We start from the raw sequence: 115,343 nt of genomic DNA on the forward strand, positions 1-115,343 counted from the left end.
AGGCTGACGATCATCGGCGTCAGGCCGCCGAAAATCGCGTAGGCCACGTTGTAGGAGAACGACAGGCCGCTGAAGCGCACCACCGGTGGAAAGGCCTTGACCATGACGTAGGGCACCGCCCCGATGGTGCCCACCAGCAGGCCGGTGAGGGCATACATCGGGAACAGCCACTGCGGATGGTCGGCCAGGTTGTGGTAGAAGGTCCAGGCACTGACCAGCAATGCGGCGCAGCCGAAGACGAAGACCCGTCCTGCACCGAAGCGGTCCGCCAGGGCACCGGCCAGGATGCAGCCGATGCTCAGCATCACGATCGCCACGCTGTTGGACTGCAAGGCAGTGGTCGGCGCGAAATGGTAGACCGTCTGCAGGACCGTCGGCGTCATCAGGATCAATACCACGATGGCCGCGGACAACAGCCAGGTCAGCAGCATGGAAATAACAATGGCACCGCGGTGGTCGCGCAGCACCGCGCGCAGCGGCACTTCTTCAGCCAGGGCCTTGCGCAACTGCAGCTCGGCGAACACCGGGGTTTCGTGGAGCCACTGGCGCAGGTACACCGAAAAGAGGCCGAACACACCGCCCAGCAGGAACGGAATGCGCCAGGCGTAATCCGCCACTTCCACCGGCGTATAGAGGGTGTTGATCGCGGTGGCCACCAAGGAACCCAGCAGGATCCCCGCCGTCAGGCCCGACGTGAGGGTGCCGCAGGCATAACCGATGTGGCGCCCCGGAACGTGTTCGGACACGAACACCCAGGCCCCCGGCACTTCACCGCCAATGGCCGCGCCCTGGATCACCCGCATCAGCAACAGCAGGATCGGCGCCCACATGCCGATCTGCGCGTAGGTCGGCAACAGGCCCATGATCAGGGTAGGCACGGCCATCATGAAGATGCTCAGGGTGAACATCTTCTTGCGCCCCAGCAGGTCACCGAAGTGAGCCATGACGATCCCGCCCAGGGGTCGAGCCAGGTAGCCGGCGGCAAAGATGCCGAACGTCTGCATCAGGCGCAGCCACTCGGGCATGTCGGCCGGGAAGAACAATTTGCCGACCACGGTGGCGAAGAACACGAAAATGATGAAATCGTAGAACTCCAGGGCGCCGCCCAAGGCAGACAGCGACAGGGTCTTGTAGTCGTTGCGGGTCAGCGGACGGGCGGGTTGCGCAGGGGCTGCCGTGCTCGAAGGCGCAGTGGTCATGGCGAAGGCTTCTCTTATAGTCGGTTCTGCAACCCGGAAATCGGGGCTGTAGCGGTTCGGCACGATAGCAAATTGTTGGAAAAAGCACAGGGAGGCGCGTCATTCTCGGTCGAAATCAGAACCGGGTGGTCGTCTCGACGGCTATCGCCCGATATACTCGCAGGCTTGCGACACTCTGTAAGGGGTTGCTGTGCGAAAACGTCGTTGGTGGTGCAGGGTTCGTAGAAGAAAACACCAGGGCCAGCCGGTTTCGCAGAGTCTCCCTTTAGCGCGCCTTTCGAAAAACGTGACGAACGCAATGTGTTCGGGCTGAATCGTTTTTTACAAAGACGGCTATTCACCTGAAGTACAAGACAGAGTTACGGGTCAGAGGCACCCCCGGCATGATAGAGCTCGAACAAGAAGATCCAATCCCGCAAGGCGACCTTGCCCTGCAAATCACCGCGCTTCCCCGCGACACCAACGGCTTCGGCGATATCTTCGGCGGCTGGCTGGTGTCCCAGATGGACCTGGCCGGCACGGCGATGGCCAGCCGGGTAGCCGGCGGGCGCGTGGCGACCGTGGCGATCGATCGCATGGCGTTCCTGGTGCCGGTGGCCGTAGGCGCACAGCTGTCGTTCTATACCCAGACCCTGGAAATCGGCCGCAGCTCGATCCAGATGATGGTCGAGGTCTGGAGCGACGACCCGCTGTCCAGTGAATGGCGCAAGGTGACCGAGGCGGTGTTCGTGTTCGTCGCCATCGACGGCAGTGGTCGCACCCGTTCGGTTCCGCCGCGCGCTCGTTAAACGCGACGGCCGTTTTGTGGTCCATTGCGGTTCCTGTTCCTGAACGAGGTTTGCAGTATGCCCACGCCCAATGTCGAAGCCGTCAAACTGGATGAACTCAATGGCTGGCGTATCCGCCACGGTCAGGCCGAGTTGCTGGTGGCCCAGCAAGGCGCGCATATCCTCAGCTATCAAGTGGATGGCCAACCGCCGCTGATCTGGCTCAACGACCAGGCGACCTTCAAGGCTGGCAAGAGCATCCGCGCCGGCGTGCCGGTGTGCTGGCCATGGTTCGGTAACCTGACCCGCAACCCCGACAGCGTCCAGGCCATGCGCGTGAGCAACGAGCCGGCCACCGCCCACGGCCTGGTGCGGGCGATGGATTGGGAATTGAAAGGCATCGAGGTCGAGGGCGAAGGCCTGAAAATCCAGTTCGTACTGCCCTACCCCGAGAACGGCCTGGCGGGCTGGCCTCATCAGGTCGACCTGACGCTGACCATCGTGATGGACGCGCAACTGCACATCAGCCTCACCAGCCATAACCGCGGCAGCGAAACCGTCAGCCTCAGCCAGGCGCTGCACAGTTATTTCGCCGTGAGCGACGTGCGCAACGTGCACGTCGAAGGCGTGGCCGGCTTGAACTACATCGAAACCCTGGACGATTGGAACACCGCCACCCAGTCCGGTGACCTGCACTTTGCCGGCGAGACCGACCGTGTCTATCTGAATACCCCGGCGACACTGAGCATCGTCGACCCCCATTGGGAACGGCGGATCGAACTGACCAGCAGCGGCTCACGTTCGGCGGTGATCTGGAACCCCTGGACCGAACGCGCCAAGGCCTTCAGCGACATGGCCGACGATGGCTGGCAACGCATGCTGTGCATCGAGACGGCGAACGTGATGGACGATGTGGTGACGTTGTTGCCCGAGGCCAGTCATACCCTGGGCGTGAGCATCAGGAGCAAACCGCTCTAAGCCCCATCACATCCCTCTGTGGGAGCGAGCCTGCTCGCGATAGCGATCTGTCAGCCAACATCAATGCCGAATGGGCCACCGCTATCGCGAGCACGCTCGCTCCCACAGTCTCTGGCGTCGTACACAAATATCCTCTATCCAGCAGTTCCACNCTATCGCGAGCAGGCTCGCTCCCACAGGGATTTGTCTCGGGTCGGCCCGGCGGTTACAGATCCGCCTCCTGCACCACCCGCACCTTCTCCGCATCCAGCGCATACGCCGCGCTCGCCAGGTCGTTTTCGACCTTTTCGATCTTCAGCGTGCCGGTCACCCACAGCGGCGTGTAGATGTCGTCCAGCTTCAGGCCCTTGGGGTAGCGCACCAGCACCAGTTGGTTAGGCGGCGGTGGCGGGACGTGGATGCAGGCGCCGGGATAGGGCACCAGGAAGAACAACGTACTGCGGCCCTTGGCGTCGGTTTCCAACGGCACCGGGTAACCGCCGATGCGGATGTGTTTGTCGTTCATCGAGGCCACGGTCTTGGTCGAATACATCACCGCCGGCAAGCCTTTGCTTTGCTTCAGGCCACCCTTGTTGGTGAAGGTGCCATTGGCTTCGGGGGAGTTGTGGTCGATCTCGGGCATGGCCTCGAGGGCTTTCTGATCCGACTTGGGCATCAGTTCGAGCCAGTCGGTTTCCGGCAGCTCGGCAGCATGGGCCAGGCCACTGCCCAGCAGAAGAAGGGTCAACACTAGACGGCGCATGAAAGGGCTCGGCAATGAGTGATGGATGGAACGCCGGGCATTCTAGCCCCCTGCGCGCGCCGTGCGCAGAGGGCTTTGTCGCATTGACTCAGTTTCTTTTGATCAGGCCGTAGATCACCAGCAGCACGATCGCGCCGACCAGGGCACCAATGAAGCCGGCGCCTTGCCCGGCCTGGTAGATACCCAGGGCTTGGCCGCCATAGGTGGCTGCCAGCGAACCGCCGATACCGAGCAGGATGGTCATGATCCAGCCCATGCTGTCATCGCCTGGTTTCAGGAAGCGTGCCAGCAGGCCAACGATCAAGCCGATGAAGATGGTTCCGATGATTCCCATGGCAATTCCCCTTTTGAGTGAGATAGCCAAAGCCTAATCAGACTTTGGCACCTTGCCATGAGAGAATCCGGCCGACGAATGGTTCCAATCGTGTTGCAGATTATTGCTCGGCGATCAGCGTCTCGACCTTGATGATCTGCTGGGCCAGCGTCGCCCGGTCAGCACAACGCAGGTTGGCGTGACCGACCTTGCGCCCGGCCTTGAACGCCTTGCCATAGTGATGCAGATGGCAGTCGGCAATCGCCAGGACCTTTTCGGTGTCCGGTACCTTGCCGATGAAGTTCAGCATCGCGCTTTCGCCGACCTTGGCGGTCGATCCCAGCGGCAGCCCGGCGACCGCCCGCAGGTGGTTTTCGAACTGGCTGCACTCGGCACCTTCGGTGGTCCAGTGCCCGGAGTTGTGCACCCGCGGCGCGATTTCGTTGGCCTTGAGACCGCCGTCCACTTCGAAGAACTCGAACGCCATCACGCCGACGTAGTCGAGTTGCTTGAGCACACGGCTGGAGTAATCCTCGGCCAGGGCCTGCAGCGGATGGTCGGTGCTGGCCACGGAGAGCTTGAGGATGCCGTCCTTGTGGGTGTTGTGCACCAGCGGGTAGAAACGGATTTCACCGTCGCGGGCACGCACGGCTATCAGCGAGACTTCGCCGGTAAACGGCACGAAACCTTCCAGCAGGCAGCCCACGCTGCCCAGCTCGGCGAACGTACCGGCGACGTCTTCAGGGTTGCGCAGGACTTTCTGGCCCTTGCCGTCATAACCCAAGGTGCGGGTCTTGAGCACGGCCGGCAAGCCGATGGCAGCGACGGCAGCTTCCAGGTCGGCCTGGGATTGAATGTCGGCAAAGGCCGGGGTGGGAATGCCCAGGTCCTTGAACATGTTCTTCTCGAACCAGCGGTCGCGGGCAATGCGCAAGGCTTCGGCGCTCGGGTAGACCGGGACGAACTGGGACAGGAAGGCAACGGTCTCGGCCGGGACGCTCTCGAACTCGAAGGTCACCAGATCGACTTCATCGGCCAGTTGGCGCAGGTGATCCTGGTCGCCGTAGTCGGCCCGCAGGTGTTCACCCAGCGCGGCGGCACAGGCGTCCGGCGCCGGGTCCAGGAAAGCGAAGTTCATCCCCAGCGGCGTACCCGCCAGGGCCAACATGCGACCCAACTGGCCGCCACCGATTACACCGATCTTCATTCGTCAACAACCTCAGGCAATGCGTGGGTCTGGATTGTCCAGGACGCTGTCTGTCTGCTCAGCGCGGAATTTTTTCAGCACGGTATGGAACTGTGGATGCTTGGCGCCCAGGATGCTCGCCGACAACAGAGCGGCGTTGATCGCGCCGGCCTTGCCGATGGCCAGGGTCGCGACCGGAATGCCGGCCGGCATCTGCACGATGGACAACAGCGAATCGACGCCCGAGAGCATCGACGACTGCACCGGCACGCCCAGCACCGGCAGGTGGGTCTTGGCCGCACACATGCCTGGCAGGTGAGCCGCGCCACCGGCACCGGCGATGATCACCTCGATGCCACGGGCCTCGGCTTCTTCGGCGTACTGGAACAGCAGGTCCGGGGTGCGGTGGGCAGAGACCACTTTCACCTCATAAGGGATGCCGAGCTTTTCCAGCATATCGGCGGTGTGGCTAAGGGTGGACCAATCGGACTTGGAGCCCATGATCACGCCAACCAATGCACTCATCAATGTGCCTCTTCTCTCTGGGCGCCCGCAGGCGCGTCAAAAAACAACAAGCCACGCGGGAAACCGGCGTGGCTTGTTGTACGAATAGTGGCCGATCCGAACCGGCCGAAGGCCGCGCAGTATACCGCAATGAAGCAGATAAACAGCCCCTGTCGCGACCATCTGTCATTTGTGCCTGGGCGGCGGTTTTATTGACCTCAAGGTCAATAAAACCGCATCCCGAATCCCCTTTGTGGGAGCGAGCCTGCTCGCGATAGCGGTGGGTCAGGCAACATTGATGTTGAATGTCAGTCCGTCATCGCGAGCAGGCTCGCTCCCACAGGGTTTGCGCGTGCTTTCAGGAGCCGGCGCCGCCTTCGAGCTTGCGCCACAACAACCGCACATTGGCCTTGCGCACCAGGGCGCAGCGGTACAGGCGGATCTCCAGTGGGACGTGCCATTGCCCGCCGCCGCAGATCACCAGTTCGCCCCGGGCCAGTTCGGCGCGCACGCTCAGTTGCGGCACCCAGGCGATGCCCAGGCCCTCCAGGGCCATGCTTTTCAAGCTGTCGGCCATGGCCGTTTCGTAGACCGTGGTGAAACGCAGCGCCCGCTGGCGCAGCAACTGGTTCACCGAGCGACCGAGAAACGCCCCGGCGCTGTAGGCCAGCAACGGCACACTGGCCTCGCCTTCGAGGTCGAACAGCGGTTTGCCGTTGGCATCGGCGGCACACACCGGCAGCATTTCGGTCTGGCCCAGGTGCAGCGACGGGAAGATCTCCGGATCCATCTGCATCGCCGAATCCGGGTCGTAGAACGCCAGCATCAAGTCGCAGCCACCCTCACGCAATGCATGGACGGCGTCGCCGACGTTGGTCGCCACCAGGCGGGTGGCGATGTTCATGCCTTCATTGCGCAGTTGCGCGATCCAGCGCGGGAAGAAGCCCAGGGCCAGGGAGTGCGCGGCCGCTACCTGGATCACTTCGCCCTGCCCGCCTTCCAGATGATGCAAGTGGCGCAGCACCTCGCCCAGCTGCTCCACGACGGTGCGCGCCGTCACCAGAAACAACTGCCCGGCCGCCGTCAGCTCGACTGGCGTGCGGGAGCGGTTGACCAAGGTCAGCCCCAGCGCCGCTTCCAGGCTACGGATCCGCCGGCTGAACGCCGGTTGCGTGACGAAACGCCGTTCGGCCGCCTGGGAGAAACTGCGGGTAGCCGCCAAGGCACTGAAGTCCTCGAGCCATTTGCTTTCAAGATTCATCACGTTCTCCCGAAACATGCACCAAAACAGGTCACACGTCCGCCGTACCGCCGGCGTCACATCCGCATTATGCCGAATATGCATAGGGCAGTGTTTAACAGCATTGGCCCTTACGTTTACGAGAGCCTACGATCCACAGCGTTCCGGCACAGACCGGGTTCTTATCGAGATGATTTCCATCATGTCCTCCGCTGCATCATTCCGCACAGAAAAAGACCTGCTTGGCGTACTCGAAGTACCAGCACAAGCGTATTACGGCATCCAGACCCTGCGAGCGGTGAACAACTTCCGTCTCTCGGGCGTTCCGATCTCGCATTACCCCAAGCTGGTCATCGGTCTGGCAATGGTCAAACAGGCTGCCGCTGACGCCAACCGCGAGTTGGGCCAACTCAGCGAAGCCAAGCATGCAGCCATCAGCGAAGCCTGTGCCCGTCTGATCCGCGGCGACTTCCACGAAGAATTCGTGGTGGACATGATTCAGGGCGGCGCCGGCACGTCGACCAACATGAATGCCAACGAAGTCATCGCCAACATCGCCCTGGAGGCCATGGGCCACCAGAAAGGCGAATACCAGTACCTGCACCCGAACAACGACGTGAACATGGCGCAGTCTACCAACGACGCCTACCCGACCGCGATCCGCCTGGGTCTGCTGCTGGGTCACGATGCGTTGCTGGCCAGCCTCGACAGCCTGATCCAGTCGTTCGCCGCCAAGGGTGAAGAATTCAGCCACGTCCTGAAGATGGGCCGCACCCAGCTGCAGGACGCCGTGCCGATGACCCTCGGCCAGGAATTCCGTGCCTTCGCCACCACCCTGAGCGAAGACCTGGCGCGCCTGAAAACCCTGGCGCCCGAACTGCTCACCGAAGTGAACCTGGGCGGCACCGCCATCGGCACCGGCATCAACGCCGACCCGCGCTACCAGGCCCTGGCCGTGCAGCGCCTGGCAACCATCAGCGGCCAACCGCTGGTACCGGCTGCCGACCTGATCGAAGCCACGTCCGACATGGGTGCCTTCGTGCTGTTCTCCGGCATGCTCAAGCGCACCGCGGTCAAGCTGTCGAAGATCTGCAACGACCTGCGCCTGCTGTCCAGCGGCCCACGTACCGGCATCAACGAAATCAACCTGCCGGCCCGCCAGCCAGGCAGCTCGATCATGCCCGGCAAGGTCAACCCGGTGATCCCGGAAGCGGTCAACCAGGTGGCGTTCCAGATCATCGGCAACGACCTGGCCCTGACCATGGCGGCCGAAGGCGGCCAACTGCAACTGAACGTGATGGAACCGCTGATCGCCTTCAAGATCTTCGACTCGATCCGCCTGCTGCAACGGGCCATGGACATGCTGCGCGAGCACTGCATCGTCGGTATCACCGCCAACGAAGCGCGCTGCCGCGAACTGGTCGAGCACTCGATCGGCCTGGTCACCGCCCTGAACCCGTACATCGGCTATGAAAACGCCACCCGCATCGCCCGTGTTGCCCTGGAAAGCGGCCGCGGCGTGCTGGAACTGGTGCGCGAAGAAGGCTTGCTCGACGACGCCATGCTCGACGACATCCTGCGCCCGGAAAACATGATTGCTCCGCGTCTGGTCCCGCTGAAAGCGTGATCGATGCAACCACCGCTCACCAGGTCGAGGGACTAGACACCTCTCACCTTTTGAGGGCTTGGGGATTTTTTCCCCAAGCCCTTTTTTTGCCACTGCCAAGGAGGCCTTATGCCGAAAACGATAACACCGGAAGAAGATCGCAGCCTTCGGCAGCTCCTGAAAGGGGCTGTCGAAGGCTGCGATTTTCGTTAATTCCAGCACGTCGTTTCGTCGCTTGCACCACAACCGTGCAGACGGGCATCACACTGATAGGTATAGTGCCGCCCCTCTTCGCCATGTGTGGTCGTCGGTAGCGAGACTTAAACATGCGAAACCCGAACTAATAACAACCCGCGAATTGGACCGGGACGAAACCTCGCCTCACCTGTCAAGCCGTGCGCCGACGGATGTTTCGTGATGTTTCCAAATGGCCAGCATTTGCTTAAACAAAAAACAGCGAGGAATACTCATGCTCGAAGTCATCAACGACTTCCTCTCAGGGAAAGTGCTGATCCTGCTCATTGTCGGGCTCGGCGGCTACTTCACGATCCGCTCGCGTTTCGTCCAGTTCCGTCATTTCTTCCACATGTTCTCGGTATTCCGTGACAGCCTCAAGAGCAGCACCGACCAACTCAGCTCCTTCCAGGCCCTGATGCTCAGCCTCGCCGGTCGTGTCGGCGCGGGCAACATTGCCGGTGTCGGCATTGCCGTGACCCTCGGCGGCCCCGGCGCAGTGTTCTGGATGTGGGTAACCGCGCTGGTCGGCATGTCCAGCAGCTTCTTCGAGTGCTCCCTCGGTCAGCTCTACAAGCGCTGCGACTCCAAAGGCCAGTACCGTGGCGGCCCGTCCTATTACATCGAGCACGGCCTGCAGAAGCGCTGGTTGGGCATGATCATGGCCTTCCTGCTGTTGGTCACTTTCGGCTTCGCCTTCAACGGCCTGCAAGCCCACGCCGTGACCCACTCGCTGAACAACGCCTTCGGCCTCGACACCACCTACACCGGCCTGGGCCTGGCGGTGCTGCTGGGCCTGGTGTTCATCGGCGGGATCAAGCGTATCGCCAAGGTTGCGGACCTGCTGGTACCGGTCAAGACCCTGGCCTACATCGCCGTGACCATCTACGTGATCGTGCTGCAGTTCGACCACGTACCGGCCATGCTGGCAACTATCGTCAAGAGCGCCTTCGGCCTGGACCAGGCGTTCGGCGGCCTGATCGGCAGCGCCATCGTCATGGGCGTCAAGCGCGGCGTCTTCGCTAACGAAGCGGGCCTGGGCAGTGCGCCTAACGTAGCCGCCGTTGCATCGGTCGAACACCCGGTCGCCCAAGGCGTGGTCCAGGCGTTCAGCGTGTTCCTGGACACCTTCGTGATCTGCACCTGCACCGCGCTGCTGATCCTGCTGTCGGGTTTCTACACCCCTGGTTTCGAAGGCGACGGCATTGCCCTGACCCAGAACTCCCTGGCCGCCGTGGTCGGTGACTGGGGCCGGATGTTCATCTCCGTGGCCCTGGCGCTGTTCGTGTTCACCTCGATCCTCTACAACTACTATCTCGGCGAGAACAACCTGCGCTTCATGCTCGGTGAAAACCGCAAGGCGCTGATCGGCTATCGCGCACTGGTACTGGTGCTGATTTTCTGGGGCGCCATCGAAAACCTCAGCACCGTGTTCGCCTTCGCCGACATCACCATGACCCTGCTGGCGTTCGTGAACCTGATCGCGCTGTTCCTGCTCTTCAAGGTCGGCATGCGCATCCTGCGCGACTACGACGCCCAGCGTTCGGCCGGCATCAAGGTGCCAGTGTTCGACTCCAGCAAGTTCCCGGACCTGGACCTGGACCGCAAGGCCTGGCCAGCCACCCCATCCGCTCCGGCTGCCCAGCCTGACGCGGTGACCGGTGTGGCCGCAGCGCAACGCTGATCGGCAAGCCTGCCGCAAAAAACCGGGCGCATCCCCTGCGCCCGGCGTGACACAGCGTAAGGTCGGCGTCATGCTCGACCTTATGTTGGGGCAGCTCGATGAAGCTGCCGTTTTCGTCCTCGGAGAACGACCATGAATTCCTCGACCTACCCAGCCGCCCAGCACGTCATGGTGCTCTACACCGGCGGCACCATCGGCATGCAAGCCAGCGCCAACGGCCTCGCCCCGGCCTCTGGCTTCGAAGCACGCATGCGCGACTACCTGCACAGCCAACCTGAACTGGTCATCCCGCAATGGCGCTTCCGGGAAATGTCGCCGCTGATCGACAGCGCCAACATGACCCCGGCCTACTGGCAGCAACTGCGCGAAGCGGTGGTCGACGCCGTGGATGTACAGGGTTGCGACAGCGTGCTGATCCTGCACGGCACCGACACCCTGGCCTACAGCTCGGCGGCGATGAGCTTCCAACTGCTGGGCCTGCATGCCCGTGTCTGCTTCACCGGCTCCATGCTGCCCGCCGGCGTGACCGACAGCGATGCCTGGGAAAACCTCAGCGGCGCGCTGGTCGCCCTCGGCCAGGGTCTGGCACCGGGCGTGCACCTGTACTTCCACGGCGAACTGCTGGCGCCGACCCGTTGCGCGAAGGTGCGCAGCTTCGGTCGCCATCCATTCAAACGCCTGGAACGTCAGGGCGGCGGTGCCAAGGCCACTTCGCTGCCGGCGCAGCTGAATTACAACCAGCCGAAACAACTGGCCAACGTCGCGGCGCTGCCGCTGTTCCCGGGCATCAGCGCCGACATCCTCGACGGCCTGCTGGGCAGCGGCATCCAGGGTCTGGTGCTGGAGTGCTACGGCAGCGGCACCGGCCCGAGCGACAACCCGGCCTTCCTCGCCAGCCTCGCCCGGGCACGGGACAACGGCGTGGCGGTGGTGGCGGTGACGCAATGCCATGAAGGCGGCGTGGAGCTGGACGTGTACGAGGCCGGCAGCCGTTTGCGTGGCGTCGGCGTGCTGTCCGGCGGCGGCATGACCCGCGAAGCGGCGTTCGGCAAGTTGCAGGCGCTGATAGGCGCAGGGCTGCCAGTGGATGAGGTTCGGCGGTTGGTTGAGCTGGACCTGTGCGGCGAGCTTATCTGACATCCGCAAAACCTGTGGCGAGGGCGCTTGCTCCCAACATGAGCGGTCGCTGCGCGCCCGAGCGGGAGCAAGCTCCCTCGCCACAAAGCGGTACCTTCTTTAAAGTCAGGCATACAACTTGCTCTCATTCCCCGTCTCCCCAGGCTGGAAACGGACATGCTTCATTCCCATCTCACCACCCTCAATGCCGTCTCCCTGGTGCTCAACGCCTTCAAGCATGAGGGCCTACCCAGTGACGTATTGCTGGCCGGCAGCGGCATCAGCGCGGCGGACCTGAGCCGGGCCGACACGCGTATCACCACCAACCAGGAAATGCAGGTCTGCGCCAACGCCGTCGCCCACAAGCGCGACATCGGCCTGGAATTGGGGCGCAGCATGCACGTTTCATCCTACGGCATCCTCGGCTACGCCCTGCTCACCAGTGCCACCTTAGGTGACGCCTTGCAACTGGCGCTGCAATATCCGGCGCTATTGGGAACACTCTTCGAGCTGAACCTGGAGGAAGACGAGGAGGCGGTCTGGCTCAGCGCCAGCGATTATCGGGAAAATCCGGCCCTGGCCGCGTTCAACGCCGAGTTCTGCATGGTCTCGTTGAAAGTCATCTGCAACGACCTGCTCGGCCACGTGCTGCCCTTGCGCGCGGCGCGCTTCGAGCATCCGGCACCGGACTACCACGCCCGCTACGGGGCCCTTTTCGATTGCCCGGTGCGTTTCGATGCCGTCGACAACGCCTTTGCCTTCGACCACCACTGGCTCGACCAACCCCTTCCCCTGGCCGACCCCATCACCCATCACGCCATGGTCGAACGCTGCCGCAAGCAGAACATCGAATTCACCGGCCGCCAAGCCTGGCTGGGCCGCATCCGCCAACTGCTCGCCGCCCAACTCGACGCCGCTCCCGGCCTGGAAGGCCTGGCCGAACAAATGAACTGCTCCGCCCGCACCCTGCGCCGCCACCTCAAGGACTCGGGCTGCAGCTACCAGGAACTGTTGGACGAACTGCGCTTCGAGCGGGCCAAGCAAATGCTCTGCGAGGACCAACTCCCCATCCACCGCATCGCCGAACTGCTGGGCTTCAGCGAAACCGCCAGCTTCCGCCACGCCTTCGTCCGCTGGAGCGGCGTAGCGCCGAGCCAGTTCAGGCCCTAAACCCAGGGAAAACACCCACCCCCTGTGGGAGCGAGCCTGCTCGCGAAGCAATCCCCCAGACACCACATCCCATAAGCCCAACCACAACCCCTGTGGCGAGGGAGCTTGCTCCCGCTGGGCTGCGCAGCAGCCCCAATCCAACCAACGCATGTCTATCTGACAAACCACACCAACCAGCCCACGACGGCTACGCCGCCGAACGGGAGCAAGCTCCCTCGCCACGGATTGCAGCCCGCTCCTACCCGCGTCGTATCTCCTGACTGCCAGACTTCCGGCGGGCTACCCAACCTTGCGCCTTTGCCTACAACTACGCCAGAATCCGCCCGCTTGTGCGCCCAGGCCCTGGCTCCTATCGTAATCCCCGTCGCTGCACACTCAGCGACCGGGCTTGGCGGCCCGGAACACGAAAGGCGCAATACCCTCAAACATGATTGCAATGCCCCTGGCCTTGCATGCTCTTGTTATGACGGGTTGCGCAAGGATCCCCTCGGGGATGCCGGGTTCCTTTCGTTCCGGTCCGCCAACCTTGTGTAATCCGTCACCCCATCTGCTTGGCGGCAGACGGTGACGGTTCCTCTTACGAAAGGAGCACCACCATGTTCAAGATCACCCCCAATCCTCCTGAAGCAGACCCCACCTCCCCCTACGCCGACGGCATCAACGCCCAAAAACTCGACGCCGCCGCCAAACGTGCCCTGGATTTCTACCTATTACCGAAACCGGAAAAACCTGAAGCCACCACCCAACCGGGTCAGCTGTTCACCGTCGTAGAAGACGTCGACACCGAATGCCTGCTCGCCAACCTCAGCGAAACCCTGGCTTCGGCTGATGCGATGGTCAGTGACCTCGCATTCGAACTGGATGGCTCTCGCCGCCACGTTGCCCTTGGCATTCAACAATTGATCGAGCTGAGTTCGTTACTGGCAAACCGGGCACTGGATAATGTTGATCCGCGGTAGCGGTTAGCTTGTCTTAGTAAAAAAACCGGCGCATTGCGTAATATCAATCAGTTAAGGATCAAACGGCGCAAAACCTGTGGGAGCAATGCTTGCTCGCGATAGCGACAGACCTGTCAACATTGTGGCTGACTGACTTACCGCAATCGCGAGCATGCTTTGCTCCCACAGGAATCAGCCCTATTCACGACGATTCAGCTCCCAAGTAGATCTCTGGCTGAACCAGCTAGCAACGATTCGAAAGCCTGCCGAAGTTCCCTGCTCTTAACGTACCAGCGCCAAAGAGCCATTTCCGGTCAAACCTTTTGGCCATTTCAATCCCCTTTTGGCCTCTCCCACCGTTCTCCTGAACACCACCCGCCGCAAGACTATCCTCAACCGATCAGTCCCTTGCGGAGAACAACAAATGCTGACGATCTACTCAGACGATCACCACCTGCACCACGGCCGCTGTGAGCTCATGGACGGGCAGCTCATGCCCTGTTTCGAAATGCCCTCCCGCGCCGACCATGTACTGGAACGGGTCAAGGCTCGCGCGCTGGGCCCGGTGGAAGCGCCAAAGGACTTCGGCCTGGCGCCGATCCAGCGCATCCACACCCCCGCCTACCTGGAGTTCTTCAAAGGCGCCTGGGATCGCTGGGCAGAATACAACCGCGACGGCGACTTGCTGCCCTTCACCTGGCCGGCTCGCACCCTGCGCACGGTCATCCCGCAGAGCCTGCATGGCCAACTCGGTTATTACAGCTTCGACGGTGGCGCGCCGATCACCGCCGGCACCTGGCAAGCGGCCTACAGTGCGGCCCAGGTCGCCCTCACCGCCCAGGCCGAAATCCAACGGGGCGCGCGCAGTGCTTTTGCACTGTGTCGGCCACCTGGGCATCACGCGGCCAGTGATCTTATGGGGGGTTATTGCTATCTCAACAACGCAGCCATCGCCGCCCAGGCCATTCTCGACCAGGGCCATCGGAAGGTGGCGATCCTCGATGTGGATTACCACCATGGCAATGGCACGCAGTCGATCTTCTATGAGCGCAGCGATGTGCTGTTCGCCTCGATCCATGGTCATCCGGAAGCCGAATTTCCATTCTTCCTCGGTTATGCGGACGAGCGCGGCGACGGCGCTGGGGAAGGCTTCAACTTCAACTACCCTTTGCCGGCCGGTTCAGGTTGGGACACCTGGAGTGCTGCGCTGGAACAGGCTTGTACTGAAACCCAACGCTACGACGCCGATGTCATCGTCGTCTCGCTGGGCGTGGACACGTTCAAGGACGATCCGATCTCGCAATTCAAGCTCGACAGCCCGGATTACCTGGCGATGGGCAAGCGCATCGCGGCACTCGGCAAACCGACGCTGTTCGTGATGGAAGGCGGTTATGCGGTGGCAGAAATCGGCATCAATGCCGTGAACGTTCTCGAAGGTTTTCAAAGCGCCCAATGAGGAAAAAAGCATGAAAAGACTCAAGCGTTTGATGGTTCCCGCCCTCTGTACCGCGCTGCTCTGTAGCGCCGCCCAGGCTGAAGAGCGGACTTTGCGCGTCTACAACTGGTTCGACTACATCACGCCCAAGGCCCTGGAAGACTTCAAGGCGCAGAACAGCCAGATCAAGTTGGTCTACGACATCTTTGATACCAACGAGGCCCTGGAGGCGAAGTTGCTGACCGGCAACTCCGGCTATGACGTGGTGGTGCCTTCCAATGTGTTCCTTGCCAAGCAGATCGAGGCCGGTGTATTCCAGCCGCTGGATCGCAGCAAGTTGCCGAACTGGAATCACCTCGATCCCAAGTTGATGAAGTTGATCGAGGCCAACGATCCGGGCAACAAGTTCGCCGTCCCGTACATGTATGGGACCATTCTGATCGGCTTCAACCCGGACAAGGTCAAGGCGGCCCTGGGTGACAACGCGCCCGTGGACAGTTGGGATCTGATCTTCAAGGAAGAGAACATCAGCAAGCTCAAGCAGTGCGGCGTGGCGCTGCTGGATTCGCCTTCGGAAATCCTGCCCCTGGCCCTGCAGCACCTGGGTTTGGACCCCAACAGTAAGAAACCGGCGGATTATGCCAAGGCCGAGGCCTTGATGATGAAGATCCGGCCGCATATCACGTACTTCCACTCTTCCAAATACATGGCAGATATCGCCAATGGAGATATTTGTGTGGCGGTTGGGTATTCCGGGAGTTTTTCCCAGGCGGCCAATCGGGCCAAGGATGCCAAGAACGGCGTGACGGTGGACATGCGCCTGCCCAAGGAAGGCGCGCCGATCTGGTTCGACATGCTCGCCATTCCAAAAGGGGCGAAGAACCCGGATGACGCGTACACCTTCATCAACTACTTGCTGCAGCCAGAGGTGATTGCGCCGGTAAGTGATTTCGTGGGTTATCCGAATCCGAACAAGGATGCTACCGAGAAGGTGGATCCGGCGATTCGTGGCAATCCCAATCTGTACCCGACGGAGGCGGCCATGGCGACGCTGTATACCTTGCAGCCTTTGCCAAGGGACGCCGAACGGGCGCGAACGCGTGCCTGGACCCGGATCAAGTCGGGGCAATGATCAAGGAGCCTGCTCGCGGTGGGTCAGTCACCGGCAATGTTGGATGTGCCAATGCCATCGCGAGCAGGCTCGCTCCCACAGGTTCTGCGCCGAGCTTGAATATCAAGTTCACCGCCCATCCCATTGTGGGAGCGAGCCTGCTCGCGATGGCGGTGGGTCAGTCACCGGCGACGTTGGATGTGCCGATGTCATCGCGAGCAGGCTCGCTCCCACAGAGATTGGCATCGCCTGGCCCTTAACGACACGAGATACATAGTTACCACCTCCCCTGTTTCTTGCCCCACTAGCATGAGAATCCCGAAGCACTCAGCTTCGGGATTCCATTCATCGCGAGACAGGGAGACTCAGATGACAGCCACCTCTATCACCACGATCCTCAAGGCCGACACCAACCCCAGGGACGCTATATTGAATCAGTTGCTCGCCGGACCCACGTATCCGGAGGTCGCGTCCATACTTCTGCGCGACGGCCTCAAGAAGCTCTACCCCACGCTGAATCTTGACCCGCACAACACCGTGGTCGGCGAGCCGAGCTGGGACATTGTCGACGACGAGATCGTGCGACTTCCAACCCGCTATGAAACGCTCGCCGAGATGCTGGCCGGCCTGGTGAACGAAAAAAGCGATCCGATGCTGCTGATCGAAGGGTTGCATTACCTGACCGAGCTACCACTGACATCCCCGAGTGTGCATTTGCCTGTGCGCATCGACCAGGTCGGGCGCCTGATCAATGAGCTGGTGCCGGCCATGTTGACGGCCTGTCAGGAGCAACAACTGGCGTACTGGAATGCATCCGTTGGCGATTCCGGCCCACGCTGGCATGAGCTCTCCAGTACCCTGCGCAGGGCGTGGAACGTCGGACGCATCGAGGGCTGGACGACGACTGAATGCGACATGGCCAGGCAACTATTCCATTACCCCGACCGCAAGGACCGCAAGGAGAGCGACCCTTATGACACCCACGCGTATCTGATCGACGTCGACAAGGTGGATGGCCCGGAGGTGAAACGGCTGGGCGACAACTCGATCGTGGTCCTGATCGGCACCATCGAAGGCAAGGAAGTCATCCTCAAGTACTCGATCGTCAACGGTTACGAGAAGTTCGCTTCACAGCAGGCCCTGGGCCAGTCCCTCCCGCCCCATTTTGGTACGGCCAACTATCGCAAGATCCAGTGGCGACTGTTCGAGCCCGACGGCAACATTTTCGATCACAAGGCCTGCGGGATGATTGCCGAGCAGGTCAAGGTCATCGGGACCTCCCCGCAGACATGGGTGACCTACGAGCCTCCTGTCAACGGCGAAGAAGCCGATGAGGACGCGCTCGTGGCCTGGTTCCAGAGACAGATGCCCCATTGGTTGCTGGAGGCCTCGCCGTCCGATCAGACGCTGTTTGCCCAGTACATGAAGAACCTGTCGATACTCAATCAATCCCATGCCGGCAAAACCTACCTGGATGGGATTCCTGCCATCAAGGACTACGCGTCAAGCGAGCTGAAGAAACAGATGGTTCTGGACCACCCCGATGCCTCAACGCTTGACCTGAATGAAATCGAGTTCGAGGTACGCAGCCCCGTGATCTGGGGAAGCTTCGTCGTGCCCGGAAAGATCGACACCACCCGCTTCACCCTGGTCGAACTCGCCTTGCAGAACCTGATCGCCCTTCCCCTGGGCGACAAAGCCGTCCAATCCCTGGGCGAGAACGAGCTGCCCGAATGGATGACCGTGGCGTACATCGAAAACCTCATCACCCAAGTCGATATCGGTCGCACTTACCTCGAGTTGGTAAAGGGCAAACTGCTCGACGACCCGGCAGAGTCGAGCCGCCGCGAAAAGTTGTACACCTCGCAATTGCGCATCCAGCTGCCGATGCTGGCGCTGGAATGCAAAATCCGTGGGGAAGGACGCCTGGACGATAGGGGGCACCGCTACGTCGCCGCACTCATGGAACCTGATGAAGCCGATCGCCAGGTGGACGGAAAAACCATTGTCGTGCGCCAACTGGCCTTCGTGCCCGAACTGCAACTGGGTGACTCGGAAGACGTCGTGACCAATATGTTCGTCATCGGCCCCGAGGATGCGAGCGCCGGGCCTTGCCTGCTGTATCGCCCCATGCTGGAGCCGCAGTTGAGCCAGTACCCATCGTTCAGCAATCTGTTGTATGCGATCAGGCAAATCCCTTCGTTACGCCAATCGGTGCTGGCCTGGCTGCCTGACGGGGTGCGTAACGATTACGGCCGATTGGTTTTCCCGGACCTGCTGCCCTCCCCTTGGGGCATCGTGTCGTTCGTGACCGACCCGTTGACCTCCTTGGCCTATAGTGGTCCCGTGAGTTTGACCGACAAAACCCTGGGGACGGATTTCCTGCCACAGTTGTTCAAGGCCAATGCCGATGCCTTGGTCGAACTGGCCGATCGGCAATCGGTGTCCAACCAGGAAAATCGCTGGGAAACCTTCAAACGCGCGGGCTGGCTGATGTTCAACCTGACCTTGCCTTACCTGGGAACCGCCGTTGGTACCGCAGCCTGGCTCTGGCAAATCCTGGACGACGTCGACACGTTGATGCAAAACAAACCAGAGGCCGATCGACCGGCCAAGTGGGAGGCGTTCACTGACCTGCTGCTGAACATCGCGCTGGCGATCATTACCCACGCCATCGACCGCGCCAGGGCTGCCAGGAGTCCTCATCGGGTAAAAGCCCCGCCAGAGGTGCGCGAACTGGAAAACCTGCCAAAAACCCCACACAAACTGGTGATAGAGCAACTCGGAGCGCTTCCGAGTACGTCGCTGCCGACCGAGCACTACGAGACCATCCGTTCCATTGGCGCCTTGATGGGCAGATCGCGGGAAAGCGCACAGTTCATCGACACCTTCAGCATCGATGAACCCGCAGATCCGGGAGAGCTCCAAACCGAGGGCGTGCTCAGGGGGCTCTATGAGCAGACAGGTGACTGGTACGCGAAAATGGCGGGCAAGTGGTTCAGGGTACGGGTCGAAGGCGAGCTGGTCTCTATCGTCGACGGAAAAAATCCCGCCCGCGAGGGCCCTCCCCTGATGGGTGATGCCCACGGCAAATGGCACATCGACACACGTCTGCGGTTACGTGGCGGCGGGTCCAAAGGCGTCAGGCAGAAAGTCATCGCCGACGCGCAACGGCGTCGGATCGATCTGCTAGCTGCACTGAATCAATTCGAAGCAAAGAAGCCGCAGAACCAGAAAGCGCTGACGATGCAGGCCGAGGCAATGGACGAAGCGTCGGGCGCGGCCAGGGAAATCAAGCGCGATGTGTATGTCGCCACGCTGAAAACCCAGCGAGAAAACTACGAGCAAGCGTTGAGAACTTTGATGGAATGGCCACTTTTCCAGTCAAGGCCCGACTACCCTCGCACCCGACTTGGTTACCTGAACGCCCAGGTCAACTTCACGTTCGCCGAGTTGGAAGCTCTCCAGGAACGCTTCATTCCGGCCTTGGACAAAGCCAAAGGCTTGATCACGTCCGGGGTGAAAGTGCTGGAACAACAGCACATTGACGCCGCCGAGAGCATGGTCAGCGTCGGTGACGACATGATCGAGCGCCTGGACTATATGGAGACGCGCTTCACCGAACTGAAGAACGTCGGCTATGAAGGTTTCGAATTCATCCGGCGGCACCGTAAGAAGATGCCGATCTATACGGCCGCCGACCTTCGCCTGATCAAGATCGATATGTTTCGTCACCTGTGCCTGACGCTGGAAAGTGTCGAGTCGATGCCCGAAGGCTGGGAAGCGCTCAACCAGGTTGTCGATAACGCCACGGTCGCGTACCAAAGCCTGCGCGACGCCATCGATGAGCGCAGCGTGATCCGGCTGGATGAGCGGATAGATGCATTCGGTAGCCTGGCCGAGCAGTTCGCCGCCATCGACGAACACCTCCACTACCTGAGTAACGAGTACAAGAGCAGCGTGCGTCAGCCCCAACTCGCCCGACTGCGCACGGGGATCGCTACGCTTGAACAATGGACGTTGCGTCATCTGGCGACCGCCCTCGACGAGAGAAGAGATCGGCGAAACGCTGGTTCCCCGTATGAGCAACGCCCCAGGCCGAGGAAAAAGTTCATCCGAGCGCGCTTCTGGGGCCTGGTCAGCGGCGAGCCGCGTTTATCCCGATCGATGGAGGAAACCGATTGGCTCGATGTGAAGAATCCGTTCTCGGGAGACATCATCGTCACGTTCCATCGCAAGGAAACCGGCGAATGGATCCCGCATATGAAACCCGACGCCTCGACCTCCACCGTCCCGGCCTTGAACATCAGCATCACGAAGGGCAACGACCTGATCAACGGGCTGGCGGCGTTCAAGGCACAGATCGAGGAAACCGTGAACCAGCCCAGCAAGACACCTGCCGGCATCGGGATGATCCTCAATGCCCACGCAGGCAGGATGGAGAAAGTCAGCGCGGCCATCAAGAAGGCCCTCGACCAGGCGCAAGGCGTGACCTCAAACGAAACGTTCGAACTGCCGCAAGAGCAGCGACGCGCGGCCGAAACCTTGCGCACCCAGCTCGAGAAGGAAGCGAGCGCCCTGTATGTCCTGGGTTTCGAAACCGTCCTGAATGTCATCAAACAACGCCCGCCGACCATGAGCAGCATCATATGGCTTAAAAGTCGGAACCTGATTTCCATCACCAAACAGAAGAGCCGCCAACGTATCAAGTATCCACCCTACGGCTTTCTCGACCGGTATGAGATCAAGGACCTGAAAACCGGTAAAGCACTCTGGTTCGCGGACTTCCGTTACTCGACAAACTGGGTGCCGGCCTACACATTCCTGTCCGCACGCTTGAAAACAGTTGCCCAAGCCAATCACAGGACCACCGTCATCGCCGGCACCGAATCCCTCAACCAACGTCAACTGATCGACCATTACCGCGCTGAAATCGCCGTTGATCAGGCCAAGACCGTCTTCTTTCAAAAATCGCGTTCCTGAATGCAAAGCCGGGCATCTGCTGATGCCCGGCACCACGCCTCAGCGCTTCCAGGCTTTCATCAGGCGCGCCAGCGCGGCAGCGATCGCCGCCGGTGGCACCGCCGCGAAGCCCAACACCAACCCGCCACGGATCGGCGAGGTGGTGGTGGGCAGCCAATAGTTGCTCAAGCCGTTGACTTCAACCCCCGCCGCAGTCGCCTGGGCGATCAATTCGCGCTCACGTTCGATGCTGTCCACCGGCACCGTGACATGCAGCCCGGCCACGACGATCGGCATTGCGCCGACGCCTGCAATGTTTCTGGGCCAGCCCGCCAGCAGCGCATCACGCCGCGCCAATGCGGCCCGGCGCATACGCCTGATGTGCCGCTGGAAATGACCCGCCGCCATGAACTCGGCCATCACCGCCTGGGTGCTGACTTCGGAGTGACGCACATCCACGGCACGGCGACGGGCAAAAGCGTCCACCAAGTCAGGAGGCAGCACCAGGTAGCCAAGGCGCAAGGCCGGGAACGCCACCTTGCCGAACGTCCCGACGTAGAGCACGCGCCCCTGACGGTCCAGTGCAGCCAGTGGGGCCAGCGGCGCGCCGCTGTAGCGGTATTCGCCATCATAATCGTCCTCGACGATCCAGCCGTCGTTACGCTCGGCCCAGGCCAGCAACTCCAGCCGCCGCGCAAGGCTCATGACGACCCCGGTGGGATATTGGTGGGACGGTGTCACATACGCCAGCCGACAATGCTGCAACGAGGCGAGCGCAGTGCAGTCCAGGCCATCGGCGTCCACCGGCACGCCCCTCACGTCGGCACCGGCCACGGCAAAGGCATGCCCGGCTGCTCGATAGCCCGGGTTTTCCACCGCCACGACGTTTCCAGGGTCCACCAGCAACTGTGCACAAAGGCTGATGCCCTGCTGCGCGCCACTGGTGATCACAATTTGTTCAGCCGTGCAGTGCAAGCCACGGGAACTGCGCAGATAAGCCGCGATCAGCCCACGCAAACGCGCATCGCCCTGGGAATCGCCATAACACAGCTGCTGCAAATCCGGTTTGCGCCAGAAAGCCGCGTTCAGCTTGGCCCAGACGTCGAAAGGAAACAGATCGAAAGCCGGGACACCCACCCGAAACGCTCGCGGCGGCCCACTGGGAGGCGGCGGCAGATGGTGATTTTCGACCCGCTCCAATGCGCCGCTGTGGATAACTTTACTGGATGAAATCACAGGCAAATCCAGCCAATCTGTGGATAAACCCGTGGATAAGCCTGTTGAAAACCCTGTGGATATTTTTGTGGATATGTTTTCCGGCGCAGACCCCATCGCGAGCAGGCTCGCTCCCACAGGGATACGCATTTCAATGTGGGAGCGAGCCTGCTCGCGAAGAGGCCGGCCTCGTACCAAGGAAGACAGCTCTGCCACATAGGTACCGTCCCCCACCCGCCCCTCGATGAAACCCTCGGCATAAAGCTGGTCGTAGGCCCGGACCACGCTGTTACGGGAAATCGACAACGCCGCCGCCAGGTCACGACTGGCCGGTAGCCGCGTGCCGCTACCCAAACGTCCATCCAGCACCCGTGCCCGCAGCGCCTGGTAAAGCTGACGGCTGAGGCCCTGACGACGATCCAGCTCGATTCCAGCAGGGTTGAACGACAATGGCGGCACGGCGTTGCTCATGACAACCCTCGTAAATGGACCTATCGAATTGGTCTTAAGTGGCTCTTACAACAGACCAATAGCCTGCCTAGGATGCTCGCATTCGCCAAGGAAAATCGTCATGTACAACCCCAAAGCCTTTGCCGTCGAAGACCTGCCCCAATTGCACCGGATGATGCAAGCGTGTCGCCTGGCCTTGCTGGTCACCCACGGCGAACATGGCTTGCAGGCCAGCCACCTGCCGCTTTTGCTGGACACCCGGCAAGGCCCCAACGGCAGCCTCTACGGGCACATGGCCCGGGCCAATCCACAGTGGCGCGACCTGGAATCCGGGGCCGAGGCGTTGGTGATTTTTGCCGGGGCCGATGCCTACGTCAGCCCGGCGTTCTACCCCGGCAAGGCCGAACACGGCAAAGTCGTGCCGACCTGGAACTACCAGGCCGTACACGCCTATGGCAGCGCCGAAGTGTTCAGCGATGCCCATCGTCTACGCAATCTGGTGAGCGCGCTCACCGACCGCCACGAAAGTGGCCGTGCCCAGCCATGGAGCCTCGGCGATGCGCCGGCGGAGTACATCGACAGCATGCTCAAGGCCATTGTCGGCTTCGCCCTGCCCATCCAGCGCCTGGAAGGCAAGCGCAAACTCAGCCAGAACCGCGCTCCCGCCGACGTCGCAGGCGTACGCCAGGGATTGGCGGCCAGCCAAGATCCCCAGGACCAGGCTGTCGCACGCCTGATGTCCGACTTTTCGACCAAGGAGTGAACATGAGCCAGATCCAGATCCGCCCCGTTACCGCCGACGATCACGCCGCGTGGCTGCCGTTGTGGCAGGCCTACCTGACGTTCTACAAGACCGAATTGCCGGACGCGGTCAGCCAAAGCACCTGGCAGCGCTTGCTCGATGAGCGCGAGCCGACTCATGGGGCCCTGGCCTGGCGCGGCGACACGGCCATCGGCCTGGTGCACTTCATTTATCATCGGTCCAATTGGAGCATCGAGAACTCCTGTTACCTGCAGGACCTGCTGGTCACGGAGCAAAGCCGTGGCACCGGTGTCGGTCGCCAGCTCATCGAGTTTGTCTACGCTACCGCCAAGGCCGATGGCTGCTGCAAAGTGCACTGGCTGACCCACGAAACCAACGCCACGGCGATCCAGCTCTACGAGCGCATCGCCGAGCGTCCCGGCTTCATCCAATTTCGCAAAGCTTTGTAAGGAGCGCCGCATGTCGACTTCACTCGCCAATTGGAAAGGTGTTACGGCACCGTCCACCCAATTGATCGAAGGGCGCTTCATCCGCCTGGAAAAACTCGATCCGGCACGGCATGCCGACGGTCTGTGGCAAGCACTGGAAGGCCCCGGGGCCGACCCGAAACTCTGGGACTATCTGCCCTATGGCCCCTTTTCCGAGCGCAAGGCATTCGATGCCTGGCTGGAGAATCATGCGGCGAACATCGATCCGTATTTCTTCACGGTGATCGACCGCGCCAATGGCGAGGTACAGGGCATTCTCAGCCTGATGTCCATCGTGCCGGCCCAGGGTCGCATCGAGATCGGCCATGTGACGTTCGGCGCCTCCATGCAGCGCTCGCCGAAAAGCACCGAGGCGGTTTACCTGCTGGCGAAAGAGTCCTTCGCCTTGGGTTACCGGCGCCTGGAGTGGAAATGCAACAACGCCAACGCCCGCTCGAAATACGCAGCCGAACGATTGGGGTTCACGTTTGAGGGTGTGTTCCGCCAGCATATGGTGGTCAAGGGACAGAACCGCGACACCGCGTGGTACTCGATGCTGGATTCGGAGTGGCCGGTGATCGGCGCGGCCTTCGAGCAATGGCTCAGTGAAGAGAATCAAAACGAGAACGGACAGGTGCGTAGCCTGGCGCAATGTCGCTCATCACAGTGAGTGATGGATGATCGCCACCGCGAATCCCTTCGCGATGGCGATCGATCAAGGCAAGCTATCAGGACTCAGGCGGTTTCCGGGTGGCCAGGAAGGGCTTAAGCACCTCGGGCGTCACCGCACTTCGGGCATAGGGCCAGGCCCATTGCGGTATCGATCCATGAGCGCTCACGTAACTGGCGAAATCCAGCCGACTGTGCCCCGCCGGGCTCTGCGAGAAATCGAAATTATGGAGAAAGTACTGGGCCTGTCTTTCGCTCATGGTGTACGACCCCATGATCAACTGATGCGCCCGGGCCTCTTCATTGACCAGGCTGTCTATCAACGCCTCCGTGAAAGCCGACTCGCTGTTGAGCGAGCCGGGCCGCCCCAGGGCGAATCGAATATTGCTGTCGCTGAATGCCGGGCCCGTCAAATCCTGCCAGATGGCCCTGGCGCTTTCCCGCGAGATCCCGCGCATTGCACGAATGGACATCCACAGGTTCGGCCTGCTGAACAGGATCGCCACCCGGCTGTTGGAAAGCCGCTGCCCTGGCGCAGTGAACAACCTGGCGACAGCCGACAGGTCACTGTCCTTGAAGTACCGGACCTCCTGGAGAAAGTTGAAGAAGTCCAGTAAAGCCTGCCGATGCGTGAACAGACTGTTCAGGTTCCAGTCATCGAACGGTCGCATCCAGTTGATATCGACGCCGGCGTACCTCGTCAATTCGTCATAACGACTACTGACATAATCGCCGATGAGCTGAAGTCGCATGTTGGATATGCTCGGGTTGCGTATCCATTGTGAAAGCAGACTCACGGGAAACAGGCCACCCAGGTTGGAAGCGATCACCGGAGACTTGAGAAGAATATTTGCCCGCGTCTGCAACATAGGAAATCGCTCGAGCGCCACGGTGAGCAGGTCGGCCAGGTCCTCGGCACGGTCGTAATAAATGTGCTGCTCCAACAGCTCCGAGTCGTCATCCATGGCATTGCCGGTCTCTTGCTCGTACCGTCTCTTGACCTTTTTCAAATCATCACGATCCACCAGATAGGCACCATTGAGCAGGTCCTCCAGCTGCGTATCGTCGAGATGACCATGCAGAGCGTCATCGTAGAGGACATATGCCAGACTGTTCTTGGGATGGTGATCGGTCAGCTCTCGGGCCCTGACCCCGTATTCGAGCATGATATGAATCACGTCCTGGGAGAACATGAGGTGTTCATTGTTGAGCAGTTCTTCAATCTCCGAGCTTTCGACGGGGCGCAGTAGCGTGTCCTCGAAGAAGGTCCGCACGGATCGATCGCTTTGCATGTAGTAAGGAATGCTGCTCAGTATCGGACGACCCGGAGCCCGGGGTGACAAATAGCTACCGATGTGTTGCAGGATCTCGGGTGGCAAGTCGGCTTGCCGGGCCTGGTTCAAGGTCCTGCGCACCATGTCGTCGGCATACAGGTTCAAGAAATGCACCAGCGGTCGAAACAGGTTATGCGGGTTGCGCATGCCATAGACAATCTGACTCACGTCATACACCGCGGCCTTGCCCAACAAGCGCTCCAGGGAGCCTGCGTTATCCGCCAGCGCCTGCTGCAAACCGGTGGGCGGCGACACCAGGTACTGACTCATTTCCGGGTGCAGATCGATATAAGCGGCGGTTTCATTGCGCAGCCCTTGCATCGAAAACGTTGGCCGGGGTTGCCCCTCGTTCAGTCCCCGGGCGACGGCATTGAAGAAACAATTGCCGTCGGCATCGAACGTGACGTCAGTGTTATCAGCCAGCCTTAACGTGTAATGATTTTCACCGGTGCGTATCAGCACCACGTCAGTGTTGGACCTGAGCGGGTGCGCGCCCGTCGGATAGCCGCTTTCCTCTTGCCCGGGGGTGAAGCGTATCGACCAGTCCTGGCGTCCACGCCGTTGATCGATGATCAACAAGCTGCGATTTTGCGGCCAGCTTGGAACACGAGTGATGAGTGACGGGACCAGATCCATGATCTCGACGTCCCACTCGTTTGACGTGCGGATCAGATCGGCCACGGCGCGAAGCGATGTCGAAGGTTGCTTAGGGGCTGACGGGCCCGGTTGAGGCGGTCCCCCGCTCGGGCGTTTGCCCCCTCCGCCCAGGCCAAAGCCCACGGCGTGCCACTGGCCATCGGGCGCACGGGCCACCGTGCTCCTCATCACCCCACTGGAGCGGATGTTCAAGCCCGTCGCCGGGTCGACAATGGTGGCCTCTATGGCCTTGAGCGGCGTGTGGTCATGGACCCGGAAGACCGTGCCATCGGGTTGCTGCACATACACCTGGCGGGCGGTGCGTCCCGTGGCGCTGTCCGTGATCGTGGGGCGATAAAAACCTCCGGCATCGGCGCGCACCCCTCGGATCACCGTGGTATCCGCCACGGCATAGCGGTGATAAAGCGCTTCTTCCAGGGGCAAGCCAAACCGTGCACCTGTCTGATTCTGTCGAGCCGTTATCGCCAGGAAAGAGGAACGCCCTCGCACGTTGACGCTCACGCCACCAAAGCCGACAGCCCTCCGGGTGTTGGCCACCGCATGGACGAACGCCAGTGTCGTCGTATTCGTTGGCACGGCACCGGTCCTGAGCACCAACAGGCCGGTCCTGACGGCACGGGTCAGCATCTGGAAGCCGGGGATCAACAGCAGGCCGGCAAGGTCCATGACAATTTCAACCACCATCATCACCAACCGCGCAACGGTCTGCAGACCGATGTCCCGATTGCTGTTGGAGCGGTGATCCGCGTAGGCGCTGTGGAAGTTGACGTGGGCCCGGTGAAAGTGCTCAAGCCAATCATCGGTGATCAGGACGCCATGAATCAGGGGACGCCCCCGGTACTGCCCCAAGGCGCGCTTTATCTCCTGTGGATCGAGGGCGGAGATGCGCGAGCGGAAATACGCTCGCCACTCTTCCTGTTGCAGCAGTCCGGTAATGCCATCGCTCAGGTCGGAAAACTCTTGCAGATCATTGCCCTGGGGGCTGTCCGGCAAATACACGCCCACAGTGCCCTTGATGTCCGGCCCAGGCTGGTCTGAAAAAATCAGTACGCCATCGATGCCGAGCGCGTTGCGCGGCGTACCACCTTGCGCGCCGACACTGCCGCCCAAGAGAAGACCGTAGACATGGACCCTGCGCCCGCCCACCCATGCCCGATTCGCCGGCGTGGGTGATTGCAGGACCGCCTCCAGCCAGCTAGCCAGCAATTTGCGCGAATGGGCTGGCTTGGCAACCGGATCCGTCACTCTGGCCTGGAACACCGCGTCGCCCCTGAGTGCAGCCTCATAGCCCTTGAATTCCAGGTGGGCCAGGTATGACGCCTGCCAGGCCGCCTTGTACCGAGGTTCATTCATTTGCTGGCGCAGCAGGATTTCATAATTGCCACCGACATCGAGGCTGGCCGCCATCCTGGCCAGTTCACTCCCAGTCACCGTGATCAGGAAACCGTTTTCCGGATGCCGGATACGTTGACCGTTTTGATCGAGAAGGTAGACAGCCAACACTTCGCGCATGGCGTTCGGGTATTGCTGTGCCCGCAGATTGTCGAGCATCAATTGGGTCAAGCTACTGGTACGGGATTGCCTGGGGTTGACCCGATCACCGTAGAACAGCCTGACCTGGGTCTGGTCCGGATCTACGTCGATCTGCGGGTGGATGGTTTGCTGGAGGTACTGCTTGATCTTCCGGCGAGCGAACTGCACCAGCGTTGGAATATCGCTGCCCAGTGTATAGACGGCATCGAATACCTTTGTTTCGAGACGGCGATAGTGGGCTCGCTCGGCAAACGTCGCGGTCTTGTAGAAGCGGGGGCGACGATTTTCCACCAAGGTTTCCTGACGAGCCACCAGTGGCCCGGCCAGTGACAACAGGGGCAAGCCAAGGGCATCTTCGGTTTGCCGGGCGAAATCACTCACCGTCGCCGTTGCGTTGCCTGGCGCACCCAGGACTTTCTCCAGCGCCGCACTTTGCATTTGCAGCAGGTCGGCCGCCGCCACTTGAAAAACATGCCCGGACAACTCGACGGAAATGTCCTGGATCTTGTACGCATGGCCCTCAAGGATGGGAAATACCTGCCTGACCATATCCTGGAATGTATTGAATCGCTGAAGTCCGTGCTCCAGGGAATAGAGGAACAGCGATGACCGGTCGGTAAACTTGATCGCCATCGCGGCTGGCCATTTTTGCGGCTGCGCGGCGCCGCTATCGAGCCTGACCGCATAGACATGGGGAATCGGTGCTCGCAACAGGCGGTTTCTGTCCGCCTGGGAAGGATGGGTGGTAATGATGTCCAGCAGGCGGTCTTCATCGCTTTGCTGGATTCGCTCGCCCTGGCTGAGCTGAGCGGCAGGATCCCGGTCGGCTTTGTACAGGTCGAACAAATGCAGGAAGCGCCGGGACAACAACTGCGCGAGAGCAGCTTCGGTCGTGGAAGACGCCGCCACGCCCGGCAACACCTCCCAGCCCTTGCGCCGGCGAAAGAGCGCCAGTTCGTCACGGAACTGCCGCTTCATCCGTTCATTCGTGATCGGCTGGGCAAGATAGAACGCGGATTCCACGGCCCTCAATGTGTCCTTGTCCAGCGGTCCGGCAAAAAGGCTGTCGGCCTCGTCCAGGGAGTCCGGGCGGGTGAAGAACCCGACGCCGCCGTTCTGGAAGTCAGGCGCCGTGTCGCTGAGCAAACTGTTGCGCATGACGTGGGTAAAGCTGTCCGAGGAGGTCAGCACGGCTCCACCGGCCTGGTTCGTGGTGAAGCGGCTCACATAGCATTGATCCGGTTCGATGTCCGGGAGCTGCGATGCACGAAACTTCCTGGCGGGGATCCTGGCCTTGAGCTGGCCGACCAGCAGCGCGCCCAGCACCCTGTCGAAGGTGGGAACGGCGGCGAACAAACGGGCCAGTTGTGCCTGGTGGGTGTCCAGCAAGTCCAGTTGCCTGAGCTGTTCCTTCGCCTGGGCATCGATCGTTTCTGGTTGGAGTACAGGTGACGCAACACCCGGTTCATCTTGGGGGGAAATCGACATCTCAATGGTCCGGTTCTGATTGAAGAGTCCGGACCCTATCGCGCTGTTTGTCCCGAGATGACGTACATATGTATAGAAGGCTGTGAAACGGGAAGGGAAACGTAAGCTGATATTTATGGAGAGCTGAAGGCCGCTATCGCGAGCAGGCTCGCTCCCACATTTTGAACTGTGGTGAGCATAAGCTCTGGGTCAACACAGACCCCCTGTGGGAGCGAGCCTGCTCGCGATGACAATCGACCAGCCGATGAAGCGCTACCGGCTCAAACCAACTTTTGCGCCAGCACCGCAATATGCTCCGGCCCGATCCCGCAGCAGCCGCCCAAGTGGCTGGCCCCACGTTTCTGCCAGTCTGCCGCCCATTGAAGGTAGCCCGGTGGATCGAGGTCTTCCCGCAGCGGGTCCAACCCGTCGTTGGCGGTCGCTTCCTTGGGTTGCGGCGGAAAGGCATTGGCGTAGGCGCCGATGTGGATCTTCACCCCCAGACGCTCGAAGGTTTGGCGGGCGGCATCGATCGCCGCACCGATCACTTCCGGCTGGCTGCAGTTGAACAGCAGCGCCTCGACACCCAGTTCGGCCGCAACGGCCGCGGCGTCCGCCACCGGCTCGCCGGAACGCAGGCGCGGCACTTCGTCGGTGTCTTCATCCTTGAGGGTGAACGACAGCCAGAACGGCTTGCCATCCTTGGGCACCCCGGCGTGAATCGCCTTCGCTTCTATCGTCGAGCTTTGGGTTTCGGCCAACCACAGGTCGACATGGGGCGCCAGCCCGGCCACCAGGGGCGTCAGCAGCTCGCTGGCACGGGAAGCATCGAACAGATCAGGCCGATAGGAACCGAACAGCGGCGGCAACGAGCCGGCCACCCGCACGGCCTTGCCGGACGCCTGTACCGCCCGCCGGGCCAGTTCGCCAGCCAGCGCTGCCAGTGCCTGGCCTTCGGCGGCGAAACGCGCTTCGCCAATGTGAAACGGTACGACGGCATAGCTGTTGCTGGTGATGACATTGGCCCCGCTGGCAATATAGGCTGCGTGCACGGCCTCTACTGCCTGCGGCGCTTCGCTCAGGGCCAACGCCGACCATTCGGGCTGCCTGAACGGCGCTCCACGGCGTTGCAGTTCGCGGCCCATGCCGCCGTCGAGAATGACTGTCGTTGCTGAGCCCATATGCGATTCACTCATAAGCTTATGAAAATAACTCACTACCGGAGTTGTTCTTATAACTATTTAATACGCACTCTTCGGTTAACCACAACCTGTATTTTCAGCCAGGGCCTTACATGAAACTTAAACCATTGATGGCCCTGGGCCTGACTCTGTTGGCCGCCTCGTCGCAAGCATTCGCCGGCACCACGCTGGACCGTATCGAGCAGAAAAAAGAACTGGTCGGCGTATTGATGGAAAGCTACCCGCCCTTCTCGTTTCTCAACGATCAGAACCAGCTCGACGGGTTTGACGTCGACGTGGCCAAAGCCGTGGCGCAGAAGCTGGGCGTGAAGCTGCGCCTGGAAACGCCGTCCTGGGACGTGATCGCCGCCGGACACTGGAGCGGGCGCTATGACATCTGCATCTGCTCCATGACACCGAGCAAGGCCCGCGCCGAAGTGTTCGATTTCCCGGTGCAGTATTACGCCTCGCCGGCGGTGATCGTGGTCAACGCCAAGGACGACCGGATCCACGGTGCCAAGGACTTGAGCGACAAGAAAGTCGGCCTCACCAGTGCCTCCAGTTACGAGAGCTACCTGAACAAGAACCTGGTGATCGAAGGCGCCGAGGATACCCGACTGAGCTATCCGTTCGAGAATGTACAGATCGCCCCGTATGACACCGACAACGTGGCCTTCCAGGACCTTGGCCTGGGCACCGGGGTACGCCTGGACGCGGTGTTGACCAACCTGGTGACCGCGCAGCCACGCCTGACCGAAGACAAGCGCTTCAAACTGGCCGGCGAGCCGTTGTATTCCGAACCGAATTCGGTGGCCATCGAAAAGGGCGACGCCCAGTGGGACAGCAAAGTGCGTGAAGTCTTCGCCCAGTTGAAACAGGATGGTACCTTGAGCAAACTCTCGCAGAAATGGATCGGCGCTGACATCACTCAATGACCTCTTTTCCACCCCCTTCCCAGCCACCGCAACCGGTGGCTGAGTCGCGCCTGAAGAAAATCTTCGGTTTTCGCACACGGCTGTACCTGACCTGGGCGGCCATGCTCGTGCTGTTCGCGAGTTTTTTCCTCGGCTTCGACCTGAAGTTCTCGATCATCCTCGACAAGTTGCCGAACCTGATCGGCCTGCACCTGGCCCCCAACGGCTTTCTGCAGGGCGCGATGCTGACGCTGTTCCTGTGCCTGTGTTCGATCGTCGCGTCGTCATTACTGGGCTTCATCACCGCCCTGGCGCGGCTGTCCAGCAGCGCGGTTGCGTTCGGCATTGCCAGTTTCTACGCCTCGTTCTTCCGTGGCACGCCGCTGCTGATCCAGATCCTGCTGATCTACCTGGGCCTGCCGCAACTGGGCGTGGTCCCGGGCGCCGTCACCGCTGGGATCATCGCCCTGTCGCTGAACTATGGCGCCTACCTGAGCGAAATCTTCCGCGCGGGCATCGTCGGCGTCCCCCACGGCCAACGCGAAGCCTCGCTGGCGCTGGGCTTGAGCGAGACCGTGATCTTCTGGCGCGTCACCCTGCCCCAGGCCATGCGCACCATCATCCCGCCGACCACCAACCAGTTCATCTCCATGCTCAAGGACTCCTCCCTGATCTCGGTGATGGGCGTCTGGGAGGTGATGTTCCTGGCGCAGTCCTACGGTCGCTCCAGCTATCGCTACATCGAAATGCTCACCACGGCGGCGATCATCTATTGGCTGATGTCCATCGCACTGGAGCTGATCCAGGCGCGGATGGAGCGGCATTATGGGAAGGCGTATCTCAAGCGCAGTTGACGCGCCATCGCTGTCAAACGGACCGTTCCGAGAGTGATGTAGGGCAACGCCGCGTACCATGAACGCTGACGCGACGAGGCGCTGTTTCGCGCGCAACCGGCCTACGGCTTTCGTCGTGATCTCTCGCCACAGGCGCAGCGATGGCTGGCATCGCGCTCCAAGGGTGAATTTTTAAAGTGCGGACTCCCTTTACGAGAGGCCGCATTCAATGCCAATCCAACACCTATACCCACCCCGACATCTCACGCTGGCAGTTGCCTTGGCAATCGGTTGTGTCGATACCTCGATGGCTGGGGTTATCGATGGCTCCCTTTCCTCGCCGCCCGAAACGATCCTACAGATGCAAGCCCGTCTCAAGGCGTTCGCCAGTGCACCACAGACCACACACACCAAAGTCACCAAGACCTTCAACGGCCCCGAGGGGCTCGCGCTGAAAAAGGGCAACGACGACGATCTGGTGACCGTGAGTGGACGCGGCAAGCTCATCGGGCGGGTCGACGGCGGAGGCGGGATCAATGTCCTGCAACTGGACACCGTGGCCGGCGGCAAGCTGGATGAAGTACGCAACTTCCAGGACTTGCATGCCAAGCGCGGGGAATGGTCGAACACCCTCGGCTTCGATGGCCGAAGCCTGATCGAGCCGAAAGCCAAGTTGATCAACACCGGGCATCTCGCCGGCGACGTGCACGTTCTCGGCGGCTTCGATAATCAGGGCACTGCCGCCAGGAGCATATTCGTGGCGCCCAACGCCTACATGACGAACTCGGGCACCGCCGGGGCCGTTGCAGTGGCAGAAACAGCCCGGTTCAGCGGCAGCGGAACGATGGAGAGCCTCGACATGGCGGGACTATTGGAGGTTGGCCCGGAAATGGGTGCGCCTTCCATTGCAAAGGACTTCAAGCTGTCGCAAGGCGCGACGCTCGTCTACGGCGTCGATGCCCAGGGAGGCAGTGCCACGATCACCGTCGGGGGTATCGCGACCCTGGACAACGCGACGCTGAAAATCAACGCCGCACCGGGCGAGTATGTCGGCACAAGCGAACATACGGTTATCGAAGCGTCCAGGGTTGAAGGTGAGTTCGGGCAGGTCATCAATGACCTTGCATTCATGACGGCGACGCCCAACTATCTAGGGACACAGGTCAATCTGACCTATGCGCGCAACGATGTTCCGCTGGAGGCTCTGGCGACTTCCGATAACGCGCGTAATTTCGCAGCCCACATCGAAGAGCCGCAACCGGTCAAACCAGCGGCACCACCCGCTGTGGAGGCGCCTACCGTTGCACGGCCACCTGCCACCGAGACGAACATCGTCGTGCCGCCAGTCAAACCGGCCGAGCCGGCTGGAACCGTCCACGTTGCACAAACACCCGCCGCTCCGTCACCCGCCGACAAACCTGCCGCAAAACCCAACGCCGCGATCAACGCCTTGCTGGGCACCAATGTATTCACAGCTGCCGACGCTATCGACCAGCTTACGGGTTATGACACCGCGAACCTCGCCAACGCCACCCTGAGCAGCAGCGTTCCGATCAGCACCGGGATGCTCTCGGCCATGGGCCGAAGACATCCCGAAAGTGCGCCCGTCGACGGCCAGGTCTGGGTCCAGGCCATCGGCAACAGCGGGGTTGTCGGTAGGCAATGGGGAAGCGATGCCCTCAAACATTCGACAACGGGGCTGATGCTGGGGACCGATTGGGCGGTCAGCCCTGAATGGCGCCTGGGCGTCATCGGCAGCAAGACGCAGACGCGGCTGGATGGCTACCGCTTCGATGGTGGGCTCAACAGTTGGTACCTGGGCGCATACGCACTGCGCCAGGATGGCCCGCTGGCGCTGCGCCTGGGCGCCGTGTATGGCGACCATGACGGCAGCACCAAGCGCCACGTGGCCTTCAATGGTTTCAGTGACCGTCTCAAGGGGCGTTACGACGCCCATACGCAGCAGGTCTTCGGGCAGATGGGCTATCGCTTCGACGTCGCTCATGTCGAGGTCGAACCTTATGCCCACTTGGGCTATCAACGTTATCAACGTGACCGCTACCGGGAAAAAGGCGGGGACGCAGCGTTGAACATCCACGGCCAGACCCAGGACGCTTACAGCAGCAACCTGGGCCTGCGCCTCGCCCGGCCTTTTGCCCTGGATCGCGGCATGCAATGGACTCCCCGCCTGAATGTCGGCTGGAAACACCTCTACGGCGACGTCACCGGCCGTTCTCGCCAGGGCCTGGTGAGCGGCGGCAGTACCTATCGGGTGGAAGGCACCGAGCTGGACCGCGACAGCCTGCTCGTCGAAGCGGGGTTGGACCTGGCTGTTTCACCCTGGCATACGCTGGGACTGGGCTATAGCGGTGAAACGGGCAACGACAACCGTAACCAGGCGCTGATGGGCCACTGGCGGATGATGCTCTGACCGATAAAGGAGCACACCGTGTCCCTCGCTCGGACGAGCGCTATCGGGTGTATCAGGCGCCATCGATATTGTCTGACCTGACGCTATCGCGAGCAGGCTCGCTCCCACAGGTGTTTTGGTGTGGGGCAGGCATTTGCGCAAAAAAAAGGGGAGCACATGCCCCCCCGAGGTTAAAGCGTTGTATCGAGGCTGTTCGCTCAGCCTTCGATCTCGATCAGAATCTCGCCCGGGTTGACCCGGTCGCCCTTGGCCACATGAATGGCAGTGACCTTGCCGGCGATGGCCGCCTGTACTTCGGTCTCCATCTTCATGGCTTCGGTGATCAGCACGGCCTGGCCGGCCTTCACCACGTCGCCTTCCTTGACCAGCACGTCGACGATGTTGCCCGGCATGGTGGTGCTGACGTGACCCGGTGCAGAGGCTTGCTTGCGCTTGCTGCTGCCGCCGCCGACGAACTCATTGAGCGGTTCGAACACCACTTCTTCCGGCATGCCATCGATGGACAGGTAGAAGTGACGCTTGCCTTCGGCCTTGACGCCGACCCCGGTGATGTCGACGCGGTAGGTTTCGCCGTGAACGTCGATGACGAACTCGGTCGGCACACCTTCGCCGCCCGCCGAACTCACGCTGCCCGCCTCAGGGATCGGCAGCAGTACTTCCGGAGTCAGGGTGCCGGCTTCGCGCTCTTCCAGGAACTTGCGTCCGATGTCCGGGAACATGGCATAGGTCAGCACGTCTTCTTCGGATTTGGCCAGTGCGCCGATTTCGCCACGCAGCTTGGTCATTTCCGGCTTGAGCAGATCGGCCGGACGCACGTCGATCACGTCTTCGCTACCGATAGCCTGGCGACGCAGCTTCTCGTTCACTTCGCCCGGTGCCTTGCCGTAACCGCCTTGCAGGTAGAGCTTCACTTCATTGGTGATGGTCTTGTAGCGCTCGCCGGCCAGCACGTTGAAGAAGGCCTGGGTACCGACGATCTGCGAGGTCGGCGTGACCAACGGCGGGAAGCCGAGGTCTTCGCGCACCCGCGGGATTTCCGCCAGCACTTCGTTCATGCGATTCAGGGCGCCCTGCTCTTTCAACTGGTTGGCCAGGTTGGAAATCATCCCACCCGGTACCTGGTTGACCTGGACACGGGTGTCCACCGCCGTGAACTGGCTTTCGAACTGGTGGTACTTCTTGCGCACCGCATAGAAGTACAGGCCGATTTCCTGCAGCAATTCCAAGTCCAGGCCGGTGTCGAACTCACTGCCCTTGAGGGCGGCGACCATCGATTCGGTGCCAGGGTGGCTGGTGCCCCAGGCGAAACTGGAAATGGCGGTGTCGATGTGGTCGGCGCCGTTCTCGACAGCCTTGAGCTGACACATCGCGGCCAGACCGGCGGTGTCATGGGAGTGGATGAACACCGGCAACGATTGCTCGGCCTTCAAGGCTTTCACCAGTTCGCCGGTGGCGTACGGGGTCAGCAAACCGGCCATGTCCTTGATCGCCACCGAGTCGCAACCCATGGCTTCCATCTGCTTGGCCTGGGCCACGAAAGCATCGATGGTGTGCACCGGACTGGTGGTGTAAGCGATGGTGCCCTGGGCATGCTTGCCGGCAGCCTTCACCGCCTCAATGGCCACGCGCAGGTTACGCACATCATTCATCGCATCGAAAATACGGAACACATCGATGCCGTTGACCGCAGCCTTGGCCACGAACGCCTTGACCACGTCATCGCTGTAATGGCGATAGCCCAACAGGTTCTGGCCGCGCAGCAACATTTGCAGGCGGGTGTTGGGCAGCGCGGCGCGCAGTTGGCGCAGGCGCTCCCACGGGTCTTCTTTCAGGAAACGCACGCAGGCGTCGAACGTCGCGCCGCCCCAGACTTCCAGCGACCAGTAGCCGACTTTGTCGAGCTTGTCGCAGATAGGCAGCATGTCTTCGGTACGCATGCGGGTGGCGAGCAGCGATTGATGGGCGTCGCGCAGGATTGTGTCGGTAACGTGGATCTTCTTGGACATATTCGGAACTCCTCATAGCTGCAAGCTTCGAGCCGCAAGCTACAAGTAAAAGCTGACCCGCTCTTGCTTGAAGCTTGTAGCTCACAGCTCGCCGCTGTTGTTATAGGCCTGCGTGGGCGGCAATGGCGGCAGCGATGGCCAGGGCCAGCTCTTCGGGTTTGCGCTTGATCGAGTAATTGGTCAGTTCAGGGTGGCTTTCGACGAAGCTGGTATTGAACTGGCCGCTCCGGAATTCCGGGTTGCGCAGGATTTCCTGGTAGTACGCGGCAGTGGTCTTGACCCCCTGCAGGCGCATGTCATCCAGGGCGCGCAGGCCTCGGTCCATGGCTTCTTCCCAGGTCAACGCCCAGACCACCAGTTTCAGGCACATCGAATCGTAGAACGGTGGAATGGTGTAGCCGGTGTAGATCGCCGTATCGGTGCGCACGCCGGGGCCACCCGGGGCGTAGTAGCGAGTGATCTTGCCGAAGCTGGGCAGGAAGTTGTTCTTCGGGTCCTCGGCATTGATCCGGAACTGCAAGGCAAAGCCACGGTGCTGAATGTCTTCCTGCTTGACCGACAACGGCAAGCCGGACGCGATGCGGATCTGCTCGCGAACGATATCGATACCGGTGATTTCTTCGGTGATGGTGTGTTCCACCTGCACCCGGGTGTTCATTTCCATGAAGTACACCTCGCCCTCGGCGAGCAGGAACTCCACGGTGCCGGCGTTCTCGTAGCCCACGGCCTTCGCGGCGCGCACCGACAGATCGCCGATGTAGGCGCGCTGCTCGGGCGTCAGTTGCGGGCTGGGGGCGATTTCGATCAGCTTCTGGTTGCGCCGCTGGATCGAGCAATCCCGTTCGAACAGATGCACCACGTTGCCGAAACTGTCACCCAGGATCTGCGCTTCGATGTGCTTGGGGTTGACGATGCACTTTTCCAGGAATACTTCCGCCGAACCGAACGCCTTGGTGGCTTCGGAAATGACTCGCGGGAAGGCCTGCTCCAGTTCTTCACGGCTGTTGCAACGGCGGATACCCCGACCGCCGCCGCCGGACGTGGCCTTGAGCATCACCGGGTAACCGATCCGGTCGCCCTCGGCCAAGGCCTCTTCGATGCCCGAAACGTTGCCTTCGGTACCCGGCGTGACCGGCACGCCGGCCTTGATCATGCTGCGCCGGGCTTCGGTCTTGTCGCCCATGCGGCGAATGACTTCTGCCGCCGGACCAATGAATTTGATACCGCGTTCGGCGCAGATGTCTGCCAGTTCGGCGTTTTCTGAAAGAAAGCCGTAGCCGGGATGCAAGGCATCGCAGCCGGTTTCGACAGCCAGGTTCACCAATTTGCGCGGGTTGAGATAGCCGGCCAGCGGGTCAGCGCCGATGCTGTGGGCCTCATCCGCGCGCTTGACATGCAGGGCATGGCGATCAGCGTCGGAATAGACCGCGACCGAGCGAATGCCCATCTCGGCGCAAGCGCGCACGATGCGGACGGCAATCTCACCACGGTTGGCGATCAAGATCTTTTTTATCAATTGGAGGTTCCCTTGAGCCGGTGATACCACGGCCTGAGGTTCAGGCCGACGCGTGACCAGATGTAACAATCGGTCGCAGCACCACACTAGTCCCGGGCGTTGATTAACAAAAATGAATATTTATTGGGTCAGGCATAAGCAAAGACTTATAGTTTCACCATCCAATTCGGACCAAGGTGCCTGAAAGATGCGTAAGTCGTTGATGCGTATGACATTGCGCCAACTGCAGATTTTCAACGAAGTGTGTGACCTGAGGTCCTACAGCCGCGCAGCCGATGAAATGTCTCTCACCCAGCCGGCCGTCAGCCTACAGATTCGATCCCTTGAAGAACTGATTGGCCAGCCGCTGTTTGAATACGTTGGCAAGAAGCTCTACATGACCGAAGCCGCCGAAGCCCTGCAACGGGCCAGCCGCGACATCTTCGGGCGCCTGGAAAACCTCGACATGCAACTGTCGGACATGCAGGGTTCGTTGCAAGGTCAGCTGAAGCTGGCGGTGGAGTCCAGTGCCAAATATTTCGCGCCGCACCTGTTTGCCGCGTTCAAGCGCCAGCACCCGGAGGTCAACCTGAGCCTCACGGTGGTCAATCGCGGACAAGTGATCCGTCGCCTCTCGGACAACCGGGACGACCTGGTGATCATGTCCATGGTGCCTCAGGACATGGGGTTGGAATTCCTGCCGTTTCTCAACAACCCGATCGTGGCCGTGGCGCCGCCGGATCATCCTTTGTGTCACATGGGCTCGCTGCGTTTGCAGGACCTGGAGCCGTACACGTTGCTGCTGCGCGAGCCGGGATCAGGCACGCGGTTGGCCTGCGAGGAGTACTTCAAGGAGAAACGGGTGCATTTCACCCAGACACTGGAGGTGGCTTCAGCGGAGGCCCAGCGCGAGTGCGTGGTGGCGGGGCTGGGCGTGGCGCTGTTGACGCGCCACGCCGTGAGCCGGGAATTGTCGTCCGGCGCACTCATCGAGTTGCCGGTCGAGGAGTTACCGCTGTACCGCAGCTGGTGCCTGGTGCAGGCCAGGGCGAAACGCTTGTCGCCGGTGGCCCACGCCTTCCTGGCGTTCGTGCGCGGCGAACGGGCTCAGATCAGTGGCCTGGTTGAGCGTTTCGACGGGAAGCCGCCGGCGTTGCCTGCCAGTAGTTGAATTCTGTGATGTCGGGGTATTCGCTGATTTCCGCCAGGAGCTGGCGCTGCTCATAACGGTCTTCGATCGCACGACGAAACGCCATGCGGCGCTGGTCTTCCTGTTGACGACGGGTTTTGACGGCGCTGCGCTCTTCGTAGGACTGGGTCATGTCGAGACTCCCAAGACGTATACGGGAGTTTCACGATGACATTGCGGGATGACGATTTGGCGGCGCGCGGGTTACAGAGCGATGAATGTTGCTATCAGTGGCCTCTTGCGGGAACTCCGAACTCCGAACTCCGAACTCCCTCGTAGCTTGCAGCTTCTAATCATCCAACGCCTTCACCGACTTGGGCGACAACCGCAGGCTGCGAAGGCTGCGCTTGACGCTCTTGAGGTGGTTGACCAGGCTCGGCCCGCGGGCCATGGCAACGCCCATCGCCAGTACATCGATCACCACCAGGTGCGCGATGCGCGAGGTCAGCGGCGTGTAGATCTCGGTGTCTTCATGCACGTCGATGGCCAGGTTCACCGTCGAGAGCTCGGCCAACGGCGTCTGGCTCGGACACAGGGTAATCAGCGAGGCGCCGCTCTCGCGGACCAGGTTGGCGGTGATCAACAGATCCTTGGAGCGCCCCGACTGGGAAATGCAGATCGCGACATCGGTGGGCTTCAGGGTGACCGCCGACATGGCCTGCATGTGCGGGTCGGAATAGGCGGCCGCGGTGAGCAACAGCCGGAAGAACTTGTGCTGCGCATCCGCTGCCACCGCGCCCGACGCGCCAAAGCCGTAGAACTCCACACGCTGGGCCTGGGACATGGCCGTGACAGCCTTCTGCAGCGCCACCGGGTCGAGCTTCTCGCGGACCTCCATGAGGGTGTGCAGGGTGGTGTCGAAGATCTTCAGGCTGTAGTCGGCGACCGAATCGTCTTCATGGATCGCAAACTGGCCGAAGCTCGCGCCGGCCGCCAGGCTCTGCGCCAGTTTGAGTTTCAGGTCCTGGAAACCGGAGCAACCGATGGCGCGGCAGAAGCGCACGATGGTCGGTTCGCTGATGCCGACGCTGTGGGCAAGATCGGCCATGGAACTGTGCATCACGGCCGCAGGATCAAGCAGTACGTGATCGGCGACCTTCAGCTCCGACTTGCGCAGCAGGTGGCGTGATTGGGCGATGTGTTGCAACAGGTTCAAGGGGCTGGACTCTTGTTATTGGCGATGGCCGGGATGTAGCAAGTTTGTAGTTATACTACAGGAATTGCCTTTTTGCCCGCCCAATACGTAACTCGATGTCCCGATTTCATGCCGTATGCAAGCCATGTAGCAGTCAGGCGCTATAAACCGTCTTCATTGGCCCGCAGCAAGGCTGCCAGATCCTCGGCCTCGACGGGACGACTGATGAGATAGCCCTGGAGTTCGTCGCAACGCTCGGCTTTCAGAAATTCGAGTTGCCCCTGGCGCTCTACGCCCTCCGCCACCACTTTGAGCGATAGCCCATGGGCCATGGCGATGATCGCCCGGGTGATGGCCGCGTCCTCGCCGCCCTCCTCCAGCCCACGGATGAACGCCTGGTCGATCTTCACGTAGTCCACCGGGATACGCTTGAGGTAACTCAGGGACGAATAACCGGTACCAAAGTCGTCGATCGCCAGCTTGACCCCGAGGTCGCGCAACTGTTGGAAGGTGGCGATAATGTGCTCGACGCTGTCGAGCAACTGGCTCTCGGTGAGTTCCAGCTCCAGGTATTCGGGAGCCAGGCCGGTTTCTTCCAGCACTTGGCGCACAAGGCTGACGACCTTGCCCTGGCGCAACTGATGCACCGACAGATTCACCGACACCCGGATCGGTGCAAGCCCCTGGCGCTGCCATTCGCACGCCTGCCAACAGGCCTGGCGCAGCACGAATTCGCCAATGGGCCCGATCAGCCCGGTCTCCTCGGCGAGGCCGATGAAATGCCCCGGCGGCACCCGGCCCAAGGCCGGATGGTCCCAGCGCACCAGCGCTTCCGCCGCGTTCAGGCGACCGCTCGCCAGGCACAGTTTGGGCTGGTAGAAAACCTTCAGCTGTTGTTCTTCCAGGGCCTTGCGCAGTTGGTTCTCCAGCTGCAGGCGCTCCAGGGTACTGGCCTGGAGGCTGTCGGTGTAGAACTGGAAGTTGTTGCCACCCAGGTGCTTGGCATGTTGCATGGCCATGTTCGCCTGGCTGACCAGGGTGGAAACATCCCGCGCATTGTCGGGCAACAGACTGATGCCGATGGAGGCGCTGACCACCAGCTCGTGACCTTCGATGGTCTGCGGCAATCGCAACTTGGCGGATAAACGGGTTGCCATGCGCGCCAGGCTTGAGAGATTGCCATAGGCATCGAACAGCACCGCGAACTCATCGCCGGACAACCGGGCGATGGTGTTGGCTTCCGGCAGGGCATTGATCAGGCGCCGGGCCATTTTCTGCAACAACTGGTCGGCAATGTCATGACCGAGGCTGTCATTGAGCAGCTTGAAGCGGTCCAGGTCGATGTGCAGCAAGGCCAGGCTGCGACGCCCACCCTGGCGCACCCGCTGCTGTGCTTCCTGCAGGCGTTCGCGGAACAACGAGCGATTCGTCAGTCCGGTCAACTCGTCGTAATGAGTGAGATAGCGCATCCGCTCTTCAGATTCGCGCCTGGCCGATAGATCGGCGAAAAAGCCTACGATATGACTGACGCTTCCCCGAGAATCCCGCACGATGCTCAGTTGCAGCCATTGCGGATACAACTCGCCATTGGCCCGCGCCTCCACCAGTTCACCTTGCCAGGTGCCGTCTTGCTTGAGTGCCTGGCGAATGACTGGATAGTGCCGGCGCGCATCACGGCTGCACGGCAGGTCGACGACGTTACGCCCCAGCATGTCCTCGATGTTGAAACCGGTAATCCGGGTGAATGCCTGATTGGCGGCGAGCAGCGCGTAGTGGGGGTCGAAGATCACGATGCCTTCGCTGGCGGCCTCGAATACCGTGGCCGCCAGCTGCCGCTGCTGTTCCAGCTCTTTGCTGACGCTGATGTTTCTTCGGGTACCGACCATGCGCAGTACCCGGCCGCTGGCGCTGCGCTCCACGGCCCGGCCGCGGTCTTCGATCCAGACCCAGTGGCCATCACCGTGACGGATACGGTATTCAATCTGGTAGTCCTCGCTACGACCCTTGAGGTGCTCGACCAGGGCTCGCTTGAGCGCCGGCAGGTCTTGAGGGTGCAGGCGTGGCGTGAGGTGGCTGAGCATCGCCGTGATGTATTCCGGCTCCAGGCCCAGCAGTTCCTTGAGCTGGGTGTGATGGACTTCATCGGTCTGCAGGTTCCAGTCCCACAGCCCCAGCTCACTGGCCTTGAGGGCCAGGGCCAGGCGCGCCTCGCTCTTGCTCAAGGCCTGGCTGGCTGCCTGCAGTTCGAGGCTACGCTGGGCGACCCGTGCCTCGAGACTCACCTGGGCCGCGCGCAGTTGTTCCTCGGCAAGACGCCGCTGTTCGACTTCCCGTTCCAGGGCCCCGTTAAGCTGGGCACTGCGGATCTGCGTCTGTTGCAGATGCTCGATCAGCGCCTGATTCTGAAACCGTCGCAGCATGCCGCTTTGCATCAGGCGATTGACCTGCCAGGCCACCACACTCAGGGACACCAGCACCACCAGGCCGAGCCAACCCCATCCGCGCTGCTGTTCGTCACCGCCCCAGAAAAGGAAGCCGATGGCCGGCAACAGGCAGGGCAAGGTAAAGGACAGAAAGGCTGGGAGGCTCACGGCATAGGCAACACTGGCCGACAGGGTGGCTGCGCCGATCAGGCCGAACACCCAGGCTTGTTGCTGGAAGCTGTCGGCTGGAACCAGGGCGATGCCGGCACCGGCCAGCGTCAGGCCGGTCATTGCCGAACCGAGCAGGAACATGCGCAACCAGATCGGGTGCGCCTGGCGGCTGGGTATCGCCGAATCGAAGGCGGCGACCTGTATCACCCGCAGGGCCACCAGCGACAACAGCCAGATCAGCCATACACTGACCAGGACATAGCGCGACGGCTCCCACAACAGGGCGGCGCAGACCAGGCCGTTGACCAGCATGAACAACGTGGGCAGCAGCGAGCCCTGGTACAGCAACCGTGTACGCTCTACAGCCATCTCCGTGGCGTACTGCTTGCAGATGACCCGCGGTTCCACACAGGGGCCCGCCAGATCGGAATTGAGGGTCATAGGCAATGTTCTTGTTCTTGGGGGCACGGAGAACCCGAAACGAGCACCGAGCATACACAAGCCAGGGGCCATCCCACACTGTTCCCGATCACAAAAATATCTAAAAATGTCGCTATTTCGTTGGACGACGAGCGCTTCGAGCATGCTTCGTCGGTGCTTGCGCCCATGACTTACCAGTCATCCCAATCGGTCTTTTTATCGGCTGAGGCAAAGCTTGGTTTGCCCGGGGTGGCGCCGCACCCTAGAATGCGCCGATGCGCGACGATCTCTCTCTTCTGCTGAACTCCCTCAACGATGCCCAACGCCAGGCCGTAGCGGCCTCCGTGGGCCGACAGTTGGTCCTGGCCGGTGCCGGCTCCGGTAAAACCCGGGTGCTGGTGCACCGTATCGCCTGGTTGATCCAGGTCGAGAACGCCTCGCCCCATTCGATCCTGTCGGTGACCTTCACCAACAAGGCCGCTGCCGAGATGCGCCACCGCATCGAGCAGTTGATGGGCATCAACCCGGCCGGCATGTGGGTCGGCACGTTCCACGGCCTGGCGCACCGCCTGTTGCGGGCCCATTGGCAGGAAGCCGGCCTGAGCCAGACCTTCCAGATCCTCGACAGCGACGACCAGCAGCGGCTGGTCAAGCGGGTGATCCGCGAGCTGGGGCTGGACGAGCAGCGCTGGCCGGCCCGCCAGGCCCAATGGTTCATCAACGGCCAGAAGGACGAGGGTCTGCGTCCGCAACACATCCAGGCCAGCGGCGACCTGTTCCTGGCAACCATGCGCAGCATCTACGAAGCCTACGAGGCCGCGTGCCAGCGCGCCGGGGTCATCGACTTTTCCGAACTGCTGCTGCGGGCACTGGACCTTTGGCGTGACCATCCGGGGCTGCTGGCGCACTACCAGAAGCGTTTCCGGCATGTGCTGGTGGACGAGTTCCAGGACACCAACGCCGTGCAATACGCCTGGTTGCGCCTGCTGGCCAAAGGCGGCGACAGCCTGATGGTGGTGGGCGACGACGATCAGTCGATCTACGGCTGGCGCGGTGCCAAGATCGAGAACATTCATCAATACTCGGCGGACTTTCCCGACGCCGAAGTGATCCGCCTGGAACAGAATTACCGCTCCACTGCCGGCATCCTCAAGGCCGCCAACGCCCTGATCGCCAACAACACCGGGCGCCTGGGCAAGGAATTGTGGACCGACGGCAGCGAAGGCGAAGCCATCAACCTCTATGCCGCCTTCAACGAGCACGATGAAGCCCGCTACGTGGTGGAAACCATCGAGAGCGCGCTGAAGACCGGCCTGGCCCGCAGCGACATCGCCATCCTGTATCGCTCCAACGCCCAGTCGCGGGTATTGGAAGAAGCGTTGTTGCGCGAGCGGATCCCGTACCGCATCTATGGCGGCCAACGCTTCTTCGAACGCGCCGAAATCAAGAACGCCATGGCCTACCTGCGCCTGCTGGAAGGCCGCGGCAACGACGCAGCCCTGGAGCGGGTGATCAACGTACCGACCCGGGGCATCGGCGAGAAAACCGTCGAAGCGATCCGCGATCATGCGCGCCACAGCCATGTATCCATGTGGGAAGCCATGCGTCAGCTGGTGACCAACAAGGGCGTGACCGGGCGTGCCGCCGGCGCTCTGAAGGCTTTCATGGACCTCATCGAGGACCTGGCCGCCAAATGCGCGGAGATGCCGCTGCACTTGATGACCCAGACGGTCATCGAGCAGTCCGGCCTGATTGCCTATCACGAAGCGGAAAAAGGCGAGAAAGGACAGGCCCGGGTAGAAAACCTCGAGGAACTGGTCAGCGCCGCCCGCAACTTCGAGAACACCGAAGAAGACGCGGACCTCTCGCCCTTGGCGGCCTTCCTCGGCCACGCCTCCCTGGAGGCCGGCGACACCCAGGCCGAGGAGCACGAAGACAGCATCCAGTTGATGACCCTGCACAGCGCCAAGGGCCTGGAATTCCCCTATGTGTTCCTGGTGGGCATGGAAGAAGGCCTGTTCCCCCACAAGATGAGCCTGGAAGAACCGGGGCGCCTGGAAGAGGAACGCCGCCTGGCCTATGTCGGCATTACCCGTGCGATGCAGAACCTGGTGCTGACCTACGCCGAAACCCGACGCTTGTACGGCAGCGAGACCTACAACAAGGTGTCACGCTTCGTACGTGAAGTGCCGAAAGGCCTGATCCAGGAAGTGCGCCTGTCCAACAGTGTCAGCCGTCCGTTCGGTAGCAGCCAGCAGCACGGCACCAGTAGCCTGTTCGGCGGCAGCGACATCCCGGAGACCGGCTTCAGCCTCGGCCAGGCCGTGCGCCACTCGGTGTTCGGCGATGGCGTGATCCTCAATTTCGAAGGCGCCGGCGCCCAGGCCCGGGTGCAGGTGAATTTCAGCGAAGGCAGCAAATGGCTGATGCTGGGATACGCCAAGCTTGAGGCGATCTAGAAAGGGTTTCCCGAGACTTCATGTGGGAGCGAGCCTGCTCGCGATAGCGTAGTGTCAGCCAACATCAATGTTGCCTGATTCAACGCCATCGCGAGCAGGCTCGCTCCCACAGTGACCTTTCGGCGACTGGCTGCTTTCCGATAGAACTTGTCTCCCTTTCCTACAGCCAAAAGCGAACAGGCCCTCTTGCGCCTCTGAAGCTGAACCTAAGCTGTCACGCAAAAGCCCGAAACACTCTGTCGCTAGCCAGCAACAGTTCACCTGTGCAACATGGCGCGCGTGCTATTCACAAATGGGAATGCCTTTATATGAAACGTTTTCTGAGCATCGCCATGGCGTTGTGCATCGGCCTGACGATGGCCATCGACGCCAATGCCGCCAAGCGCTTTGGTGGTGGTAAAAGTGCGGGCGCGGCCCCGACTCACCAGACCAGCCAGATGGCACCGTCCTCGGCAGCCGGTCCGACTGCCGCCACCGCAGGCGCGGCCGGTGCCGCGGGCGCTGCCACCAAGGCCGGCGGTGCTTCACGCTGGCTCGGCCCCCTGGCCGGCATCGCCGCCGGTGGCCTGCTGGCCTCCATGTTCATGGGTGGCGGCTTCCAGGGCATGCAGATCTTCGACATCCTGATCCTGGGAGTCATTGCCTTCCTGGTGTTCCGCTTCATTGCCGCCCGTCGTCGCAAGCAGCAGGAGCAGTACGCTCCGGCTGGTCATGCGCCGATGCAGCGTGAAACGTTCAACCAGCAGCCTGCCGGCGGCTCGATTTTCGGCGGTTCGGCTCCAGTGGCCGCCCGTCCGGTGATCAATGCCCCCGCCTGGTTCAACGAAAAGAACTTCATCGAGGCCGCACGCACCCACTTCCACTCCCTGCAGCAACATTGGGACGCGAACGAGATGGACAAGATCGCCGAGTTCGTGACCCCTCAAATGCTGGAGTTCCTCAAGCGCGAACGTGCTGACCTGGGTGATGGCTACCAGTCCACCTACATCGACAACCTTCAGGTGCAGTTGGACGGTGTCGATGACCGCGCCGACAAGACCATCGCCACCCTGACCTTCAGCGGTGTCTCGAAGGACTCCCGCTTCGACCAGGGCGAAGCATTCAGCGAAAGCTGGAACATGGAGCGCGCCCAGGGCGAAAACCAGCCTTGGCTGGTGGCAGGTATTCGCCAGAACGGTTGAACCTTTGCGCGTTTCACCTGTTGAAATAAGAGAACCCCGGCTCAAGCCGGGGTTTTCTATTTCGCGGTTGCATCTACGGCGCGCTACTGTATAAACCGCCTCATGTAAAACCGCGCCATCGAGAAAGAGGACACCCGGACGTGGAAGAAATCATCGAACAATTGCGTGAAGCCAACGAACCGGTACCGGTTCCACTGGAGTTGCCCGACGAAGACTTGCTGGTAGAGATCGAAGAGCAGTTGTTCATCGATATCCCGTTCGTCTTCAGGGAGTTTTTGCTGACCGTCAGCGATGTCATCTATGGCAGCCTGGAACCGGTCACCGTTACCGATCCCAATTCCCATACCTACCTGCCGGAAGTGGCTGCCACTGCCTGGGATGCAGGTGTTGACCGCAGCCTGATCCCGATCTGCCAGGACGGCGACGATTATTACTGCGTCGAAGAAGACGGCACCGTGGTGCTCTGGCAAGCCGAAGAAGAACTGGTTGCCGAAGAAACCTGGGAGTCCGTCTGGCACTGGGCACGGGACGTCTGGCTGGAAAGCTGATCAGCCTCAGGGATCAATGCCCGGACGACTCCTTGTGGTTGTCCAGGGTTTCCATCAAGGCCACCTGCATCCTGGTATGCAAGCGGACAAACCAGCGCCAGAGCAATGCCGCCACGGCAGTCGCCACCACGGCGATCAACACCAGCAACTTGTTGGTTGGCAGGATGCTGGCCGACAAGGCGGCCAATAGCAGGAAAATCACCAGCAGCGAGAGGATCGGGATCACTTCGGCGATCACCCGTCGCACCCGCTGGGTATGACGACCGGCCATCTCGGCCTTCACGCCCATCTCCGCCAGCAGCATCGACAGTGCCTTGAGCTTGCGATAGGCAGCGATCAGGAAGGGCAGCGACAACAGCAATGCCCCGCCCCAGATCAACGCTTTCTGCCAGCTCGGGTCGCTGATCCAGTCTTGCACGTAGATCGACATCCGCTCGGCGAAATACCCGCCCGACACAAAAATCGCGATGACCAGTGCCAGGTTGATGCCCACCTGCAACAGGATCCGCCTGATCATCGACGCGACCAACGCCCCTTCGCCCTGGGGCTGGATACTGCGCAGCCATTCACCGTACATGCCCAACACACGCGTCAGCCGTTGTGGCATGACTGCTGCCAACTTGAGGGACAACGGATCAGCGGCGCGGATCAAATAAGGCGTCGACAGTGTGGTCAGCACCGAGACGGCGACCGCTACCGGATAGAGGAAGTCACTGGTGACCTGCAGTGTCATTCCCAGTGAGGCGATGATGAAGGAGAACTCGCCAATCTGCGAAAGCCCCATCCCGACCCGCAGTGAGGTGCGTCCATCGTTGCCGGCGATGAAGGCGCCGAGGCCGCAGGACAACATCTTGCCCAGCACCACGGCCGCCGTGATCACGGCAATCGGCCAGGCGTATTGCAACAATATGGCCGGGTCGAGCATCAAGCCTATGGCCACGAAAAAAATCGCGCTGAACAGATCTCGCACCGGCTCTACCAGCCGCTCGATTTTCAGCAACTGCCGGGACTCGGCCATGATCGCTCCGATCAGGAACGCGCCGAGCACCATGCTGTATTCCAGTTTCACCACCAGCAGGCAGAAGCCGAAACACAGGCCCAACACGGTGATCAGCAACATCTCGTTGCTGTCGAACTTCGCCACGTAGGCCAGCAGCCTCGGCACCAGCAGGATGCCGACGACCAGCGCGACGATCATGAACAGGGACAGCTTGCCGACGGTGGAGAATACTTCGCCGGAGCTCACCGTTCCGCTGACAGCGATGCTCGATAACAAGGCGATGATGCCGATGCCCAGGATGTCTTCGACGATCAGCACGCCAAAGATCAGCTGCGCGAAGCGTTCGTTCTTCATCTTCAGGTCGTTGAGCGCCTTGACGATGATCGTGGTCGAGGAGATGGCCAGGATCGCGCCCAGGAACAGTGAGTCCATGGTACTCCAGTCGAACCAGCGACCGATCTCATAGCCGATCCAGATCATCAGCACGATTTCGAGGAACGCCGCGATAAATGCCGTGGCGCCGACCTTGAACAACTTGCGCAGGCTGAACTCCAGGCCCAGGCAGAACATGAGGAAGATCACACCCAGCTCGGCGAGGGTCTTGATGGTGTCTTCATCATGGATGAAGCCGAACGGCGGCGTATGCGGGCCGATGAGAAAGCCGGCAACGATGTAGCCCAGCACCACCGGTTGCTTGAAACGATGGAAGAGCACGGTCACCAACCCGGCTGCCATCATGATGATCGCCAGGTCTTGTATGAAATTGATGGCATGCATCGGTCGGGCTCCCTGATCAAATATGACTCATCGCCAAGCTGGATAAGCCCACTTCCTTTGTAGGAAATGCCCTTGCGATGGGCTTTTGCAGGTTAACACCGCGACTTCCGACAAAAAGACGGTGCAATATATGGAAACAGATCCATCGACGCGTGACGGCGACCACAGGCGCAGCGTCCCGATATCGGTGGTTTTGAAAAACCTGATGGCCTATGGGCCAGCGACCAGCGTCCGCAGAGGCGCACTCCCTGAATTGCTGCCTTGAACCGTGAGTACGTTATGGAACCCGGAAACGCCCAACTGTCGATGACGGTGTTGATGACCCCCGATATGGCCAACTTCTCTGGCAATGTCCATGGCGGCACCCTGCTCAAATACCTCGACGAAGTCGCCTACGCTTGTGCCAGCCGTTATGCGGGACGCTACGTGGTGACCTTGTCGGTGGATCAGGTGATCTTTCGCGAACCCATCCATGTCGGCGAATTGGTGACCTTCCTGGCGTCGGTGAACTACACCGGCAACACATCGATGGAAGTCGGCATCAAGGTCGTGACCGAAAACATCCGCGAACGCTCGGTACGCCACACCAACAGCTGTTTCTTCACCATGGTTGCGGTGGATGACCAGCGTAAACCCGCGACAGTCCCACCCTTGCAACCGCAGAACAGCGAAGCAAAACGCCGCTACGAGCAGGCGCAGCAGCGCCGGCAGATCCGTCAGGAACTGGAGAGGCGTTACCAGGAGATCAAGGCGGACGGGCCTTAACAGGCAGATAACATGTAGGAGCGAGTTTGCTCGCGATAGCGACGGATCAGTCGGCATTGATGTTGGCTGATTCACCGCCATCGCGAGCAAGCTCGCTCCCACAGGGGGCCGGCATTGATCAAAAATTGATCGGCACCGCCTCGAACCGCACCCGTGGATGAGCGATCCGGTCCTGGGCCCGGATCAGCTCCAACTCATAGCTGGCGCACGCCTGGGTTTCCAACAGCACCTCGTGCACCGCCGCCGCGGCGAACTCGAAGGCCGCCACCAGGCTGTCTCCCAACAGGACCCGCGCCAGGAACAGCCCCGACGTCAGGTCACCCACGCCCACTGGCTGGCGAGGGAACGCCAGCAAGGGACGGCTCAAGTGCCAGCTGCCATCGGCAGTCACCAGCAGCATTTCGAAGCGATCCTCGGGCTTGCCGAGGTAGGCCAGGTGCTTGACCAGGACCGCCTTCGGTCCGCGCGCCATGAGTGCGCGAGCCATGGCGACGCAATCGAGCAGCGACTGCGCCCTGCGCCCAGAGAAGCTGTCCAGTTCCAGTTGATTCGGACACATGAGGTCTGCCACCGCCGCCGCCTCATCCAACAGGAACTCACTGACCTCGGGCGCCACGATACAACCCTTCTCCGGGTGCCCCATGACCGGATCGCACAGATACAGCGCCCTGGGGTTGGCGGCCTTGATTCGAGCCACGCCCGTCAGAATCGCTCGCCCTTGGGCGGCACTGCCCAGATAGCCGGACAGCACGCCGTCGCAATTGCCCAGTTCACCAATCGCTGCGATGCCTTCGACCAATGCCGGTATCTGCTGCGGCGCGAGCACTTCGCCGGCCCATTGGCCGTACTGGGTGTGATTGGAGAATTGCACGGTATTGAGCGGCCAGACATTCACGCCGATACGCTGCATGGGAAATACCGCAGCGCTGTTGCCTGCGTGGCCGAATACCACATGGGATTGGATGGCAAGCAGATGAGGCGTCCGTTTCATGGGGAGGGTTTTCCGTAAAACGATTGAAATTCAAGCCGCGCAGTATGCGACTAAACGCAGCCTGTACGACAGACCGGCGACACAGTTAAGCTGATAGCAACTTGTGGGAGCACTTCGTTCATGCTGACTCTTGGAAACATTTTCGTGCTGATGCTGCTGGCTACCGGCGGCGCCTGGTTGTGGCACAACCATGGCTTGCGCGAACGGGCCCTGGCGAGGGTCGTGCAGCATTGCGCCAACCTCAAGATCGAGCTGCTGGACGGCAACGTAGCGCTGAAGAAGATCGGCTTCGTGAAGGATGGCAGCGGGCGGCGAAGGCTGGCCCGTGTCTACAATTTCGAGTTCACCGTCACCGGTGAATCCCGTCATGCAGGCACCATTACCCAGTTTGGTGCCCACAGCGCGCAGATTGAACTCGCGCCCTATCCGATGCCTTTTGAAGAAACATCTGAAGCGCCGGTTGAACCGATCCAGACCCGGCCTCGGGCCGAGGTCATCGAGTTGAGCCAGTGGCGCCAGGAACATAACAAGTGGAAGCCTTGAAACAGCTCTGATTTCAGGGAAGCCGGCAGTTCGCCAGGCCGGCTTGCAGCGCTTCAACGTCCTGCGACCTGGTGAAAATCAGTTCGAGCCGCGAATCCTGGCGCCATTCGCTGGCTTGCCAAGTCAGTTGCCCCCCATCCAGTGCATTGGCCGATACCCAACCGTCGACACTGTGGATAACCAGCTTCGCCCGCCCCCAGTTGCCGCCTTGCAGCCAACGCGTCAGGGCCGACGGGTCGAAACGCTGGCTCGAGTGCCAACGCCAGCCGATGCTCCAACCCTCTTCCCGCTGCTGATGCAAGCAGATCGGTAACGTCGGATCGGTCCAGATCGCCGGCATCTGGTCCACACCCTTGGGTAGATTCAAGTTATCCACGGCGCCACTGCCCCGCACAGCAAATCCCGGCAGCCTGTCGAGGGGCAATGCAGACTGTTGCGTCCAGTGCTGCGCAAGAGGCGGTAGTTGGATAGTAACGCGGTCACGGTCGGTTTCACTGAGGCCTTCGGACTTGTTCAGCACCAGCAGTCCGGCATCGGCCAGCGCTTGCTGCTGCGCCTCGGGTAAAGGTCTGCCCTGGGCCAGCGCCTGGGCATCCAGGACCATCACGCAGGGCTGGAGCGCCAGCACGCCGAGCCACGGCGCCTGCTGGAGTTGTCGCAGCAATTGCGCAGGATGGCCCAGGCCGGACGGCTCGATAAACAGGCGGTCCGGTCGCGCCTTGCGCAACAGACGGCCGAGACCGATCTGAAACGGCGCACCGTTGACACAGCACAAGCAGCCCCCAGCCACCTCTCCCAGTGCGATACCATCGGCCGCCTGAGTCAGCAAGGCGGCATCCAGGCCGATCTGGCCGAACTCGTTGATCAGCACCGCCCAGCGCTCATCGGCCGGGCGCTGGGCCAGCAGTTGCCTGATCAGGCTGGTCTTGCCAGCCCCCAAAGAACCGGCAATGACATGGGTGGGGATGTTCTGCAACATACTCGGCGACTTTTGATGGAGGTGAACGATGCGGATAATCGGTTGGTGCTTGTTGGCGCTGATTTCGGACCAGGCACTGGCCCAGGCTTGCGTGGTCCACAGTCAGGCAGAACGGCTCGATGTGCAAGTCTGCCAGCAGAATCGCAACATCCCACCCAAGCTGTTCGCCGACGGCTTCTGCCAACCAAACCTTGCCGGGCAGAAAGTCGAGGTGCAATACGTCGATCAGTGTCCCGGCGGTGCCTTTGGCATCTGCAGGAACGCCCAGGTCGCCAATATGCCTTACCGCCAGGATATTCACTATTACGGCGTAGCCACCGATGTCGCTTATCTCAAGCCGTTTTGTGAAGGGAAAAGCCAGGGTACCTGGCTCAAGCCTTAGGCTCTGAGTGAAAGTCTTGAGACGAAGGTCAGGCTGTTTTCAACGCAGCATCACCGAGTAGCAAGGCCTTTCATACAGAGCTCAGGTTTCAGGCCAGCCAGTCCAGCGTGAGGATCAACCGGCGTTCCCCCGGGGCCGGCTCCGGCGAGCGATGAATCAGGCCGAAGCCTTCGTTGCCCAGCCACTTCTCCCCCTTGAGCAACGCCACTTCGCCACTGCAAAGCTGCTGGATCAACTGCGGATCGCGGGGCTCGGCGTCAGGTTGAGCCAGCCGGCGACGATCCATGACGCCTTCCTCGAGCCATTCGCTGCCAGCACCGGCATATGTTGTGATCAGCCGCACTGGTACATGGTCGACGTGAAAGCGCGGGCACATGGCCTTGTCCAGCGTTCGCAGGCGCAGGCCGACCCGCTTGGCGCCCAGCAGGCAGGCAAAAGCGCTGACCAGCCAAGCGACATCGGCAATGAAACCTTCATAGCCATGCAGATCGCTGAAGCCGGCGGCAAGTCCCTTCAACTCAGGTTGAGTGTCCTCTTCAGGCATATCGAGCACCAGCGACTCGGCCAGCGGTTGATCCATTGAAAGCACCAATGCCGCAAAATCACTGATGTGCGCCGGAAGCTGGCGCTGCCAGACCGCCAGATTGGTACCGTCCTCCAGAATCTGCGCCAGGGTCCGCGGTGTATCGCCCTGGACCTGCCGAACCTGGGGCGCTCGTTTCAGACTGGGCGCCAGCATCACGCCGCGACCTCGTCATGCCAGGAGCCGAACGGATCGGGCAACAAGCGCCACCCCTCGATGCCCAGGGACATTTCCGCCTCCGTGAGCAGGCACCCGTCCAGTTCCTCGGTGAGCAGTTCGAAGTCGATGTTCTGGCCGATGAATACCAACTCCTGACGGCAATCCCCAGTGCCGGGTAACCAGTTCTTCATGATGGCGGCGGTGCTTTCCGCATCCTGAGGCCATTGATCCTTGGGCACGAACCGCCACCAACGCCCGGCAAAACCATGTCGCATCAACCCACCGGCCTGGGACCAACTGCCCGCCTCCTCGGGTTTGCTGGCCAGCCAGAAGAAGCCTTTGGAGCGCAGCAGCTTGCCGTTGATCCAGGGTCGTTCGATCAGGTCGAAGAAACGCTGGGGATGAAAGGGTCCACGCGCCCGGTAGGCTGTCGAAGCGATGCCGTATTCCTCGGTTTCAGGTACGTGCTCGCCACGCGACTCCTGCAGCCAGCCGGGGGCTTGAGCCGCGCGTTCGAAATCGAAGCGACCGGTGTCGAGGATTTCTCCCAGCGGCACCTGCCCCATGACCATGGGCATAATCTTCGCGTGAGCATTGAGACGCTTGAGGATAGCCATCAGCTCTTCTCGCTCGTGGCGGCTGATCAGATCGATCTTGCTGATCAGAATCACATCGGCGAACTCGATCTGCTCGATCAGCAGATCCGTGATCGAACGCTCATCTTCCTCTCCCAGGATTTCGCCCCGTGATGCCAGGTTCTCGGCCGCCTGGAAATCCGGCAGGAAGTTCACCCCGTCGACCACCGTCACCATGGTGTCGAGCCGCGCGACATCAGCCAGGCTTCGACCTTCTTCGTCGCGGAAGGTGAAGGTCTCAGCCACCGGCAGGGGCTCGGAAATACCGGTGGATTCAATCAGCAGGTAATCAAAGCGCCCTTCCCTGGCGAGTTGCCCGACCTCTTCGAGCAGATCCTCACGCAGCGTGCAGCAAATGCATCCGTTGCTCATCTCCACCAGCTTTTCTTCGGAGCGATTCAAGCTGACATCACGCTGAACTTCGCTGCCGTCGATGTTGATTTCGCTCATATCGTTGACGATCACCGCCACACGCAGGTTGTCACGATTGCGCAGGACATGATTAAGCAGCGTGCTCTTGCCGGCACCGAGAAACCCGGAGAGCACAGTTACGGGGAGACGATTGGGCATCAGGTATATCCTCATCGGGCGGCCGTGTTGGAAGACGTGTTTTTGCGGCGCAGGTTGTCAGGCTGCCGCTCGGTCAAGGCGGCTCAGTTAATGTTATACTATAACGATAAATTCTCGCTAGCCCGAGATCCAACTGATTGAGAACCGTTGATGCGCATTCTTTTGAAATTCGTATTCGCAGGCCTGCTGCTGTCCGGCGCCATGCCGGCCTCTGCCCAAACCCCGTTATTGGCAAACTGCACTCGCAGCGCGAACTTGCTCGCCTGTTCTGATGAGCAAGGGAATGCCTACAGCGTGATGACGGCCGGGAATACGGTTTATTTGCGCGGTTTCGAGGCGATGGGAAAGCGTCATTGGGCGCAAACCACCAGCCGTTATGGGCAGTTGACCTTCTTCACGGGCTTGGCCTCCGACGGTGAAGCCTGGGTCGGCTATAGCCGCCGTGTCGGTTGGACAACACTGAATCGCTTTTCCAGCTCGGGAGGTTCCGCCGGTAAATTCATCTGCGGACGCGTGAATGGCTGCCAGGAATCGCGCTGATGTTTCACGTGGAACGAACGTGAAGAGCAGCATGAAACTCTATTCATGAAAAAGATCTGGTCGATTTTATTGTTACACTATAACATTAAAATCGAACCCATGACGGATCTTGATCATGAACGCGTTTACGCTTCCGGACATTGCTGCCCAAGCTTCGCGCCAAGCCTTGCCTCTCGATTGGGTGGGTATGTGCGGCGTCGCCTTACCTGTACTGATCGACGGTCAACAATTGAGCGCCACTGCTGACCTTGGCGTCAGTCTCGACGATGAAGAAGCTCGCGGCATTCATATGTCCCGCCTGTACCTGGCATTGGAGACGCTGGAAAATTCGCCACTGTCTCCTCCGCTGTTGCACCGTACCCTGCAACAATTCCTGGAAAGCCATGAGGGCCTGTCCCAAGCTGCATCCCTGATCATTCATACCGAACTGATGCTCAAGCGTCCTGCCCTCGTCAGTCCACTATCAGGTTGGAAGCGCTATCCCATAAGTATCGAAGCTCAGCTGAAACACGAAGTGTTCCACGTGGAACTGAACATCCAGCTTCCTTATTCATCCACCTGTCCATGCTCGGCTGCTCTTGCCAGACAATTGATCCAGCAGCAATTCGTAGAGGATTTCGCCAATAAAGCCGTGGAACACGGAGAGGTTCTGGCCTGGCTGGGTTCTACGGAAGGCATCGCGGCCACTCCCCACAGTCAACGCAGCTTCGCGTCTCTGAAGGTTCGGTTGGATCCAGGTATCAACCATCTGCCGCTGTCGGCATTCATCAACCAAGCTGAAGCAGCCTTGGGTACCGCAGTACAAACCGCAGTCAAACGCGCCGACGAACAAGCATTCGCCCTCGCCAATGGCCAGAACCTGATGTTCTGCGAGGACGCTGCGCGACGACTGAGCCTGGCCTTGAGACAGTCTCCCGACGTTATGGCTCTCAATGTGCGCGTCGTTCACGCAGAAAGCCTGCATGCCCACGACGCCGTGGCTCAGAGCCGCTGGGCTCGGGAGGCAGCATGATCAATTGCCAGGCTTTGCGCTGGGGCCCGCCGGGACATCCTCTTACACCCGAGTTGTACTTGGAGCGCCCTGCGGGCAGCTTGACGGCGATTATCGGCGCCAACGGCTCGGGCAAGAGCAGCCTGCTGAAAGTCCTTGCCGGGCTGCAAAAGCCTCTGTCCGGCACGATCACACTGACAGTTCCACGTCGGGGCGGCGTGTCGTTCCTGCCCCAGCAGCAACACCTGGATCGACAATTTCCCATCAGCCTTCAAGAGTTGGTGGCCGCAGGGGCCTGGGGAAGCCGACAGACACCAGCCGAGCGAAGCCGGCGACTCGGAACGGTGCTGGAGAACTGGGCTCTGACTGGGCTGGAGAATCGTCCGCTCATGGCGTTGTCCGGAGGCGAATTACAGCGCGCCCTGCTCGCTCGCCTTAGCCTGGCCGAAGCGCCATTGCTGTTGCTCGATGAGCCCCATGCGGCACTCGACGAAGAAGGCCAGGCACTGTTGTGGAAGCACATTCATGGCTGGCATGCCGAGGGCCGTACCCTGGTGGTGGTGTGTCACGACCTTGCCGCCGTACGCCAGCATATCCCCCACACCTTATTGGTCAGCCACGCGGGCTGCACGTTGGGACGCAGCGTCGATGTGATCACCCAACAACCTCATATGAAGGTGGCTTGATGCTCGCGGCCACCCACCTTTGGCAGCCCTTTCAGGAATTCGTCTTCATGCGCAGGGCTTTGCTCGGTGGCCTGGTATTGGCCTGCAGCACGGCGCCGTTGGGAGTATTTCTGATCCTGCGTCGCATGAGCCTGATCGGCGACGCCGTTGCTCACGGTATTCTGCCCGGAGCAGCGTTGGGCTTCTGGTTCGCCGGGTTGAGCCTGCCGGCCTTGACGTTGGGAGGCCTCGGCGCGGGCCTGGGCATGGCCGGGCTCGCGGCTTGGGTGACGCGCCGGACCGGCCTGCGGGAAGACGCCAGCCTCGCAGCGATTTATCCCATCTCTCTGGCAGCCGGGGTGTTGATCCTCGGCATGGCCGGTAAACGCCTGGATCTGCTGCACCTGTTGTTCGGTTCGGCCTTGGCGGTGGACGGCCCGACCCTGACCGGCATGCTTTGGGTATCGGCGGCCAGCCTGATTGCCATGGCGCTGATCTACCGCCCGCTGTTGCTCGACACCCTGGATCCGCTGTTCCTGCAAACCGTCAGCCGTCTCGGCCCGTTGGCCCACGGTGTATTCCTGACACTGGTGGTGTTGAACCTGGTGATCGGCTTCCAGGCGATTGGCGCTCTCATGGTGGTCGGCCTGATGATGTTGCCGGCCGCTTCCTCGCGGTTCTGGAGCCGTCGCTTGCCGGCCCTGATAGCCATCGCGGCGCTGTTCGGCTGCCTCTCGGTCTGGTTCGGCCTGTTGCTGTCCTTCTATTTCTCCCTGCCCAGCGGCCCGGCCATCGTGCTGGTTGCGGGAGTGTTGTATCTGTTGTCCGTGATATTCGGTCCGGTGCACGGTCTGCTGCACCGCCCGCCCTTGCTCACATCCCCATGAGGTGTTCCCCGATGCGCGCCCTGCTCGTGCTGTTCAGTCTGATGCTGTCGATGTCCTTGTCCGCCGCCGAGAAACTTCAGGTGGTCACCAGCTTCAGCATTCTCGCCGATATGACCCGACAGGTCGGTGGCGAGCATATCCAGATCACCAACATGGTCGGAGCGGATGCCGATGCGCACACGTACGAACCGACGCCGGACGATGCCAAGGCGCTGCTCGGCGCAAAATTGATCATCAAGAATGGATTGGGCTTCGAGCCGTGGCTGGATCGCCTGGTCACCAGCACGGAAACCCGCGCCCCGGTCATCAGTGCCAGTCGCGGCGTGATCCCACGGTCGCTGGACGAAGACGGTGAGACCATCCCCGACCCGCACGCGTGGCACAACCTGGCGAACGCCGAGCTATATGTGCACAACATCACCAAGGCGCTGGAAGCCGCCGACCCGGCCAACAAAGCTGACTATGAGCGCAACAGCCAAGCGTACTTGAAGAAGATCTATGCGCTGCTCGCGGATGCCAAGGCCAAGCTCGGTTCCCTGCCGCCCGGTGACCGCAAGATCGTGACGTCCCACGATGCATTCGGTTACCTGGGTCAGGCCTATGGCATCGACTTCATTGCACCCCAGGGATTGTCCACTGAGCGCGAACCGTCGGCGGCCGAAGTCGCAGCGCTGATTACCCAGATTCGTCAGGCGCACGTCAAAGCGGTGTTCATGGAGAACATCAAGGACACCCGCCTGCTCAAGCAGATCGCCGATGAAAGCGGCGCACACATCGGCGGCACGCTGTATTCCGACGCCCTCGCCGCCAGCGGGCCGGCCAGTACTTTCACCGGCCTGTTCGAATACAACCTCAAGACACTGTACGACGCCTTGGCCAAACCGTAGCCATCCGCGTCACCTGCGCAGCGGTCAAGCTCTCGGCTTGACCGTTCCGCAATCCTGCCCCAACCACACGGCACGGGTATCGAGGCTGCCATTCTGCTGGATGCCGGTGGCATTGAAGGTGCCGTTGACCTTGGTGGTGAATTCCCGATCGCTCTGGAATGTGGCGATACCGTTGCCCTGGGCTTTCGGGCAGCTGAAGCGAAATTTCCACTGATTACCGGTACGCTCGGTGATCTGCTGTTTGCACCCCGATTGCGGATCCTGCAGCGGAATGTCATTGGTCTGGACCTGCGCCGGCGTCAGGCATACCCGGATCCCCTTCCCGCCCATGGTAATGCCCTGCTTTTCCAGCATCGCCCGTTGCTCCGGGGTGATCTGGTTCTGCAACTGGCCGAGGATCAGTTGCAGGTCTGGCAGGTTCTGGTTATCGACTTTCATATTGCTCGTAGTCAGCTCCCACAAACCTGGCTGAAGCATCTGCGCCTGAGCCGCCACAGGAACCGATAAGCCAACCGCCAAGGCCAAACCCAGCAGACGAACATTCATTGCAAGAACTCCAGAGGACAAGTGGCCGTTAGACGCCACCCACAGGCTTCGGTTCAGGCTCGGCGACAGTGAATTAAATAGCGACATTCGCCATGGAACATGGTCTGTTAAGCATTGAACTTCAGGAGCAAGGCTGCCCATGGATTATTTTGGACCGCATGTTTTCGGTTACCTGATTGCATTGCTTCATACCCTGGGTTCCATCGCCGCGGTGCATGCGGTCCTGACGGTACGCACCGCCCAAGGCTCGATTGCCTGGGCCCTGTCCCTGGTGTTTATTCCCTACCTGACGTTGATTCCTTATCTGGTATTTGGCCGCAGTACCTTCGACGGCTACATCAAGGCACGCCGCCAAGCCAACGAAGAAATGCGCAAGGCCGTGTCCGAGCTGAACTGGCGCCCCTGGGTCGAAGAGGCCCTGACTGCCCGTGCCTCACAGGCCTACGCCTCGCTACGGGCCATGCCCAAACTGGGCCGGACGCCCTGCCTGGCGAACAACGAGGTACGTCTGCTCGTCAACGGTCACGACACCTTCGAAGCCATTTTCCGAGCTATCGATAACGCCCGGGAAGCTGTGCTGATCCAGTTCTTCATCATTCACGACGACCGACTGGGTCGGCGCCTGCAAGCGCTACTCCTGAAGAAAGCCGCCGAGGGGGTTGCGGTGTATCTGTTGTATGACCGGATCGGCAGCCACTCCCTGCCCCATCGCTATGTCCAGGCGTTGCGCGACGGAGGTATTCACGTCAAGGCATTCGCGACCCGCAGTGGCTGGCTCAATCGCTTCCAGGTCAATTTTCGCAACCACCGCAAGATCGTTGCGGTGGACGGCGTATTGGGCTTCGTCGGTGGGCACAATGTGGGCGATGAATACTTGGGGGAAATGCCGCCATTGTCGCCGTGGCGAGACACCCATGTCGAAGTGCGCGGCCCCGTAGTGGCGAGCATGCAGGAGTCGTTTGCCGAAGACTGGTTCTGGGCTGCCCGTTCGCTACCGCCGCTGATCCTGCCGGACACCTACCCCGATGACGGCGTGCTCTGTCAGTTGCTGGCCAGCGGTCCGGCCGATGCCCAGGAAACCTGCTCGCTTTTTTTCGTCGAAGCCATCCATGCGGCCAGCGAACGGGTCTGGATCACCACGCCCTACTTCATTCCCGACGAGTCGGTATTCGCTGCGTTACGCCTGGCGGTGCTGCGCGGGGTGGATGTGCGCATCCTATTGCCTTCACGACCGGACCATAAGATCGTCTACGCCGCTTCCAGCCTGTATGCATTCGAAGCGGTGCGCGCCGGTGTGCGCGTCTTCCGCTACGAGCCCGGTTTCCTGCATCAGAAAGTAGTACTGATCGACCGGGAAATCAGCGCCATCGGCAGCGCCAACCTGGACAATCGTTCGTTCCGGTTGAATTTCGAAGTGATGCTGCTGACGGTGGATATTCCGTTCGCCACCGAGGTCGAGCAGATGCTTGAAAGAGACTTCGCTCAAGCCCGCGAAATCGCCAAAGAGGAAAGCCGGGAAACCCACCGCCTGCAGAAGGTCGGCATGCGGGTTGCCCGGCTTATTTCGCCGATTCTTTAAGGTGTGTAGATATCGTCGCGGGTCCAGGGCAAATCATGGCTGCCATCGGCGTAGGCCTTCACTGCCAGGATCTGATGCAGATTGATCCAGCCCTTGGCGAACGCATAGGCGCATCCGGCCAGGTACAGACGCCAGATCCGCAGCGCCTGCTCCGGCACCTCTTTCGACGCGGCCTCCAGATTGTCTTCGAGCCGCTCGCTCCAATGATCCAGCGTGCGTGCGTAGTGCAGGCGCAAGCTCTCCACATCGACAATCTCCAACCCTGCCTCGCTGATCTGCGCTGAAATCATCGACAGGTGCGGCAGCTCGCCATTGGGAAAAACGTACTTCTCGATAAAATCCCCTGCGCCACGGCCGACCGGACGGCCATCGGTGTGTTTGGCCGTGATGCCATGGTTCATCACCAGCCCACCCTCGCGGACCGCGCCAAACAGCGTCTTGCAGTACTGTTCCAGATTGGCGTGGCCCACGTGCTCGAACATGCCGACGCTGACCACCTTGTCGAAGCGACCGTCCTGCGGGAGGTCCCGATAATCCAGTAACTGCAACTCCACCTGATCCTCCAGGCCCTCCGCTTTGACCCGCTCCCGGGCCAGGGAAAGTTGCGCCTTGCTCAAGGTGATTCCAAATACCTTGACGCCGAACTCCCGCGCCGCATAACGCGCCAAACCACCCCAGCCACAGCCGACATCCAGCAGGTACTCACCGGGCTGCAGGCGCAGTTTCCGGCACAGGTGGCGGAACTTGGCTTGTTGGGCCTGCTCGATGCTTTCGCTGCCCGTCTCGAAATAGGCGCAGGAATAGGCCATGTCGCTGTCGAGCCACAGTTGATAAAACGCGTTGGAAAGGTCGTAGTGATAGGAAATCGCCTTGGCGTCGGTTTCCTTGTCGTGGACTGAACGTACCGGCTGGTTGTCGCCGTCTTCGTCCACCAGCGCCTGACTCCATTCATCGCAGACCCGGATCACTTCGCTGATCGAGCCTTCGAGTTCGAGCTTGCCTTCGACAAACGCCGCCCCCAGCGCGTCCAGGCTGGGATGGGTGAGTTGCGCGACCATCTGTGGGTCCTTGACCACGATCGTGACGCTGGGATCGGCACCCAGCGTGAATTCATGGCCGTCCCAGAGTCGCAGCCGAAGCGATAGTTGGAGATTCTGTAAGGCCGGTGGAAGTTGCGCGAGCATGAAGTAACCCCCTTGTTTCAGACGTCTGAAATGAGGGTAGACCATCGTAGAAAAATAGCAGGCTATCGAATTTATAGCCTTTTTCTATCGTCGCCCGAATTCACTCCCTGAGCCGGTACTGCCAACTGTATGCACCCTCTTCCACCATGGACTGCAAGTTCCACATACAAGTTCTAACCCCCGTCCTGGACTTTCAGCAACGGTTCCTGAAAGCGTAGCAGCCTTCCGGCATTTCCCAATACCAGTAAAGTGCTCAGGTTATGCAGCAGCGCTGCGATCATTGCCCCCGCGGCGCCAAGCCAGCCGAACGCAGCAAAAGCGACAATCGCCAGCGTCCAACCCAGGCCGATGATCACATTGACCTGAAGCGTCTGCCGACACTGGCGACTGAGCCGCACGCAGGTACCGAGCCGCCTCAGATCGCTGCCGATCAGGACGATGTCCGCCGACGCCAGGGCAATGTCCGCACCACCTGCCCCCATGGCGACGCCCACCACCCCGGCCTTGAGCGCCAGCGAATCATTGATACCGTCACCGACGACCATGGGGCGGAAGCCATTGTCGATCTCCGTCATGACCCGCTTCAGCTTGTCTTCCGGCAGCGCCTGAGCTTGTACATCGGCAATTCCTACTTCCCGGGCGAGTGTGCTGGCCACACTCTGGCGGTCGCCAGTCAACAACAGCTGCCGCCCCAGGCCCAGCGTCCGCAGCTCAGCCATGGCGACCCGGGCTTCCGGCTTGATGCTATCGGCCAGCAGCAACCAGGCGAGGAACTGTCCATTCAGGGCCAGCCCGGCAATCGGGCCATCATGATGGGGTACCATTGAGGTTTCGATGCCCAGCTGAGCAAACAACTCAGGACGGCCGAGAGCCGCTTTACCCTGGCTGGTCATCGCCACTACACCCAGGCCCTGGCGCTCGTGGATGTCCGTCAACGGCAGATATTCTTCCGACTTCACCAATCCAGCCAACGCCCGGCTGACCGGATGGCTGCTGGCGGATCCAAGGCTCGCGGCCAGGGGCAACAGGGACGGCTGATCGCCGCTCGGGCTTTCGATGGATTGCAGACGCAAAGTGCCGTAGGTCAAGGTCCCGGTCTTGTCGACCACCAGTGACGTCAGGTCTGCCAGCTCTTCCAGGAAAGCCGAACTACGGATCAGGATGCCATGGCGCGCAGCCACTGCGATTCCCGCGATAGCGGTCGCCGGCGCCGACAACACCAACGCACAAGGACAGGCCGCCACCAGCACCGCCAGCATCGCCTGGGCATCGTTGGTAATGAACCAGGTCACCGCCGCCAGCAGCAACACCAGCACCAGATAGCTGCCGGCATAACGCTCCAGCAGCCGGGTGATAGGCGGCTTCGAACGCTCGGCGTTTTGCATCAGGGCGATGACCTTGCCCAACGTCGATTCCTGGCCCGTGCGGGTCACTTCCAGGCGCAGCAAACCATCGAGATTGATCGCCCCCCCGAAGACTTCGGTGCCCACTACGGCTTCCAGTGGCACCGACTCACCGGTAATGGGCGCAGTGTCGAGGCTGGCCTGGCCGGACAACACCCGGCCATCGGCCGGTACGCGATCACCGGCCCGCACCTCGACCGTATCGCCGGGTCGCAGCGTGGCGTTGTCGACTTCGATGATCGAGCCATCGGCCAGTACCTTGCGACCCAGGCTGCGGGTCAGTTGACCCAAGGCGTGGATGGCTTCCTGGGAACCGATGACGCTACGCTCTTCCAGCACATGACCGAAGATCATGATGATCGGCAGCAGCGCCGCCGTCAGCAGATCCCCGGTGGCCCAGGCCCCCAGCATGGCCAGGGCGATCAGCTGATCGGTGATGCCGTGCAAGCTTGGATACCGCAGGCTGTACCACGCCGAACGCATCACCGGCACCGCGACCAACAGCGAAGCGACACCAAGCAACAGCTGGCTGACCCCGGTCTGCTCCGGCGACCAGGCGCGCCATACCAGACCCAGCGCGAGCAGCCCGAGGGCGAGCATCGCCAGGGTCAACTGCCGAGCGGCCGTACGTTGTTCGGCGCTAGACAACATTGGAACAGCGGCGGCTTGCGCACTCATTGCTCAGCTCCCTGAATAATCAGGCGGGAATCGTCTTTCGGGTCGACCGTGGTCACTGACCCGGCCTGGCGGAGAATGCCGGGCATGCGCTCGCGATACAGGCGTAGCAGCAGTTGCGGATCAGCGTCTTTGGACTTCGCCAAACCGAGCACCGTGGCGGTGTCGGCCGAAGCCTTGGCCAGCCGTTCGCTGGCCTGGGCATGTGCCACTTGCAGGGCGCGGTCGGAATCCTGGTGGGCTGTCTGGGTCAACTTCTCGGCTTCGGTGCGGGCATTGGCAACGGCTTTATCGGCCTGCTGGCTGGCCGTGAGCACCGCGTTGAATGCGCTCACCGCCGGGCCCGGCAAACTTGACTGGACGTCGACCCGTACCACCTCGATCCCCAGCCCCTGCCCCGTAGCGGCAAGATCGGCCAGCCGTCGGTTGATGCCCTGCACGAGATCACCACGCAGGCGCTCGCGGCGTTCGGCGGCCTGGTTATCGCTGCCGATCAGTTCGGGACGGGCGACCAGAATCGTGTCCAGGTCCCGAGCCGCTGCGAGGGTTACCGCGCTACGGGTGACCAGGCGATCCAGTGCCGGTAAAACATGCTCGCCCTGCAAGACAAATGCATAGGGTTCGGTGACTTTGTAGAACACCCGCACATCCAGTTGCACCACCCCAGCATCGCCGGTCAATAAATAACCAGAGCCCGCCAGCGCATCGCTGACCGGCGAGGCGAAGCTGGCGACACGATCTGCCTGCAAGGCCGCATCGGAGCGCAGCAGATTTTCCACCCGACGCTCCAAGACCCGATCCGCGGCCGGCAGCAGAATGACTCGTTCCACGGGACGCGGCCACGCCAACAACAGCCCGGCATTTTGAATGCGATTCAGCGCGCCGAAATGCAGCACCACGGCACGATTCTGTGGATCGATCTGCCGAACGTTGGAAAAGACCCAAGCCAACGCGGCGAGAATGGTGACGGCATAAAGCGCCAAGAAGGCCACGCGTCCCGCCTGAATCCAAGGACTGGATAACGCATTTGTTCCACGTGGAACCAAACTCATGGTTGGGTTCCACCTTTGAGTTCCACGGAAGCGGGTCCGTCAACCAACACCCGGAACGGCGCCGCGTCGGTGCGCAAGATCAGCTTAGTGCCGGGGCTGACAATCGTGCCCAAGGTGTCCAGCGAGCGCAGCAGGTTATACAGCTGAGGCGAACCGGCGTAGGCCCTGCCATAGATTTCAGCGGCCTCGACTCGGGACTGAGCTTCGATATCGGCGGCTTTCACCGTGGCATCCGCCTGCACGATCCGCGCATCCCGTTCAGCAGCGGAACGTATTTGCGCCGCTTCGCGTTTACCAATGGCGGTGCGTTCGGTGGCGATGGTTTCCCGCTCGGCACGCATGCGGTCCACCGTCGCGGTCAACGTCACCGAAGGCAAGGTCAGCCGCTCGATGCCAACCTGCAATACCCGCACGCCGTAGGTAGTGAGCAACTGCTGTTCGATCTGCTGGCGCAACTGCGCTTCGAAATCGCCGATACGTACCTGGCTGGCGTCGGTGTTCACTAGATTTGCCAGGTCAAAACTGGCGGCCGTGGCTTCCAGGGCCGAGCCCACGAATGTGCGAATCTGCCGGGCGGCCTCGTCCGGTTGGTTCTGCACTGCACGCATGAAGCGTTGGACATTATCTGGATCACCCTGAACCTGCCACGCCACGTAGGCTTGAACGATGATGCGCAGTCCGTCACGGGTACCGACGTCTTGCAGACCGCTGGATGTTGTGCGCAACCGCAAGTCCACCGGAATCGCCGCCTCGAACGGCGCCGGCCAACGCCAGCCCAGGCCAGGCTGCAACAATACCCGCGCCGGATTACCGAAGCGGGTGATGACGGTCGCCTCCCCCGAGCGCACCTGGACCAGGCTCGCGGCGGCAACGGCGAAGGCTACCAACAGCGCCGCCCAGCCCATTCGCCGCCAGGGAAACGGGCCTGCTTCCTGTGGGTCGCCGTGATGATGGTGGTGATGCCCATGATGATGACCGGCATGGCCGTGGTCATGACCGGAGTGATCGTGATGAGCGTGGGAAGAAGACTGGCTCAATGGGCAGCTCCTGGCTGGACAAGGTTACGCGGCGATGCTGGATCTGCCGGAAGCGTGAAAGTGCGCAGGTCGATGGTCGGCGCGTTGCCGCTGCCGCCCAGACGGTGATCGAGAACTAGCAACTTTGCATTGGCAAGGCCCCGGCTCAGTTGGCTGAGGTACTGCTCCAGCACAAAGGCGTGGCCGGCCGTGGTGTAGGCCTTGCGTTCAGCACTGAAGCGCAAGTCGGAAGCCTGGGCGGTCGCATTGATTTCCCGAGCGGTGGCCTGAGCCTGGTCGTGGGCAATGCTGGCTTGCAATTGGGCCTGGTTGGTCTGCTCCGCCGCCGCGCCGCGTTCCCGGGCAATCAGTGCCTGGGCACCAATTTGCGCCGCTTGCACACCGTGGTAGGCATTGGCCGCCCCCGCCGGCGGGTGGATCGCCTCGACGACAGTTGCCAGGATTTCCACGCCGCTGTCGAGCGCCTGCAAATCGCTCTGCACCGCCTGCCCGATTTCATCGGCCAGACTGACACGATCCGCCCCCAACAATCCGTCCAGCGTGCGCGAAGCGAACTCATGCACCAGGACGCGACTGGCGGTGCTGCGAATCAGCGTGGGAATGTCGGCGCTGTTATAGGTCGCTGCCAGCGCGGCCGCGTCGGTAAGGCCAAGGCGATAGACGAAGCGCACATCCATGTTGACGATCTGGAAACTCTGCTGGTCGGCACGCTGGCTGGCAATCACTTGGGATTTATCGTTCACATGGCTGGCGTCCCACAAACGATTGGCAATCGCCGGAGCCGGACCTTCCGCGGTATCGGCCTCCGTGCTCACCCGACTCTCCCCCACGCTGGTAGCCAGTTCATGGACGATGCCGTTTTCGACATTCAGTACCCGACCCAACGGCCAGGGCAGGCCGAACTGCAGCCCAGGACCGAATACCTCCACCGGTTTGCCAAAACGCTCGTAGATACCGCGTTCTTGCAACGGTACTTCGTGCACGCCTGTGAGCATCCAACCCACCAGCGCCACCAGCGCCAGCACTGGAAAAAAGGCGCGGCGCATGTAGCTGAATGCCCAGATCTGGCGCAGGTCGATACCGAAACGGTTATGCAATTCGTGCTGCAGCGCCAGCAAAGGCTGGGGCGGCCAGCGCAGCAAGTCGGCGATGACGCTGCGGCCCAGCAAGGTCGGTTCCAGGGAATCCCGGCGTGGGCTGAACAAGGACAACAGTGCCCGCAGCAACAGCTCCACCGCCGCCAGCCCCGGCAATAGCCCCATCAGCACCGCCAGGCGCACCGGCCAGATGGCTGACTCACTCGCGAACAACAGGCACAGCGCGCCGAGCACCAGCACGATAATTGTCAGGCGGGTCAGTTGCGCCAGCGACGGCGCTTCCGGCCATTCAAGGGTTGGTTGCTGCGCCAGTTGGCGTTCAAATACCAACAAGCCGAACGCCAACAACAATGAAAGCACCGCTCCCACACTGGCCGATACGCCAAGGGGGGCCGCCGGCAGCGCCAGATTCCAGGCTTGCTCCAGGCTCAGCAGCGCCAACCCTGCCCAACCGGCCAGCCACAAGGTCGGCGCGCCGATCTGGTTCAGCAGGCCGATCCAGCGCGCGCTGATGCGCTCCAGCAATCGCTCATACCAACCGGATGGCTCAATCGATTCGGGTTCGACGACCGGGATAACCGCAGTCGGCAGCAATGCCCTGCTGCGCCATTGGGTTGCCCACCAGGCGGATTGCAGGCCGGCCACCAACACCAGCAATGCCGCACTTTGACTCGCCAACAAGGCCGGCCACATCGATTGCGGCGAAAACAGCCCGACAAAGAAGCCGGATACCAACCCCAGGCCCGCCAGAGCAGCCAGGACAAAAGCGATCCGCTTCAGGCGCCGCCCTTGGGCCTGTGCCTGCTGAAAGCGTGGCCGCTCGGCCACCTGTGCCCCCTCGACATCAAGATCGACTTGCATACCACCCCAGCAATTGCGGCAATCAAAAACCGGGCATATGGACAGACGCCACAGCCGCTTCGTTATATGGCGTTACCTTATAACGATAGCTGTGAAATTTCTGTTTTTAATTCTTCATCTTGGATGGCAAACCGGTGAAATGCACAGGGCCTATGTGGCGAGGGGATTTATCCCCGCTGGGCTGCGCAGCAGGTGGATCCTGACCTCGCCGTTTACCAGAAAGATTGCGTTGGATGGTTAAGGGCTGCTTCGCAGCCCAGCGGGGATAAATCCCCTCGCCACAAGGTTTTCCTATGGATCGAAGTCAGCCAGCCGAACTCTGCGCCCTGCGCCGACGCCGACTGATCAAAGCCAATACGACCGCAACCACCAGCACCCCGCCACCGATCTGCACCGAACGCTTGTAGGGACGCAACGCCGAACGAATCGGGTCGAGGGCCTGGGTGACATAGCGCTTATCGGCCGCGCGGAAATCCGGCTCCTGGCACTGATGGCCGAAGTCCCCAGCCCAAGTGACATAAGGACCTTCTTTCACGTAGCGCTGATACAACGCGCTTTGTTCCTCGAGACTCGAGTTGTACGCCACGGCCCTGCACAACACCGCCGCAAATGCCTGGCTGGTATGGGGCACATTGTCCGCTGCCTTGCTCGCCAGGGCAGTGGCGACAAAACGGTAGTGGTAGCGCTCGTTCGGTTGCGCGGCGCTGGCCTGCTGGCGCTGCACCTCCCCTTCGGCCACCAACGGCCCGACCTTCAGCTCAACCGGTTCCAGGCTGTAACCACCCCCCATGACAGCGTAGTCCGGCGCCATCTCGTAACCGAGCATCTCCATGCCCCAATCGCGCGCCATCCTGGACGCATGGAAATACGCCTCGGCGCGCCGGGTCGGCCACCATTTGGACTCGGCCTCCTGGCGCAGTTGCCCATAGGCCCGGGCCTTGTTCTGCAGGTCGGCGTTATCGAAGTAAGCCGGTGCCTCGTCATAGCGCCCTTCCCGCAATAAGCGGCGGCCCAGCAGATTACGTAACTGCGCGGCTACCGGCAGTTGCACGTAGTTGTCGCGATCCTGCTGGCTCAAGGGGGGTGGTGCCGGAACCTGGGCGTCGACGTATTGTTTCAATTCTTCGGCGGTCAGTACCCGCTCGGCGACTGCAGCAGCGTCGTACCAATAATTGCTCTGGCCACGGTAAAGCTGATCGAACGCTTGCAGATAATCGCCCCGTTGCAGGGCCAGGATCGCGCTCTCGCCCTCGACCCGGCACTTGGGCTCAACCACCTCGAAATCCCAGTCCGGCGTACGCCGACCGCCCCAGGATTCGTCCTTCGGAAAAGCCTGGGCCGCCTTGGCATAGGCCGCGGCCGCCGCCGTCTTGTCACCGTCGCGCACGGCCAGTTTGGCCCGCAGCCACCAGGCCAACCCCGTGTCGCCGGCTTTTTCCATAAAGGCTTTGGCGCTGGCGTAGTCGCCATGCTGATAGCTCACGGCCGCCAGCCGATCGGCATCATCCAGGTTGCCATGACTGCTGGCCTGCAACAGCTTGACCAGTCTTTTCTCGCCGGATGGTTCCTCCCCATCCCACCAGCCGACGCGGCTGAGCAAGTAACTTGTCAGCAACCGCTGCACGGCATTGCTCTTGAGCAATTCACTCAGGCGATCGTCCGGCTGCCCACTGAGGTCCGCCGCCAGGTACAACAACGAGCTGTAACCAACCTGCGAGCCGTGCAGGGACTGGGTCGCATACAGTCCGATGGCACTGTCCCAATCATCAGCGGTGTAAGCCACCCTGGCTTCTTCGCCAAGACTGGCGATACCCAGCTCCAGCGGGTCGCTGAAACCGGCAACGCTCAGCTCACGGGCCTGGCGAAACGCCGCTCGGGCCTGATCCCGCGACGCCGCCGGATCTTCGTTGCCCGCCTCGGTACTCATGGCAAACAGCGCCCGCCCCAGGGAATAGGCAGCCCAGGTGCTGCGCAACGAACGCTGATCCGCGGGCAATGCCAGCAACTCCTGGAAGGCCTGCACAGCCCTCTGGTTTTCACCGGCGCCAAAGGCGGCCGCGCCGATGGCATACAGCCGTAGCTCGGCAGGCAGGTTCGCTGCTTGCGCAGCCACCTCGTCGATATCATTCAACGCCCTCAGCCGCTCCACCAAGGCTTGCTGTGGCGGAGTCAGGCCAATCCGCTCAGCCTCGTTGCGCTGTGCCACGTAGGCAGACGAATCGTCGTAGTTGTAATCCGGGTTGCGCGTTGCCTCGCTGGCCGGCTTGAGTCCGGCAATGGCCTGGCCAAGACGCTTGATCTCGAAGCGAAAGCTGCCTTCGGGTAACTCGGCCAACGATTGGGCGCGGTTGTCCAGCAAGCGCATCGGGAACTCTGGGCCACAAGCCAGTGCCTGGCCCAACGGCAAGCCGAGGCTCATACAGAACACCGGGCAGAGCAACCGACGAGGCCACTTACGGGTAGACATTGAAAGCTCCTTGTTCAATTTTTGTACAACGCGCCCACCCCATGGCCCGTTGGGCACCAGCGGCGAGGCGGCCTTCCTGAATGCGGGTGAAGGTAAGCAGTCCGGGGGTTTGTTGCAACGTATAACCAGCCAAGGCATCGATCCCATCACATGCGCCGACGGCAAGCGTCACCCGTTGGGGCCAAGGGCTGTCGAGATTGCCTCGGTTGACCAGCCGGATATCGTACAAACCGCCCTCTTCCTCCAACGTCAGGACCAGGCGGCTGTCCAGTTTGTCTCCTCGAGCCACCGCGCCGAGCGTGGTCAGGCTCCAGGCACGTCGATCACCTGCCAGCGGCAGCCGAAACCAGATCAATCCAGCCAGATGTTCAGGCGGTTCGGCACGCAGATCCGCCGCCAGCCCGGCCACTTGCTGCGGGTCAGCCAATAGCTCTCGCCGCTCGCCTGCCCTATCGATCGGCACTTCGCTTTCAACCACCGGCACGCCGCTCTCCAGGGTCAGCAGCGCCACACCATAAGCCGGCAGGGCCAGGTAGAACGGCCGCGTGGTGACCTTGCTCCAGCGTTCGGCCCAGCGCCGGGCCTGTTGCGGATCGAACAACCCCTGCCGTGGGTTACTCACCGCATGAACCTGTAGCACGCTGCTGTCCACGGTTTCCAGCAGCCCGGGCAGCGCGGGGCTGTCGAGCCAGGCCGGCAAGGCCGTGATACTCAGCCGCAACGTGGCCGGCAAGATCTGGCGCAACCGGTTCAGGAATGTCCCATAGGCCGGCAACCGCGCGTTTCCGGCGTCATGGTCGATCTCCACGCCCACCGGTGTCAGGCCTTGGGCTTGCCAGTCATTCAACACTTGTTGGATCTGGGCAATGACCTCGTCCTGATTCAGCGTTCCGAGCTGACCATCCAGGCGGATCACCGCGATCAGCGCTCGACCATCGGCCTTGAGCAACGCCGGATCGATCCGCGCACGGCTCCAGCCCGCACCGGGAAAAGCCTGCAAGGCCAGCACCCGCAAGCTCGAGAAGTCCTGACGGCTCTGGCGCAGCGCCGTTTCGTGGGCCGGGGTCCACTGGCGTTGCCAGACATAGAGTTGTTGTTCCAGAGGCGCAGCGGGGGGTTGCTCGCAACCCTGCAACAGCAACGCGACGAGTGCCAGCGATGTCCGCGAAAGAAAAGTCATGAACCTTCGTCACCCGCTAAAACCCGGCAGATTACCGTGTCTTGCGCCGGACGGGCATAGGGCCAGGACATCGCATTGAAGTTTTCATATGCCACGGCAGGACCAGGGCCGCCACAAGGTCGAACGGCCCTTTTCCAGCGTGACCGGCTACGCTCAGACGGCTTTCTGCAAGCCGACAGCCGTACGCGGCATGCCTACGAAACCGGGCAAGGCCTCGATCCGCGCCAGCCACTCACGGACATGGAGATAGTCGTCCAGCGACACATTGCCCTCAGGCGCATGGGAGATGTAAGAATAGCCGGCGACATCGGCGATGGTAGGCGCATCGCCCGCCAGCCAGGCGCTGCTGCTCAAATGTTGATCGATGACTTTCAACAGATTGTGGGATCGGGCGATCACATCCTCGGCGTTATAAGGTGCACCGAACACCGTGATCAGGCGCGCCGTGGCGGGTCCCGCATGGATTGGCCCGGCTGCTACCGACAACCAACGCTGCACCCGGGCGGCACCCAGCGGATCGCTCGGAAGCCAACGGCCCTTGCCATATTTTTGCGCCAGATACACCAGGATGGCGTTGGAGTCGGCCAATATCACGCCGTTGTCGTCAATCACCGGTACCTGGCCAAATGGGTTGATGGCGAGGAAATCCGCCTGTTTGTGCGCGCCCTTGGCCAGATCGACGAAAACCACCTCGACCGGCAGTTCGAGCAGCGAAAGCATCAGTTGAACACGGTGGGCATGTCCGGAAAGCGGGAAGTGATAAAGCTTGATAGGGTTCATGGTCGACTCCGCTGGAAATGACGCCGTCAGCAGAACGGCATCGATGGCGTCATCTTCCCTCTCGTTTGAAAACTAGAGAATCACCCGTAAACGCAATCCATTATTTCCTTCAGCGAAACAATGCATCAGCCCCTCAAGGCCGGGTGTCTGCGCAGGGCGTTGACCGTGAAATCGACAAAACTGCGGACCCGCGCCGGGGCGTTGCGCCCCCCGTGGTACAGCACATGAATCGGCAGGGGCGGCAGTTCGAAATCGGCCAGGACGATTTCCAGCTCCCCATTGGCGATCGCGCCCGCTACTTGATAAGACAGGACTCGCGTCATGCCCAACCCTTGGCTGGCGGCGGTAATGGCCGCCTGGTTGGCTGTGACCACCAGCCGGGGCACCGGTCGAACCGCCAATGTTTGTCCGGCGTCGACAAAGGTCCAGTTTCTGATCTGGCCGATGGCCGAAGAGGCCACCACCAGCGAACGCTCCAGCTCTTGCGGATGCCGGGGCCGACCATGCTGAGCGAAGAACGCGGGAGAGCCGCAGACGACCTGCCGCACTTCGCCGACGCGGACGGCATGCTGGTTGCTGTCGGGCAGCTCGCCAATGCGCACGGCGATGTCTACGCCCTCCTCGACCATGCTGACATTCCGGTCCAACAGCAAGGCATTGACGCTGACCTCGGGATACTGTTGCAGGTACTCCACCAGCAACGGCGTGACGAACAACTGACCGAACAGCACCGGTGCGGTAATCGTCAGTTGCCCTCTGGGCTGGGCATGGCTGCCGGCCGCCGAATCCTCGGCTTCCTGCAGATCGCCCAGAATCCGCCGACAGTCCTCCAGAAAGCGCTGGCCGGCTTCGCTCAGGTACACGTTGCGAGTGGTGCGAACCAGCAGCGGTGTGCCGATGCGTTGCTCCAACGCTGCCACCGCACGGGTCACGCTGGCCGCCGACAGGCCCAGGCGCCGCGACGCCGCCGAAAAACCCGACTCCTGGGCAACAGCGATAAACACCTGCATTTCCTGAAACCTGTCCATCCATCCCCCGATGAGAAATCCTGATACAAGTTTTTCAAACACCGCAAAGCCATGCTGCACGGCCATTGTAGGCCCTGGGCAAACGAACCGTAGCGTGGCGCCCCGGTTGCATTTGATCAGGCTTGTTACCATCGCGCCCATCATTACCGTTTTATGACTAATAAACAGCACAGAGGCCTGTGGGAGCGAACCTGCTCACGATAGCGCTGGATCAGTCGCCGTCCCTTATTACTGATCTCCAGCTATCGCGAGCAGGCTCGCTCCCACAGGGTGTGTGCCTGGTTCCAGACTCCGTACAAGGCCTGTTTTCGTGAACGTTTTCAACCGTGGATCGACCCATTCCCTTGCCCCCTTGATAACGTTGGCCGGCCTGGTCCTGATCGTTCCCCTCGTCCTGCGTCTCACACTGGGTTGGTCCGATCCGTTGGGTTACCTGTCCGACCTGGGCATTGGCGGGTTGCTGCTCGCACTGCTTTACCGCCGTCCCCTCTGGCTGACCTTGCCGGTGTTGCTGGCCTGGACCGCACTGACGCTGGCCAACATCGAGCTGATCAGCGCCGTGGGACGCATGCCCAACCCCTCGGACCTGCATTACCTGACCGATCCGCAATTCGTCGAAAACTCCAGCAGCGGCGGCTTCGCCCATCCCTGGTTGGCCGCGCTGCAACTGACAGCGCTGACGCTCTGGCTGATGCTCCAGAGGTCAGGCCGCTCACGCCGTGCACCGCCCTTGCCGAGCCACGCCTGGGCGTTGCCGGCGCTGCTCCTGTTAATCCACAGCACCGTACAATCCTGGCGTCCCACCGAGGCGGACCAGTGGAATGTGTTCAATCTACCCCATCAACTCGCCACGGCAGCAGTCGCAACCGGACAGGACCGGATCCAGCACTGGCTTGAAGGCGATGCGGGCGTCCAGGTACCGCCAATGGAAGGCCTTACCCAGCTGGACCTTGATGGAGGGAAACTACTGGCCGCGCCGGGCCAGGCGCGCAACGTGCTGCTCATCACACTGGAAGGCATCCCCGGCGCGTATATCAGAGCCAACCGTCAGGCCTTGAAAGCCGGCTACCCGGAAAACCCCATGCCGCGCCTCAGCGCCTGGGCCGAGCGTGGCATGAACACACCCGACTACGTCCTGCACAGCCACCAGACCATCCGCGGCCTGTACTCGATGTTGTGCGGCGACTACGACAAGCTCGACGACGGCACGCCCAAGGGCGTCGAAATGCTCAACCAGACCCAGCGCAACCTGGCCTGCCTGCCGGCTCAGTTGCGTGAGCATGGCTTTGCCACGCATTTCCTCCAGGGCGCGGGCCTGCGGTTCATGGCCAAGGACCGAATCATGCCCCATATCGGTTTCGACAAGACTCTGGGCATGGAGTGGTTCACCCAACCCGCTTACCTGGAATTTCCCTGGGGCAAGGACGACAAAACCTTCTTCGAAGGCGCGCTGGACTACGTCGGGCAACTGCAGCAAACGAACAAGCCCTGGATGCTCACCCTGCTGACCGTGGGCACGCACCAGCCCTACTCCGCCCCGGATGATTACCTGCAGCGCCATGACACCGCCAAACAGGCCGCCGTGGCTTATCTCGACGATGCGCTGGATAACTTCCTCATCGGCCTGGAACGCCAGGGCATCCTGAAAGACACCTTGGTGGTGATCACCTCGGACGAGTCCCATGGCATCGATGATGTACGCCTGGCGTCCTCCTGGGGGTTCAACCTGACGCTGGCGCCGGAACCCTTGCCGCGTATCAAGTCGGGAACCTACGGTCACGTCGACCTGACCGCCTCGATCCTCGACTATTTCGCTTTCCCGGTGCCTGCGTCGCTGTCCGGCCGCTCGATGTTCAGAGACTACACGACGGGCCGGGAAATCATGTCGTTCACCAATGGCATGCTGCGCTACCACGACGGCAAGGGCACGTTCACTGAATGCGATTTCCTGCAGCGTTGCCGTTATTACGCCAGCGAAGGTTTCATCACCGACCGGGCGACTTACGGCGGGCACTACAGCGGCCAGCGGGCCAGGCTCGTCAGCGCACGGGCAACGGCCCTGGACCAGACCCTGCTGCGCACGCCGCTGAACCAGCATTATCAGTTCGGCAGTACCGAGAAGATTCCACTCCCAGCCCAGGTGTCCAACGACTGGACCGACAACCTGATCGGCGCCCAATACCTGGAAATGCCCAAGGGCTCACGGACCCGCGTCAGTCTGAGCATCCGAGCCATCGAGGCGGACCATACGGCCTACATTTCCCTCAAGGCCAAGGAGTTCGAGCGGGATGTGCCCATGGAACTGCCGACCGATGTGGCGGTGACGCCCGAACAACCGCTGGTGATGAATATCCATTTCGATAACCCGCAGACGCGCAAGGCGTTCTCCTTCCATTTGCTGGGCCATGGGACTGGCGCCATCGAGATCAGCGACTTCAGCGTCGTGACCGAGCTGCCGGACCAGATGGACCAACCCGAATACCTGGACGATATGCAGGACGACAGCCAGGCCCAGTCCAGTTGAACAAAAAACGCGCAGCCGTTGCAGACGGCTGCGCGTTTGTTTTGGGCTTGGCCTGACCACCCACGACGCAGAATCATCGGAGTCGATCGCTGCGCTTCACTACTTATCCACAGGGCATCGCTTCGCCAGCCGGAGCTACTTGCCAACTGGTACTGAGGATAATGCGCGTAGCGTTTCGTTGAATCGGCACCAGATGGTGCAGCGTGGTACCGGACTTGAGGAAATACACATCACCCTTGAGGTGGGGACAGGCCTTGCCAGGATCGTCCAGGCTGTATTCCCAAACGTGCAAGTCATCCTTGTTGCCGTTGCTATAGGGCACGCATTGCAGGACGTCGCCGCCCTCCGGGTCTTCAGGCGCCTCGACGATCCAGACCAGGGTGTAGGGATAATCGCCCCAATGCCAGCCATGGGTATCGTCGGGATGATTCAGCCTGCTGATCAGGTACTGACCGTGATCCTGGCAGGACACCAGCTCTTCCCCTGCGATACTGCCGAGGAAGCGGCGTAGCGACTCGGAATGATAAAGCGCCGGAACCACGGCTCCGCCTTCGGCGATCTGCGCTTGCGGGATCACATGGATTTTGCGGTGGGGATCATGGATAAACAGGACGGTCGCTTCGTGACCCACTGAATATTCATTGAGCAGCCCATGCACTTCGGTATGAAGCTCTTCCCACATCTCGCCAGGTAGAAATGAAAAATCCTTGAAGTGGAAATAGCCATCCCGATGAAACGCGTTACGGACCTGCTTCATCCGGATTTCATTGTTCAGGAAATCCTGGAAGTGCCTGGAAAGTTGCTGCGCCACATTTACCAAGAGCGGATCTGCTTTTCGATTACTCATTCATTGCTCCATCCATGGTCCGATTGTAGGACGATAGAGCGGTTCGCTACAGTGCAGCAGACGACAACAAACGGTAGTTTTACGCCAAATGCCATTGGCCTTTTGCCAAAGGCCTCGCTGGAACAGGAACGCCTGACCGGGCCGGGAGCTGAAACTAATCCAGCAACCGATGCAACTTGGCGTACTGCAACAGCATGATGGTCTTGCCGTCGCAGATTTCCCCCCGCTCGATCATGCCCAGGGCCTGGTCGAGCGGCAGCTCCAGCACCTCGATTTCCTCGCCCTCATCTTCCAACCCGCCGCCTGCATGCCGTTTGTCTTCGTCGAAATACTCGCCGACGAAAAAATGTAGCCGCTCCGTCACCGAACCCGGGCTCATGAAGGCTTCGAAGACCTTGCGCACGTCCTGGATGACGTAGCCGGTTTCTTCCTGGGTTTCCTTGCGGATGCAGGTGTGTGGATCGTCGTTGTCCAGCAGGCCGGCGCAGGTTTCGATCAGCAGGTCATCGTGCCCGTTGACGAAGGCCGGGAAGCGGAATTGCCGGGTCAGCACCACGGTCTGCTTGGCCTTGCTGTACAGCAGGATTGTCGCGCCGTTGCCGCGGTCATAGGTCTCGCGGGTCAACTCCTGCCACTGGCCATTGCGGCCGAGGTAATCATAGGTGGTCTTGCGCAGCACGTACCAATTGTCCGAGAGCACTTCGACGTTCTTGATGCGTACGCGTTCTTTGATACCGGTTGTCTGGGTCATTCATCCCACTCCATTCGAGACCAGGGTTCCATCTGGAAGTCTGCCCACGCTTGCTTGATGTCGTTCACCGTACTGCCGGAACGCGAGGCAATGCTCGTTTGTGAGCCGTCTTGCTGTAGGCGCGCTCGATGATCTGCCGCGTTTGAGGCGACACTTCTTCGCCCATGAGATACGCGTCGATCTCCATGTAACTGCAGCCATACGCCACCTCATCCAACCGACCGGGCGCCAGGTCTTCCAGATCGGCGGTCGGCGCCTTGCGCACCAGGTGCGCCGGTGCGCCCATGGCGTCAGCCAACAACCGCACCTGGGTCTTCGTCAGCCCGGACAGCGGCGCCAAGTCGCATGCGCCGTCACCGAACTTGGTGAAAAAACCCATCACCGCCTCGGCGCCATGGTCGGTACCGACCACCAGGCCATTGCTCATATTGGCGATGGCATATTGGGCTAGCATCCGTGCCCGGGCCTTGGCGTTGCCTTTGACAAAATCGGTAAGCTCGGCCGAAGGCTGCAAGCCGTCGATCGCGATAGTGGCCATCAGTCCATCCACACACGCGGCAATGTTGCTCGTAGTGATCAAGTCCGGTTGGATGAAGTCCAGGGATGCCTGGGCGTCCTGCTCATCTGCCTGGGCCTTGTAAGGCAGTCGCACGGCGATAAAACGCGCCTCGTAATCCTCACCTCGCAGTTGTTCCACCGCCAGCTGGCACAGGCGCCCGGCTGTGAGCGAGTCGACGCCGCCGCTGATACCGAGCACCAGCGACATGCAACCCGACTCGCGTAGAACCTGCTTGATAAACCCAACGCGACGGTCAATCTCGATGCGCTCACCGCCCTGTTTGAGTTGGCGATCGATGCCCAGTTCCCGGGCAATGCGTTCTTGCTGAAGTGAAGTCATATCAGGCTCCCAGCTGTGGATTGATCAGGGCGACGTTGAACACTTGGGCGGCATAGCGAAGGAACGAAGCATCTTCACAGACGTTCTTGATCGGGTCATCGGAGAACTTCACCACCGGCTCGCCGTGGACACGCACCAGTTTCATGACAATGCTCAGCGGTTCGACTCCTTCGACATCGCAGGCCAGACTGGTGCCCATGCCAAAACCGAACTTGGCCTTGCCACGGACATGACGCAGGATCGGCAAGCATTTTTCGAAGTTGAGGCCGTCGGAGAACATCAGGTCCTTGGTCCGTGGGTCGACACCCAATTCGTGGTAACGCCCCAGCACCTTGTCAGCCCAGGCAATAGGGTCACCTGAATCCTGGCGCAGCCCGTCGTAGAGCTTGGCGAAATACAGGTCGAAATCCTTGAGGAAGAAATCGGTGCTGATGCAATCCGTCAGCGCAATACCGAGCCGGCCACGGTACTCGCGCACCCAGTTCTCCAGGGCCGCGTTCTGACTCTCGCGCAAGCGCCCGAGTTGCTGATGGACCATCAGCCACTGGTGAGCCATCGTGCCGATCAGCGGGAGGTCGAACTCATAAGCCAGGTGCGCGTTACTGGTGCCGACAAACACGCCGGGAAAATCACTGCGCATGATATTCACCACTTCACGTTGCGCCCGGAAGGACAGCCGACGGCGGGTGGAAAAGTCGGAAACGCGGAACTCGGCAAGTTCTTCACGACTGGCGTTTTTCTCCAGCCATTCGAATTTCTGGTACAGCTTGCGGGTAACGTCGGCCAGCTCGACTTCGGGGTACTTCTCGCGGTTGCGCAGCTCGCTGACCATCGCCAGTACCGGCTGCTCGAACATGATGCAGTGCAGCATCGGACCGCGGACGCGGATGTGCAGTTGGCCGTCGACCTCCGACACGTGGATATAGCGCAGATTGAAGCGAAACAGCCCCAGGAATTGTTCGAAGTCCGGCGTCAGGTATTCGCGGAAACGCTTGTTGAACAGAAACCTTTGCTCGCCCTCGCGCAACTGCAATCCGGCAAGCTTTTCCAGCTCCACACGAATGTCCGGGATCAGGTGGCCGAGCCGCTCTCTGGAACGCACGATGAACTGATACTCCACCTCCACGTTCGGGTGCTGGTGCAAGACTGCCTGCATCATGGTGAAGGTGTAGTAGTCGGTATCCAGAAGGCTCTGGATGACACCGCTGCTTGAATCGAATGCGCTGTCCATGTTTGCTCCTTACTCGCCTGCCAGGCGGATGGTTTCTTCGCGGGTCCTGGCCACCCAGACCCCCGCTCGTTGCAGGTCCTGAATGGCTTGCGTGGCGCCCTCCTCGCTGATGGCCCGACAGGCCGGCAGGTGAACGATCACCTTGAAGCCGGCGGCAGCCAGTTGCAGGGCAGTGGTCTTGACGCAGAAATCCAGCGCCAGCCCACCGACAAGGACTTGCTCCACAGCCAGACTTTTCAGGTACTCGATCACCCCGGTGGACAGCTTGCCGTGCAGGTCGTGGTAACAGGCGCCGTACGGGTGCAAATCCGGCTCGACACCCTTCCAGACGAAATAGTCGTAGTCGTACGGCGTCGGCAATTCGTCCAGCAAGGTGAAACCTTCGGTGCCGGGGACACAGTGGCTGACCCAAGTGATGTCGGCGTGCTCGAGCCCGGTCGGTGCGAGCATCTGTGAGTGCTCGGCGACCACCCATGGCGCTTGAGGCGAATGGGCATCCTTGCTGCCGACGCGCAGGCTGGCCAGGGAGGCGATGAAATTCAGTTCACCGCCAATCTGCTCGCCACCCGGTACTGGCAGCTCATCGGGGCAAAGCGGTGTAAAGCTCTTTTGCGCATCGACATCGAAGGAAGCCGTCTTACGGTTCAGGCTGTTCATGCTGGTTTCTCCTGTTCACGGCGACGAGAGTACATAACGTGTACTTTAATGACAAGGCGCTGTGAAAAAGAATTTCGCTTGAAGCCCTATTAATGCTAAATGCAAAGCAAACGGACCCACGAAACTTCGCCAAACAAGATTTTGATGATAGGGTACATGTTGTGTACCCAAAGAGAATAAGCCATGTTCGAACTGGCCTTGTATGGCGGCGCCTTCAATCCCCCTCATGCCGGTCACGCCCAGATGATGATCCAGGCGTCATTCCAGGCCAGGCGCGTGCTGGTCGCCCCAAGCTTCCGGCATCCCTACGGCAAGCGGATGGTTGATTATGAAGTTCGCCAGAAATGGCTGGAGGCGATCGTCGAGCGCGTTCAGCCATTGTGCGGCGCGCAAGTGCATGCAAGCCGGGTCGAGCAAGTCGTGGCGCGTGGCGTTGAAGGCCCCATCTACAGTTACACCCTGCTTGCCCACCTCGCCGACAGCCTGGCCTTGGACAGCAAGCGGATAGCGCTAGTGGTGGGTCAGGATGTCGCGGATCTGTTACCGACCTTCTATCGCGGCCAGGAATTGCTGGAGCGCTTTTCCATCCTTTGTGTGGAAGAAACGATTCATGTACGCAGCACGCTGGTACGCGAACGGCTGGCCTTGGGCAAGCCGCTTCCCAGCGACTGGATGGCTCCCGGCATGAACCCGTTAAACTATGATCTTTACGCTACCCACGGAAATCGACATGCCAACTAGCACCGCCCCCGCGCGCGATTATCTGCACACCATCGACCTCTGTGTGTTGCGCTTCAACCGGGAAGCCCAGGCCATTGAAATCCTCCTGAACCGCCGGGAAGCCGAGCCGTTCGCCGGCCATTGGGCGCTGCCCGGGATCGTGGTGAACGGAGGGGTCGAAGATCTTACGCTGAACGACGCCGTGGAGCGCCTGCGCAACTCGAACAAAGTGGGCATGCCGCTGGCCTGGATCGAACAGGTCGGCACCGTCGGCGACGCGTTCCGCGATCCACGCTGCTGGTCATCGTCGACGTTCTACCTGGCCATCGTCAGCGACACGCCCCCCCTCGCCGAACACCAGGGCTTCTTTACGCTCAAGGACGTCGCGGACGCCACGATAAAGCTTCCTTTCGACCACAACAGCCTGGTGGCTGCCGTGCAGGAGCGGCTGTTTTCCAAAGCGCTCTACAGCAGCCTGCCCCTGATGTTCCTTGGTCCGGAGTTCAGCGCGCCGGAAGCGGTGGGGATTTTCTCCCTGGTGCTCGAACGTCCGGTGCTCAAGACCAGCATGCGCCAGCGCCTGTTGAAGATGACCGAGGCGGGCTACCTGCAGGAAACCGGCCGCAAGAAAAGCGGCGACGGCGGCCGCCCGCAACGCACGGTGGAAAACCTCAAGCCGGGCAACGTGTACCTGTTTGACCGGTGTTTCCTGGAGTGATGTTCAGTCTGGGGTCTCGATAAGCGCGCATCCGCGCCACTCGATGCCATAAAAATTCCTACGATTGCCCATCATCTTTTCTAGTTCGACAAAACCTGCCCACTCGTCAAATCTTCGCCCAACCCTGGCGGGGACTCATAAAAACAAGACCTGACGAGCGTGCTTCATGGGCATCAGTATGAAATTCGGCCACAAGATCCTTCTCGGTGCCTGTGTCATCTCGGTGGCAGTATTCCTGTCGTTCTCACTGCTCAATGACCATCGACAACAAGCCAGTACCCGCGAAGCGCTGCACAGCAGCTTGCAAACCACTGGCAAGCTGCTTGGCGCCAACCTCGACAATTGGCTGGCTGGCCGGCTCCTGCTGATCGAGGGCGCGGCCGAAACCATTGCTGCCGACCCCACTCCGGCTACCGTCAGCAAGATGCTCTCCCAGGACATCATCACCAAGACCTTTATCGCCAGCTATGTCGGCTTCCAGGACAGCCGTTTCTTCATTTATCCCGAGCGGGTGATGCCCGATGGCTACGATGTCCGTCAGCGCCAGTGGTACAAGGAGGCGGCTGCGTCCCTCAGCCCGGTGCTGACCGAACCCTACATCGGCGCCGGCATCGATTATCTGATCATGACCGAGGCGGTGCCGATCAAGATCAACGGCAAGGCAGCCGGCGTATTTGGCGCGAGCCTGAGCCTGGAAAAGCTCGCCAGCATCGTCAACTCCGTCGATCTCAATGGCATCGGCTATGCCTTCCTGGTCAGTGACGACGGCAAGATCCTGGTGCATCCGGACAGCGCCTTGGTCACCAAGACACTGGCCCAAGCGTTCCCGGAAGGCGCTCCGGGTATCAACGACAACCTGAATGAAGTACAGGAAAACGGCAGTACTCGGATCGTTACATTCACGCCGATCAACGGCCTGCCGTCATTGCACTGGTCCATCGGCTTGTCGGTGGACAAGGACAAGGCCTACGCCGCGCTCCATGAGTTTCGCACCTCGGCCCTGATCGCCACGCTGATCGCGGTGCTGATTACCATTGTCTTGCTCGGTCTGTTGATCAACGCCCTGATGCGGCCTTTACGCCACATGGGCCTGGCCATGCAATCCATTGCCGATGGCGAAGGCGATCTGACCCAACGTCTGCAGAGCCTGTCCCAGGACGAGTTTGGCGTAATGGCCGGCGGGTTCAACCGCTTCGTCGAACGCATCCAGCACTCGATACGCGAAGTGCTGACGTCCAGCAGCCAACTCACCCAATTGGCCGCGCAGGTCAGCCAGGCATCGCACTCGTCGCTGAAAAGCTCCGACACCCAGGCGGCGTTGACCCACAACATCGCCACGGCCATCAACGAGCTGGGCGCCGCCGCCCAGGAGATCGCCCGGAGCGCCGCCCACGCGTCAAACCGCGCCTCGGATACCAAGAACCAGACCCAGGAAGGTCAGCAGGTGGTGGAGCGCAGCATCAGTGCCATGGCGCAGCTCTCATCCCAAGTGATCAATACCCGTCAGGACATCGAAAGCCTGAACGAGAAGACGCTGAAAATCGGCCGTATCCTCGACGTGATCAAGGGCATTTCCGACCAGACCAACCTGCTGGCCCTGAATGCCGCCATCGAGGCCGCCCGTGCCGGGGATGCGGGACGTGGCTTTGCGGTGGTCTCGGACGAAGTACGCACCCTCGCCCACCGCACCCAAGAATCGGCGCAGGAGATCCACCACATGATCGAAGAATTACAAGCCGGTGCCGGCAGCGCCGTCAACGCCATGCTGGAAAGCCAGCGCCACAGCGACACCAACGTCAGTACCGCCAGGCTTGCCGGTGAAAGGCTCAATCAGGTGCTGCTGGGCATTGGCGAGATCGACGAGATCAACCTGTCCATGGCCACCGCCACCGAAGAACAAACTTCGGTGGTGGACAATCTGGATCGCGACATCAGCCACATCAATGACCTGAACCAGAAGACCGTCGGCAATCTGCAATCCACTTTGCAGGCGTGCAATGAACTGGAGAAGCAGTCGATCCGCCTGCAGCAGTTGGTCAACACCTTCAAGATCTGAAGGTGATGATCCAGAACTGAATTTAGAGAATTAAAACTGTCGCGGGAGCATCACGGTTTTCACGCCTGCAGCCTCGTTGAGAGGAATCGCAAAACTGTCGCAATAGATCAAAACGCCAGCTAGGGTTGATACCCTAGAGAACTAAAACTGTCGCCGCCAGCACAGACGCTACTTTGCAGCTAGCTGGCGACATACCCTCAGTCTGCCTCGGGGCATCTGATCAAGTAAAAGAGCCAAATTCTCACTTGAGAGCCTGCGAATTTGGAAAGCCCTGATCTTGTTGGCTTGCCCGTCACGGACGTATGGCCGATCATCAAGCACCTCAGCCCAGTCGGGGTAATGGGCTGTACTGCCCTCGGGAAGTTGGGCTGCAGCTCAGGGCGGCAACGACTGAAGAGGTTCCGTAGATAGGCGGTATCTAAGGATGCCTGTCGAGCCAAAAGCGACGCTGGATAACGTCAGCGATACGTTGACAATTCAAGGAAAAGCAGCGACCTCCGAGCCGCAGTTACAGGGAGTGGAAGTATGCAAATAGTCGAAAAAACTCTGGGAAAAGTCATCGCCTCGATCCCGTTGATCTTGGCTTCGATTGGTGCCTGGGCATCTGAGTTTCGGTAAAGGGCAGAGCGTATCTTCAGTCTAGATGCTGGGGCAATTTAAGACAGAGGCCTCCTTATATTTCAGATGCCTATGCGAGACGGGTGAGTTAAATGTTTGAAGGGTACGGAAAAGTTTCATTAGCTGTTGGGGCGGCATTGGGTATGGTGGGATCGGTATTTTTATCGCTAATCGTTCTTTCATTCTTTCCAACGGCTGAGTCAATACTTCCAGCTAGAACATATGAATTCATAAAAGACATATTGGGGCCTGTTGCAGCTGGCTTCGGCGGGGCAATAGCTGGGGTCTTAACATCTCATCATATTCAAACAAAAGTTGAGGCGATAAAAGCGGAATCACAAGCATTAGCTGAAGCAAAAAAAGCGGAGGCGGAAGCGTTATCAGTGGAGCGTACTGCAGCAGTTAATAAGGTTAGCGACTATAATAAGGGCATCGGAATTTTAATATCAAAATACAGGGATATTGCCACAATCAAAAGGCAGGTTGTAATGACGAGCAAAAATGATCCCCTTAGATTTTTAACTATGCCTATTTCTCAAGATATCCCCGAGAATCAACTTAGAGCCTCCGATCATCTTGGCAACTTACTGATTGAGCAAGGTATGGGGGAGGTGCTTTCAAAATTGATGGTCCTAGAGCAAAAATACGTCGCTGCAATGTATGGTGTGCGCGAAAGAAATAGGACGGTTCTTCCTTATCGTGCTGAGTTTGACGCTGCTTTGCCCCGGGATCAATTTAGGCGCAGCGCAGGTCTGAGCGATGTTATATGGGTGCATGGCTGCACAAGACTGCTTAGATTGTACAGTTTTAGCGAGGGATTTATCTCTATGATAGATGATTCGCTCATAAGCTTCGATAATATCCTGAATGAGCTTAAGATAACATTTTCTGGCAAGTTTAAGTTTCCAGATTTGAATATCATAGCTTATCAGAATGATGGGACAGCACTGGAACCAACACCACCGCCATTTTATAAGACGGTAGATGAATTGGCGTTCGCTATAGGGGATGATTATTCTCGGTTTCTAGCCAGACGTGATTGGCGTGCCTGTCGGGGTGGCTATACTGCTGAGGCCGTAAAAAATACTTTCGGGGATGAATCATGATGGTTTTATTATAATTTTAGAAGCAAATTTTTTTGTGTTTTCTTCCGGTTAAAGCTATGTATCGAATGGTTATAGAAATATCTAAAATATAAAGCGATAAATTCCGTCTAATCACTTCACGACTGAAGGGCGCGACAGGTTTTTAGAACCAACTAAGGAAACTCCGAGCAAGTTAGTCAGAGTGCGCAATGAGCAGCGCACCGAGACACCAGGCATTATTTGATGCATCGGTACAACTGAATTCGACTGCACCAGTTCAACGATGGGCTGGCCCCGGCTCAGGCCGAGAAAACACTCAACGTCGTGTCCGGGATTAGTTGACCACTACACAGCACACAAAACCGACAAAGTCAGAGCCTGGTTTGCAGCGCGCCCACGCTACAACATCCACTTCACGCCCAATTCGGCTTCTTGGCTGAATTTGGCCGAGCGCTTTTTATAAACATTGAGCGAGAAATGGATCAAGCGACAGGCACATGTAAGCGTCAAAGATCTAGAAGCTTCGATTGAGCACTACCTGGAAACGTACAACCAAAATCCGAAGCTATTCGGTAGCACAAAAAAGCAGAGGACATTCTCTGCCTCAGTCGCTCGTGCAGCACGAGCGCCGGGGCCATGATTTTTTCGGCACTTCTGAAACACCACGTTTGGGAGTTGGCTGGCATCTGGAACCTGGCACCAGATGAAAACGCCTTCGCGCGCCGAAGTGACATATAACCTCTATTCCCTGTTAAATACCCGGTACATCATCCATTGCGCAACGATCGCCGACCCTAAGCGAGAAAAGCCTTGCCAGTCAAGACGCTGAAAATCCATAACGTTTTTTTCCTTGAAGCAAGCAAGCTCACGGTACTTGCGCTGACCTCGGAATATTCGGTTGAACTGAGCAACAACCCACAAAGCGGACAAGCCAGTGAAATCAAAATCAGCCGAAGCACCGAAAAACACCCGGGCGTGTCACTTAACCTCGCCTCCTTCACCACCCTGTTCGGTGAGAACGGCAGCGGAAAAACCGACCTGCTCCTGACGTTGTGCCAGGGGCTGGCGGCATGGACGCCCAAGTCCCGGCTCAGCCTGTTGTGGGAAGACGAGCACGGGCTGAAACTGGCCCGTAGCGACTCTCTGAAGAAGGTCCCGGTGCAGTCCCCCTTCGAGGGGATCGTTCATAAGAAAGCACCGACAATCACCACTGCGTTCTATACCACCTCGCCTTTCGAGAGCCTGCGAAGAGCCCGACTGAAAGCCCGTGGCGTACTCGACATAAGCCCTCGCTTCGGTAGCCAGGTCAGCTTCGATGCACCCTCGACCTTCCTCGCCTATGAGTTGTTGAGAAACAGGGCGCCGTTCGTTGCCAATGCCAAGGTAGAAATAAAGGCGAGCATACCCGACCTTTTCTCCCTGCTGAAAACCTACAGTTTCCCATCGGTAAGGAAGGAGATTTCACAGTCACCCTCCTGGCGCAACAACAGCGTCAAGGCCGCAAGTCGCGCGCTCGACCAGGAAGAGCGATTCGCGCTCAGCTTCATAATTCTCGACAGTGCCGAGAACGATACCGCCGGTGAGTTGTACAGCTTTACCGATGAACTGCGGGAAATGCTCTACAACCATTCGGCCTCAGCTACGCAGCCTAGTGCCGACACGTGGGCAAAGTTTTCCTACCTCGCTATCACCAATACAAACCTGAGAAAAAGGTATCAGGAAGCGTTTAATGGCTATCAGTTGATTTGCGCGCTATTCGAAGATAATGAAAGCTGGCGTCGTACTGCCAAGATTTCCTTCCTGGACGAAAAGATCGGCAACTTGATCCGCGGCAACGCGGGATTGGTCGCAAAGCTGACGAAACTGGGTTTTTTGCGCTGGTCGTTTCATGAACTCAGTTCAGGCCAGGCGAGCATGATGTCGCTGTACTGCTCACTGGCAATGACACTGGGCGCGCTCGAAAAGGACAGCGACGCCTCCGCCCTCCTGCTGTGCATCGACGAAGGGGAAATGTTCATGCACCCGCGCTGGCAACGAGAATACATTTCCCACCTGCTGGAGTTCATCCATACCTTCCCCGGTGCCGCCAGCAAGCTCCACCTGCTGGTGTCCACGCACTCGCTCATCGTCGCTGCTGACTCGCCGCCCGGCAGGCTGTTCGACCTGAAGGAAAAGCGCCTGAAAAACGCGTTCGGCTACAGCCCGAAGCAGACCCTCTCTGGTGTATTCAACGTCGAGGAGTTTAGCGGAGACTACAGCGCAGGGCTCATAGCCAAAATCTCCGCCACGTTGAAATCCAAGCACCCGACGGACGAACAGCTCAGAGAAGCCCTGCAGATTGCCAGAAGCCTTTCCAATGACGATGTCAGGGAGCAGGTAGAGCAGCGCCTTCATCAGCATCTGGAGAACCTGAATGCTCAAGACTAAGGCGCTCGACAGCGCTACCCTCGACCTTCACCGGAAGGTTCTGGGCGCCCGCTTCGACTCTGCGCTGAATCTCTGGGCGAAGCCATACGGCAATGACTTTCCCGCTTTCACCAGCGACATTGTCGACCTATTGAAAAAGCACCGTGACGTGCTGCTGGTAGGCACTCCGAGCGAGCTATGGAGAGTTATCCAGGAAGTAGACGACGTGGATGCCAACTTCAAGAAGTACCTGGAAGATCGCCCAAAAAGGAATTCAAAAAACAAGTATAACGATTCCTTCCAGAAGCTGATCACCCAAATAGCATCGCTTTTCGACTACTCAATGTTCATTCAAAAAAAGGATGACTGGAATGCCTACGCACTTGTAAAAAAACACGGGCTCCGCATCTGCCCGTATTGCCAGCTACAGCATGTCAACTACCACAACGCAAATGAAAAAGGCTCCCTGACACTCCGCCCGCCACTTGACCACTACCTTCCCAAGTCGCGCTACCCTTATCTCGCGGTATCGATCCAGAACCTCGTACCCTCGTGCCATCAGTGCAACTCCAGCGTAAAACTCGATAATTGCCCTAGTAAAACGCTGCCTAATCCATTCGATCCGGCGACAACGTCCCAGATGTCCTTCGAGACGAAGTTTTCAAGCATAGACATTCGCCATCTTAAGGAGGACGACATCGAACTCGAGGTCAAGGGCAACACGCCAGAATGGGATGACTTCGCCAACTTTTTCCGCCTGCCCGAACGCTATCAGTGGTACAAGCCGGAAATTCACGACATGGTCGGCCGCGCAGCCGATTTCAGCGAATACGACGATAACCTCAAGTCCCTCCTGAACCGTCCACGCTACATCCTGGGGTTCCAACAGCCTCATGCCACGACACGCGCATTGGGTATGTGCTTGCTGGCAATCGCCGAGTCCAACGCTTGGTTCAAAAACAGCTGAGATTATCCTGCCCAGAATTCGAACAGGCGCCCCACGTCTCCCTCAAATAGACCCTCATGCTGCGCGTGCTCCACAGAGAGCCATAAGCGTGGCGTCCCGGGTGGCTACTTAACGAGTTAGCTGGTTTACTCTGCCAAATCGATAAGATGGCCCTGGCCGAGGGGCTTTCAGGTCGTGCATAGGGACGTTCATGCCCATTACACTCCCTGTGTTGATGGCGAAAGGTTTCCTAATTTCCGGCAACCGGGCTCACACACCAAGAATCCTGGCACCCAGCATCAGCAGTGTGTGTAGTGGTCAACTAATCTCGGACATCACGTTAAGTTCTTCCTCGGCCACAGCGGGCGTCAGCTCGCTGTTCGTTGATGGGTATTTGGAAGCGTCTGGCTGGAAGCAAGCAGATCAGGGCTAATGCCCTTCGGGCCCATCAAACGACTGCTCTGCCAAGCTCTTCACCTCTCCGGCTCGGAAGCTTCTCGGTATCGATGCGTTTCCGACACGAAATCGATAAATGCCACTGCTGCGGCAACCGCAAGCCGAGCATGCCTGGGCTGCAGCCCGCGATGTTGGCCATCCTTGCCATGGCCGGTACCGTACAAACCTCGCAACTGCGTGAGATTGTTGGTCAACTGAGTGAGGTTGCGGAGAATATTCTTGATGTTTTCCGCGCCCTTAGCTGCCTCACTGACTCCGTCGGGAACCAACTGCAATGCTTTGGTAACCTTTTTCGTCAGATTGCCTAGATCATCGGCCTTGGTGAACGGAATTTCTCGTTTCGTGAGAATGGACTTGCAGCAGCTTTCCACCAGTTCTTTGGCTGTCCCGATCGCCAATTCGGGGTCTGAATCGACGGCATACTCCAGACGTTCAATTTGCTTCGCCATCCATCCGGCGCTCAGCGCCTCGACAACAACTCTCCCTCGCATGACCGACCTAGTTGCGTTCGCTTCTGTCGGAGCGCTGCTTATCAACCGGTAGGAAAAGCGTGGGCGGCCGGCGATTTGCTGCTCCTGGTACAACTCCCAGCCGGCGTTCTGGAGTTGATCGTTGAAATGCTCAACGAGCTTAATCGCTTCTTCTCGTTGGGGGCGAACTACGGGGTGCACCGTTTCGCAGAGAAACCGGAGAAATGCCTCAGCGCTCCCACCGAGGAGGTTGAATCGGGAGTCGCTGAAGACCCAGTCATCGTCCCAGTCATCATTGTTATAGCGATGTTGCCAAATGTCGCCGACGGCGTCTTTGTAGCGACTGTCCGTGGAAGGAAGGGTTTCAAGCTCATACAGCCGACTCAGAAACTCAACATCATTAAGCTCCCCATACCACTTCACGTTCTCTAGACGTAGGCCATCCGTGATGTTTTGCCGCACCGATTTCGGTAGGTTGGAAGACTTCCCGGAGCGCCAATCCACGTGATACTCACGTGCAGGCACGATCAGCGCCGAGTACGCGTCGCTTTGCTCGTGCTCAGTTACCGTCCTTAGCGCGGTTGTGATCCTTTCCTGGAGCTGGACCCGTCTGACCCCGAGCTTGGCGTACTCCAAAGCAGGAATGATGAAGTGGATTTCCCAATAGTTGATTCCGCCATTCCAGTTGTCGTTGCCCGTCAGTTCCGCATTCGCAGGATGACCGCGGACTACCTCCGCCGCCTCATCAGCACCCTCTGCGCGGAGAACCGCGTATACCGTCGCTAAAAGCGGCTCAATTTCGGTTTGCTCCATACCGCACCCCAATTCAGATAACTGAGAGTCATCGTAGCTAGCAGGACGGGCCATCTGCCATCAAAACTAGATATATTGCTGAAAATGCTAAACCTGAGCTATGCCCAGCGAACCTGGGGCCAGTCACATGTCTTTCACTTTCAAATTCAGTGAGAAAGACTTTGAAAAAATTCACCACCAACGCCCGTTTTAGAGACGAAAAGATTTCGTTCTACCTAAGAACGTAGGGATTCATTTTGCTGAATATGCAGCAACATCAGGAGACTCGATAAGGCTAGCGGAATGGTCGTGGGAGGAAGGGGAAGATAAAAAGCCTGGCAGGGGCCGGGTCGACTGGTCTCACCGGCTCCTGCGACAGGTTTAAATCTCTTGCGACAGCTTTAATTCTCTAAAATCATAGGACTGGTTACCAACAACATAGTTTGACACAGCCCCTCAAGTAAACCGGGGGCTGTAGGATGATCCGGGATCCACACAACAGCAACATAGATTGACACAGGCGCGTCACATTTCAAATACGGCGCTCGATTGGTAACAACATAGATTGACACAACAGCGTCGGCGTTCATTCATGCCGAAACGCTATGCGAGCGCGACTTGGCACTTACCCGTTTGGAATAGAGTTTTTCAGCACAGGCTTAGTGCGGTGTCTAAATCTGTGCGCAACCTTCGACCGGCCCCCATTAGCACGTAAACGGTGTTTTTTGTTAGAAACAAGCAGTCGTGGATGAAGGAAACACCCAGTGTCGTTTTGACCCAATCACCAGGTGCGAAGCGGCCTTTACTGTCTTGGATAACGGTCGAAGCGTAAACGAGAGCAGGAATTAGCTCTCTATCCGTAATGGCTTTCCGCTGACTTGTTGTGACGGCGAGATCCAATATCGCCCAATCAGTAACAAGACAATAGGCACGGGAAGGGAAATGCAGGCGGGCGAGCGCTACAGCATCTGGGGTGGTGAGTTCGCATCCGTCTATTTTCTCACCATCAGAAAGCACTGAAATATAATCTGCCAAATTCATGACTACCTCCTGCCGATCAAAAAACCGATTCGAACGAGAAGCTCAAAATGACATGCCCTCCGACACTTGAATCAGCATTTCTTCGACTAGATGTGTGCCAAAGGTTGTAGCGACCATCGATGACGGACTTTCTCCCAAAAAGCGGGCTTTGGGTTTGGATAGCCAGTGTTTGGCCTTAACTTTGTCACCGAAGATCACCTCGGCCATGGCGGTAATATGTACAAACCGGAAAAGGCGATCGCTCTCAGGCAGCGTTAAAAGATGATTGGCTGACAATCTTGTTTTTAGGGTTTTGGGTTGAATGATTCTGTCGCGCTCTTCGTCGCTTAAGGTTCCATCATCACAAAGCATTTTGATCAGGCTGACCGAGAAGCCAGCTACTATCATGTCGTGAATGTCCAGATCCGAGGCATTGACAGAGATATGAAGAAGCCTCTCCAGACGCATGCGATATGCATGATAGACATCCTGACGCAGGACGCCAGAAACCATGGGCCGCACTGATGTTGCGTTTTGCACGGGCGTTAGCACTAATGTGCCATTCGCTACCGTTAGCTCCAGGTCGTCCCCAATACCTAACCTCATTTGGTCAAGCAACTCTTGAGGCAGATCGATGATGATGTCGCCAGTGCCGTCCTCAGTTTTTTGGCACTTGACTATCCAACGCTCGTTTTCACTCATGATCGTCCGGCCCTCATCCGCCATCAGAATGACACACATCATTATGCTTGGGCGCAGAGCTGACCAAAGGAATCGGCGATCCGCTGACCGACAGGCACTGCCGCTGCTCGAACGCCGGATAGCGAGTGAAAGGGCAAAAATGGGTCAACGGCAATACCTGCCTTTCCACCTTCACATGGCTAAGCCTGAGCGTGATCAGGTAACTACACGAAAGGATATGACATGCACCCTGATGAGCTTTATGTTTCCGTCGATGTCGAGACGTCTGGGCCTATACCAGGCGAATACAGTCTGCTTTCCATTGGAGCTTGTCTTGTAGCCCAACCTGAAACGTCCATCTATCTTGAACTACGACCTGACAGTCCGAAACACGACCCCGAAGCGCTGGCAGTATCGGGGCTGAGTTTGGAGAAGCTGGAGCGCGATGGCCTCGCTCCGCAACAGGCGATGCTGGCATTTGATAAGTGGCTGAAATCGTCCTGCAAAACGGGGCAAAAGGTCATTTTCGTAGGACTCAATGCACCGTTTGACTGGTCATTCGTCAACTATTACTTCCACAAATACTTGGATACCAACCCCTTTGGTTTTACCGCTATCGACATGAAGGCCTACTTCATGGGAGCTGTAGGTTGCAGCTGGCAGGAAACAAAATCATCCAAGATGACCGCTGCGCTGAAGCCACTCAGCGAACCGAACCATAACGCATTGGATGATGCTCGCTTTCAGGCAGAGCTCTTCGCGCTGATGCTGGCGGGTAAAGGTAACCGCTGACGTGCCTGCCATGGCACCGACTTGAAGCTTATCTAAGCCAGGTTGCCTCAACATATCTGCCGCCCCTGAACGACCAAGCCTTGATGCCTTCTGGTTTTTCGGACTTGCCAACGATAACGGCTATTGGGTGCGGCAGATCCTGCGTGTAACGCGCAGCAAATCTGGAGAAACTTCCTATGTCTGCCGGAGAAATCACCGGAACAGATTGGGGATGCGTATGCCAATAGCCCACCAGACGTAACCCTTGTTCGTTGGCAGCTTGGATCTCCTGACGGCACCGCTCCGCATCCAACTCTAGCCAAGACCAGCCTGACCGATCGGCGCGATGAGGCAACGTGGCCACGGCCAGCAGCAACCCTTTCGGATTAACCGGGTTGACGAATAACTGTCCCCCTCGCTCCACGCCAAAAAGGCCCTGCCGATGACTATCCAAGATGTCCGCGACAGCTTGCAACACCAATAGCTCGGAATTCACCTCCGCCCATCGCCAGCGCCAAGCGATATCCGTCATACCATTTCATCCTTAGGTTCCGGCCATCCGCGCTCGAGTAGGAGTTGCTGCGCCCCCTCTGGCAGTTTGGGCCCATGGTATTGGCCTCCTAGGCTCGGCACATCTTCAGGCCTGTAGATACTGCTGACCCAAGATGCAGTGGCAATGTTGCCGGTCAATGCGCGTAAAGCCGTGTGCGACACCATAGAGGCAATATTGGTCATCCCCAGTGATCCGCCTGGAATAAAGCTCTCCCCACACGCCGGCAGTGGAACCACACCGCCTCCCGGCCACTCTGTAAACTTATGAAGAAAATCGCCGATGTTCGTGAATAAATGACGGCCATCAAAGGTACCGGCTGGTGCGAATAGCGCGTGGCCTACCTGGGTATACGGTTCGCTCCAGGCTTGTAAAAGTCCCCAAGAAACGCCGCTGGATTTGGCTCGCCATACAGTGACCTCCGACTGCCAGTCTGCTGTCGTGATCACCACAAGATCTGCGTTATCGAACACTTCTGGTTTGCTGCTCATCACTACTTCGGCGAAAGTCGAATAAGCGGTGCATTCTGTAGTCGGAAGATCTAACAAAATCTTGTCCCTCAACGCTGAGGCTTTCGGCCTCCCTAGGCTATCCGCTCCCAGAACGTGCCTACCCAGATTGGCTGACACCAGAGTGTCAGGATCGATGAGGGTAAGGTGGCCGACACCGGAGCGTGCCAATTGTATTGCCACCGCACTGCCTAGCGAGCCAACACCAACGCAAACTACCCGAGCATTTTCGAGGCGCTGTGCTGTGCCGCTTATATCGCGGGACAGAATGGACGCTCGATCAAGCACGTCCAGGGTAGTTGCTCGGACGAGCGCCGGTGGATGTGCATTTGCGATAGCTGGCCGGCGCCGCGCTGTACGCAGGCCAAACTTTGCCCCCCGCTCCTGCTGTACGCCGAGCGAGCGCACATTTAGGCAATATGTTGGAGCATCTGCCCCTCCTGGAAGCTCCAGAACAATCCATCGACTCGCCAACGTTCCATTCAGCTCAAACCATGTCAGCAATTGCTGGGCATCGTCGGGTTTAAGGTGGGGCGTTAGCCACGGCAATAAATCTTCTGGATCCGGGGTGCGGATATCCGGATAAGTCTGAAGCTTGACGTAAAAACCAGGAGTTTCGGCCGCGCGAATGACAGCGGAGCGCCCGACGACCCGTCGGTAATGCCCTTTGAGTGCAGCTATGTTCGATGCTAGCCAAACCGTTTCCTGACCGGATGGCAGAGCCCGGCGCGGATCGCTGAGAGCAAACAACTGCGAGGCAGCCTGAGGTCGATCCAAAAGTAAAAGGTTCTGGTACGACTGTCCGTGCTGAAAAGACCAGTAGGTCGTGATCTCATTCTGAAATTCGATATCGCGCGTAGCCTGACTTGATCCCATCTTGGACAACGAAACGATCTGGGCCAAGCGAGCAAGGCTGTCCTCTACCACGACCTCCGGAGAGCCCATGATGGGGCGCTCCTGAAAGCCATGAAGGCAAAGCCCCGACTTGGTGGCATGCGGCCAAACCAGCCATGGAGAGGGTTCGACGTTCAGCCGCAAAAGCCCACGGGGAAAGTTGGAGGGGAAACCAATACGCAGTCGCCGCTCCTGCCCCGTGTAATCGATGGGCAAGGGATAGTGAAAGGACGCCGCTTCGTCAGCCCGCATGGGTGCGGGCTGGAGCAATGCATCGGCAGCGTCCTGACCTAGGGCATTTCGCAGTGCGACGATTCCGCGCTGCAATGGCGTCGTAATAGGATCAGCCAAGGCGTCCAACTGGCTTTACGCTCGACTGAGACGTTCCGCCACCGCTGGCCCCTCCGAAGAGCGAACCCATCGAAGCAGAGTTTCGAGTAGTGCCATCCGGTCGGCCGGGCATGGTCCAATTCGCAGGGATCTCATTGTTCACTGCCGTAATGAGCGCCGGTGCAATACCGAAATTCTTTTTCACTGCCTCGGCGAAGGAATCGTTGGATTCAAAACTTTCCAAACCCAGAGACACAGATGCACTGGCGTCCGCATGCCACCTGGCAAATGCTTGGCGATAACCTTGCCCCTCGCCCGGTCGATTCCACTTCTCTGCAAAGTTTTCGCCGTTATCGGCAGGGTTGCAGACAAAGCAATCGCTACCTCTTTGCGCGATGTGCTGCGGCATTCTGCGAACGATTTCCAAAATTGCATCGAGCGGCGCCAAGGGCTTCGACTGCGATTCCTTCACGACATCCAGGTATGCGTGAGTCGCCAAAGTGGTTATGACAGCGGATATGGGGCGAGTATCAGCGCTCCTTGTGTTGATGGCCCATTCATCGCGATGCCGCTTGAGCAGTTTTATGGTCGCACGCAGGGGATCTTGATCGATGTAATCCTGATAATGCGGCAAAGGATCTTGTGTCGCGGCATCGAGCATCCGCTGGCTTTTGGCAACTACCAAGTTTTCAAGAGAGATTTCCTGGGCAGAGGCAACCTGTAACCAATTCGAGTAAGGGATAGGGCTGCTTGCTTTCCACCCTGTGACCCGATCCGGAACCTCCAGCTTACCCTCGCCGTTTGCTTCGCCATTTCCGTTGATCGCGCGGGCAGGTGTGACATCAATGTGGAAACCTGGATTTTCGTCGGCATAAACGATCCGGATGCCACGACGTAATTGCTTAACTTCTTCTTGAACGCGGGAGCCTTCCCTAAAACGCTGCTCAATCGCTTCTAGAACTTCCTTCGCACTAGCGCCTTGAGCGTGAGGGAGCCAGATAATCGCGTCCGCATCAATGGTGTCCAGATCCGCAGGCGCACCGGGGATTGGCTTGATGGTCGTTTTCAGCCGCATCGAGCCTTGAACGAAGATATGGGCCTCAGCGAGCAGCGGGTTGTCGGATGCCGAGAGGATTTTTTCCAGTTGGGAGTAGCGGTCATTGATTTTTTCGTACTGCGCTTCCGACAGCGAGATTTCCCGCGCGGCGCGAAGCAGAAAATATTCCCAACTGCTGCGCTTGGTCTGTTCGTTGCTCAAAAGCATTTACCTAGCCTCCTGGGCCACCGAGCCCAATTGCAGTGTTTGCGTAAACCGATCTTGGTTTTCTTTGTCCCGATCGAAGATCAGGTACATATGTTGATGCTGCGTTGTGAGCAACGCGCCAAACTCGATGGCCAATGCCGCAGGAATAGCGGCGAAAACGTGGATAGGGTCAGGAGTCAGAGCTTCAAGCTGACTCAGTCGTATTTGAAGTGCGTCGCGAAAGGCATGAATCACCCGCCGGTTCTGTACCATCGCATAGCTTGGTTCTGGGATCGACAGCTCTGCAATACGTGCACCGGGCAGAGCGTCGATCACGTCTCGAACTGGGACTTGCGCAGAAATGGAGAGCACCAGCGCCAGTGGCCCGTCGCCTTCGGGAGGAGGTGTAAACAAAAAAGCGGGCGGCTCAGCGGACTGATCGGGCCAGCGCAAACGATGCTCGCGGTGAAAGGAGAAGATCAAGCGCTTGGAACGGTCGCCGATACTCTGGCCCAACATCATCAAAGCCGGGATGTCGGCCAATCCGACTACTGCCAGCGCGGGCGAGTCGCCGTAGGTGCCGCCGCGACGCTTGAGTTGCTGTTCCAGCTCATACTGGATGCTGTCTTTGACGTTCTGCCAATAGGTAGTGTCCCTGCCACGTGGTCCGGGCGCAGCGAAGGCGATTTTGATGCCTTGATCGAAGGCGGTTAATCCCTCGGCGGACATCGCAGTCAACAGATCGCGAACGGGGATATCGTTGATCGTCTGAAAATGCTGACTCTGGACGATAAGAGGAATAGCTCTGCCACCATCGGGGGTCGTTGCGGCGAGTCGGATGCGTTCGAGGTACGCTTGGTGCAAACCGCTCAGATCATTTTCAGGATACCCATCTGCGTCACGATCAATTTTGTCATGACAGCCTGGGCACAGGAGCATCAGGTTAGCAGTATCGTTAGTGTGCGCTTTAGCATCATGGTCCGCGCGTCCCCGAGGCCCCTTGGGACTGGCGGGTAGGATATGCGCCACTTCGCCCCATTTCATGGGCTTGCCGGCACGATAGTCGAACGTTAGATCTGTGCCGCACAGTTCACAATGACCAGCGGTTTGTGTCCATACGATCCGCTTCGTCTCATCATTCGTATTAAAGCGCCCACTCGCAGGCTTTGCGTCTTCTTGTTCTGCCATTCCGACCTACCCCCCGAGAAACATCCATGATTGAAAACGATGATGGCAAGATAAGATCATATTAAGGTCATTTGTCTCAATTTCAAGAGAGATATCAGGGTGACGAATGCTGAGTCGGCTTTGAGCAGGGTGCTTTTTTGGCTCATCGAAACGCAGTGATGGAAGCGGGCGTTTTTCTAGCAAGTGCCGGTGGGGAGTGGCACTGACCACAGCGTATGTATCGAAATTAGCGAGTTTATGCAAAGTACATAAACTCGCTAATTTCGATACATACCGCGCGTAGAACTGATGACAACGAGATGTGCAACTCAAACGAGGCTGCAAGCGCAGCCCCTTTTTTGCACATTTTTTCCGCGTTAGTGCCTGCCAGGCTCAGCGGATAGCTCCGGCTACTGCTCCGATGCTGCATCCGGTACTGCGCTCACCCTCGGTTGGGCCAACCAGTAACCACCGGCGACTCCCAAAGCAATTGAGATGCTGACAACAAAAACCCCTTTCCATGTTCGAGAGATCATTGAGCGGACTCCCCATAGGCGAAATACAGGCGAGCGCTGGTGAGAGCACGCTGCTCTTCAACATCAATCTGCTTGAGTCGGGCTTCGATAAGCTCGCGCCGAGCGGCCACGACGGAGTTCAAATCGCCCTTGCCGGCGCGATAGCTAGCCATAGTGAGCTCGACCTTTTCTTTAGCCAAAGGGAGCAGACTGCTCTGGGATCGATGGACGGCGCGATTCAGGCGCTCATAGTCGGCCACTTGATCTTCTAGTTGCTGGGTGTGCTCGCGTGAAAGGACTTCACGCTCAGCCTCAAGCTGGTTGAGTTCCGCGTGCTTGGCTGCAATTTTGGGGTTTTGTCGTGAGTCAGGAAACAGCGGTAGATCCCATGAAAATTGCACGCTGACCATGTCGCCGTACTCACGGCCGCGATGCTGGTAATCGACTTCCCAGCTCCAATCAGACCGCTTTTCCGCTTCGGCCTCGCGGACCCTGGCCTGCGCTTCGCGGGTCATTGGTGCAAACGCAGCCAACTCTGGGTGATGTTGAACCTTGTGAGAGTAACCAGAGGCTTCTACAGGCCATTCAGGCAAACTGCCCAGAGGTTTATCGTTCGCGGCTGGTCCAATCCAGCGCTTCAGGGCCGCTCGGGCTTGCGCTCTTTGACGAATGAGATCGTCTTGCTGCTCTTCCAATTGTGCCGCCTCTTGTCTGGGCGTGACGGCATCAGCAGGTTGAGCGCGGCCACCGGCAATTTGGGCGCGGACAGTATCGGCCAGCAGGCGGTACCATTTGCATGGTCATGAAGTCCTGATCGATGCTCCAGCGATCCGGCCCCCCAATGGGATAGTTCTGTATACCTACCAGCAACTTGGGATCGGGTAGTTCCCCGGCTGGGATGGCTGCACTATTGGCAGCACGAATTTTTGCATCTTGTGCAGTCAGCGACGGCGCATTGTTTTCAGCCAGCTGCAAAGCTTCATCGAGTGTCAATGCAGCAGCGAGACTCGGCAAGGCCAGTACGCTTGCCGCCAAGATGGTCACGAGGGGCCACCCTGTGCAATAGCACTTGGATTTCATGGTCACGATTCCTGTGATGATCCACCGCGCGCCTCATGAGACATGCGCGCAGATATGCCATCCCGCATGACGCGGAATGAGGGCTCAGTGTGGTACAGGAATCAAATGCGGGGAGGTCGCCATACCCCTGATGGGGTTTGCACAGGATGGGAATCTATGGAGATGGACGCTTCGAGGGGGCTAGATAGGGTCACCGGAGGCTTGACGATGGAGACTTGCAGCATGCCGCCGGTCTTGCACTCCTGGCCCGGCTTACAGGGTTTTCCGTGCTCGGTGGGACTTTTCATGTCATTGCAGCAGTCTTGGCCCATACCGTCCATCATTGCCATGCCCATGGTTTGCATGGGGCACGGCTCTGTCGGCGCCTGAACATCCGCCATCCCGCTGAGGGGAAGCGCAAGGCTAATCAGTAAAATCAGGCAAAGCCGTAGATAGCGTGTCATGTGCTGAAGTGTAGCCAGAAGAAATGGTGCTAACAATGTAAGCGTCCGGCCAAGTCACCTATCAAACCCCTGCAATAAGGGCGATGTTCTCCACTTAAAAATACGTGGACACCATTGCCCTTATCATCAGGATTTTCATGCGCCAAAGAACCTCTTATCCCAAACCCTTTAAAACCCAGATCGTTCAGGAATGCCTGCAACCGGGCGTTTCGATTGCCAGCGTTGCCCTGCGCCATGGCATCAATGCCAATCTGGTTCGAAAGTGGATACCTATCTACCGTGATCATCAGATGCCCGCGTTGCCCGCATTCGCTTCGATGAATCTAGCGCCTGTCATTCAGCCCAATCAGCCAGTTTCTGTCACCATCGAGGTTCCTTTCGGCCAGCAAAACCTCACAGTGAAGTGGCCATCATCTGATCCTGATGGGTGCGCCCGTTTTATCCGCGAGCTTGCCCAATGATCCGTATCGACGCAATCTGGCTGGCTACTGAACCGATGGACATGAGCGCAGGCACCGAAACCGCCTTGGCCAGAGTCATTACGGTATTCGGTGCGGCGAAGCCGCACTGCGCTTATCTCTTTGCCAATCGCCGGGCCAACCGCATGAAAGTGCTGGTGCACGACGGGATTGGTGTTTGGCTGGCGGCACGCCGGTTGAACCAAGGCAAATTCCACTGGCCAGGCATTCGACAGGGTTACGAACTGGAACTGGATGCCGAACAACTTCAGGCTTTGGTGCTTGGCCTGCCGTGGCAGCGTGTTGGGGCTGGCGGTGCAATCACGATCCTTTGAAAGGGTGTAATTAACGCCTGTCTTGTGCCGCAGGCGGTCTGCTTTGGTAAAATCCACGGCATGACCTCTATGCCCGACCTCGACCAAATGACCCCCGACCAACTGCGTGCACTCGCTGCGCAGTTGCTGTCCGAGGTCGCCACCATGGGCAGAAAGAGCCACCGCGATGACACTATCATCGAGCAGTTGACCCACGAAATCGCGATCCTCAAGCGGCACCGGTTTGCCAAGCGCAGCGAGCAGATCAGTCCCGAGCAAGGTAGCTTGCTCGACGATCTGCTTGACACCGATCTTGAGGCTATCGATGCCGAGCTGATGGCACTGCTTCCGGCTCCTTCTCCAGAAGCGCCGCGCCAAAAACCAAAGCGCGCGCCATTGCCGCCGCAGTTCCCACGCACCGTCATTTATCACGAGCCAGAAAACACTCAGTGTACTTGCGGCTGCCAGCTTCAGCGCATTGGCGAGGACGTCAGCGAGAAGCTCAATTACACGCCAGGCGTCTTCACTGTCGAGCAGCATGTGCGTGGGAAATGGGCCTGCCGTCAGTGCGAAACACTGATCCAGGCATCGGTACCGGCGCAGGTGATCGATAAAGGCATCCCAACGGCGGGTCTGCTGGCTCATGTGATGGTGGCGAAGTTCGCTGACCACTTGCCGCTGTATCGGCAGGAGAAAATCTTCGGGCGCGCCGGTTTAGCGATCCCGCGCTCAACGCTGGCCCAATGGGTCGGACAGACCGGCTTACAACTTCAACCACTGGTTGATGCCTTACGGGAGGCTGTCCTGGCGCAGCGAGCTGTCCATGCCGACGAGACGCCGGTGCAGATGCTTGCGCCCGGACAGAAGAAAACTCACCGTGCTTATGTCTGGGCTTACTGCACCACGCCGTTTTCGGCGCTCAAGGCCGTGGTCTATGACTTTAGCCCGAGCCGTGCCGGTGAGAATGCACGTAACTTTCTCGGCTCTTGGAACGGCAAGCTGGTCTGCGACGATTTCGCTGGATACAAGGCTGGCTTTGAGAAAGGCATGATCGAAATCGGCTGCATGGCCCATGCCCGCCGCAAGTTTTTCGACTTGCACGTGGCAAATAAAAGTCAGTTGGCAGAGCAGGCGCTGTACTCGATTGGTGGTTTGTACGAAGTTGAACGCCAAGCGCGGGATATGAGTGATGAGGATCGCTGGCGAATACGGCAAGAAAAAGCAGCACCGTTGGCGAAATCTTTGCACGACTGGAAGTTGGCACAGCACGACCTTGTGCCCAGCGGGTCAGCGACGTCCAGGGCTTTGGACTACAGCCTTAAACGCTGGGTAGCGCTGACGCGCTACCTGGACGATGGGGCTGTGCCCATAGACAACAATGCGGTCGAAAATCAGATCAGACCATGGGCACTTGGACGTTCCAACTGGTTGTTTGCCGGGTCGCTTCGCAGTGGGAAACGCGCGGCGGCGATCATGAGTTTGATCCAGTCGGCGCGCATGAATGGGCACGATCCGTATGCCTTTCTCAAAGATGTGCTGACGCGACTGCCGACGCAACGTGCTAGTGACATCGACCAGTTGCTGCCGCATCAGTGGGTATCTGTCTGAGTCGTGCAAGGTGACTTCTGCGTATTCGCATGGACTTGACCACCCATCTGCATTCGACTTGACCGGTTGTCCGCATCGGATTTGACCAGAGCAAGGGCCGCGCCATGACCGTCAGAAATCGGCTGTAGCAGACACTTGAATTTACGAGTGAGGTGCGATTCAATGCGCCTGTTGCTCATGGCGATCTTTTGGGAAAGCTATTCGTTCTTCTACTTGATAACCAAGTTTACATCTTCGGGAGAGATCGCTATATTCGGGCGCTGGAGATGGCATTCCTCCACTTACCAACCGCTGCGCCCGTAGCAGCTGATGATGCCTACAGACACCTGATCAAGACAGGGCTGTAGGCGTTCGCGCGAAAAATCCCTTTTTGGTCAGGCTCACCTTCCTTTGTGTGGCCGACCCCATGTTAAAACTCAGAAAACCTGAACAACTCGTCCTGCTTCCCTACATCGGGAAATGGCTGGTACTTGCCAGCGCCGTGGCACTTTTGGCGGGATCGGCATCCGCGCTATTTCTGTTCTCCCTCGATCACGCCACTCAATGGCGCGAGAACCACCGCTGGGCCATCTGGCTGCTGCCGCTGGCAGGCTTTGCTGTAGGGCTGGTTTACCACCTGATTGGCAAGCCGGTAGACGCGGGCAACAACCTGCTGATCGACGAGATTCACGACCCGAAGCAAACCGTGCCGCTGCGCATGGTGCCTCTGGTGCTTGCGGGTACACTGATCTCGCATCTGTTTGGCGCATCGGTCGGACGCGAAGGCACCGCCGTGCAAATGGGCGGCGCGCTGGCCGATCAGATAACCCACCTGTTCCGCCTGCGCCGCGAAGATCGCCGAATCATGCTCATGGCAGGCATCAGCGCAGGCTTCGCTTCGGTCTTCGGCACCCCGCTGGCCGGAGCATTGTTCGGCCTTGAAGTGCTCGCCATTGGCCGCATGCGCTACGACGCGCTTTTCCCGTGCATGGTTGCCGCCATCGTCGCCGATCAAGTCGGGCTGCTTTGGGGCGTTGTGCACACTCACTACGTCATCGGCGAGATCGCGCCCGTACAGTTCTGGACGGTGATGGCAGTGGTAGTCGCAGGCATCGTGTTCGGGCTCGCGGGGCTGCTATTCGCCACCGCCACCCATACCCTTGGGGCGTGGATAAGAAAGCTGATTCCCTATTCGCCTTTGCGCCCTGTGCTCGGCGGGATCGTGGTGGCCACGGCGGTGTGGGCACTGGATGCCTATCAGTACATCGGCCTAGGCATTCCGAGCATCGTCCAGTCCTTTGCAGCCCCCGTTGCGCCATGGGACTGGTTCGGCAAACTCGCGTTTACCGTCGCATCACTCGGCACAGGCTTCAAAGGTGGCGAGGTCACGCCGCTGTTCTACATCGGCGCGACGCTGGGTAACGCGCTTGCGCCGCTGCTGCACCTGCCATTCTCGATGCTCGCCGGCATAGGCTTCGTTGCAGTCTTCGCCGGCGCCGCCAACACACCACTGGCGACCATCGTCATGGCCATGGAGTTGTTCGGCCCCGAGATAGCCCCACTTGCGGCGATTGCCTGCATCGCCAGTTATCTGGTGTCCGGCCATACCGGGATCTATCACGCCCAGCGCGTGGGCCATAGCAAACACCGCCATACCCTACCGACTGATATCCGTCTTTCGGACATCAATAGATTTCACGCTCAGCGCAACGCCGCAAGCGCACCCAAAAAAGTCGAAGAGGATGAGCAGAAATGAGTGAGTCAGACCCCAATCACCTGGCCATCTTACAGCTGTATTTCCCAAGTGCGAGCCGTGCCCGTGTGACCCGATTCTGGCACCGACTCAGTCCTCCTGCACTCGCCCAACACCTGTTGAGAGTGGCCACTGCGGCGAAGATCGAACAGGTGATGCTACGCACCGTAACAGCGGCCTATTTGCCCGGCCAGCGCCTTACCCACCACCACCCCGAGCTGGGGGGGATGCGACATCCCCAGTGCCTGGAACTGCTGGACACCGAGAGTCGCCTACGGGCGTTCCTGAGCGATCACGCCGAAGAACTGCGCAAAGTCCGCGCAGTGTTAATGCTGTGCGAATTACCGATTACGCAGGCCACCGTCGATAGCGTTAGTGGCCTGAAGGCGGAATGCACTAACACCTATTGCGCCTCCTCCGACTGAAGGCTTAGCACCATGTATCGAATCTACAACGCTCGTCCGAAGGCAGCCCCCAGGAACTGGTTTGAGGCTAACAGGCAACTGTTGATCCATTTGCTGTGTTGGTCGCTGCTGGTCGCCGCAATCTCTGCCAGTCAGTGGGTCTCAAGTGATGGCTGGTACAGCATTACCGAAGTGGAAGGCGCACTTGTGGCATCACGGGAATTGAATGATGCGGCTTGTAACGCCAAGGTTCCTGCCACTGCCACTGCCACTGCCACCGCCATCGCCATCGCCTGCATGCCCGGATACCGACTGCGAGCTGAGCGGCGCTGATGATTGGGCTCACAGCAGCTACCCGCTCAACAAAAGGAATGGTTAATTTGAATTGCTCAACGATTCGTCCAACACCTCGGACATCAGTCCGCCAAGGCACTTCGTGCGGGAGTGTCGAATTATGAAAATGCTGATAGGCGCTGTCTTGCTGGGTCTACTGATGGGACGGTTTTTCACAGACTCCTTGCCTGACTTCGCAGTGCTGTTTGTCGCGAGCATCATGGTCGCCGCCACGATTTTTCATCACGTCGCTCACGTTAATGCCAAGTATCGTGCCCTGGCCGCTTATTGTCTGAGCATCACGACGGCATCCACTCAGATGTCAGAGCTGATTGAGTTCTGGCACGAAGGGCATATCTGGCAATTGGCAGGGGAAATTCCCGAACTCATCGTCGGTGCATTTCTGGTACCCGCTATCGCCATCGCAGCGGTTTATCTGATCATGCTGGTTCGAGCGGAGTGACGATTCTGGACATCAGTGTTCTCGCCGATGCGACATGTCGACAAACACAGCTTCATTGGTCAAGGACTGCCATCGAACGAATGCTACCCCCATCAATAACCAGAATGATCCAACCAGAGATCCACAGATCACATCACTAAGGTAATGCAGGCTGAGAAATAGCCTGCTCAAGCATATGGCGGTGATAACCATGGCTGACCAGAACCCGACCTCGACTCTGAGGCTTCGGGTTGGAAGTTCTCGGGCAATGATGAAGCCGATGAAGCCGAAGACGACGGTAGCGGCAGTCGCATGACCGCTCGGAAACGATGGGTTCGCCTCGGTGATACCCTGAAGAAAATCAGGCCTGGCTCGGTCGATACCATACTTGACCGTCCAGGTCGTCACCTCAGCCCCCAGGAACGAACTCCACAGTGGTATCAGCATTGCCAAGCGGCCCATTGACCACAGCAGCGCTGACACGATCACCGCTATCACGCCCATCGAGAGAATAGTGCCCAGGGAGGTGACCTGTACAAAGAGCTGGAGCAGCCAAGGAGTACGAAATGGCTCGAACAACGCGTTGACCTGAGCGTCGATGTAGGCCATGCCACTCCACTTCAGCACTAAACAGGCCTGCACGAGGATGAGGCACCCCGTGATGACGGCAGCTGCCAGCAGGTGTCTGAACTCAAACCTCACATCCGCCCCTGTAGACCTCGACTTGAGCGTTTTCAACAACACTGACCGCACGAGAAACCGCCCGAAAATAATCATCAGAACCACGCCAACCAGAAAACACAGTGCATTCGCGTTGGTGCCCATTCGTCCTCCCAATGAGATACGTGCCACTCAAAGGTCGACTGTGTATGAGCTAATGTAAAGAGCCTGTGAAATCCGCCTTCCTGTTCCATCAGCCGTCTGTTGACGCAAGAGGCGGCACGTCTGCTCCAGCACATGGGCGCCGAGACGGTGATATTCGATCCGTCAGGTCTTCCTTTGCCGGATGACGCGCCAGTCGAAAACCCGAAAATACAAGAGTTGCGTGATCTGGTGCTTTGGTCAGACGGACAGGTGTGGTGTTCCCCGGAGCGTCATGGCGCTATGTCCGGAGTATTCAAAGCGCAGAGCGACTGGGTTCCTTTGACCATGGGTGCCGTGTGGCCCACTCAAGGTAAAACACTCGCGGTGATGCAGGTGTGCGGCGGATCTCAGTCATTCAACGCTGTGAACCAGATGCGTGTTCTCGGTCGGTGGATGCGCATGCTGACCATCCCGAATCAGTCGTCCGTGCCGAAGGCGTATCTGGAGTTCGACGACGCTGACCGAATGAAGCTTTCGCCGTACTACGACCGTGTAGTCGATGTGATGGAGGAACTGGTGAAGTTCACGCTGCTGGTTCGTGGCCGTGAAGACTATCTGGTTGATCGATATTCGGAGCGAAAAGAAAGCGCGGAAGCTCTATCGGCTAGGATGAATCAACGAACTATCTAGGAAACGCTCGGATAGGAGGTTCAGTCAGCCATTACACGGTCTCAATTACAATGTGTGATGGCTGGACGCTTACCTAACAATCACGTTCCAGGCTTCTTGGTTAGCCGCCAGAAACCTCTATTGCGCGCTCATTTCCATTTCAGGACTTAGCGTGCCTAACCATGCGACAAGACAGATGATGAGGATTGCCATCAGGAATTCGAATTTCATGCTGCGGCGCAAGGCATTGACCGCTACAGAGTATTGACCATTGCGAACTGAGCGCTCGAATAGCGGGCTTAAGTGAAAGCGGTTCAGCGTGGCTAAAACGATCATTCCAGCAAAGAGCAGTATCTTCAAAAACAGCAACTGACCATAGGTACTCAGCATGACCTCATCAAGGTTGGGACCGACGATGAAAAGGTAATTTACTACTCCCGTTACGCTTATGATCGCAACGATCACACCGCCGGCCGACTCAAAGCCAGTCAGCACGCGGGCTAGAATTCGTGCTTCCTCTTCACCCTTCAGTGATTTCAACCGCAGCAGTAGGGCGAAGGCCGCTAGAGCACCCAGCCAGCCACCTGCCGCTAATAAATGGAAAATATCGCTGAGAAAATGCCAGTAGCGGCGGCTGCCTTCGTCCATGGCACCATGCCCTGTCCAGGCTAGCGTGGCCAACGCGATTGCTCCACAGACGGTGACGATCCAGAGACTGGGTGTCGGAAATCGTTTATTCAACGCGACGCCCAGAATTGCCCCCAGCAAGGCGGCTATCCGAACCATCCAGGTCAACCCAACATCGGTGCCCATGATGACCATTTCAAAAATGTGGTGATGTAGCTCCATAAGCTCCGATACACCGCTCATTGCTTTTGCAAGCAACAACATCGCAGCAAGGGACAGAGCTACACCTGCAATAGAAGTACCGTAAAGAAGCGACTCAAAGTTCAAGACCGTGCCCGATACCCTTTCCTTTCCCCTGAGACTGTACAAGCCAAATATGGCCAGTCCAAATAACAACATCAGGTCAAAATAGAGAGCAAAGCGAACCACGATATTTAATGAGTCGCTCATGGATCATTTCACTTTGAATGAAAAGTTGCCGGTGATCGGGTGGGTGTCCGAGGACACTGCACGCCATTCAACTTTGTAGGTACCGGTGGTCAGCGGTGCAGCCGGCGTAATCACCATGGTTTTCGGATCACCACCAGCAGCGACAGCGGCCTTTACACCCATGGGTGAGTTAGGCATGCCAGGCATGTCGGTCATGATCAGCTTTGCACCGGAGAACTGAGTGGTGAGATTCTCAGAAAAATGCAGTTCGATTTTCGACGGAGCCGCCGCATCCGAGCCTTCTGCCGGAGTGGAAGAAAGTAGTTTTGGATGTGCTTGGGCCACTGCACTCAGAAGCAAACCAGCAGTGATTGCAACAGCCACGGACGTAGTTTTAAGGAATGACATGCAAGACTCCTCACAGCAAGCGCTGTTGATTCGAGGTTTTTTGGGAGGAACTAGTTTTTAATTTCTTTAAAACCACTGTTGATTAACTCGGAGCCCCCGTCCTCTTCGCCAGGTTAAACAGGAGAAGCTCGCTAGCCCTAACGTCACAGTGCGAGAACACGATGCCACACGATCACAAACTGTTCGATTACATTTCAGTCAGCTTGATACGATGTTTGGCATCTAATCGTTGAGCGTAGCAAGGTCTGGAAAAGAGACGGCGTACCGCAGGACCGGGGAGTTAAATCGATCAGCAAAATTCGCAGAGGCGTAGCTAAGCGCAGAACGCCAGACGCCGTTGATCACAAATGTTCGTCGCTCAGCTAACCGTTGAATCGACGGCCGGAAACTCGAGATGAAAAGCCGTTTTCCCGGTGCCTGACGTACACCAGATCTTGCCATTGTGCGCTTCGACAATTGATCGGGTAATCGACAGACCTAGCCCTGCATTGCTCGGACTTCCTTCTCGCCGCGCTGGATCCACGCGATAAAATCGATCAAATAGCTTCTCAAGGTGTTCGGGGGCAATTGGCTCACCATGGTTTTCCACGACAACCGTTACCGACGCGTCCTTGTGCTGAATATCGACATTGATTGACGTCCCTTCATAGGTGTAGCGCAGCGCATTTGAGAGCAGATTGGAAATGGCCCGGTCTAGCATAAGGACATCACCTCGCACGCTGCCCCGTCCTGAAACCTTGAGCTCGATCCCTCGTTCATCAGCCAACAGGCGGTAGTACTCAAGCAATTTTTCCACGACAGACTCCAAGTCTATTGGCTTGTTCTCGTGGGTAATTAGACCGTTGTCTGACTTCGCCAGAAAAAGCATGTCATCAATCATCCGACTCATGCGCTTCAAGTCATCAAGATTGGAGTACAAATTGTCTTCGTAGTCCTCGATGTTTCTTTTTCTTGAAAGCACCACTTCAGTGTGGGTCATCAAGTTGCTCACGGGGGTCCGTAGTTCGTGGGCAATGTCTGCCGAAAAGTTGGATAACCGGACAAATGCATCGTCGAGCCTGGATAACATGGCGTTGAACGACAACACCATCTGTTGAAGCTCTTTCGGAACGGGTGCCAGGGGAATACGCTCCTTGAGTGATTTTGCCGACATGGAGGCAGCAACCCTTGTGACCTGGCGGATAGGCCGCATGCCACTGCTAGCGACCATCCAGCCGAGTGCAGCACTGACCAATGCACTGATCACCAACCCTATCCAAAACCATCGCTCGAGCGTCTCGAAAAAGGACATATGCTGCGTCACGTCAAAAATCAACATGACAGTTAATGGCTTTTCTTGTCCCGTCACTAAGGATTGCGCAGTCACACCACGGAACATCTGCTCTTGCTCCCGCCATTCCCAAACAGTTGTGTTTGTGGTTGTGCGAAACGCCTCTGGCACGTTGACCGGGCCGGGATCCGCAAACAGCACCTTGCCGTCGCCATCGATGATAAGCGCAGTCAAATCACGGTGAGCGCCCAGCAGCGCCTCTAACTCCGGTTTAGCCTCGCTGAATTGATCGATGCTGCTCAGCCCGGACAAGATCCGCTGGGTCGAGTGGAGCTTCTCGTACAATGCCTGCTGATCCAGCATCTTGAAATGATGCCGACTGAGGTTATTGAAACTGAGTCCGGCGACCGTGAGCACGGCCGTAACCGCGAGCATAAACATCAGACTCATACGAGTTGTCAGGGACATCCGGTTCATCACGACTCCGAATCGGGTGCATCGAGCATGTAACCCATTCCCCTTGAGGTATGAATCAACTTGACCTCAAAATCGTCGTCTATCTTCGCCCTGAGCCGTCTCACTGCAACCTCGATAACGTTGGTATCGCTGTCGAAGTTCATATCCCAAACTTGGGAGGCGATAAGAGATTTTGGCAGCACCTCACCTCGTCGACGCAGCAGAAGCTCAAGCAACGCGAACTCTTTGGCCGTAAGGTCTATGCGTTTGCCTCCTCGGATGGCTCGACGCTTGAGCAGGTCCACTTCAAGGTCAGCCAGTTTCATAAAGGTTTGCGAAGGTGCGCTGCTACCGCGACGCAGCAACGTTCTGACTCGAGCAAGCAATTCAGAAAACGCGAAGGGTTTGATCAGATAGTCATCCGCACCGAGTTCAAGTCCCTTCACTCGGTCTTCAACGCGGTCTCTGGCGGTGAGAAAAAGCACCGGGACGTCTTTCCCGGAAGCGCGCACCTTCTGCAGGACTTCCCAGCCATCCAAACCCGGCATCATGACGTCGAGAATTAGCAGATCATAAGCTTCGCTCAAAGCGTGCTGAAGCGCTTCTTTTCCATTCGTGAAACGGTCGACATTGAACCCGGCCTCGTTGAGCCCTTGCTGCAAATAGATACCTATTTTTGGTTCGTCTTCAGCGACAAGAAGTCTCATGAGGTCGTTCTCAGATAAAGGTTAAGCGGAGTCTGCAACGAAAACTGGCTGCCAACCAGCAACTGACAGAAAAGTAATCTTGACTTCAGGTAGATGTCAGCGAGTGCTGGCTAGGGTTCAGACATGAGCACTTCATTGGTGCTCGACCGACTTCTGAGCGATGAATCGTATGGAAGTCGGATTCCCTCATGAGGAGCGACCCTATGAACCGCCTGAAAATGCTGTTTTTTGTAAGCTCGATACTCGCCTCGGCTTCTGTGTGGGCTGAAAGCGGCGGAGATCGTGTCATTGAGCGTATGGAAGGTTTACGCGACAAGGCCGAAGCCACGTTGATGAAAGCTGAACAAGCCCCTGAAGGAGAGCGTCACGTCCACATGGCAGAGCACATGAAGATGCTTGGCGACATCATGAGCCAACTCCACAACGATCACCCAGATGCCTCAATGTCACCTCAAGAGCATCTAGCCTGGATGGAGAAGCACGACAAAATCGTCGATGACGTTGTGCGCCAGATGCAGCGCGAGCACAAATTGATGGTTTCAGAAAAGCATCAGTAAACGCCCCCTTAATATGTACTTGTCAGCAACTCGTTGCGGCGTCAATTGGACGCCGTATCTATTTAGAAAACTGACAGAGAAGTAATGCCCAAGTCAGTTAGCTGGCAGCTGAACATCATTAGCATAGTTAATGTTCCCACGTACTCCTGAGGTCACCATGAAAACGCTCGCTTCCCCGTTCATCGCAACAATGGCCCTGTTTTTCGCTGCCACGGCTATGGCCAATGCAGGGCATGGACAAGACGACATAGGCCAGCTTGGCGTGGCCTCTGACGTTACCCGCACGGTAGAGGTCGAGATGGGCGACATTTTTTTCAAGCCTAAAAGCATAGACGTAAAACCTGGTGAAACAATCCGATTTGTCCTTCGCAACGAGGGTTCGCTGCTGCATGAGTTCAACATCGGCAAAGCCGCTGCTCATGCAGCACACCAGAAGGAAATGGCAAGCATGTTCGAGAACGGAACACTAAGTCCTACCGATACCGGAAAGATGAGCGGCATGAGCCACGGCATGGGCGGAATGAAGATGGTCGCAATGGAGCATAACGACCCTAACAGTGTCCTGATTGAGCCTGGCTCAACCAAAGAGCTGATCTGGACCTTCAACGACAGTGCAGGGCTTCAGTTTGCCTGCAACGTGCCGGGCCATTACCAATCGGGGATGGTCGGCGAGTTTGATCTGAAATAAACCGGAGCCGGATGTTTCTGCTGGCCCGACGCAAGAGTTGGCTACGCTATGTCGCAAGGAACATAGCAACGCTTACTCAGCCAGGGTCCGGCGGAAACATCACCGCACCACGTTGGAGACGCAAATCAGCGTTGTATTGAACATGCTCATTTCTAGTAGCACCTTTCAAGGGGAATAGACATGCCTACCACCTCTGGCCATCACGACCATAATCACACCCATGCTGCTTCCCGGGATGATGCTGATCTACATGACCCGGTGTGTGGAATGGCAGTCACTTCGTCGAGTAAATTTGCTGAGACTTACCAAGGACAGACGTATCGGTTCTGTAGCCTGAAATGCCAGGAGAAGTTTCGCGCGGCCCCTGAGCGCTACAGTGGTCATGTGGTGCACGACGAGTCAGACAGCACAACGCCGAAGTCTGCGGTACAAACGGGCACTGAATTTACGTGCCCGATGCACCCTGAAATACGCCAGACCGAACCTGGTAACTGTCCTAAATGCGGCATGGCACTAGAGCCTGTCATGCCCGCGCTTAATGAAGAAGAAAATCCTGAACTCCGGGATTTCAATCGCCGCTTCTGGTGGTCGCTGCCCTTAACCGTGGTCGTGACCGTGCTCGCGATGGCGGGTCACTCGTTACAACTTCTTCATGGTTCGGCTCAAAACTGGATCGAGTTCGCTCTGGCGACACCCGTGACCTTATGGGCAGGATGGCCTTTTTTTGTAAGGGGCCTGGCCTCGGTTAAAAATCGTAGCCCCAACATGTGGACTCTAATTGGGTTGGGCACCGCCGCAGCTTATCTGTACAGCGTCATAGCAACGCTCTTCCCCCAAAGCTTTCCCGCCAATTTCATGCAAGATGGACGTATCGGCGTTTACTTCGAAGCCGCAGCGGTCATCATCTCGCTTACCTTGCTTGGCCAGATCCTTGAGCTCAAAGCCCGATCACAAACCTCCGCCGCCATTAAGTCTCTTCTCGGCCTTTCGCCAAAAACTGCACGCCGGATCAATGCCGATGGCCAGGAGGAAGACATTCCTCTCACCCATGTGCACCTAGGAGACCACTTACGGGTCAGACCAGGTGAAAAGGTGCCGGTTGATGGTTCGGTACTTGAGGGTGAAAGTGCGGTGGATGAGTCGATGCTCACTGGCGAGCCAGTACCGGTAATGAAGAAAGCTGGAGATAGCCTGATCGGCGCCACGCTGAATACGCATGGAAGCTTGGTGATGGAGGCGCAGAAGGTCGGTGCCGAAACCATGCTGTCACAGATAGTACAGATGGTCGCAAGAGCTCAGCGTTCCAAGGCGCCGATGCAACGAATGGCCGACTCGATTGCCGGCTACTTCGTGATGGGTGTTATCACGATTGCGATAATGACATTTATCGGTTGGGGGCTTTTCGGCCCTGAGCCCAGTTGGGTGTTTGGTCTAATCAACGCTGTCGCCGTGCTGATCATCGCTTGTCCCTGTGCGTTGGGACTTGCTACGCCTATGTCGATCATGGTGTCGACAGGTAAAGCAGCCAGCATGGGTGTTTTGTTCAGAGATGCCAGTGCAATTGAAAGCCTTTGCAGAATCGACACGCTGATTGTCGACAAGACAGGCACCCTGACAGAGGGACGGCCCGTATTTCACAGCGTGGAGGCCACTCCCACCTTCAATCCCGACGACGTCCTGCACCTGGCTGCCAGCCTTGATCAGGGCAGCGAGCATCCATTAGCACATGCGATCGTCGATCACGCCCGAGCCGAGAAGATCAAGCTCACCAAGCCGGAATCCTTTGAGTCTGGTTCGGGTATCGGGGTCAGTGGCGTTGTTGATGGCAAGAAGCTCCAGCTGGGGAACACCGCGTTAATGGAAGCCGCAGGCGTGAGCACCAAGCCCCTACAAGAGCGCGCTGAGGTGTTGCGACTTGACGGCATCAGCATTATCTATCTCGCAGTCGACGGCGAATTGGCAGGTTTGTTGGCCGTATCAGATCCGATCAAGCCAACCTCAAAAGAGGCCGTCACCAAGCTTAAGGCTCACAACGTGAGAATCATCATGGCTACTGGAGACGGGCTTACAACCGCTCGGGCTGTCGCCAGGGAGATGGGGATTGAAGAGGTCCACGGTGAAGTCAAACCCCAAGACAAGGAGCGCCTGGTGGCAGACCTGCAGCAACACGGGCGAAAAGTGGCCATGGCAGGTGACGGTATCAACGATGCTCCAGCCCTGGCGCGCGCAGATGTGGGGATAGCCATGGGAACGGGGACTGACGTGGCGATGAATAGCGCGCAACTCACACTGGTAAAAGGTGACCTGATGGGGATCTTACGAGCACGAGCTCTTTCGGTCGCCACAGTTAAAAACATGCGCCAGAATTTGGGCTTCGCTTTTCTCTACAACTCAATGGGTATACCCCTTGCCGCTGGTTTACTTTATCCATTGACGGGACACCTCCTGTCGCCAATGATTGCTGCCATAGCCATGAGCGTGAGTTCCGCGTCGGTAGTTTTCAATGCATTGAGGCTGAGGAATACCCGAGTTGACTGACCTTCAAAATTGCAGCGGTTTTAACTCGGGGGAATGGCTATCCATGTGCTTTCTTCAGTCCCTTTAAGCGCGCATTCGCCCTTTGCACAGCGGCCATTTTTTCAGGCCGCTTCATGCGCTTCCACTTTCTGATGTCTTCCTTGCTTCGCCCG

Annotated in this window: 95 protein-coding genes, 4 pseudogenes and 1 riboswitch (2 of these 100 running past the window's edge); of the genes and pseudogenes, 50 read left to right on the forward strand and 49 right to left on the reverse strand. The window is 59.1% G+C overall.

Going from position 1 to position 115,343, the window contains the following annotated elements:
• A protein-coding gene (locus tag N005_RS26390) for an MFS transporter (protein WP_047703860.1) crosses the window boundary here: on the reverse strand, positions 1–1,199 show its 5' portion. Its footprint begins 100 nt before the window's first position; only the first 1,199 of its 1,299 coding nucleotides appear in the window; the start codon lies at positions 1,197–1,199; the stop codon falls past the left edge of the window.
• 383 nt (positions 1,200–1,582) lie between these two features.
• On the opposite strand from N005_RS26390, the gene N005_RS26395 reads away from it, so the two are divergent.
• Positions 1,583–1,987 (forward strand): acyl-CoA thioesterase, encoded by a 405-nt coding sequence (locus N005_RS26395; protein ID WP_024777863.1) that lies wholly within the window; start codon positions 1,583–1,585, stop codon positions 1,985–1,987.
• A 57-nt stretch (positions 1,988–2,044) separates the two neighbouring features.
• Positions 2,045–2,944, forward strand: a complete 900-nt coding sequence (locus N005_RS26400) for a D-hexose-6-phosphate mutarotase (protein WP_047703861.1) — start codon at positions 2,045–2,047, stop codon at positions 2,942–2,944.
• A gap of 205 nt (positions 2,945–3,149) precedes the next feature.
• Here the strand turns inward: N005_RS26400 and N005_RS26405 are convergent, their stop codons facing one another.
• The 5 genes from N005_RS26405 to N005_RS26425 all read right to left on the reverse strand — a co-directional run bounded on the left by N005_RS26405 (position 3,150) and on the right by N005_RS26425 (position 6,950).
• A complete protein-coding gene (locus N005_RS26405; RefSeq protein WP_047703862.1) occupies positions 3,150–3,686 on the reverse strand; it encodes a DUF3299 domain-containing protein in 537 nt (178 codons plus the stop codon).
• 88 nt (positions 3,687–3,774) lie between these two features.
• On the reverse strand, positions 3,775–4,020 hold the full coding sequence (locus N005_RS26410; RefSeq protein WP_003187057.1) for a GlsB/YeaQ/YmgE family stress response membrane protein: 246 nt from the start codon (positions 4,018–4,020) through the stop codon (positions 3,775–3,777).
• Between the two features lie 100 nt (positions 4,021–4,120).
• A complete protein-coding gene (locus N005_RS26415; protein ID WP_047703863.1) occupies positions 4,121–5,206 on the reverse strand; it encodes a 5-(carboxyamino)imidazole ribonucleotide synthase in 1,086 nt (361 codons plus the stop codon).
• A gap of 12 nt (positions 5,207–5,218) precedes the next feature.
• Positions 5,219–5,710 (reverse strand): 5-(carboxyamino)imidazole ribonucleotide mutase, encoded by a 492-nt coding sequence (gene purE, locus N005_RS26420; protein ID WP_003196369.1) that lies wholly within the window; start codon positions 5,708–5,710, stop codon positions 5,219–5,221.
• Between the two features lie 337 nt (positions 5,711–6,047).
• Positions 6,048–6,950, reverse strand: a complete 903-nt coding sequence (locus tag N005_RS26425) for a LysR substrate-binding domain-containing protein (RefSeq protein ID WP_047703864.1) — start codon at positions 6,948–6,950, stop codon at positions 6,048–6,050.
• A gap of 181 nt (positions 6,951–7,131) precedes the next feature.
• Between N005_RS26425 and aspA the strand changes: the two genes are divergently transcribed.
• The 8 genes from aspA (at position 7,132) to N005_RS26465 (ending at position 21,206) form a co-directional block, all read left to right on the forward strand.
• Positions 7,132–8,556, forward strand: a complete 1,425-nt coding sequence (gene aspA / locus N005_RS26430) for an aspartate ammonia-lyase (RefSeq protein ID WP_047704176.1) — start codon at positions 7,132–7,134, stop codon at positions 8,554–8,556.
• Between the two features lie 448 nt (positions 8,557–9,004).
• Positions 9,005–10,453, forward strand: coding sequence for an alanine/glycine:cation symporter family protein (locus N005_RS26435; protein ID WP_047703865.1), 1,449 nt, complete (start codon positions 9,005–9,007; stop codon positions 10,451–10,453).
• Between the two features lie 132 nt (positions 10,454–10,585).
• A complete protein-coding gene (locus tag N005_RS26440) occupies positions 10,586–11,590 on the forward strand; it encodes an asparaginase (protein WP_047703866.1) in 1,005 nt (334 codons plus the stop codon).
• Between the two features lie 156 nt (positions 11,591–11,746).
• A complete protein-coding gene (locus N005_RS26445) occupies positions 11,747–12,739 on the forward strand; it encodes an AraC family transcriptional regulator (protein ID WP_047703867.1) in 993 nt (330 codons plus the stop codon).
• Positions 12,740–13,335: 596 nt separating this feature from the next.
• Positions 13,336–13,698 (forward strand): DUF6124 family protein, encoded by a 363-nt coding sequence (locus N005_RS26450; RefSeq protein ID WP_024777854.1) that lies wholly within the window; start codon positions 13,336–13,338, stop codon positions 13,696–13,698.
• Positions 13,699–14,101: 403 nt separating this feature from the next.
• Positions 14,102–15,133, forward strand: coding sequence for a histone deacetylase family protein (locus N005_RS26455; protein ID WP_047703868.1), 1,032 nt, complete (start codon positions 14,102–14,104; stop codon positions 15,131–15,133).
• Positions 15,134–15,143: 10 nt separating this feature from the next.
• Positions 15,144–16,244 carry a polyamine ABC transporter substrate-binding protein gene (locus tag N005_RS26460; protein ID WP_047703869.1) on the forward strand — a complete coding sequence of 367 codons (1,101 nt, stop codon included), beginning with the start codon at positions 15,144–15,146 and terminating at the stop codon, positions 16,242–16,244.
• Positions 16,245–16,592: 348 nt separating this feature from the next.
• Positions 16,593–21,206 (forward strand): dermonecrotic toxin domain-containing protein, encoded by a 4,614-nt coding sequence (locus N005_RS26465; protein WP_047703870.1) that lies wholly within the window; start codon positions 16,593–16,595, stop codon positions 21,204–21,206.
• A gap of 39 nt (positions 21,207–21,245) precedes the next feature.
• Here the strand turns inward: N005_RS26465 and pdxR are convergent, their stop codons facing one another.
• Positions 21,246–22,871, reverse strand: coding sequence for a MocR-like pyridoxine biosynthesis transcription factor PdxR (gene pdxR / locus N005_RS26470; RefSeq protein ID WP_047703871.1), 1,626 nt, complete (start codon positions 22,869–22,871; stop codon positions 21,246–21,248).
• 100 nt (positions 22,872–22,971) lie between these two features.
• Between pdxR and N005_RS26475 the strand changes: the two genes are divergently transcribed.
• Genes N005_RS26475 through N005_RS26485 form a run of 3 tightly spaced genes read left to right on the forward strand, consistent with a single transcriptional unit; the run spans position 22,972 to position 24,750 of the window.
• Positions 22,972–23,613: an FMN-binding negative transcriptional regulator gene (locus N005_RS26475; RefSeq protein WP_047703872.1), complete on the forward strand. Its 642-nt coding sequence runs from the start codon at positions 22,972–22,974 to the stop codon at positions 23,611–23,613.
• 2 nt (positions 23,614–23,615) lie between these two features.
• Positions 23,616–24,062 carry a GNAT family N-acetyltransferase gene (locus tag N005_RS26480; protein WP_047703873.1) on the forward strand — a complete coding sequence of 149 codons (447 nt, stop codon included), beginning with the start codon at positions 23,616–23,618 and terminating at the stop codon, positions 24,060–24,062.
• A 10-nt stretch (positions 24,063–24,072) separates the two neighbouring features.
• Complete coding sequence (locus N005_RS26485; RefSeq protein WP_047703874.1) at positions 24,073–24,750, forward strand: GNAT family N-acetyltransferase; 678 nt, start codon at positions 24,073–24,075, stop codon at positions 24,748–24,750.
• Between the two features lie 58 nt (positions 24,751–24,808).
• On the opposite strand, the gene N005_RS29755 is transcribed toward N005_RS26485, so the two are convergent.
• Positions 24,809–29,761, reverse strand: a complete 4,953-nt coding sequence (locus tag N005_RS29755) for an OTU domain-containing protein (protein ID WP_231983254.1) — start codon at positions 29,759–29,761, stop codon at positions 24,809–24,811.
• 260 nt (positions 29,762–30,021) lie between these two features.
• Complete coding sequence (locus tag N005_RS26500) at positions 30,022–30,921, reverse strand: homocysteine S-methyltransferase family protein (RefSeq protein WP_047703875.1); 900 nt, start codon at positions 30,919–30,921, stop codon at positions 30,022–30,024.
• A gap of 113 nt (positions 30,922–31,034) precedes the next feature.
• On the opposite strand from N005_RS26500, the gene N005_RS26505 reads away from it, so the two are divergent.
• The 3 genes from N005_RS26505 to N005_RS26515 all read left to right on the forward strand — a co-directional run bounded on the left by N005_RS26505 (position 31,035) and on the right by N005_RS26515 (position 35,099).
• Entirely contained in the window at positions 31,035–31,856 is an 822-nt protein-coding gene (locus tag N005_RS26505; RefSeq protein ID WP_047703876.1) for an ABC transporter substrate-binding protein, read from the forward strand.
• Positions 31,853–32,689: an amino acid ABC transporter permease gene (locus N005_RS26510; protein WP_047703877.1), complete on the forward strand. Its 837-nt coding sequence runs from the start codon at positions 31,853–31,855 to the stop codon at positions 32,687–32,689. Before N005_RS26505 ends, N005_RS26510 begins: the two co-directional genes overlap by 4 nt.
• 340 nt (positions 32,690–33,029) lie before the next feature.
• Positions 33,030–35,099, forward strand: a complete 2,070-nt coding sequence (locus tag N005_RS26515; RefSeq protein ID WP_408003357.1) for an autotransporter outer membrane beta-barrel domain-containing protein — start codon at positions 33,030–33,032, stop codon at positions 35,097–35,099.
• Between the two features lie 197 nt (positions 35,100–35,296).
• Here the strand turns inward: N005_RS26515 and oadA are convergent, their stop codons facing one another.
• Positions 35,297–37,105, reverse strand: coding sequence for a sodium-extruding oxaloacetate decarboxylase subunit alpha (gene oadA / locus N005_RS26520; protein WP_047703879.1), 1,809 nt, complete (start codon positions 37,103–37,105; stop codon positions 35,297–35,299).
• Between the two features lie 100 nt (positions 37,106–37,205).
• Positions 37,206–38,621, reverse strand: coding sequence for an acetyl-CoA carboxylase biotin carboxylase subunit (locus N005_RS26525; RefSeq protein WP_024777837.1), 1,416 nt, complete (start codon positions 38,619–38,621; stop codon positions 37,206–37,208).
• A gap of 187 nt (positions 38,622–38,808) precedes the next feature.
• On the opposite strand from N005_RS26525, the gene N005_RS26530 reads away from it, so the two are divergent.
• Positions 38,809–39,771 (forward strand): LysR family transcriptional regulator, encoded by a 963-nt coding sequence (locus tag N005_RS26530; RefSeq protein WP_047703880.1) that lies wholly within the window; start codon positions 38,809–38,811, stop codon positions 39,769–39,771.
• On the opposite strand, the gene N005_RS26535 is transcribed toward N005_RS26530, so the two are convergent.
• The 3 genes from N005_RS26535 to N005_RS26545 all read right to left on the reverse strand — a co-directional run bounded on the left by N005_RS26535 (position 39,713) and on the right by N005_RS26545 (position 43,959).
• Positions 39,713–39,922 carry a PA3496 family putative envelope integrity protein gene (locus N005_RS26535; RefSeq protein WP_047703881.1) on the reverse strand — a complete coding sequence of 70 codons (210 nt, stop codon included), beginning with the start codon at positions 39,920–39,922 and terminating at the stop codon, positions 39,713–39,715. The genes N005_RS26530 and N005_RS26535 overlap by 59 nt on opposite strands.
• Positions 39,923–40,078: 156 nt before the next feature.
• Positions 40,079–40,945, reverse strand: a complete 867-nt coding sequence (gene hexR / locus N005_RS26540; RefSeq protein WP_003187110.1) for a transcriptional regulator HexR — start codon at positions 40,943–40,945, stop codon at positions 40,079–40,081.
• A gap of 140 nt (positions 40,946–41,085) precedes the next feature.
• Entirely contained in the window at positions 41,086–43,959 is a 2,874-nt protein-coding gene (locus N005_RS26545) for an EAL domain-containing protein (RefSeq protein WP_047703882.1), read from the reverse strand.
• Between the two features lie 254 nt (positions 43,960–44,213).
• On the opposite strand from N005_RS26545, the gene uvrD reads away from it, so the two are divergent.
• The 3 genes from uvrD to N005_RS26560 all read left to right on the forward strand — a co-directional run bounded on the left by uvrD (position 44,214) and on the right by N005_RS26560 (position 48,126).
• Positions 44,214–46,397, forward strand: coding sequence for a DNA helicase II (gene uvrD / locus N005_RS26550; RefSeq protein ID WP_047703883.1), 2,184 nt, complete (start codon positions 44,214–44,216; stop codon positions 46,395–46,397).
• A gap of 308 nt (positions 46,398–46,705) precedes the next feature.
• Positions 46,706–47,578, forward strand: coding sequence for a Tim44 domain-containing protein (locus N005_RS26555; protein ID WP_047703884.1), 873 nt, complete (start codon positions 46,706–46,708; stop codon positions 47,576–47,578).
• A 140-nt stretch (positions 47,579–47,718) separates the two neighbouring features.
• Entirely contained in the window at positions 47,719–48,126 is a 408-nt protein-coding gene (locus N005_RS26560) for an SMI1/KNR4 family protein (RefSeq protein WP_047703885.1), read from the forward strand.
• Between the two features lie 13 nt (positions 48,127–48,139).
• Here the strand turns inward: N005_RS26560 and N005_RS26565 are convergent, their stop codons facing one another.
• Positions 48,140–49,903: a cation:proton antiporter gene (locus N005_RS26565; RefSeq protein ID WP_047703886.1), complete on the reverse strand. Its 1,764-nt coding sequence runs from the start codon at positions 49,901–49,903 to the stop codon at positions 48,140–48,142.
• 279 nt (positions 49,904–50,182) lie between these two features.
• On the opposite strand from N005_RS26565, the gene N005_RS26570 reads away from it, so the two are divergent.
• A complete protein-coding gene (locus tag N005_RS26570) occupies positions 50,183–50,668 on the forward strand; it encodes an acyl-CoA thioesterase (protein WP_047703887.1) in 486 nt (161 codons plus the stop codon).
• Positions 50,669–50,786: 118 nt separating this feature from the next.
• Here N005_RS26570 and pdxY read toward each other — a convergent pair whose 3' ends face one another.
• Positions 50,787–51,659 carry a pyridoxal kinase PdxY gene (gene pdxY / locus N005_RS26575; RefSeq protein WP_047703888.1) on the reverse strand — a complete coding sequence of 291 codons (873 nt, stop codon included), beginning with the start codon at positions 51,657–51,659 and terminating at the stop codon, positions 50,787–50,789.
• 120 nt (positions 51,660–51,779) lie between these two features.
• Here pdxY and N005_RS26580 point away from each other — a divergent pair, with 120 nt between their 5' ends.
• Complete coding sequence (locus N005_RS26580) at positions 51,780–52,202, forward strand: DUF3301 domain-containing protein (protein ID WP_047703889.1); 423 nt, start codon at positions 51,780–51,782, stop codon at positions 52,200–52,202.
• Positions 52,203–52,215: 13 nt separating this feature from the next.
• On the opposite strand, the gene N005_RS26585 is transcribed toward N005_RS26580, so the two are convergent.
• The gene (locus N005_RS26585; RefSeq protein ID WP_047703890.1) at positions 52,216–53,181 is read right to left on the reverse strand and encodes a CobW family GTP-binding protein; all 966 of its coding nucleotides are present in this window, start codon (positions 53,179–53,181) and stop codon (positions 52,216–52,218) included.
• A 28-nt stretch (positions 53,182–53,209) separates the two neighbouring features.
• Here N005_RS26585 and N005_RS26590 point away from each other — a divergent pair, with 28 nt between their 5' ends.
• Positions 53,210–53,563, forward strand: a complete 354-nt coding sequence (locus N005_RS26590) for a hypothetical protein (protein WP_047703891.1) — start codon at positions 53,210–53,212, stop codon at positions 53,561–53,563.
• Between the two features lie 88 nt (positions 53,564–53,651).
• Here the strand turns inward: N005_RS26590 and N005_RS26595 are convergent, their stop codons facing one another.
• Positions 53,652–54,302 (reverse strand): DUF1826 domain-containing protein, encoded by a 651-nt coding sequence (locus N005_RS26595; protein WP_047703892.1) that lies wholly within the window; start codon positions 54,300–54,302, stop codon positions 53,652–53,654.
• Complete coding sequence (zigA, locus tag N005_RS26600) at positions 54,302–55,510, reverse strand: zinc metallochaperone GTPase ZigA (RefSeq protein ID WP_047703893.1); 1,209 nt, start codon at positions 55,508–55,510, stop codon at positions 54,302–54,304. Before zigA ends, N005_RS26595 begins: the two co-directional genes overlap by 1 nt.
• A gap of 150 nt (positions 55,511–55,660) precedes the next feature.
• On the opposite strand from zigA, the gene N005_RS26605 reads away from it, so the two are divergent.
• The 5 genes from N005_RS26605 to N005_RS26625 all read left to right on the forward strand — a co-directional run bounded on the left by N005_RS26605 (position 55,661) and on the right by N005_RS26625 (position 59,480).
• On the forward strand, positions 55,661–56,050 hold the full coding sequence (locus tag N005_RS26605; RefSeq protein ID WP_408003356.1) for a glutamine synthetase: 390 nt from the start codon (positions 55,661–55,663) through the stop codon (positions 56,048–56,050).
• 115 nt (positions 56,051–56,165) lie between these two features.
• Complete coding sequence (folE2, locus tag N005_RS26610) at positions 56,166–57,062, forward strand: GTP cyclohydrolase FolE2 (protein WP_047703894.1); 897 nt, start codon at positions 56,166–56,168, stop codon at positions 57,060–57,062.
• On the forward strand, positions 57,059–57,727 hold the full coding sequence (locus tag N005_RS26615; RefSeq protein WP_047703895.1) for a metal ABC transporter ATP-binding protein: 669 nt from the start codon (positions 57,059–57,061) through the stop codon (positions 57,725–57,727). Before folE2 ends, N005_RS26615 begins: the two co-directional genes overlap by 4 nt.
• A complete protein-coding gene (locus N005_RS26620; RefSeq protein ID WP_047703896.1) occupies positions 57,727–58,593 on the forward strand; it encodes a metal ABC transporter permease in 867 nt (288 codons plus the stop codon). The genes N005_RS26615 and N005_RS26620 overlap by 1 nt, the downstream gene beginning before the upstream one ends.
• A gap of 11 nt (positions 58,594–58,604) precedes the next feature.
• Entirely contained in the window at positions 58,605–59,480 is an 876-nt protein-coding gene (locus N005_RS26625) for a metal ABC transporter substrate-binding protein (protein WP_047703897.1), read from the forward strand.
• Between the two features lie 24 nt (positions 59,481–59,504).
• Here N005_RS26625 and N005_RS26630 read toward each other — a convergent pair whose 3' ends face one another.
• A complete protein-coding gene (locus tag N005_RS26630) occupies positions 59,505–60,026 on the reverse strand; it encodes a DUF3617 domain-containing protein (protein ID WP_047703898.1) in 522 nt (173 codons plus the stop codon).
• Between the two features lie 139 nt (positions 60,027–60,165).
• Between N005_RS26630 and cls the strand changes: the two genes are divergently transcribed.
• Positions 60,166–61,605, forward strand: a complete 1,440-nt coding sequence (cls, locus tag N005_RS26635) for a cardiolipin synthase (protein ID WP_047703899.1) — start codon at positions 60,166–60,168, stop codon at positions 61,603–61,605.
• Here the strand turns inward: cls and cfaB are convergent.
• From cfaB to N005_RS26680, 9 genes are all read right to left on the reverse strand, one after another.
• Positions 61,602–62,789 carry a C17 cyclopropane fatty acid synthase CfaB gene (gene cfaB / locus N005_RS26640; protein WP_047703900.1) on the reverse strand — a complete coding sequence of 396 codons (1,188 nt, stop codon included), beginning with the start codon at positions 62,787–62,789 and terminating at the stop codon, positions 61,602–61,604. The genes cls and cfaB overlap by 4 nt on opposite strands.
• Before the next feature lie 173 nt (positions 62,790–62,962).
• Positions 62,963–64,870 carry a heavy metal translocating P-type ATPase gene (locus tag N005_RS26645; RefSeq protein WP_047703901.1) on the reverse strand — a complete coding sequence of 636 codons (1,908 nt, stop codon included), beginning with the start codon at positions 64,868–64,870 and terminating at the stop codon, positions 62,963–62,965.
• Complete coding sequence (gene hflK, locus N005_RS26650; RefSeq protein ID WP_047703902.1) at positions 64,867–65,919, reverse strand: protease modulator HflK; 1,053 nt, start codon at positions 65,917–65,919, stop codon at positions 64,867–64,869. Before hflK (N005_RS26650) ends, N005_RS26645 begins: the two co-directional genes overlap by 4 nt.
• Positions 65,916–66,956 carry a protease modulator HflC gene (gene hflC / locus N005_RS26655; protein ID WP_047703903.1) on the reverse strand — a complete coding sequence of 347 codons (1,041 nt, stop codon included), beginning with the start codon at positions 66,954–66,956 and terminating at the stop codon, positions 65,916–65,918. The genes hflK (N005_RS26650) and hflC overlap by 4 nt, the downstream gene beginning before the upstream one ends.
• A complete protein-coding gene (hflK, locus tag N005_RS26660; RefSeq protein ID WP_047703904.1) occupies positions 66,953–68,914 on the reverse strand; it encodes a protease modulator HflK in 1,962 nt (653 codons plus the stop codon). The genes hflC and hflK (N005_RS26660) overlap by 4 nt, the downstream gene beginning before the upstream one ends.
• 304 nt (positions 68,915–69,218) lie before the next feature.
• Positions 69,219–71,381, reverse strand: coding sequence for a hypothetical protein (locus N005_RS26665; RefSeq protein ID WP_047703905.1), 2,163 nt, complete (start codon positions 71,379–71,381; stop codon positions 69,219–69,221).
• Positions 71,368–72,561, reverse strand: coding sequence for a DUF3142 domain-containing protein (locus N005_RS26670; RefSeq protein WP_047703906.1), 1,194 nt, complete (start codon positions 72,559–72,561; stop codon positions 71,368–71,370). Before N005_RS26670 ends, N005_RS26665 begins: the two co-directional genes overlap by 14 nt.
• A 153-nt stretch (positions 72,562–72,714) precedes the next feature.
• Positions 72,715–73,341 carry a glutathione S-transferase family protein gene (locus tag N005_RS26675; protein ID WP_047703907.1) on the reverse strand — a complete coding sequence of 209 codons (627 nt, stop codon included), beginning with the start codon at positions 73,339–73,341 and terminating at the stop codon, positions 72,715–72,717.
• Between the two features lie 125 nt (positions 73,342–73,466).
• Complete coding sequence (locus N005_RS26680; protein ID WP_047703908.1) at positions 73,467–74,369, reverse strand: LysR family transcriptional regulator; 903 nt, start codon at positions 74,367–74,369, stop codon at positions 73,467–73,469.
• A gap of 310 nt (positions 74,370–74,679) precedes the next feature.
• On the opposite strand from N005_RS26680, the gene N005_RS26685 reads away from it, so the two are divergent.
• Positions 74,680–76,893 (forward strand): LTA synthase family protein, encoded by a 2,214-nt coding sequence (locus N005_RS26685; protein ID WP_047703909.1) that lies wholly within the window; start codon positions 74,680–74,682, stop codon positions 76,891–76,893.
• 103 nt (positions 76,894–76,996) lie between these two features.
• Here the strand turns inward: N005_RS26685 and N005_RS26690 are convergent, their stop codons facing one another.
• From N005_RS26690 to N005_RS26710, 5 genes are all read right to left on the reverse strand, one after another.
• The gene (locus tag N005_RS26690; protein WP_047703910.1) at positions 76,997–77,740 is read right to left on the reverse strand and encodes a HalD/BesD family halogenase; all 744 of its coding nucleotides are present in this window, start codon (positions 77,738–77,740) and stop codon (positions 76,997–76,999) included.
• Between the two features lie 154 nt (positions 77,741–77,894).
• On the reverse strand, positions 77,895–78,491 hold the full coding sequence (nudK, locus tag N005_RS26695; protein WP_047703911.1) for a GDP-mannose pyrophosphatase NudK: 597 nt from the start codon (positions 78,489–78,491) through the stop codon (positions 77,895–77,897).
• Between the two features lie 64 nt (positions 78,492–78,555).
• A complete protein-coding gene (nadE, locus tag N005_RS26700) occupies positions 78,556–79,389 on the reverse strand; it encodes an ammonia-dependent NAD(+) synthetase (RefSeq protein WP_047703912.1) in 834 nt (277 codons plus the stop codon).
• 1 nt (position 79,390) lies between these two features.
• Positions 79,391–80,620: a nicotinate phosphoribosyltransferase gene (gene pncB, locus N005_RS26705; protein WP_047703913.1), complete on the reverse strand. Its 1,230-nt coding sequence runs from the start codon at positions 80,618–80,620 to the stop codon at positions 79,391–79,393.
• 9 nt (positions 80,621–80,629) lie between these two features.
• Entirely contained in the window at positions 80,630–81,277 is a 648-nt protein-coding gene (locus N005_RS26710; RefSeq protein ID WP_047703914.1) for a nicotinamidase, read from the reverse strand.
• 183 nt (positions 81,278–81,460) lie between these two features.
• Here N005_RS26710 and N005_RS26715 point away from each other — a divergent pair, with 183 nt between their 5' ends.
• The 8 genes and pseudogenes from N005_RS26715 to N005_RS27880 all read left to right on the forward strand — a co-directional run bounded on the left by N005_RS26715 (position 81,461) and on the right by N005_RS27880 (position 89,847).
• Positions 81,461–82,018: an adenylyltransferase/cytidyltransferase family protein gene (locus N005_RS26715; protein ID WP_047703915.1), complete on the forward strand. Its 558-nt coding sequence runs from the start codon at positions 81,461–81,463 to the stop codon at positions 82,016–82,018.
• Positions 82,008–82,715 (forward strand): NUDIX hydrolase, encoded by a 708-nt coding sequence (locus N005_RS26720; RefSeq protein WP_047703916.1) that lies wholly within the window; start codon positions 82,008–82,010, stop codon positions 82,713–82,715. The genes N005_RS26715 and N005_RS26720 overlap by 11 nt, the downstream gene beginning before the upstream one ends.
• Before the next feature lie 166 nt (positions 82,716–82,881).
• Positions 82,882–84,771, forward strand: coding sequence for a methyl-accepting chemotaxis protein (locus tag N005_RS26725; protein ID WP_047703917.1), 1,890 nt, complete (start codon positions 82,882–82,884; stop codon positions 84,769–84,771).
• 710 nt (positions 84,772–85,481) lie between these two features.
• Positions 85,482–86,495, forward strand: a complete 1,014-nt coding sequence (locus tag N005_RS29275; protein WP_144402729.1) for a hypothetical protein — start codon at positions 85,482–85,484, stop codon at positions 86,493–86,495.
• A 195-nt stretch (positions 86,496–86,690) separates the two neighbouring features.
• Positions 86,691–86,816, forward strand: a pseudogene (locus N005_RS30075) (IS3 family transposase); the annotation flags it as partial.
• A 4-nt stretch (positions 86,817–86,820) separates the two neighbouring features.
• Positions 86,821–87,114, forward strand: a pseudogene (locus N005_RS28525) (transposase); the annotation flags it as partial.
• A gap of 170 nt (positions 87,115–87,284) precedes the next feature.
• On the forward strand, positions 87,285–88,901 hold the full coding sequence (locus N005_RS26735) for an ATP-binding protein (protein WP_047703919.1): 1,617 nt from the start codon (positions 87,285–87,287) through the stop codon (positions 88,899–88,901).
• Positions 88,888–89,847 carry a hypothetical protein gene (locus tag N005_RS27880; RefSeq protein ID WP_052126479.1) on the forward strand — a complete coding sequence of 320 codons (960 nt, stop codon included), beginning with the start codon at positions 88,888–88,890 and terminating at the stop codon, positions 89,845–89,847. The genes N005_RS26735 and N005_RS27880 overlap by 14 nt, the downstream gene beginning before the upstream one ends.
• A gap of 452 nt (positions 89,848–90,299) precedes the next feature.
• Here N005_RS27880 and N005_RS26745 read toward each other — a convergent pair whose 3' ends face one another.
• From N005_RS26745 to N005_RS26755, 3 genes are all read right to left on the reverse strand, one after another.
• Positions 90,300–91,565 (reverse strand): abortive infection family protein, encoded by a 1,266-nt coding sequence (locus N005_RS26745; protein WP_047704181.1) that lies wholly within the window; start codon positions 91,563–91,565, stop codon positions 90,300–90,302.
• Between the two features lie 627 nt (positions 91,566–92,192).
• Positions 92,193–92,585 (reverse strand): DUF6957 family protein, encoded by a 393-nt coding sequence (locus N005_RS26750; RefSeq protein ID WP_047703920.1) that lies wholly within the window; start codon positions 92,583–92,585, stop codon positions 92,193–92,195.
• Between the two features lie 42 nt (positions 92,586–92,627).
• Positions 92,628–93,266 (reverse strand): antitoxin Xre/MbcA/ParS toxin-binding domain-containing protein, encoded by a 639-nt coding sequence (locus N005_RS26755; RefSeq protein WP_231983253.1) that lies wholly within the window; start codon positions 93,264–93,266, stop codon positions 92,628–92,630.
• Positions 93,267–93,488: 222 nt separating this feature from the next.
• On the opposite strand from N005_RS26755, the gene N005_RS26760 reads away from it, so the two are divergent.
• Entirely contained in the window at positions 93,489–94,037 is a 549-nt protein-coding gene (locus tag N005_RS26760) for a 3'-5' exonuclease (protein WP_024014889.1), read from the forward strand.
• Between the two features lie 28 nt (positions 94,038–94,065).
• Here the strand turns inward: N005_RS26760 and N005_RS26765 are convergent, their stop codons facing one another.
• From N005_RS26765 to N005_RS29760, 6 genes and pseudogenes are all read right to left on the reverse strand, one after another.
• Positions 94,066–94,548, reverse strand: coding sequence for a Mov34/MPN/PAD-1 family protein (locus N005_RS26765; RefSeq protein ID WP_047703921.1), 483 nt, complete (start codon positions 94,546–94,548; stop codon positions 94,066–94,068).
• Positions 94,545–96,329, reverse strand: coding sequence for a ThiF family adenylyltransferase (locus N005_RS26770; RefSeq protein ID WP_047703922.1), 1,785 nt, complete (start codon positions 96,327–96,329; stop codon positions 94,545–94,547). The genes N005_RS26765 and N005_RS26770 overlap by 4 nt, the downstream gene beginning before the upstream one ends.
• On the reverse strand, positions 96,313–97,563 hold the full coding sequence (locus tag N005_RS26775) for a nucleotidyltransferase domain-containing protein (protein ID WP_047703923.1): 1,251 nt from the start codon (positions 97,561–97,563) through the stop codon (positions 96,313–96,315). Before N005_RS26775 ends, N005_RS26770 begins: the two co-directional genes overlap by 17 nt.
• Positions 97,564–98,730 carry an SAVED domain-containing protein gene (locus N005_RS26780; RefSeq protein WP_047703924.1) on the reverse strand — a complete coding sequence of 389 codons (1,167 nt, stop codon included), beginning with the start codon at positions 98,728–98,730 and terminating at the stop codon, positions 97,564–97,566.
• Positions 98,731–99,241: 511 nt separating this feature from the next.
• A pseudogene (locus N005_RS28530) lies at positions 99,242–100,304 on the reverse strand (TolC family protein).
• Between the two features lie 101 nt (positions 100,305–100,405).
• Entirely contained in the window at positions 100,406–100,747 is a 342-nt protein-coding gene (locus tag N005_RS29760) for a hypothetical protein (protein WP_081993362.1), read from the reverse strand.
• Between the two features lie 137 nt (positions 100,748–100,884).
• On the opposite strand from N005_RS29760, the gene tnpA reads away from it, so the two are divergent.
• The 7 genes from tnpA to N005_RS26825 all read left to right on the forward strand — a co-directional run bounded on the left by tnpA (position 100,885) and on the right by N005_RS26825 (position 106,059).
• On the forward strand, positions 100,885–101,208 hold the full coding sequence (tnpA, locus tag N005_RS26800) for an IS66-like element accessory protein TnpA (RefSeq protein ID WP_047703928.1): 324 nt from the start codon (positions 100,885–100,887) through the stop codon (positions 101,206–101,208).
• On the forward strand, positions 101,205–101,540 hold the full coding sequence (tnpB, locus tag N005_RS29765) for an IS66 family insertion sequence element accessory protein TnpB (protein ID WP_047703929.1): 336 nt from the start codon (positions 101,205–101,207) through the stop codon (positions 101,538–101,540). The genes tnpA and tnpB overlap by 4 nt, the downstream gene beginning before the upstream one ends.
• 60 nt (positions 101,541–101,600) lie before the next feature.
• Positions 101,601–103,127 carry an IS66 family transposase gene (gene tnpC, locus N005_RS26810; RefSeq protein WP_047703930.1) on the forward strand — a complete coding sequence of 509 codons (1,527 nt, stop codon included), beginning with the start codon at positions 101,601–101,603 and terminating at the stop codon, positions 103,125–103,127.
• 253 nt (positions 103,128–103,380) lie between these two features.
• A riboswitch (Fluoride riboswitch) is annotated at positions 103,381–103,453 on the forward strand.
• A gap of 80 nt (positions 103,454–103,533) precedes the next feature.
• The gene (locus tag N005_RS26815; RefSeq protein WP_047703931.1) at positions 103,534–104,862 is read left to right on the forward strand and encodes a voltage-gated chloride channel family protein; all 1,329 of its coding nucleotides are present in this window, start codon (positions 103,534–103,536) and stop codon (positions 104,860–104,862) included.
• The gene (locus N005_RS26820; protein ID WP_231983251.1) at positions 104,859–105,284 is read left to right on the forward strand and encodes a hypothetical protein; all 426 of its coding nucleotides are present in this window, start codon (positions 104,859–104,861) and stop codon (positions 105,282–105,284) included. The genes N005_RS26815 and N005_RS26820 overlap by 4 nt, the downstream gene beginning before the upstream one ends.
• A gap of 12 nt (positions 105,285–105,296) precedes the next feature.
• Positions 105,297–105,596 carry a hypothetical protein gene (locus tag N005_RS28540; RefSeq protein ID WP_081993363.1) on the forward strand — a complete coding sequence of 100 codons (300 nt, stop codon included), beginning with the start codon at positions 105,297–105,299 and terminating at the stop codon, positions 105,594–105,596.
• 121 nt (positions 105,597–105,717) lie between these two features.
• On the forward strand, positions 105,718–106,059 hold the full coding sequence (locus N005_RS26825; protein ID WP_047703932.1) for a hypothetical protein: 342 nt from the start codon (positions 105,718–105,720) through the stop codon (positions 106,057–106,059).
• Between the two features lie 12 nt (positions 106,060–106,071).
• Here N005_RS26825 and N005_RS27885 read toward each other — a convergent pair whose 3' ends face one another.
• Positions 106,072–106,863, reverse strand: coding sequence for a phosphatase PAP2 family protein (locus tag N005_RS27885; protein WP_052126480.1), 792 nt, complete (start codon positions 106,861–106,863; stop codon positions 106,072–106,074).
• An 84-nt stretch (positions 106,864–106,947) separates the two neighbouring features.
• Between N005_RS27885 and arsH the strand changes: the two are divergent.
• Positions 106,948–107,532: pseudogene (gene arsH, locus N005_RS26835) on the forward strand (arsenical resistance protein ArsH); the annotation flags it as partial.
• Positions 107,533–107,649: 117 nt separating this feature from the next.
• Here arsH and copD read toward each other — a convergent pair.
• From copD to N005_RS26855, 4 genes are all read right to left on the reverse strand, one after another.
• Entirely contained in the window at positions 107,650–108,588 is a 939-nt protein-coding gene (copD, locus tag N005_RS26840; RefSeq protein WP_047703933.1) for a copper homeostasis membrane protein CopD, read from the reverse strand.
• 3 nt (positions 108,589–108,591) lie between these two features.
• A complete protein-coding gene (copC, locus tag N005_RS26845; protein WP_024014909.1) occupies positions 108,592–108,975 on the reverse strand; it encodes a copper homeostasis periplasmic binding protein CopC in 384 nt (127 codons plus the stop codon).
• Between the two features lie 358 nt (positions 108,976–109,333).
• Positions 109,334–110,722 carry a heavy metal sensor histidine kinase gene (locus tag N005_RS26850; protein WP_047703934.1) on the reverse strand — a complete coding sequence of 463 codons (1,389 nt, stop codon included), beginning with the start codon at positions 110,720–110,722 and terminating at the stop codon, positions 109,334–109,336.
• Positions 110,722–111,408, reverse strand: coding sequence for a heavy metal response regulator transcription factor (locus tag N005_RS26855; RefSeq protein WP_019816984.1), 687 nt, complete (start codon positions 111,406–111,408; stop codon positions 110,722–110,724). Before N005_RS26855 ends, N005_RS26850 begins: the two co-directional genes overlap by 1 nt.
• A 203-nt stretch (positions 111,409–111,611) precedes the next feature.
• On the opposite strand from N005_RS26855, the gene N005_RS26860 reads away from it, so the two are divergent.
• From N005_RS26860 to N005_RS26870, 3 genes are all read left to right on the forward strand, one after another.
• The gene (locus N005_RS26860; RefSeq protein WP_047703935.1) at positions 111,612–111,965 is read left to right on the forward strand and encodes a co-regulatory protein PtrA N-terminal domain-containing protein; all 354 of its coding nucleotides are present in this window, start codon (positions 111,612–111,614) and stop codon (positions 111,963–111,965) included.
• 157 nt (positions 111,966–112,122) lie between these two features.
• Positions 112,123–112,653 carry a cupredoxin domain-containing protein gene (locus N005_RS26865; RefSeq protein ID WP_047703936.1) on the forward strand — a complete coding sequence of 177 codons (531 nt, stop codon included), beginning with the start codon at positions 112,123–112,125 and terminating at the stop codon, positions 112,651–112,653.
• Between the two features lie 180 nt (positions 112,654–112,833).
• Positions 112,834–115,191, forward strand: coding sequence for a heavy metal translocating P-type ATPase (locus N005_RS26870; RefSeq protein WP_081993365.1), 2,358 nt, complete (start codon positions 112,834–112,836; stop codon positions 115,189–115,191).
• A gap of 37 nt (positions 115,192–115,228) precedes the next feature.
• Here N005_RS26870 and N005_RS26875 read toward each other — a convergent pair whose 3' ends face one another.
• A protein-coding gene (locus N005_RS26875; RefSeq protein ID WP_024616838.1) for a DUF1289 domain-containing protein crosses the window boundary here: on the reverse strand, positions 115,229–115,343 show its 3' portion. Its footprint extends 68 nt past the window's final position; 115 of the gene's 183 nt are visible here — the last part of the coding sequence; its start codon lies off the right edge, out of view; it ends in the stop codon at positions 115,229–115,231.

The organism is Pseudomonas mediterranea CFBP 5447, assembly GCF_000774145.1.
In the GTDB taxonomy this organism is placed as follows: domain Bacteria; phylum Pseudomonadota; class Gammaproteobacteria; order Pseudomonadales; family Pseudomonadaceae; genus Aquipseudomonas; species Aquipseudomonas mediterranea.

What these genes read in the sequence shown, in the direction of transcription:
- N005_RS26750 (WP_047703920.1), bottom strand. Translation starts at nt 92,585, where the DNA reads ATGAATTTGGCAGATTATATTTCAGTGCTTTCTGATGGTGAGAAAATA.
- N005_RS26715 (WP_047703915.1), top strand. Translation starts at nt 81,461, where the DNA reads ATGTTCGAACTGGCCTTGTATGGCGGCGCCTTCAATCCCCCTCATGCC.
- N005_RS26720 (WP_047703916.1), top strand. Translation starts at nt 82,008, where the DNA reads ATGCCAACTAGCACCGCCCCCGCGCGCGATTATCTGCACACCATCGAC.
- N005_RS26820 (WP_231983251.1), top strand. Translation starts at nt 104,859, where the DNA reads ATGAGTGAGTCAGACCCCAATCACCTGGCCATCTTACAGCTGTATTTC.
- N005_RS26480 (WP_047703873.1), top strand. Translation starts at nt 23,616, where the DNA reads ATGAGCCAGATCCAGATCCGCCCCGTTACCGCCGACGATCACGCCGCG.
- N005_RS26645 (WP_047703901.1), bottom strand. Translation starts at nt 64,870, where the DNA reads ATGAGTGCGCAAGCCGCCGCTGTTCCAATGTTGTCTAGCGCCGAACAA.
- N005_RS26410 (WP_003187057.1), bottom strand. Translation starts at nt 4,020, where the DNA reads ATGGGAATCATCGGAACCATCTTCATCGGCTTGATCGTTGGCCTGCTG.
- N005_RS26865 (WP_047703936.1), top strand. Translation starts at nt 112,123, where the DNA reads ATGAAAACGCTCGCTTCCCCGTTCATCGCAACAATGGCCCTGTTTTTC.
- N005_RS29760 (WP_081993362.1), bottom strand. Translation starts at nt 100,747, where the DNA reads ATGACACGCTATCTACGGCTTTGCCTGATTTTACTGATTAGCCTTGCG.
- N005_RS26625 (WP_047703897.1), top strand. Translation starts at nt 58,605, where the DNA reads ATGCGCGCCCTGCTCGTGCTGTTCAGTCTGATGCTGTCGATGTCCTTG.
- copC (WP_024014909.1), bottom strand. Translation starts at nt 108,975, where the DNA reads ATGTCATTCCTTAAAACTACGTCCGTGGCTGTTGCAATCACTGCTGGT.
- purE (WP_003196369.1), bottom strand. Translation starts at nt 5,710, where the DNA reads ATGAGTGCATTGGTTGGCGTGATCATGGGCTCCAAGTCCGATTGGTCC.
- N005_RS26485 (WP_047703874.1), top strand. Translation starts at nt 24,073, where the DNA reads ATGTCGACTTCACTCGCCAATTGGAAAGGTGTTACGGCACCGTCCACC.
- N005_RS26605 (WP_408003356.1), top strand. Translation starts at nt 55,661, where the DNA reads ATGCGCATTCTTTTGAAATTCGTATTCGCAGGCCTGCTGCTGTCCGGC.
- uvrD (WP_047703883.1), top strand. Translation starts at nt 44,214, where the DNA reads ATGCGCGACGATCTCTCTCTTCTGCTGAACTCCCTCAACGATGCCCAA.
- N005_RS26725 (WP_047703917.1), top strand. Translation starts at nt 82,882, where the DNA reads ATGGGCATCAGTATGAAATTCGGCCACAAGATCCTTCTCGGTGCCTGT.
- N005_RS26535 (WP_047703881.1), bottom strand. Translation starts at nt 39,922, where the DNA reads ATGACCCAGTCCTACGAAGAGCGCAGCGCCGTCAAAACCCGTCGTCAA.
- N005_RS26415 (WP_047703863.1), bottom strand. Translation starts at nt 5,206, where the DNA reads ATGAAGATCGGTGTAATCGGTGGCGGCCAGTTGGGTCGCATGTTGGCC.
- hflK (WP_047703902.1), bottom strand. Translation starts at nt 65,919, where the DNA reads ATGAGTTTGGTTCCACGTGGAACAAATGCGTTATCCAGTCCTTGGATT.
- N005_RS26455 (WP_047703868.1), top strand. Translation starts at nt 14,102, where the DNA reads ATGCTGACGATCTACTCAGACGATCACCACCTGCACCACGGCCGCTGT.
- N005_RS26665 (WP_047703905.1), bottom strand. Translation starts at nt 71,381, where the DNA reads ATGTCTACCCGTAAGTGGCCTCGTCGGTTGCTCTGCCCGGTGTTCTGT.
- copD (WP_047703933.1), bottom strand. Translation starts at nt 108,588, where the DNA reads ATGAGCGACTCATTAAATATCGTGGTTCGCTTTGCTCTCTATTTTGAC.
- N005_RS26780 (WP_047703924.1), bottom strand. Translation starts at nt 98,730, where the DNA reads ATGGCAGAACAAGAAGACGCAAAGCCTGCGAGTGGGCGCTTTAATACG.
- N005_RS28540 (WP_081993363.1), top strand. Translation starts at nt 105,297, where the DNA reads ATGTATCGAATCTACAACGCTCGTCCGAAGGCAGCCCCCAGGAACTGG.
- N005_RS26815 (WP_047703931.1), top strand. Translation starts at nt 103,534, where the DNA reads ATGTTAAAACTCAGAAAACCTGAACAACTCGTCCTGCTTCCCTACATC.
- N005_RS26500 (WP_047703875.1), bottom strand. Translation starts at nt 30,921, where the DNA reads ATGGGCTCAGCAACGACAGTCATTCTCGACGGCGGCATGGGCCGCGAA.
- N005_RS29275 (WP_144402729.1), top strand. Translation starts at nt 85,482, where the DNA reads ATGTTTGAAGGGTACGGAAAAGTTTCATTAGCTGTTGGGGCGGCATTG.
- N005_RS26475 (WP_047703872.1), top strand. Translation starts at nt 22,972, where the DNA reads ATGTACAACCCCAAAGCCTTTGCCGTCGAAGACCTGCCCCAATTGCAC.
- N005_RS26435 (WP_047703865.1), top strand. Translation starts at nt 9,005, where the DNA reads ATGCTCGAAGTCATCAACGACTTCCTCTCAGGGAAAGTGCTGATCCTG.
- oadA (WP_047703879.1), bottom strand. Translation starts at nt 37,105, where the DNA reads ATGTCCAAGAAGATCCACGTTACCGACACAATCCTGCGCGACGCCCAT.
- pdxY (WP_047703888.1), bottom strand. Translation starts at nt 51,659, where the DNA reads ATGAAACGGACGCCTCATCTGCTTGCCATCCAATCCCATGTGGTATTC.
- N005_RS26505 (WP_047703876.1), top strand. Translation starts at nt 31,035, where the DNA reads ATGAAACTTAAACCATTGATGGCCCTGGGCCTGACTCTGTTGGCCGCC.
- N005_RS26760 (WP_024014889.1), top strand. Translation starts at nt 93,489, where the DNA reads ATGCACCCTGATGAGCTTTATGTTTCCGTCGATGTCGAGACGTCTGGG.
- N005_RS26585 (WP_047703890.1), bottom strand. Translation starts at nt 53,181, where the DNA reads ATGTTGCAGAACATCCCCACCCATGTCATTGCCGGTTCTTTGGGGGCT.
- N005_RS26450 (WP_024777854.1), top strand. Translation starts at nt 13,336, where the DNA reads ATGTTCAAGATCACCCCCAATCCTCCTGAAGCAGACCCCACCTCCCCC.
- N005_RS26395 (WP_024777863.1), top strand. Translation starts at nt 1,583, where the DNA reads ATGATAGAGCTCGAACAAGAAGATCCAATCCCGCAAGGCGACCTTGCC.
- N005_RS26870 (WP_081993365.1), top strand. Translation starts at nt 112,834, where the DNA reads ATGCCTACCACCTCTGGCCATCACGACCATAATCACACCCATGCTGCT.
- N005_RS26775 (WP_047703923.1), bottom strand. Translation starts at nt 97,563, where the DNA reads ATGCTTTTGAGCAACGAACAGACCAAGCGCAGCAGTTGGGAATATTTT.
- folE2 (WP_047703894.1), top strand. Translation starts at nt 56,166, where the DNA reads ATGAACGCGTTTACGCTTCCGGACATTGCTGCCCAAGCTTCGCGCCAA.
- N005_RS26510 (WP_047703877.1), top strand. Translation starts at nt 31,853, where the DNA reads ATGACCTCTTTTCCACCCCCTTCCCAGCCACCGCAACCGGTGGCTGAG.
- N005_RS26765 (WP_047703921.1), bottom strand. Translation starts at nt 94,548, where the DNA reads ATGACGGATATCGCTTGGCGCTGGCGATGGGCGGAGGTGAATTCCGAG.
- N005_RS26850 (WP_047703934.1), bottom strand. Translation starts at nt 110,722, where the DNA reads ATGAACCGGATGTCCCTGACAACTCGTATGAGTCTGATGTTTATGCTC.
- N005_RS26620 (WP_047703896.1), top strand. Translation starts at nt 57,727, where the DNA reads ATGCTCGCGGCCACCCACCTTTGGCAGCCCTTTCAGGAATTCGTCTTC.
- pdxR (WP_047703871.1), bottom strand. Translation starts at nt 22,871, where the DNA reads ATGAGCAACGCCGTGCCGCCATTGTCGTTCAACCCTGCTGGAATCGAG.
- N005_RS26710 (WP_047703914.1), bottom strand. Translation starts at nt 81,277, where the DNA reads ATGAACAGCCTGAACCGTAAGACGGCTTCCTTCGATGTCGATGCGCAA.
- N005_RS26570 (WP_047703887.1), top strand. Translation starts at nt 50,183, where the DNA reads ATGGAACCCGGAAACGCCCAACTGTCGATGACGGTGTTGATGACCCCC.
- N005_RS26460 (WP_047703869.1), top strand. Translation starts at nt 15,144, where the DNA reads ATGAAAAGACTCAAGCGTTTGATGGTTCCCGCCCTCTGTACCGCGCTG.
- N005_RS26825 (WP_047703932.1), top strand. Translation starts at nt 105,718, where the DNA reads ATGAAAATGCTGATAGGCGCTGTCTTGCTGGGTCTACTGATGGGACGG.
- N005_RS26690 (WP_047703910.1), bottom strand. Translation starts at nt 77,740, where the DNA reads ATGAGTAATCGAAAAGCAGATCCGCTCTTGGTAAATGTGGCGCAGCAA.
- N005_RS26465 (WP_047703870.1), top strand. Translation starts at nt 16,593, where the DNA reads ATGACAGCCACCTCTATCACCACGATCCTCAAGGCCGACACCAACCCC.
- N005_RS26860 (WP_047703935.1), top strand. Translation starts at nt 111,612, where the DNA reads ATGAACCGCCTGAAAATGCTGTTTTTTGTAAGCTCGATACTCGCCTCG.
- N005_RS26440 (WP_047703866.1), top strand. Translation starts at nt 10,586, where the DNA reads ATGAATTCCTCGACCTACCCAGCCGCCCAGCACGTCATGGTGCTCTAC.
- tnpC (WP_047703930.1), top strand. Translation starts at nt 101,601, where the DNA reads ATGACCTCTATGCCCGACCTCGACCAAATGACCCCCGACCAACTGCGT.
- N005_RS26670 (WP_047703906.1), bottom strand. Translation starts at nt 72,561, where the DNA reads ATGACTTTTCTTTCGCGGACATCGCTGGCACTCGTCGCGTTGCTGTTG.
- N005_RS26595 (WP_047703892.1), bottom strand. Translation starts at nt 54,302, where the DNA reads ATGCTGGCGCCCAGTCTGAAACGAGCGCCCCAGGTTCGGCAGGTCCAG.
- N005_RS26675 (WP_047703907.1), bottom strand. Translation starts at nt 73,341, where the DNA reads ATGAACCCTATCAAGCTTTATCACTTCCCGCTTTCCGGACATGCCCAC.
- nadE (WP_047703912.1), bottom strand. Translation starts at nt 79,389, where the DNA reads ATGACTTCACTTCAGCAAGAACGCATTGCCCGGGAACTGGGCATCGAT.
- N005_RS26425 (WP_047703864.1), bottom strand. Translation starts at nt 6,950, where the DNA reads ATGAATCTTGAAAGCAAATGGCTCGAGGACTTCAGTGCCTTGGCGGCT.
- N005_RS26590 (WP_047703891.1), top strand. Translation starts at nt 53,210, where the DNA reads ATGCGGATAATCGGTTGGTGCTTGTTGGCGCTGATTTCGGACCAGGCA.
- aspA (WP_047704176.1), top strand. Translation starts at nt 7,132, where the DNA reads ATGTCCTCCGCTGCATCATTCCGCACAGAAAAAGACCTGCTTGGCGTA.
- N005_RS27880 (WP_052126479.1), top strand. Translation starts at nt 88,888, where the DNA reads ATGCTCAAGACTAAGGCGCTCGACAGCGCTACCCTCGACCTTCACCGG.
- N005_RS26630 (WP_047703898.1), bottom strand. Translation starts at nt 60,026, where the DNA reads ATGAATGTTCGTCTGCTGGGTTTGGCCTTGGCGGTTGGCTTATCGGTT.
- N005_RS26580 (WP_047703889.1), top strand. Translation starts at nt 51,780, where the DNA reads ATGCTGACTCTTGGAAACATTTTCGTGCTGATGCTGCTGGCTACCGGC.
- zigA (WP_047703893.1), bottom strand. Translation starts at nt 55,510, where the DNA reads ATGCCCAATCGTCTCCCCGTAACTGTGCTCTCCGGGTTTCTCGGTGCC.
- N005_RS26745 (WP_047704181.1), bottom strand. Translation starts at nt 91,565, where the DNA reads ATGGAGCAAACCGAAATTGAGCCGCTTTTAGCGACGGTATACGCGGTT.
- tnpB (WP_047703929.1), top strand. Translation starts at nt 101,205, where the DNA reads ATGATCCGTATCGACGCAATCTGGCTGGCTACTGAACCGATGGACATG.
- nudK (WP_047703911.1), bottom strand. Translation starts at nt 78,491, where the DNA reads ATGACCCAGACAACCGGTATCAAAGAACGCGTACGCATCAAGAACGTC.
- N005_RS26680 (WP_047703908.1), bottom strand. Translation starts at nt 74,369, where the DNA reads ATGGACAGGTTTCAGGAAATGCAGGTGTTTATCGCTGTTGCCCAGGAG.
- N005_RS26400 (WP_047703861.1), top strand. Translation starts at nt 2,045, where the DNA reads ATGCCCACGCCCAATGTCGAAGCCGTCAAACTGGATGAACTCAATGGC.
- N005_RS26755 (WP_231983253.1), bottom strand. Translation starts at nt 93,266, where the DNA reads ATGAGTGAAAACGAGCGTTGGATAGTCAAGTGCCAAAAAACTGAGGAC.
- N005_RS26615 (WP_047703895.1), top strand. Translation starts at nt 57,059, where the DNA reads ATGATCAATTGCCAGGCTTTGCGCTGGGGCCCGCCGGGACATCCTCTT.
- tnpA (WP_047703928.1), top strand. Translation starts at nt 100,885, where the DNA reads ATGCGCCAAAGAACCTCTTATCCCAAACCCTTTAAAACCCAGATCGTT.
- pncB (WP_047703913.1), bottom strand. Translation starts at nt 80,620, where the DNA reads ATGGACAGCGCATTCGATTCAAGCAGCGGTGTCATCCAGAGCCTTCTG.
- N005_RS26555 (WP_047703884.1), top strand. Translation starts at nt 46,706, where the DNA reads ATGAAACGTTTTCTGAGCATCGCCATGGCGTTGTGCATCGGCCTGACG.
- N005_RS29755 (WP_231983254.1), bottom strand. Translation starts at nt 29,761, where the DNA reads ATGTCGATTTCCCCCCAAGATGAACCGGGTGTTGCGTCACCTGTACTC.
- hflK (WP_047703904.1), bottom strand. Translation starts at nt 68,914, where the DNA reads ATGCAAGTCGATCTTGATGTCGAGGGGGCACAGGTGGCCGAGCGGCCA.
- N005_RS26545 (WP_047703882.1), bottom strand. Translation starts at nt 43,959, where the DNA reads ATGACCCTCAATTCCGATCTGGCGGGCCCCTGTGTGGAACCGCGGGTC.
- N005_RS26515 (WP_408003357.1), top strand. Translation starts at nt 33,030, where the DNA reads ATGCAAGCCCGTCTCAAGGCGTTCGCCAGTGCACCACAGACCACACAC.
- N005_RS26530 (WP_047703880.1), top strand. Translation starts at nt 38,809, where the DNA reads ATGCGTAAGTCGTTGATGCGTATGACATTGCGCCAACTGCAGATTTTC.
- N005_RS27885 (WP_052126480.1), bottom strand. Translation starts at nt 106,863, where the DNA reads ATGGGCACCAACGCGAATGCACTGTGTTTTCTGGTTGGCGTGGTTCTG.
- cfaB (WP_047703900.1), bottom strand. Translation starts at nt 62,789, where the DNA reads ATGCTCGCGCAACTTCCACCGGCCTTACAGAATCTCCAACTATCGCTT.
- N005_RS26855 (WP_019816984.1), bottom strand. Translation starts at nt 111,408, where the DNA reads ATGAGACTTCTTGTCGCTGAAGACGAACCAAAAATAGGTATCTATTTG.
- N005_RS26405 (WP_047703862.1), bottom strand. Translation starts at nt 3,686, where the DNA reads ATGCGCCGTCTAGTGTTGACCCTTCTTCTGCTGGGCAGTGGCCTGGCC.
- N005_RS26445 (WP_047703867.1), top strand. Translation starts at nt 11,747, where the DNA reads ATGCTTCATTCCCATCTCACCACCCTCAATGCCGTCTCCCTGGTGCTC.
- cls (WP_047703899.1), top strand. Translation starts at nt 60,166, where the DNA reads ATGGATTATTTTGGACCGCATGTTTTCGGTTACCTGATTGCATTGCTT.
- N005_RS26565 (WP_047703886.1), bottom strand. Translation starts at nt 49,903, where the DNA reads ATGCATGCCATCAATTTCATACAAGACCTGGCGATCATCATGATGGCA.